This window comes from Candidatus Nitrosopumilus sp. bin_7KS (assembly GCF_054095835.1).
This window is the reverse complement of the sequence record NZ_JBSWSO010000008.1, coordinates 1-112393: the sequence shown is the minus strand read 5'-3', so window position 1 is coordinate 112393 and position 112393 is coordinate 1. Positions and strand designations below refer to the sequence as shown.

The following is a 112393-nucleotide window of genomic DNA, read 5'->3' as shown; positions in this document are numbered from 1 at the left end:
TTTAGGTTTGTCTTCTATTTTGTTAGGATCATAATCATGAAATAATGCTGCAACAAATAGATGCTTAAAATCTTCTTGTGAAATTATTTTTTTAAATTCTTCTCCACGCGATGCTAATAATACATTGTGAATCACAACTAGATTGTGACTTAGATTATGATATCCGTAATAATTGTTGTTTAGATTTTGTTTGTTAAAGTCATCTAAGCAATAATTCATTATTTCTAAAAATACTGAATCTTCTAAATTTTCCTTTTTTAATAAATCAATTATTATATCTTGAAGTTCTGAAATGGATGGGATTTTGGTACTGGACAATACTTGATGTACTCTATTTTCCTATATAGGCATAGACTGGATAGATGTGTCCTGTGATTTTATTTGTATAATTCCATTCGTTTGTGTCCCATTGCATTTTTTTAAAATATTCTTGTATGGGTGGAGATAATTTTGTATACACATCCCCTCCAATCAATATCTGATCAGCATGAGCACGTCCTTGAATTTTTGCAGCGATATTCATTGATTGTCCCAAGAGATCAATATGTGATTCTTTTTCGTTATTACCATAACGAATTATTGTATTTTCCCCAAAATCCATACCAATTTTTATTTTTAAATCAGGATAATCGTATTGTTTTAAAATTGGATTTATACCCATTTCAAGTACTTTGATCATTGATTCTGCACAACTCACAGCACTATCTTGATCATTTTCACTAAAATAACCAATAACTGCATCACTAACAAATTTTAGAATATATCCCCCATGACGCTGAATCACATAGGCCATCTCTTGAGCAAAAGAACTAACTATTGCAGTTAGCTGTTTTTGGGGAAGATCTAAAATCATTTGTGTTGAACCCACAAGATCAACATACATTACAATCATGGGAATACGTGAAAATACGTTCTCTCTTAGATAATTATCTGAATTGTTAGTTACATCAGAGTATTGGAAATCCTGATGCAATGCGCCGTATACTCTTTTTTGAACTTCTTTAATGTGCTCATCAAAATCTACAATTTGAGAATTTTTTTCTTCAGAGATGATATCTAGAATATTTTTATTTTGAGAAAGAATGTTTTCTATGCCTTGCTTTGCTATTTCTTTATTAGAATTATCTTTCATAGTATGCTGTGAACCTACATCCTTTTAAGATGTTTGAACTATGTGGAGTTTTTTTATTTTTTAATTTTATTTGATGATTCATTTAGTTTAGACAAAGTCTTTGCATATGATTCCATCATGGTATGGATGAAACTGTCAAATGATTTTACTGCAGAAACTCTATTTTTAAAATATTCATCCCAATATTTTGTGTTCATATCTATTAAATTCAAATAATTTTTCTTTATTGCTTCTGAATTTACTTTGATTTGCTTCAATATTTTGGGATCAATGTTTAGTTTATCGAAAAACTCTTTTTCAGAAATATAGCAGGTTCCAAACATGTCATCAAACAAGTGAAGATATTCCGTGTATAGATTTGAATTATTCTGAAATATTGATGGCGCTTGTGCCTCTAATTTTTTAATTATTTCTGATGTGTCTGTTTTTAATACATCACATAGTGATATCATTTCATCTTCTTTGTTTTCATTATTTTGAAGAGACTCGTCTGCCATGGTGTAGTTACACTGGTATGAGATTTAACTTATTTCCCAAATTTTTAGGTATAACCTATGTATAACATTAGGTATTGTATCTGAGTGTTTTTTGGATACTGGATGCTAAATTTGCGTCAAATGTTATGCATGAAGTTTAATTGTTTTTAGATATAATTCGGATTGGTTTATCTTATGTATAATTTATAATTTAATAGAAATGTCATTTGAGGCAATTTTATTTATTGCAGTACTAATTATTGCATCCAAACTGGGGGGTGAACTCCTTCATAGACTTGGCCAACCTACCATTCTTGGAAATGTTATTGCAGGAATAATTGTAGGTCCTGCGGTTTTAGCTATTGTACAACCAATTGAAGCAATAGAATTATTCGTCTCAATTGGAGTGTTCTTTTTGTTTTTCCTAATTGGACTTGAAGAAATTGATGTTGCTGGATTGTTCAAGGTGATGAAAGGAAAAATATTTGCAGGTGCAGCCGTAGCATTTTTGATTCCGTTTTTAATTGCAGGTATTTTCGGTCTTGCAATTGATTTTAATTTTATTCAATCATTTGCTATAGCCAGTGTTATTGCAGCATCAAGTTTGGGGGTTACAGCCAAAGTACTAAGTGATCTTGGAAAATTAAAATCAACTATAGGTCTTGAAATTTTTACAGTTACTGCTATTGTAGAATTTATTGCAATTATTTTTGTCAGTGTGTTTATTCAGATAGATGCAAGTTCTGATTCTCCTCAAATTTCTGAAATGTTGTGGCTATTTGCAAAAATGATTGTTTTCTTTGGCGCTGCTGCACTCCTCTCAGTATACGGATTGCCTCAATTTTTCAGGTTCATCAAAAATCATCTTCGTGTCAAAGAAGCGTATTTTGGTGTAGTGATAGGAATGATTCTTCTTGTTGCATATTTGGCTGAAATTAGTGGTGTTCATGGTGCAATAGGTGCACTTCTCTTGGGAATTGCAGTATCTAGGTTGGCACGAGCTGAATATATTGAAATTTCTAAAAATATCAATGCAATAGGATATGGCGTATTCATACCCATCTTCTTTGCAGGAATTGGATTGCATTTCAGTTTAGCCTTTTTGGATTTAGAGTGGTGGATTATTGCGGTGTTTATTGTGATTATGACGGGTGTCAAGTTTTTGAGTTCTTACATTGCAGTAAGAATTGCCAATATGAGGCCTGCTGCAACTGTCGCCTATGGTGTAATGTCAAAAGGTGCAGTGGACTTGGCATTGATGTTATCTTTGCTTCAAGCAGACATTATGGATAACAAACTATTCTCATTGTTGGTTCTTGGCACTCTTATCACTATGATAATATCTAGTGTTGAACTTCAACGCAAACTAAAGAAAATTACTCCGTTTAAGGTTGGAGATACAGAACTTGGACTAGTTCCAATTTTCTTTAGAAGGGTAGTTTCTGATACTCCTGCAATTGCAGTAATTAATACATCATATTCTAAAACAACTTCTGAAATTATGATTGAAGAATTTTGTGAAAAAAATACTGTAACAAAAAATCCTTTTCTTGTTTTTGATAAAGACGACAAATTAGTAGGTCTTGTATCAAAACGAGAGATAGATAAATCTCAGAAAAATACCCGTGATCTTACCACAATTGGTGATATAATGTATACAAAATTTCATACTACCTTGCCTGATCATTATCTTTTTACTGTAATTCAAAAGATGAATTCTCACCCATTTGATATGATACCTGTAATGGATCCTGAAAACCCTGGCAAAGTATTAGGTATAGTTACATCTGAAGCAATAATGAATTTGTTAAATGAAATAGAAAAAACTTAAAATTTATTTTTGAAAGTGTTTCAAAACATATTTGTTAATTGAATGGTGTGTGCCTGACAATGGTCAAAATAGTGTTCTAATCTATTGACTTTCTTGATATGCTCTAAAACAAAGTATGAATTCTACGTCTCTATTAAATACAAAATCATCTAATTCATTCTATGACAATAATGTTTATCCCAATAAGACCATCAAGAAGAAATGCTGAGGAATTAGAAGATTAATTTTAAATTTTATCTAGGTGGTTCTTTTTTGATTCTGTAGATGTTTTTCTTTGATAGTACAATTATTTCATCATCTTGAGATGCTCCTTCATAGTCGACAAAAATTTTCCCAAAATCCTCATCAATGTCTTTTATTTGTGAAATTATAAATTTTAATTTCAGCACTTGATCAGTGTATAGTGGTTTGAGAAATCGTGTGTTTCTATTTTCCCATTCTGCATCGCCATCAGTACCTAGAAAAATTATATCATTTCCATAAATTTGATTCAATCTTGTAAATTCCCCCTCCATTCTTGATAGGATGGCTCTACCTGAAACTAGTTTCTGTCCACCTTTTCTTTTATCTTCCAAGAATGCATTTCTAACTCTGGAGAATTTTAGATATTCTTCTAGTTCTTTCTCTGAAATACTACATGTGGAATGAAATGTATCGCCTACTCTAAACTCTGAGAATTTTTTCATTCCTATCTTGATTCATCAACACAAAATACAATCTCTGCAGATGTTAATGCACTTTCTGTTACTAGGAAATTAAATGCATCTGCAATTTTTTGATTGTCTGGCTCTGAACCTGTTACTGTTCCTGGGAAAATTGTGAACATTCTGATTTTAGAATTTAGAACTTCACTTAATTCTTGGTTGACAGTAGTTGTAAATGGTCTTAATGCTCCTCTGAACACTTCTACTTGGGCTCTTTGAGTACCTGTAACTTTTCTACCTGTTGGTAAATCTGGACCAATGATCATGATTGCACCTTTGGCATCTTTGTATAGTCGTGGGTCTTTACTTCCGCCTGGAACAAATTGTTCTAGTGCTCTTTGTGCAACTGTTGCTGGGGTGGTAATGAATTTCTCAGTTAATGCTTCCCATACAGACCTTGACACCTCGGTTAATTTTGGTATGTTTGGAAGTCTTCCAGTTATGTGAATTACACCTAAAATCTCGCCGATATTGGTCTTTGCGGTGTTTAGCCATTTTGCAACTTCTTCTGGATTTTTAATATCTACAACATGTGAATGGAATTTACTGCTGATGTATTCTTGTAATTCTTTTGATGTTGATTGTGATATGAAACAAGCAACTTTTCCACCGTTTTTTTCAACATGTTGTGCCAAAAACTCTACTCTCTCAGCATCTGCCTTGTCAGTTGCATCAATTGTGAATACGACTGCCTTTCCTGTAAAGTCTGGTTGGTGAACACCTGGTGTTGAAGTTCCAATGTGTGGTTTAACTGGATAAAATACTCTGTCTCCTGGAATTACTTTGCCGTTGATTATTTTTGCAATTTCATCATCACATAGATTCAGAACAGTTTCTGCAACTTGTCCTTGTGATAGGAATTCTTTGTTTGCAATCATATGTGATGTATTGTTTTGAACCTTTTCTGCAATAGTTTGAATTTTGTTTAATAAATTGGTAAATGTCTCTGTAAGTTTTGAAACATCTTTTCCATTTGCAAGTTTTGTTGCAGTTGCTGCAATTCCATTTTTAATTACATTTTCATCTTCCCCTAACAATTCAAGTAGTTCTTTGTTTGCTTCATCTACTTCTGTTGGAGACAAGTCTTCAAATCCACTAACTCTCATAAATTCAGCAGCTGCTTTTGGATATACTGTCTTGTAAATTCTATCTGAATGAACTGGTCCCGGGTTTGTTGCAATGGATATGATTCCTTTATCTACTAATTCCCATGACATTAATTCTGCTAATCTATTTTTTGCCCCCTGCGCTGCAGTATATGGACTTCTAAATCTGTAAGGTCTTTGCTCTAATGGTTTTTCTTCTGTGAAAAATGTGGATATAGTGATTATCTTTCCTCCTTCTTTCATTACTTTTAATGCCTGAACAGAGCCCCAAAATGTTCCGGTTAGGTGAATCCCGATTGTACTTTTAAATTCATCAAGTGATGCATTTGCAAAACAAGTGACAGGACCTGAAACTCCTGCGTTGTTAATTACGTAATCTATTGTTGAGTTTTCATTTTTTAGTGTATCAAACATGTTGTTCATTGCTGTTTCATCGGCAACATCTACTCCTGAAAAAATTCTAACTGAAGCATTTGTGCCTTGGGGGATTTTCCCTTCGAGTTCTTTTGCTGCTTCTTCTAATGGCTCTTTTCTTCTTCCAAGAATTATAACACTAGCTCCTTCTTCAATGAATTTTGTAGCAATGGCTTTGCCTATTCCAGTACCACTTCCTGTAATTAGGGCAATTTTATTTTGAAATTTAAGCATAGATAAACTGACAGAACTTTTGTGATATTTATTTTGATTGATCCCTATTTTTGATATTTTCTTGATATCTTTATTTGTGGGTATGATTCATGATTTTTAATGCATGATACAGAGTCAGACACATTTGTCTACCAATCATGGCCTGAAAAATTTTCTGGAATGCTAAAAGAGATCGGCATAGATTCTGAATCTAAAGAAATTGGAACTGATGAAATTGAAAAAGATGATTACTATAGTAGATATTTTGCTCAAACACCAAGAATGGTAACTAATAGAGGATGTATTGATGTTAAGAATTCAAACATTGACGCAATACAGATAATTCAAAAGGGATAATCATGCAAGATCCAAATCCACTCCCATGGGGCGCATTAGATAGATTTCAAGCTCAATTCATTGTAAGAAAATCTGCAGGTACTGGCTTTGCCAATTATGTTGCAAAAACTAAACTAACTACAAAGGGCCATTTTGCATCAAAAACTGTAGTCAAAGTAGAATGGACTGGTTCTGGAAGCTTGGCATCCAAACTAAATAGTGATTCTGAATTAAATGAAATGATAGCAAAACAGTCTGTTAAAGATGCTACAATCTATGTAGAGCCAACTGACGTGGCAGTGAGAATTAGAGGTAAATGGGATAATCATATTGCTTTTGGAATTACAAAAGAACTTTTTGAAATTTATGATAGAATAGCTGGTCACATAAAATCAGTCTAGGCTTTCCACCAATCTAGCGCCAAAAAGTCTACCTTATCTTTGCCCTTTGGAATTGCTAAAATGAATTGCTTTCTAACTGTAGTTGCTAGTCTTCCTGCTAGAACAATACCTGTGGATGTGATTGATTCACTTCTTGTATATACTTGAATTAAAAACGGTGCATGATCAATACCTGGACCTTTTTCATATACTGCAAAGTCGCATCCAAATTTTATTCCTGGATTGATGATGTATCCTTTATCTCTAAAGTTTTTGTATACTAGATATTTTTTATCAAATTCAAAAACTTCTTCCTTGCAAATCTCAATTAACTGATCTGGTGTAATTTTTTGTTTAGATTTTGTAATTGTAATTTTTTTATTTTCTAACAAGTAGAGGCCTTCAATCAAATCTAAAATTAACGGTGCATCTATTTCTTCAATTACTGGTTTTGGGATTCCAATTGGTTTTCCATAATATCCTTGGCTGAAAAGTTTCTTTGAATCTTCAATATCCCATACTATGATTCGGTTTTCAATTAATTCACTTTTCATAAATTTTTAGACTCTTATCTGTATATGAATTCTATAGTAAAATGTATGATTCTCCAAATTAAAAATAAAGTAAAAGTGTAGAATTTTGTTTGATTATAGGCTCAGTGCTAACAATATGAAAGAATCTGAAACTCTTTGACATTTATCAGACATTTCTTCTATTCCTTCAATAACATCTTTGATTAACAACAATTCTTTTGTATCTGTAACTGCTGTTAGGAGTTTTATTGTTGCTTGTCTGTATTTTATGTCAATTTCTCTTTCAATTGTTTGTGTTTCTTGTGCCAATTCAATAGCATTTGCAGTGTTTGTGTTAAGACTACGAATGATTTCATTTAGTTTGTAAACTTCGTCTACAACTAGTTCAATCAGTTTTGTAATATCTGTATCCAGTTTTGCACTTTTTAGAGTTGTAATTTTTACATTTGATAGTTTGAATGAAATGCCTGTGATGTAACCTGCAATTTCGTCCATTGTATATGCTGTATTCAAAAGATTTTCTCTATTCATGATTAATCCTCCGACATCAGCTACTTCGCGTGTAATTTTTCTTCTCAAGTTTTCAACTTCTTCTTCAATTGTTGAAATTTGTTCTAATGTGTTTTTTATTCCTGCTTTGTCTTTTTTCATCATTAGTTCAGGAAGTGTTGCAAGTTCTCTGGATGCATTTAGAATTCTATTGATTTCGTCTTGTAAAACTGCTATAGCCTTTCTTTTTGCTTGAACTTCAAGCTCTCCGCTATACATAACATAAATGAAAAATCCTCGAGGTAATTTAAATCCTCTATGATTTTAGAACTTTTTTGAGCACAAATTACATCAAATTTTTATCATGAGCTATTTTTTTCTGCCCTTTGTACAGTGTTATGACTTCTTCATTAGTTGATGCATCTTCAACAGCTTTTTCCACTCTAATTTTACCAGTAAATTTTGGAAATCTCAAAGCTAATCCGGCATCTTTTCTAATTGCATTCATTGCTGCTTTGTGAATTGGACTGAGAGTAATTTCAGATGCCACTACTTCAATTACTAATTCTGGCTCAAACCATACGTCTGCCTCCATTTCACTAATGATACGTGGATTTTTTTTAATTGAAACTTTGGGATGTAATATTTGGAATAATTGATCCAGTGAATCATCAGAAAAACCTGTTCCAACTTTACAGATACTGGGAAATGTATCTTCATCTTCATCATACGTTGCTAAAAGTAATGTTCCATAATTCCCAGTCCTTCTTCCTTTACCGAAATATCCTCCAATCACTACCAAGTCTAAACTGTCTCCTAATTCGTTTCTGTATTCTCGTTTTAGTTTTAACCAGTGACTTCCTCTAGAACCTGCTTGATATGGTTTATCTAACATTTTTAGCATCAATCCTTCACTTCCTGCATTGATACTGTTTTCCATAAAGTCTTCAATCTCATTTTCGTTTTTTACTATACTCATGGGGATGTATTTTGCAAATTCATCTTCTTTCACATGTTTTTCAAGTGTTTCTCTTCTTTCTTTGTAACTTAATTCAATGCAATTTTTTCCATTACAATACAACACATCAAAAAAGTTTACACTAATTGGGTATTCTGTAACTGCTTTTTCTATTTTGTATTTTCTTCTTCTGTGCATTAATTCTTGAAAAGGTAAAAACTCTCCAGTGTTTTCATTTATTGCCACGGCCTCTGCTTCTAAAATAATATTATCTGCTTGAATGTTTTTGGGAATTTTTTCTATTATGTCTGGATAATAACTCTCAATGTTTTCTAAACTTCTAGAAAATAACATTACTTTGTCTCCTTCTATGTGTAGTTGCACTCTTTCTCCATCTAGTTTGTATTCTGCTGCAAACTCGTTTCCCATCTTCTCGATGGCTTCAGCTTCACTTTTCACTCTATCAGCTAACATTGGTCTAATGGGGTTGAACAAAACAATTTCAAATTTTTCAATTCCTTCTAGACCTTTTGTTGCAATTGTTTCTGCAACTTTTCCTAAATCACTAGACACATTGTATGCATATTGTAGTTTTTTTCTATTCTCTTTTTCCCCTGTAAATGCAACAGCTAAAGCATCCATTACTGTATTTTCAGCAATCCCTAGTCTTAGAGTTCCTAACAATATTTTTAAAATGAAACTAGCTTCTAGTGGTGTTGCATCATTTAGTAAACTTGAAATGTATTTCATCTTCATGTCTTGAGATCTAGACCCGCCAAGTTTTGCAATTTTGAATAGTGTTTCGTAGACTCTTTCAACTGTAATGTCCTCAACAAGAAATGTGGTTTGAGTTTTTTGCTCTAATATTATTGAAGATGCATGTCCTAGGTCTCCGCTTTTCCTGTATTCTTCTTCAATCTTTTTTATTGGAATTCCTGCTGATTTTGAAATTGCTCTGATTGCAAGTTTTTCTGCAACTCCTAATTCAATTCCTTCAAAGTCTGGTCTTAACTTTCCTTGAATTAGATACACTATTTTTGAAATTACATCATGAGGTGTTTTTTCAAATAATTCCACTAAGAATTGTGTTAATTCTAATCTTTTTCTAGTTGATTCCATTTTGTTAAAAGATTCAGATAAAATTGAAAACTCCATTTCACTTCTCTGTGTAATCTTGAATAAAAGTCTGAATTAGATGTATCTGAAGATTGTTGGTTTAGTAGACTTTGGAAGATCTGAAACTAGTGCAAAGTTGTAAAATGGATATGCTTCTTTGTATTGTTTCATAAAGCTCCATGCAACATCATGTGTTTTGAAATTTGTTCGTATTCCGTCAATCTTGCTTTTTTTACCATACACATCAAATGGTACGATAGAATATTCTTTTGGACGATTGTGGGGTTTTGCTTTAAAGAGCCAAGCAAGTGCGAAAATAAACACTGATCCTAACACCACATATTCTCCGGCAATTTTGAAAAATGCTAAAATGATTCCAGGAATCGTCTGTCCAAATAATACTGCTACAAAACTTGAAAAAGATATGACTGCTACTGCTGTGAAAATATACGTTTTCCAATCAAACACCTTTTGAAAAGCATTCATGACCTAATACTATTGGGACTTTTTTTGATTTAACTATTTCCTATGATTAGTATGATCTACAATTACTAATCTGGATCTTCGTAATTTTCTTTCTTTTCACCAGATGATGTTTCTTTCATTGGTTTCATCTTGGTTTCTAGAATATCCATTCTTGCTCTATATCCTTCTGCATATTCTAGTTCTGATGGTACTAATGTTGCTGGATGAATGAACCCTTGACTTCTAATTGCCATTGCTTTCTTTGTTGCAATTTCTCTAATGTAATCCCAATCAGGTGTTGAGAATCCATCAAATGGTCCTACTAGTTTTCCATTGTGCATGCTAAACACTAGTGATTCAACAATTGGAATGCAAAAGTTGATTGATGCTGCCGAGTTTAATTTCACTGGCATTAATGGCATGTTGTGACTACCTCTTGTGTTGCCTGCAACATAGTGTGGATTGTTAAACATACTTCCTACTTCTTCTGTTGCTGGAAAATTCTTTTGAGTTCTTACTAACATGATTGGATCATCTTTTCCAACATATGTTCCTGCAATGTTGTGTAGTCTGTCAGTTGATGCATCAAGGATTGGCTCTCCATCTCTTGTGTAAACTGAATCTACGACATATCTTCCTGGATACATTAGTGCTGCTTCAATAGTTGGTTTGTCTTCCCATAATTGTAATGATGCAATTTGTGCTTTCTCTACATCCATGATGTTCATTACAACACCTGATGCCAAACTTTTGTTTACAATTAATGCTGTGTTGCTTAATGTATCTACAAACATTCTATAAATTGGATAGTTGAATGCACCTGGTTCTGTTTTATCTGCTGCAAAAACAGTGAATGCTTCGTTAGGTCTTTCTTCAAATTCTAATTCAGCAACACCTGGACCCATTCCTTTTACGTTTCCTGAAAAAGAATCTTTTAACAGATCTTGACCTGCACCATACAATCCTTCATCTTTTGCTACTTGAGTACCTGCCATGAATGCATCCCATGCTAATTTGTGGACTTTTTCATTATCGACACCATGTGTATGGGTCATAACGATGTGGGTATCGTCTCCACAATATCCTATGTAATGATCAATAAGTAAATCCCCTGAATTTTCAACGGTGTTTCTAATTGCTTTGATTAGGCCGTCACTAGGTTTTGTATGTCCGCCAATTCCACCGACATCTGCTTTGATAACTGAAACTGTAATTTTCATAAATTTGTTTTTTGTACCTTTGATTTATGTGCTTTTAGACAAGTCTCCTGATCTGTAATTAATTGAAGATTCTTTATTTTTTTTTCAAAAATCCATAACGCTAATAAATGCCATCGGTGAGGCATTTCATATGGCAGATAAACCCCACTTGAACCTGATTGTTACAGGACATATTGATAATGGAAAATCAACTACTATGGGTCATTTTTTGATGGATCTTGGAGTTGTAGATGAAAGAACTATTGCAGCTCACGGAGCCGAATCCGAAAAGACCGGAAAAGGTGATACTTTCAAGTATGCATGGGTTATGGATAACATTAAAGACGAAAGAGAGAGAGGTATTACAATCGATCTAGCTTTCCAAAAGTTTGAGTCACCAAAGTACTTCTTTACTTTGATCGACGCTCCTGGTCACAGGGACTTTATTAAAAACATGATTACTGGTGCTTCTGAAGCAGATGCAGCAATCTTAGTACTTTCTGCAAAAGAAGGTGAAACTGATACTGCAATTGCAGCAGGTGGACAAGCAAGAGAACACGCATTCTTGCTCAAAACACTTGGTGTAAGCCAAATCATTATTGCAATCAACAAAATGGATGCCGTAGAATACAAAGAAGATGCATTCAATGCAGCCAAAGAGAAAGGTGAAAAATTAGCCAAATCTGTTGGTTACAAATTAGAAAATGTACCTTGCATTCCAGTTTCTGGATGGAAGGGAGATAACTTAGTCAAAAGATCTGAGAACATGGCTTGGTACAAAGGTAAAACTTTGTTAGAAGCATTTGATGACTTTACTGTTACTGAAAAACCAGTAGGTAAACCACTACGTGTTCCAATTCAAGACGTTTACTCTATTACTGGTGTAGGTACTGTGCCTGTAGGTAGAGTAGAAACTGGTATCATGAAAGCAGGACAAAAAATTATTGTAATGCCTTCTGGTGCCCTTGGTGAAATCAAATCAATTGAAACTCACCACACTGAAATGCCATCTGCAGAAGCAGGTGATAACATTGGTTTCAACCTTAGAGGTATTGAAAAGAAAGATATCAAGAGAGGAGATGTCCTTGGTACTCCTGACGCACCACCAAATGTAGCAAAAGAATTCAAAGCCCAAATTATTGTAATTCACCATCCAACAGCAATTGCTCCTGGTTACACACCAGTAATGCACGCACACACTACACAAGTTGCAGCAACAATTACTGAGTTCCTCCAAAAGATCAACCCAGCAACTGGTGCAGTTGAAGAAGAAAATCCAAAGTTCCTTAAAGTTGGAGATTCTGCAATTGTAAAAATCAGACCGGTGAGACCAACATGTATTGAAACATTCCAAGAATTCCCTGAAATGGGTAGATTCGCTCTTAGAGATATGGGTGCAACTATCGCAGCAGGAATTGTAAAGGAAATTACCGAAGAGTACAAACCATAGGCGTATTTTATGACACAAACCGCCCGTGTTAAACTCACTTCAACCAGTCTACCGAAATTAGATGGTGTATGTGGCGAGATCATGGGTATTGGTAAAAAAACTGGTGTTAAAGTTAAAGGTCCAACTCCACTTCCTGTAAAAAGACTACATGTTGCAACAAGAAAATCTCCATGTGGTAGTGGAACAGAAACTTATGAAAAATGGGAAATGAAAATGCATAGAAGAATTATCAATATCAACGCCGATGATAAAGCAATTAGACAGTTAATGAGACTTAAAATTCCTGATGATGTCTACATTGAATTATCTCTGACATAATCTGGTATCCTTAAATTATAGAAATTTTGATGATAAATATGGTTGAAGAAGAAATAGAAGAAGTAGAAGAAACACCTGTTGAGACTTTTGATGTTAGATATTCTTGTTTAAGATGTGGTACTAGTGTTTTGAATTCTGAATTATCTAGATTACCTGAAATCAAATGTATTTGTGGTTTCAGAGTATTTACTAAAGATAGACCTCCAGTAGTTAAAACAGTAAAAGCAATTTAGTTATCTGTCTTTTTTGTAACTATGTTCTCTTTGTAAATGAGTTCTCATATCCTCCATGTTTGAAAAATACTTGTTACATTCTTTACAATCATATTTCAAATCTTTTCCGTGAACAATTTGTATGTGGTTCATCACTTCTTCTTCTTTAGAAAATTTCTTATCGCAAATTTCACATTTAATTTTTTTAAAGAATCTCACTTTTATCCAAACTCTGCTTTCTTTTCATCCCAACAATTTCTACAAAGCTGACCTTCTATCTTCCAATTTCCCTTTGGATTATACCTAATGAGTCCCATTTTTCCTCCACATAGAGAACAAAAATTCTTTTTCTTTCCGTGGTCATCTTCTTTTTGATCAAAGCACTTTTTGCATAGCAGTCCTTCCATGTCCCATTGCCATCTGGGTTCCCACAAATCCGTAATTTTTTGTGTCATTCCACATACAACACATGGTTGTCTTACTTTACCTTCATAGTATTCTTTTGATTTATCAAAATGACAATCTCCGCATAGTGGGCCTTTTACATTCCATTCTCTTTTTGGTTTATGTTTATGAGTGAGTTCTTTATTACAAACACTGCAAAATGATGGTTTTTTGCTAAATAATCCCATTGATCCTTCATGATATGATATATTCTATAAATGTAAACAAAATAAAAATAACAAAAAATGTTATTCGCTTAAGATTTTTTCAAGAGCTTGACTTGCATTTAGCATGCCGTTTCTCTTGGCAAATTCTTCGATCATTTTATACTGTTTTTCAGTAAAACATACTGGCATTGAACGATTTTCCATAAATATAGTCAGTATTTTTACCTAATATCTTTTTCTCTTGGAAAGATATTTCAAACCAATTTTACAATATTGTATGTGGTAAGAAAACGACAAATTTTGGTAATTGGAAATAATACAAATGGCTGTACTCCAAAACATGAAAAAATTGCTTATGATATTGGTTCTGAAATTGCAAAATCTGATTCTGTTTTAATTAATGGTGGTCTAGGTGGAGTGATGGAGGCTGCATCTCATGGTGCACATGATGCAAATGGTTTGACAGTTGGAATTATTCCGCAAGATGATGCTTCATTTGCTAATGAATTCTGTGATGTAGTAATTCCTACGGGAATGGGTCTTACTCGTGACTATCTCAATGCTCTAAGTGCTGATGGTGTCATTATTGTTGGTGGTGGATCTGGAACATTATCTGAAGCTTGTGCATCTTACATGTACAAAAAACCTATGGTTGCAATTAAAAATCTTGGAAGTTCAGTTGATCCGTATATTGATGGGTATATTGATCATAGAAAAAATATCAAAATAATTGGTGTTGATACTGCACAAGAAGCAGTAAAGAAAATTTTAGAATTAATCACTGCATAGAAATTAAAAGAGGATCTGGTCTGTAAAATTCACCATGTTCGTCTGCAAGTTTGTTTAATTCATCTACGATTTTTTTAATTCCAATTTCTTTTGCAGTTTCAAACAATGGTTTTTTGAGACCTAGTCCTAACTGTGCTGCTTTCTCAATCTCTTCAATATCACTTGCGCCATTTGAGACAAGCCATGCGGCATTGTTTAAAATATTTGCAACAAGTTGAATTGGATTACATTTCTCGGCCAACTCTTCTGAAAGTGCAACACGTTCGTATTTATCATCTGAATATTTGTAATAACCTTCTCCTGATTTTTGTCCAAGTTTTTTCTCATCAAACATTTTTTCTACAAGTGGGTGTGGATTGATCACTTTTTTGTCACGTAAATGCATCTCTACGGTAGCTTTGTGAATTACATCCATTCCTGTAAAATCTGCTAATTCAAATATTCCCATTGGAAATCCGAGTTTGAATTTTACTGCTGAATCAATCTCTTCAAGTGTTGCACCTGTTCTATCTTTTACAAAACATGCTTCATGAACCATTGGGATGAATAATCTATTAATTATGAATCCTGGAACATCTTTTCTACACAATACGGCTACTTTGTTAACTGATTTGACATATTCTTGAGTTAAATCTGTGATTGCTTGTGATGTTTTCTCTCCTGGGATTATCTCTACTAATTTCATTAGTTGTGGGGGATTGAAAAAATGAATTCCTATGAATTTTTCAGGTCTTGATGTTGTATTTGCAATTTCTGTAATTGGTAGTGTACTAGTGTTTGATGCAAAAACTACTTCGGGTCCTGCAACTTTATCTAGTTCGGCATAAACTGATTTTTTTAACTCCATAATTTCAGGAACAACTTCAATTACGAGTTCTGCATTTTTCACAGCATCACTCAAATCTACAATTGGTGTAATTCTTGAAAATATTGCATCCCCTTCTTCTTTGGATATTTTTTCTTTTGATACTAGTTTGTCTAAACTCCATTTTATTTTCTCCATTGCTTTATCTAAAAATTCTTGTTTGATATCTCGTAAAACTACATTATATCCTGCAGTTGCTGAAACCTGCGCAATCCCGTGCCCCATAACTCCCGAACCTAAAACTGTGATATTTTTTACTGTCACAATTTATCAAAAATCGAGTATCCTTTATAATGTATTTCAAAATTTTATCATTTAATGGGCTTGTTCAAACGTAAGAAAGAAGATGAGACAAAAACCAAATGTGATGTTTGTGGAACAGAGTTACATGATCCTGAACGATTGAAAAGACATATGAAAAAAGCACATGGTAATATACCTGCTAAAAAATTAGATCCTAATGCAGGTGACGGTGGAACTTGGTAAATGGAACTCAGTTCAAGTCAGAAAACTAGCATTGTATTTGTAGGTGCTTTTCTTACTGCTGGAATTGTACTTTCTACATTGGTTTTCCCGTTTTGGAATTTAATTCGTGAAGATGTTTTTGAAGAAGTGACTATCTTGAATAATGATAATGGGGTTTGTTATGTTGAAACTGCTGACACCATTCCTAAAATTATTGATAATTGTACAATGAAACCGGGTGATGTTACAACTATAAAATTCGGAGAAGGTCTTGCGTGGGCAAAAATTGTAGAGCCCTAATAGATGATTTAATATTTTAAAACAATTGAAAACTAGCATGGATTGTATTTTTTGTAAGATTGTATCTGGTGAAATAAAATCTAAATTTCTAAAAGAAACAAAGCATTCTATTTCGTTCTTAGATGCATTTCCTCTTGCAACGGGTCATGTTTTGATCATTCCAAAAAATCATCATCAAAAAATTCAAGATATGAGTATTGACGAAAACACTGACCTCTTCACACTTGTCCATCAAATGGTTTCAAATGTAGATGAACTTACAGGATCAACTTTGGTTGCTATTCATAATGGAAAAGATGCTGGTCAAGAAATTCCTCATGTTCATGTTCATCTAGTTCCTAGAAGTGATGATGACTCTGCAGGTCCAATTCATAGCATGTTTAGTTCCAAAGTAAATGTATCTGAATCTGAAATGGATGAACTGTATGATAAACTGAAAATCTAATAAGGATACAATCGTTCTTTAGTTTCTGTATTCTCTATGCTAATTGCTTTAGTCGGGCAAGTTTCTGCGGCATTCATTATTTTGTTTACACCTGCACCTTTTTGATTTATTACTGATGATTTAGGATTTGATCTGCTTTCTTTGTTGATTGAAAATACATCTGGTGCAATCATCTCACAACTACAACATCCTATACACAAACTTTCGTCCACATTAACAAAAAGATTCGGTTGTTTTTTTGGTTCTTGAGCTTTTTCAAATTCACCATTTCTTCCATCTGCACGTACTCGAGCATTGTAATCTTCCCAGAACTTTCGTTCGTACTCTTTCCAAAAATCCGGATCTCCTTCTTCAAATTCACGAGTGTATTTACCCCAGTCTTGTTCTGGTATACTTCCATCATCTGGGGCTCCCCATTGAGGTTTTCTTTTAAAATCACTTTTTGGTTTGTTTTGGGTCGTATCTTGATAATTGGAGTTGATTCTTTGATTGTGATTGTTCTTTAGATGATTGTATGCTTCAGTAATTTTTTCAAATTCACCGTTTTTAGATTTTCCATTGTTCTTATCTGGATGCAATTCTAATGCCATTTTTCTATATGCTGCTTTGATCTCAGTTTGTGATGAACTAGAATCTACATTCAATACTCTGAGCGCTTGAAATGTATTCACTAAAAATAGAGAATTGTCATATGTTAAAAATAATTACCTGTCATTTACACGTGAGATTTTGTTTATTCTAATAAAATTTCGTCATCTGCCTTCCATGCAGGTTCAACAATACATAAAAATTTCAAATCACTTGTTCCTACATTTTCAATAAATTGTTTGGAATTTGGTGGAACATAAACTGAATCATTTTTTTCTAGATTGTATATTTCATCATTTACGTGTAAAACCCCTGAGCCTTCTAAAATATAGAATATTTCTGTTGAACTCATTTTATGAAGTTTTGACTTTTTACCTGATTCTAATGTGAACTGGGCTAAACTATAGTTGATTCCATTTAGTGTATTGTGTGGATGAAAATATTGTTTTATTTTAGTCCCTTCATTGCCTTGAATTGATTCAATCTCAGAATTTTTACGCAATGACATTTCATTTAGATGATCTTTGAAACTTTTGTTTTAAAATCTGATTCATACCATTCTGTTTTGTAAATTGCATTTTTCTTTGGGAGAATATTGATGGCAATATGTGAAAATTCTTTTTTCTTGTCAACTGAACCGTGAGTGTGAAGTGTTTTTGCTGGAATATGCACCATGTCTCCTTCATTGAGGCTAATTCTTTCAATTTTTTTTATTTTAAAGTTATTTTTACTTGTGCCAAATTTTTTAAAAATTTCTAAACTTCCTTTCCCTTTTACTCCTACCAAAATTTGATTACCATTATGTTGATGTAGTTTTGTTCTAGAACCTTTCTCAAAATGAACATGGTAGATGTCTTGATCTTTTGCTTTAATTTTTTCTGAAAGAACTTTCATCCATGTTTTACCTGTAAACCAGTCTGGATTTACATTCCTTTTATCGCCTGATCCGGCAATGTTTGTTTTTTTCATTTTAAATCCTGGCGAGTATTTTCTTCTTCTTCTCTTGGAATTCTTTTTCAGTTAAAACTCCTGCTTTTCTTAGCTTGCCAAGTTTTTCGAGCATTTGCAAATCTTCTTCTGAATTGGCTGTTAATTTTTTTGCAGAAGTAACTCCTTCGTTAATTTTTTTAATTCCTCTTGATTTTATTTTCTCTTTTTCTTTTAATGCTTTTTTACTTAATTGCTCACTAGTTTTTTTTGCTTGAGATGCTGCCATTTCACTGAACTCTACAGCATCTTCTAGTGCTTCATCAGCTCTCTTAATTCCATCATCTATTGCTTTATCTGCTTTTTTTAGAAATCTCTCAATGTATCCTGTTTTCTTTTTTGCTGCCATACAAACTAGTTCTTAATTCTATTATTTAATCCCTAGTGGAATTGGTTTAATAGATAGAATTGTGTATTTAGAACAGTTTTGACTCAATCTCCTTATGATGTAAAGACGGTAGTCTTGAGAAAAAATATTGATAAATCTGAAGCAATGGATATTGTTGAACAAAAGAAGACTGATCCTTTCAAATCTTTACTTTCACGTCCAAAGAATGAAGACGTTCATGTTCATTCTTTGAATTTATACTATGAATGCATTCTAATGGTGTCTGGAAAGTATATTGCAGATTATTTTAGAAAAGCAAATCATACTATTTCTGTAGACTCTAATGTACATGAGGTCTCTCTTGGAGATGGTGTTTTTCCAATACGTTCAAAATCTGGCATTACTAAAGCATTTGTTGGCAGTCGTGGTAAAAATAAAATTGATTTAAAATTAGAAGAACATGTTTTTGTGGAAGAAGAAGATGTTCTGACCTTTGATCATCATGGTAGAGATGTAGAGTTTCCTTTCAAAATTGATTCAAAAACTGTTGAAAACTATCCTCAACAATTATTGGAAGAAAATATTCAGAATACTAAAAAATCTGAAATGACTTATGATGACGCAGTAGATAAACTTCAAACGCAATTAAAAAAACCTCTTGAATCTGATGTGAGAAATTTAAATGAAGAATTTGTTTTACTTGATATTTCTGAGATATTCACTCCTATATTTGAGGCTAGACTAATTGGACCAAAAAAGAAGGTTGCAATTATTAGAATTGATGCTGTAAGGAAAAAAATCCTCTGATCTGTTTTTTAATTGTTGTATATTTGTGGAAATAGTTCGTGCCTAAAAAATTCCCACATGTGGGATTTAATAAAATAAGATAATAATACAAAGTATGAATATATGTTAGAATAAAACATGTTCATAAATTTGAGGTTATTGTCCGTTGGTTAATTGTATACTAATTGATGATGATTCAGATATTGTAGATGTGCTTTCAGAATTATTACGTACTATGGATGTAGATATTCTTGCAACAGGTAATAATGGTAAAGATGCTGTAGAGTTGTATAAAAAATTCAAGCCTGATTTAGTTTTGACTGATTTACAGATGCCTAGGTATGATGGATACTATGCTGTTGAAAATATCAAGGATGTAGATTCAAAGGCTAAATTTATTATGATTACTGCAGATTTGGATGTTTGTAATTCAAATCTTCTTAATCTATTGAACATCCCAATACTTCACAAGCCATTTGATACAAATAAAATCAAACAAACTATTGATGATGTTTTTTCACAAGAAAATGAATTTCCTACTTCATTTCAAATCCAATACAAATTCAAAGACGATATTAATTTCTACACTTGCACTGTAAATTATCCGCAATATCGAAATTTTAAACAGTTACCTGTGATAGAAGAATGTGAGATTTCTAATCAGGAAAACACCAAATTATCCTATGAAAAAATGCAAAATGCGATAAATCTGGCAACCCAAAATAACATTACCCATATTCGTAAATTATCTGAGGTAGTTTCTAATGATTGAATGTGTGCCTATTGACTGGTCTAAAATTAATATGAAAGTATTAACTGATGAATACTATGACTGAGATTGATACATTTTTTGCAGCATCTCTTGAAAAGATGATTCGAGAGAATCTTGGGGAAACTACCTTTCATAGTATCCAGAATCGTCTATTTGAAAAATACGGTATTTCAATTACAAACTCGATAAAAGAATTCCACAAATTAGATTCTGTTTTAAGAGAATTTTTTGGTGCAGGGGCATCTGGTCTAGAAAAGAAATTCTTAGATGGTGTTTGTTGTATGAAGTCCAAACAAGACAAGGCTGAAAAGAGATTTACTATTTCTGATCCTGAAATTAGTCAATCTATTTTGAAAGCATTCAGTGATGATGAAATGTCAAAAATTCTAAATGCCTCAATAGGTGAACCATGGACCATAACTGAAATTTTAGAAAAATTAGAAATCCCGATAACTTCTGGATATCGAAAAATTAATTCTTTAATTGAGGGTGGATTATTGATTAAATCTGGATTTGATTTAACTTCTAATAATAGAGTGGTTGAAAAATACAAATCATTGTTTGATAATGTGAATATTGATTTTAACAATAAGGTTACAGTTCATGTACAATTTACTCCTGAAGTTATTTTGAATAGCACTGTACTCCAAACAGTTTATGGCGAATAATCTTTCTTTATTGCTCAATAATTCCTAGAATTTACATTGTTTTTTTATGTTAATGGATGACTCTGCTCTTATGGGTTCACAGTGCTACAGTTTTACTAATTTTCTGAATTGATCATTGGAATGTAACTTTGTAAAAACTGGTTCTTCTTTTGCCCAACTTCTAATAATTTTTGGATTTTTAGAGATTGATTGTTTTAGTAATTCTAATGCTTGAGGGTATTCTCCTAATGCTGCTTTACTTCTTGATTTTGCATAAATAATATTTACATTATCTTTATGTTTTGATAATATTTTATCAAAAATCTCAATTGCTTTTACATGCTTATCTAATTCTGCAAGTTCAATGCCTTTATGAAAAAATGCATCCATGTGACTTGGATTGTTCTTGTGTACTGAATTAAAACAATTCAATGCCTCTTCATGTTTTTTCATTTTACCTAGTATGATTCCTTTGTAAAACAATGCATTTGGTTTTCTTGGTTCTATTGAAATTGCTTTATCTAAAACTAGTAATGCCTCTTCTCTTTCTTGCAATTTGTCTAGCAGTACTCCTTTGTTAAAATAAGATGCTGCATTCTTTGGGTCAACCTCTATTGCTTTGTCATAACATTCAGCAGCAGCTTGTATGTTTCCATTTTCTGCCATTGCAATCCCTCTATTATTCCACGCTTGAGAATCTTTAGGATTAATTTCTAATAAAATATCAAAACATGTTATTGCATCACTGTATTTTTTTATCTGATTTAATGCTAGACCTTTGTTAAATAATGCTGAAATGTTTTTTGATTCTTGTTTTAGAATTTTGTTAAATAACGAGATTGCCCCTTTTGGTTGATTTTTCTCCATTAATGACATGGCATTATACATTAAATCTTCAGTATTGTCTTTGGATCCAAATAGTCCCATAATTTCTCAAAATTGATATTGCTAATGAAAGTTTGGCTTGTTCTGACAATCTGAATTCTTTATTCCTAAGTGCAACTGTTCTAATTTCTTGCTTAATTGGATAGGCTTAATTTGCAATTGACATTAGTTAGATTATTGTCAAACTCTGAAATTTCATATCTCTCTGAGAAGATTCATGTTCATAGATGGCCAATGGATGGTCCCGTTTGGAGTGATTCTGTCAAAAAGGAGCTAGATGACTCTATAAACAAAAATCCAAAGAAAAAAAACGTTACTATAAAAAAAGATGTTATTCAAATTGAGAATTTCAAATTTACTTCACTGAAAAAAATTGGAATTACTGTTCCTTTTTTCAAAAAAGAGTGTACTTTGATATTTGAGGCCCAGTTTGGTGCTCTTTTAGCACATATTCATGTAACTGTCAAATCTGAAAATTACGTTGATATCTTTACGGAACTTACATCTTGGAAAAATGAGAATTTTCCAGATGATTCCTAAAATTCTTCTGATGCTTTGATCATCTTTTTGATGTCTTCTTTTGTGTGAGCATCAGAAATTGCACCTAGCTTTCCAGGTAAAAAGAAGATTCCATCTTGTGCAATCATTTTGAAATGATATTTTGCAAGCATTTTACCATCACATTTTGCAGCATCTGCAGAATTTGTAATCTCCGTTATGCCGTCTTTTAGAAAATGAGTCATGAATAATGAGCCCTTGCCTGTTATTGCAACTTTGCCATCAAATGCTTTTCCTATCTCTTTTCTTGCAAATTCGCCCAATGAGTTTAATTTTGAATATGTTGATTTTTTTGATTTTAAGAGACTAAGTGTTGCATATCCTGAAGTCATGGATGCGGGATTTGCAGAAAATGTGCCCCCGCCAACATAGCTTCGTTCTGATTTTTTCTTTCCTCTGATGTCTGCTTGCTCCATGATTTCTTTTTTGCCACACATCACCCCGATTGCCATTCCTCCACCTACAATTTTTCCTAATGTCACAATATCTGGATTTAATTTCATTGTTGGATAAAGACATCCGTATCTGAATCTAAATCCTGTTACAATTTCATCTAAAATAAATAATGAATTATTTTTATGTACAAATTCTTGAATCCCTTTGAGATAATCTTGTGTAGCCGGAATACATCCTCCACCTCCTAACACTGGTTCTATTATTACTCCTGCTAAGTCTTTAGAATATTTTTTTAAAATCTTTAGTGAGCCTTCTAAATCGTTGTATGGGATTGAAACAATTTTTTCTTCATTAACTACTCCGCTACTTTCTGATTCTGTAAATGGCCAGTTTACACTTTTTAATAAATCAGAAGTATATCCATGCCATCCACCATCAATCTTTGCAATAATATTTTTCCCTGTAACAGAACGTGCTAGTCTAACTGCATACATTGTAGCTTCAGTACCTGATGTAACGTAGCGAATCTTCTCAGCAACTGGAACTGTTTTAGAAATCAATTCTGATAATTTTATTGTCTGCTCATTAACTGTTCCATACATCCAACTTTTTTCAATTTGTTTTTGTAGAGCATCTTTGACATTTTTTTGACCATGTCCAAATATCAAAGACCAGTGACCCATCCAGTAATCTGTATACTTGTTGTTATCAACATCCACAAGCTTTGTTCCTTTAGATGATTTTACAACAAATGGATATGGTTCATAAAATCTTATGTTATGAGAAACACCATTTACATGAAGTTTTGATGACTTTGCAAAAAGTTTTGCAGAATTTTTTGTATTTTTTTTATACTCTGTAATGTGACTCAAAAGCACTTTTCAAAATAAGATGTATCATTTTAAGTATCAAAATATCTTTGATTCTAAGGATGTTACACACAATCTGGGTCTTCAGAGGTGATCTTGAAAATAAAATGTGTAATTTTTACAATATTTTGCCTCGATCAGGCATAATTTCACGTATGGTTTATATGGATTCTGGCTTTGTTGGCTTCTGCATACGTAACGCAATAGGCGGCGCTCGTGATGAAGTATGGCAAGATGCCACTTTGTGATTCATGGGCCTCCAGTTACGCATACAAGAATGAGGATTTGATTGAAAGATCAATATCTGAAATGTGAAGATTATGTGCATCCGTCAATTCCAAATTAAAGTACAAAAGTACTTCAATAATCGAAAATACAAAATATAATTCAGAATCCGGTTGATCCTGCCGGACCTGACTGCTATCGGATTGATACTAAGCCATGCGAGTCATTGTAGCAATACAAGGCATACGGCTCAGTAACGCGTAGTCAACCTAACCTATGGACGAGAATAACCTCGGGAAACTGAGAATAATGCTCGATAGAACACTATATCTGGAATGGTTTGTGTTCCAAATGATTTATCGCCGTAGGATGGGACTGCGGCCTATCAGTTTGTTGGTGAGGTAATGGCCCACCAAGACTATTACAGGTACGGGCTCTGAGAGGAGTAGCCCGGAGATGGGTACTGAGACACGGACCCAGGCCCTATGGGGCGCAGCAGGCGAGAAAACTTTGCAATGTGCGAAAGCACGACAAGGTTAATCCGAGTGATTTGTGCTAAACGAATCTTTTGTTAGTCCTAGAAACACTAACGAATAAGGGGTGGGCAAGTTCTGGTGTCAGCCGCCGCGGTAAAACCAGCACCTCAAGTGGTCAGGATGATTATTGGGCCTAAAGCATCCGTAGCCGGCTCTGTAAGTTTTCGGTTAAATCTGTACGCTTAACGTACAGGCTGCCGGGAATACTGCAGAGCTAGGGAGTGGGAGAGGTAGACGGTACTCGGTAGGAAGGGGTAAAATCCTTTGATCTATTGATGACCACCTGTGGCGAAGGCGGTCTACCAGAACACGTCCGACGGTGAGGGATGAAAGCTGGGGGAGCAAACCGGATTAGATACCCGGGTAGTCCCAGCTGTAAACTATGCAAACTCAGTGATGCATTGACTTGTGGTCAATGCAGTGCTGCAGGGAAGCCGTTAAGTTTGCCGCCTGGGAAGTACGTACGCAAGTATGAAACTTAAAGGAATTGGCGGGGGAGCACCACAAGGGGTGAAGCCTGCGGTTCAATTGGAGTCAACGCCAGAAATCTTACCCGGAGAGACAGCAGAATGAAGGTCAAGCTGAAGACTTTACCAGACAAGCTGAGAGGTGGTGCATGGCCGTCGCCAGCTCGTGCCGTGAGATGTCCTGTTAAGTCAGGTAACGAGCGAGATCCCTGCCTCTAGTTGCCACCATTACTCTCAGGAGTAGTGGGGCGAATTAGCGGGACCGCCGCAGTTAATGCGGAGGAAGGAAGGGGCCACGGCAGGTCAGTATGCCCCGAAACTCTGGGGCCACACGCGGGCTGCAATGGTAACGACAATGGGTTTCAAATCCGAAAGGATGAGGTAATCCTCAAACGTTACCACAGTTATGACTGAGGGCTGCAACTCGCCCTCACGAATATGGAATCCCTAGTAAATGCGTGTCATTATCGCGCGTTGAATACGTCCCTGCTCCTTGCACACACCGCCCGTCGTTTCATTGAAGTGAGCTCTTAGCGAGGTGACGTCTGATTGGCGTTATCGAACTTGGGGTTCGTGACAAGGGAAAAGTCGTAACAAGGTGACCGTAGGGGAACCTGCGGTCGGATCACCTCCTTAGACATGGAAAGTGTACGGGTGTACATAATCTTCACATTGAAATCATCGATGCAATGCATCACGAAAGTGGTGTATGAAGGATGTAGTGGGCCACTTACCGGTGGCTTGCAATGATCGTCGTGCATAGTCGTGTAATATGTGGCTGAATATACCGGTGTAAAGACGGTAATAGGTGGATTGCTAGGCTTGAGGAGAGATGAAGGACGTGGCAAGCTGCGATAAGCTCGGGGTAGGCGCACGCATCCTATGATCCCGAGATGTCCGAATGAGAATCTTGTGCTTATGCACATTCCAGTACATTAGTATTGGAAGTCGAACCGTGGGAATTGAAGCATCTTAGTACCACGTGGAAAAGAAATCAATTGAGATTTCCCAAGTAGTGGCGAACGAAAAGGAAAGAGCCCAAACTGAATCCTTCGGGAGATGTGGTGTTTTGGTATGATAATATGGAATCTTGGAACACAGCTGAAATGATCTGAAAAGTTCTGGCAAAGAGGGTGATACCCCCTTAGGTGAAGTGGGAAGAGTCCTATTCATACCCGAGTAGTTGTCCTTGGTAGTGGGCAATGAATATGGGTGAAAGTAGCATCCGAGGCTAAATATTTCTCAAGACCGATAGTGGACTAGTACCGTGAGGGAAAGCTGAAAAGTACCCCGGAAGGGGGGCGAAAAGTGCATGAAACCTATTACTTACAGACGTGCGTGGCATGGAAGGTGATTTTTTCAGATTAGAGATTCTAGCAATAGAGTTGAAGATTTGATGTTCAAATCATCAGTGTCACGCGTTCCGTCTCGAAACACGGACCAAGGAGCTAACTGTCATGGCAAGCTTAAACCTGTAAAGGTGTAGGCGAAGGGAAACCGAGTTCTCGCAGATTCGCAAGAATTCAGGAGAAGCGTGTGAAAGTGCGTTGAGTCATGGCGGCTAGGCTAGAAGCCAGTCGATCTATTCCTGAGCTAGATGAAGGCGGGCGAAAGCCCGCTGGAGGTCTTAAGACGTTCTGACGTGCAAATCGTTGTTGTGACTTGGGAATAGGGGTCAAAAACCAATCTAGACTGGCGCTCGCTAGTTCCAACCGAAGCGTCTCGCAGGGCGTGGTTTGTGGAGATAGCATTTCCGGTAGAGCACTGATAGAAGGGCGCGGGGGAGAAATCCCTCACCCTCCATTCAAACTCCGAACGGATATGCATCGCAGAAGCAAGCACACGGGCTCGTGTGGCGTAAGGCTCACGGCCGAAAGGGGTTTAACCCAGACTGAAGTTAAGGTCCCCAAATTTTTGCTAAGTGTCAAGCTAAAGAGCGTGTTCTCGCCAAGACAGCAGGGAGGTAAGCTCAGAAGCAGCTATCCTTTAAAAAGTGTGTAACAACTTACCTGCCGAGGGGGGATGCCTCAAAAACGGACGGGGCTAAAGCAAAATACCGATACTTTGGATAATCATCAGTGGATGATTCGTGGTAGGTTGGCGTAGTGATTGGGTCGAAGCAGGGCGATGACGTCCTGTGGACCGATTTCTATTGCAGATCTTGGTGGTAGTAACAGCATAGTATAGTGAGAATCTATACCACCGTAAGCGCAAGGGTTTCCAGGCAATGCGTTATCAGCCTGGAGGTAGTCGATCCTAAGATGTACCTCAACAGAGTACACCGAATGGGAAACTAGTTAATATTCTAGTACCTTGTATCAAGCGTTTGAGCTATATGGTTTGCTTCCGGATAGGGTTTGTACAACCATCGTTGTATCTAACTATTCGAGGGTGGAGGAGTGTCGTAATGACGAGAACTCACCCGAGGTAGGAATGGCTTCGCGTTAGCGAAGTTTTCTCGAATCCAGGAGACCATGAAAGATTGTGTAGTTAGTAAGATACAAGTTCGTACCCAGAACCGACACAGGTGCGCTGGCTTAGAAAGCTAAGGTGCTACGGGTATACCGTATGGCGAGGGAATTCGGCAAATTAGTCCTGTAGCTTAGGTATAAGGGATGCCTGCGGTCTTCATGAGGAATGGGGACCGCAGGTTGCAATGACAAGGGGGTTTCGACTGTTTAATAAAAACACAGGCGACTGCTAGTCCGAAAGGATTTGTATAGTCGCTGAATCCTGGCCGGTGCCGGTACCTAAAACTTGGGTTCAACCGAGCTAAGGGCCGGTTAACGCCGGGAGTAACTCTGACTCTCTTAAGGTAGCCAAATGCCTTGTCGGGTAAGTTCCGACGCGCATGAATGGAACAACGAGAGCCCCACTGTCCCCGCCTACAACCCGGTGAAGCCACATAAGGTGGACGAACAGTCCATCAACTTCCATCGGGGAGAGAAGACCCCGTGGAGTTTTACTGCAGCTTGTGCTTGTGGTATAGTAAGAATTGCACAGGGTATCTGGGAGCTATGCCTAACATTCCCCGGGATGTTAGTGAAGCAACGATGTAACACCAGACTCTTTTTGCAGTACCACTTATCCAGTGAAGACCGGAGACACGTGCAGGTGGGCAGTTCGGCTGGGGCGGCACCCCTTTGAAAAGATATCAAAGGGGCCCAAAGTTGAGTTCAAACGGGGCAGAAATCCGTTGAAGAGGGCAAAGCCAAAAACTCGACTGAATGGATTTCCAAACGCACGGAATTCATAGACGAAAGTCTGGCTTAGCGATCCTTCGTGTGCCCACTATTGGGGCCCGGAGGTGACAGAAAAATTACCCCAGGGATAACAGGCTCGTCGCGGGCGAGAGCTCCTATCGACCCCGCGGTTTGGTACCTCGATGTCGGCTTTTCCTATCCTGGTCCTGCAGCAGGGGCCAAGGGTGAGGCTGCTCGCCTATTAAAAGGGAACATGAGCTGGGTTTAGACCGTCGTGAGACAGGTCGGTCTCTGCCTGATGGAAGCGCGAATAACTGAGGGGAAGTTGCTCCGAGTACGAGAGGAACAGAGCAGCGTGGCCACTGGTTTACCGGTTGTCTGATAAGGCAGGCCGGGCAGCTAAGCCGTTTAGGCTAAGTGCTGAAAGCATCTAAGCACGAATCCTATCCCGAGACAAGTTATTCTTTCGTAAGATGAAGGTCGGCAGCAAAATACTGCGTTGATAGGAAGGTGGTGTAGATCACAAGCTTCGGCGAGTGGTGAGCCAGCCTTTACTAATAGACCAACACATCGGTTCAGCCACTTACATAGAGACTATGCGCGATGATCAAATTTCATATCATCAAGTGGATAACACAATACACGACTTGTACGATGATTTCATTTCAAATCATACATAGCGTAAGCTATGCATTTTTTATTTGATAATTAACTTCTAGCGTAAGCTGTGAAGTTTTAATTATTTAAAATCAGAATAGTGAAAATCATGAAATGAAATATTTGAAATCTACCTAGTGGAAACTATACACGACTATTTACTCCGTTATTGAAAATAGCCTACCTCTATTGGGGATTGATTTGAAAATGACTATTCTTCAAATTCTATATCTTGTTGAAGTTCATCTGGTAATCCTAGCCACCATCGTTTGTTTTCTTCAGACATAATTTCTCAAAGATCTAATCTTGCTAATAGATCTGTTGGTAAAATCTTCACAGTTATTGTTTAACAAAAAATGACAAAATCTAGTCTTTTGTATATTTTAAATCTGAATTAGTCTCATATTCTTTTAATTTAATCACTATTGTGTCTCCTAATTTGTTGAATATTCTTTGTCGTTTTTCGTTTGTTAAAATCCATCCTAGAATAATGTCTATTGGTAGTAAAAATGATTTTCCGAAACTACTGATTAAAATTCCTTTGAGGTCTACCTTGTTCCCTGTAATTCTGACTACCTTCAAATTAAGAATTTTTTTGCCAATTGTTTGCCCTGTTTTGTATTCCAAAATTACCCAATACACAAAGAAGATACTGCTTGTGGGGATGTATTGCATGCTTTCTGCCCAAAATTCTAAACTTTCAAATTCATAATACATTGTTCCAAATAATGCAAAAATAACTGATGTTGAAATAACTGAAATTACAATAAAATCAATTAACCATGCAGCAAATCTATCGGTCCATTTAGCTAGAATTATTTTTGATGGGGCATTCTCTTGTGGATCAGACATGTAATTTCATTTTCTAAATCCCTAAAATGTGTTCATCTTTGGTTAGTACTTGACGTATCATGGATGATTTATCTCATTTGAGATAATTCACATTCATGAAAGCAAAATTTGGTACATCTTGCATCTCTTGTGGTGATAAAATTCAACCAGGAAAAGAGATAACAAAAAATCAAGATGATCAGTGGGTACACAAACACTGTGCTGACGATTCTGAAGGTTTACCTTAGGAATTAATAGTCTGTAGATGACATAAAATTTGAAAATATTTTTGACTTCTATTAATCTCCTTGATCTTTTCTTATGGACTTTTCGTAGGAACGAAAAAGATGTTGTGACTCTTTACAATGCTTTGTCTCCCGTTATGCAACTTGCCACTGGTGGAAATATGCTGAATTTTGGTTATTGGTCAGATGAACACACGGATCCAATATCTGCACAAAATAACTTGTGTATGGTTTTTGCAAATATGGCTGAATTATCTTCTGCAAAACAAATTGTTGATGTTGGTAGTGGTTTGTCTGCTCCTTCAAAACTCTGGAGGGATAGATACCCTGGAATCACATTGTATGATGTAAATATTAATTTTAAGCAATTGGCTTTTTCTGGTACTCAAAAAAATATTGAATTTCTTAATTCAACTTCTACTAAATTGCCTTTTGCTGATGAATCTATGGACCGTGTTCTGGCTTTAGAATCTGCACAGCATTTTAAACCACTGTCTGATTTTATTTCTGAATCTAAACGAATTTTAAAAAAATCTGGATTCCTTGTTATGGCAGTTCCAGTAACTTCAGAAAATTCGTCTCTTGGAAAATTGAATTTATTAAAATTCACTTGGTCATCTGAACATTATAGGATAGATTATCTTAAAAATTTGATTAATTCACACGGGTTTTTGATTGCTGAAGAAAAACTGATTGGTTCAAATGTATATGATCCTCTCGCTGATTATTATTTGAAAAATAGAGATGAATTAAAAAAATCTATTTTAAAAAATTATGCTCCATATGTTGAAAAAATCCTACACCAATCTTTACAAAAAATGAAAAAAGCTTCTGAAGACAAAATTATTGATTATGTATTACTGAAATGCCATTTGTAATTAGACTGTAAGGATATTTCGTGAAATCAAATTTTCTAGTGCTCGTAAATATTCTGATTCTGAAATTTTTTCATTTAATAGCCAATTAGTTGTACTTTTCCACCATTTTGGAATCTTGACTTGATGTAATTCCATATTGTATTTTGAATCAAAGAAATTAGTATCGGTAATTTTAGTGAACTCTCCAACTGTTAATACTTTTGTTTCGTGAAATTCTTGTGAAAAAACTAATCCTGATTTTTTATCAACAATTTTTACATTCTGTCCTGTAGGATCACTGACTAACCATGCAGATCTGGTATGATCATCTAACACATATGTTGTCTCGGCAGTAACTTTCATATTTTCTGATATGGTATCCCCCAAACTAATTGGTAGAGGTAGAAGGTATTCGTAATATTTACAACATTCACTTACTTTGATTGCTCCGTTACTGTCTAGGATGATTTCTTCTTTATTTATTCCATTTTTAGATATCTGTTCAGTTTCGATTGTTATTTCATTGTCTTTGACTATGATATTTTTATTGGCACCTGAAAAATTATCACTTACAATTGATTTCACAGTATGTTTGATTGATATGTTGTTTCCATATTTGTCAAAAAATGAATATTTTATAAAATCTCCTTCATTGAAACATATTTTATTTTCTATACATGATCTTTCTTCATGTTTTAATGTAATTATTCCTGTATCTAACATAGTTCGAATCCCATATGCAAATCCTATATCTTGAATTTCGTTATTGACCCATAACTGAGCTTCTCTTTTGATCCAATCTGGAATGATGTCTGAGTATCTTACATGTCTTTCTTTAATATAATTTGAATTTCCTAACATTTTTTCAATCTCTGATATTAATACTAAATCCCTAAACTGATGTGAACTATTCCACGCAATATGATTATACAAAATAACACAAGCTCTGAGGTTTGGAAGATTTGGGTGCTGATTAACAAGTGTATTGACTCCTAAAATCTCATATTCTTCAAAGAAGAATTCACAGAATTTTAAAATATCTTCTGATGTTTTTACTTCAAAATTTGGTTCATGTCCAAAAGCATTTTGAGTGTTAAAACTTGCAAATATTATAATTGTCATTATTCCAAAAACTATGTTTTTCAATTATGTTTTGTTTGAATTTTTTACTTATTAATTTCATGTAAAAATCTCTCATACATGGTGACCAATATGGAATAATATCTGTAAGATGAATTCCGTTTAACTATGGATATAATTGACTAGGTTTTTATTTTTGATATTTTATCTGATAATATGTCTGATACTTTGTATGCTCAAAAATGTGCCAAATTATTAGAAGAATCTGAAATTCGTTTTGCTGGAATTGTTGATAAAGGCGGTAAATTGATCTCTGGTGGTTTTAAAGAAGGCCTAGTTCCATATGAGGGCGATGAGACCAAATTACAGTCTTTTTTTGATTTTGTTTCAAAAGCATCTATACGAAAAGAGTTTGATGAAAGCCTAGGTCCAATCAATTACCTTGCTGCAAGACGTGATAAAGCAGTTTTAGTAAGTTTTCCATTCCCTATCACACAAATCTTACTGTTGATTTCAGCAGAACCTACTGTCAATATTGAAACCTTGGCAAAAAAAGTTGTAGAGATCTTCACTGATGTTAATTAAACATAATTGAATTATCTGACGAATTCTTTAATTATACGTATTGAAGATGAGCGTTAGTTCATGAATTCTGGTTTTCTTTTATTATTGTTGATATTTCCAATTTTTCTTACTCCATCATTTGCAACTGTGAATGACTTTACTACTGACAAAACACTGTATCGTACTGATGATGCCATTGTAATTTCTGGCAATGTGGATTATGATCCTGAATTACTATCTATAATCATTCAAATTATTACCCCTAGTGGTACTGGTTTAGCTCATGTTGATAGCGCTATTCCAAATACTGATGGTTCATTTGCAAAAACGATTAATGCAGGAGGTCCGACTTGGTCTGAAAACGGTCAGTACATAATCAAAATCTCCTATGCTGGAAATCTTGAAAAGTTTGTGGAATATGAAAAATCCTCTGAATATGTCCCTCCAACTACGCCAAACACTACGCCGATAAACACTACGCCAAACACTACGCCGATAAACACTACGCCAAACACTACTCCAATCACTACACCAAACATTGATGATGATGTTTCTTTTATTGAGAATCCAAAAATGAGAATTTTAGGTTTTCCTGCTTTTGATAAATCCCCACAATACTATATTGACAGATACAATGCTGAATCAACATACCGTTCTTGGTTTGATTCACAATTCCCTCTTTACGATATAGATGAAGTTGTAGGTTATTCCCCTACTCACATTGAAAATTTTCCTGCTTTTGATAAATCACCGCAATACTATATTGACAGATACAATGCTGAATCAACATACCGTTCTTGGTTTGATTCGCAATTCCCTGAGAGGACCCTTCATGATGTTTTAGGATTTTATACATACATTCCTGATTGGATTAAATTTTATGCTCAAAATTGGGCTGTTGGCGAGATTTCTGATATTGAATTTATGTCTGGATTAAATTTTATGATACAAAATAAAATCATTGTAATTCCAAATCTTGACAGCAATTCCCTTTCAACTGATGATGTTCCTTCCTGGTTTAGAAATACTGCTCATTGGTGGTCTACTGATTTAATTTCTCAGCAAGAATTTATCAACTCTATAAAATATCTCATTCAAGAAGATATAATATCTATTGAATAATTTAGAATCATTTTAATTCTGTACCTGTTTACTTTTGTCATGAAAGCAACTTTTGGTGCAGGATGTTTTTGGCATGTTGAAGACTTACTCAATAAAACCAAAGGGGTGAAATCAACTGCAGTAGGATACATTGGAGGACAACTCCCAAATCCAACATATGAAGAAGTTTGTACTGACAAAACAGGACATGCAGAAGCTGTTGAAGTTGATTATGATCCTAATGAAATCTCATTTGAAGAACTACTTGATATTTTTTGGTCAAATCATAACCCTACAACACTGAATCGTCAAGGTCCTGATGTGGGGATTCAATATCGTTCAGCAATTTTTTATCATGATGAAAAACAAAAAGAAATTGCAGAAAATTCTAAAGAATTACTTCAAAAATCGGGAAAATTTGATGATCCTGTTGTCACTGAAATAGTCCCTGCTCCAACATTTTACAAAGCTGAAGAATATCATCAAAAATATTTCAAAAAACACGGACTTTCTTAGATTATTTTACTATTACAACTGGAATCTTTGATGTGTGGATTACATAATTTGAAACACTGCCAAAGAACATTGCTTTAGTAGAACTTCGCCCTCGTGAACCCATAACAATCATATCAAAATTACCTTTTCCTTGTGCAAGTTTGATGATGTTATATCCTATTTCCCCTCTTGCAATTTTTACATTAAATACAATGCCGTTTTTTGCAGCAAGAGTTTTTGCCTCTTCCATGAATTTTTTAACTTCTACATTTAGAGATTTTTCTACTGAACCCACCCCTCTAAATTCCGAGTGTGGTGGGGCGTAAATTGAATATATTCCTGTAAGGGTTGCTCCACAATTTCTAGCTAATGTAATTGCCATCTCTAATCCTCTAATAGAATTTTCAGACCCATCTAGTGGAACTAGAATTTTTGAAATTTTCTTTTTTATCACATTTTTTAACTGTCGTTGACCCTAAAAAACATACATTCTATTTTCATTTAATGCATAATTTTCTTTGTGTAGTGTCTGTTTGATCGCAGATTTAACTAAAACTTATCTACTGATGATAATTGTAGCTAAAATAGTGGAAGAAAAATTCCTTAAAGTAGACGGATACAAAATTCGATATTTGGAATCAGGAAATTCTAAAAATACTCTTGTTCTACTTCATGGGTTGGGGGCATCATCTGAAAGATGGCTGAAAGTACTTCCTTATTTTTCAAAAAACTATACTGTGATTGTTCCTGATTTGATAGGGTTTGGATTAAGTGATAAACCTCAAATTGATTATACTCCTGAATTCTTTTCAGAATTTTTAGAAAAATTTTTTGCACAAATTGGGATTGTACATCCAAATTTGATTGGTTCTTCATTGGGCGGTCAAATAGCAGCAAATTATACCTCGATACACCCTAATGAAATTGAAAAACTTATTCTCGTTTCTCCTGCAGGAGCTATGCAACACTCTACTCCTGCACTTGATGCATATGTTATGGCCGCACTATATCCTAGTGAAGTTACTGCTAAAAATGCATTTGAACTAATGGAAGCTTCTGGGGAAGAAGCTTCTCAAGAACTCATTACTGGTTTTGTTGAGCGAATGCAATTACCTAATGCAAAATTAGCATTCATGTCTACTATTTTGGGATTGAAAAATTCTACACCTATCACTACAAAACTTGATTCTATTCGAACTCCTACTCTGATAATTTGGGGTTCTCTTGATCCTGTCATTCCTATTGATTATGCTGATAGTTTTGTTTCATCCATTCAGGATTGTAGATTTTTTAGAATGGATAACTGTGGTCATACTCCTTACGTTCAAGATCCTGAAACATTTGCTACCAAAGTCTTGGAATTTTTAAATGGTGCTTAGATCCATTTAAATACTAATGATTCCAACTATTACCTATGAGTGGTAATCAAAACCTATACGATCCTTCTGAGATGTTTAAATCTTGGATTCAAAAAAGCGGACGTGCTCAAGCAGAATTTATGAAAAACTTTGGCTCTTTGATGACAAATCAAACTAGTCAAACATTCAATCCTTTAGAAACCCTCAAAGGAGTTTCTGATACTGCACGACAAACTCAATCTAATGTGATGGATAACATGTCTAACATGCAAAGTAAAAGTATGGATACCATGTTTTCTATCGGCCAAATGCTTCCTTCCTTTATGAATTGGGGTGCTTACAAAACTACTATCAGTAGTAATGGAAGAATCTCTATTCCTGAAGCTGAACGTAATGCACTTGGTTTAGGAGATGGTGATTTAGTACAAGTCATAATCTTACCAATAGCAAAAAAATCAAAAAATAAGGAGGTGAAACAATGAGTAAAAACGAAACAACACAAACAAAATCTAAAGATGTATTTTCTACATATCAAGAAAATGTTGACAAACTCTTCAACGGTATAAAACAATCAGTACCGCAATACCATCAATCAATTACAAATGTACAACAGGAATACCTACAAGCATATGAAAACATAGTTGATTCAACTATCACACTACAAAAAGAATATGCACAAAAAGCAGGTATTGCAGCAAACATTCCTGAAGCAACATTAAAAGTAATTAATGATACTACTGAAGAACTTGTCAAGGCAGCTTCTATACAAAACCAAGTGACACTTGCAACTATCGATGCAACACAACAAAATATCAAAACATTCAACGATAATGCAAAATCCTTCGCTGACCTAAATAGAAATATTCTACAATCTTGGATTTCTATCTTTACGACAAAAACAAACTAGTGGAAAACTAATTTTTTAACTTTTTCCTTTTTTATGATCTTTCAGCTAACCATGTACCTAATTCTGGTAACACTTTTTTCTGAGATAATGAACTAGCAATCATTCCAACATGGCCTGTGGGATACATTCTCAAAGTTTTATCTTCACTTCCTATGGCGTAATGTAGCGGCATACTGCATTCTGGGGATACTAGATGGTCTCCAACTGCAATCTGGGTAAATGTGGGCATGTCTATTTTTTTCAAATCTATGCGCTCCCCACCCACATACATCTTATTTTGAATAAGTAAATTCTTCTGATAGATGTCTTTTATCCATTGTTTGAATAATTCTCCTGGGATTGGCGGTGTGTCTCCTAACCATTTTTCTACCCTGAGGAAGTTATCCACGAATTTCTTGTTGTCGATATTTTTAAAAAATTTCACGTATTTCTCAATTCCCTGCTCAAATGGTTTTAAAACTGAAAAGCAATAATACATGAATTCTGGGGGCATGTTGCCAATGGTATCTACCATTTTATCTACATCCATGTGTTTGGCAAGATTGCTGATTACTGTGGTATCTCGCCATCCGTCAATTACGGGAGCTGTTGCAACATAGTTCTTTACACTTTCTGGATGCAATGCTGCATATGCTGTAGCAATTGTACCTCCCGTACAATATCCTTGAAGTGAAATTTTTTCTGTGGATGATTCATTTTTGATATGTTCTACTGCTGAATCTAAATAATTATTTACGTAATCATCAAAATCTAGATACTTGTCCATGCTGGTTGGTGTTCCCCAATCTAACATGTATACATCAAATCCTTGTAGGAGTAGATTTCTTACCCAACTTTTCTCTGGTTGAATATCTAATATGTGATATCTATTGATTAATGCATAAGAGATCAGTAATGGTGTTTTATGTTGTTTTTCAGTAAGTGGTCTATAACGTAATAGTCTGGTCTTATCTAATTCATGAACTGTATCATGAGGTGTCACTTCTAAACTAATTTCATCAGGAGCTGATACTAGTTTTGGAGCATCCATAACATTTTTACTAAATTTTAAAACCTCTTCAATGATTTTTGGATCTATTCTTGATTCACTATTCATTTTTTAGTCATCTCTTTTTTCTTTAATTCTAATTCTAGTTTTCCAACTCTTTTTTTCAGAGAATGAATTTCTTTGTATACTTCATCAATCTCTTCTTTATTTGGAAGATTTACCGATTGTAATACAACGTTTGTTATGTTATTCCAATGTTTAGTCAACTCAAGTTCTTTTGAAACTAGTTTTCCGTAATTCTCTCCAAATTTTTTAGAATCAAACAATTCTGTGAAATCATTATCAAAAATATCTATCCAGATACGTTTGAAAGCTTCAATTTGTTCTACATCTTGAGGTACTTCAGGTGCCTTGAGATTGACTTTCTTTTGAGCAACTTCCCAAGCCCCTGCTAATTGTTTGTAATATTCTGTGAGGTATTGATTGAATCCCATTAAATCTTCATTAATTTCAATTAATTCTGTAGTTACTTTTTTTGAATTTGCTGCAAATGCTCTCATAGGTCCAGTAGATGTTAATGCCTGTGGTTTACTAGACATCAAATGCATAATGTCCGTCCAAAATAATGACAAATGCTTGTAGTACTCAGTAATTTCTTTTGAGGAATCTTGCTGCACAGATATCTCTTGTTACAGATCGCAATAAATAGTTCGATTACTAAATTAGACTGTTGGACAATGTTGAAGAACTAGAAAAACTATGTCAAAAAATCATTGCTTTAGACTCTAAAATGCGTTCAGCCAGGCTCATCAATAGCCGGGGACACCTTACTGCTGGTGGAATGAAGGGCGGATTACATTCTCTTGAAACTCAAAAACAAGATGAAATGATGTTCATGGAACTTGCATTACGAGTTAGAATGAGACATGAATTTGATAGCGAATTCGGCGAAGTACATTTTTCAATGTCATATAGAGACAAAGTAATTGTGATGAGTTTTCCATTAAGTAATGATGAAGTATTGTTACTGTCTTGTGAAAAAGATATCAATTTTGGAAAATTACCATTCAAAGTTCTCAAGATTATAGAACCTCTAAAAAAATCTCCGATGAGTACTTTCTAATCATAACAACTTAATTCATCCTTACCCTGTTTCAATTATGGATAAAGAGCAACATGTTAGCTGGTCTGAAATTGATTCATTGATAGAGCGACTGTCTGATCTTGTTTTAAAATCAAAAAAATTTTCTAGTATTACGACTCTGAGTAGAGGTGGATTAGTACCATCTAGATTATTGGCAGATCACTTGGGAATTGAAAAAATCTTTGTTGATGAAAAAGTTATACCTGCAAATTCCTTAGTTGTTGATGATATTTTTGATTCTGGAAAAACATTTGATAGAATTATTTCAAAATCTGAGGATTCTTCAAAATTACTTTATGCGACACTATTTGCAAGACGCGGACAAAAATTTCCTTCACAATTAATCTATGCTAAAGAAACTAACAATGATGGCTATATTGTATTTCCTTGGGATAAAATAGAATTTGAAAAGTCTAAATGATAAAATCTTTTATTCGTCTTTTAGCATTTGCCTTAGCCCTGCACATCTATTTCTAATTGTTACTTCTGTAACTCCTGATGCAATAGAGATTTCTTTTTGAGATTTTACTTCACCTGTACTGATACATGCAAGATATAGTGCTGCTGCTGCAATTCCCATAGGATCTTTTCCTGCTACTATTCCGACTTCTTTTGCTTGATTTAAAATTGCAATTGCTTTTCTTTTACTTTTTTCGCTAAGTTCTGCGATACTTGCAATTCTGGATACTCCTTTAACAGGATCAACTACTGGCATTTTTAATTCTAATTCTCTAAAAATTAATCTATAACATCTTGCAACATCTTTTCTTCTAATGTTGATTCCTTTTGCAATGTCATCTAAAGTTCTAGGAGTTTCTGTATTTCTACATGATGCATAGAGACATGCTGCTACCAATCCTTGAATAGAGCGACCTCTCACCAGTTTTTTCTCCATTGCCTTTCTGTAAATATAAGCTGCTTTCTCGATTACTGCGTCAGTTAAAGCAAGCTTATCTTTTAGTTTGTCCATTTCATTTAGTGCTTGTCTCAAATTTCTATCTGCTGATGAATGTGCTTGACTTCTACTGTCCCAAGTTCTCAATCTTTCAATCGAACTCTTCATAGATGTTGAAAGTGGTTTACCTGTTGCATCTTTATTTGCTGCACCAATAACTGTGGATAATCCCATGTCATGCATTTTCAATGATGTACCTGCACCTGTTCTGGCTTTGTTTCCTTCATCATTTGAAAATGAACGCCATTCTGCACCTGTGTCTGAAATTTTATCTGTAACTACTATTCCACATTTACTACAGAACAGCTCCCCTGTATTTTGATCTGTAATCATTTTTTTATCACCACATGATGGACATTTTGGACCGCTCATCATTGCATTTTTAAGCATAATAGTCACAATTGCGAAAATACCTTATTATTCATTTTACCAAATATCTACAGGTTAATTGGGTGTAGGTTGAGCTAATTCTTGTTCTCAATTTTTAGAACATGATCTATTTTTTTTAAATTTAATTCAACAAACAGTATGCATATGATGGAGTAAATGATGGATACATTATGTTATTTTTTTCATTAATGTGTTTCAATCCAATTGAATGCCCTAATTCATGAGTCATAATTGTTTCAACACTGTTTACATCATATAACTGAAAACTACCGTCACAATTGTAATCTCCTAATGTAACTTCTACAACTCCTTTTCCAATATGCGCATGCCCTAATACTCCGTCTCCAATATTGCGTACAACCCATGTTACCCATACGTTTGCTTCCTGTTTTAGATTAGTTACAGTAAATTTTATTTTTGCATTTTGTTCATTAGTTGATAATTCTTGTCCTTCCCAAAAACTGAAAGAATTTTTTAATGTATCTACATGATTTAATGGAAGACCTGTGGGTTGATCATTAATGAATACTTTGTAGTTAATGATGTACACTCCGTCGTCAATTTGATATGTAGGATCTGGGAATTTGGATGATGCCCTTTTAACTTCTTCTTCAAAATTCCATTTGATATAATCTCTTAGGAATTTTTTAATTACATCTCGACTTGGGTTGGGATATTCGATGTATCTTTTTTCTTTTGAGATGTTATTTGAAATATCTCTGAGATATTTTTCAAACAAATGAACCTCCAGATCTAATTCTTTTTGAGTTTTCTCTGGTAATTTCTCAATTTTGATTTTAATAATTCCCTTTTCAATCAAATATTGGATGGCTGTTACAAACTCTGTATCTTCTAATTGTTTATCTGCCCACCACCCTGCATTAGTTTTTACCCATTCTGGAATTTTTTCATTTGATTGGCTGATTAGATTTACTGGTGGAATTTGAATTATTTTGTTTTCTATTAGATAAATCAAGGCTGAATTAAATTCTGAATCTTCCATACTTCCTTCTGACCACCATTTTGCAATTGGTCTTATCCATTCTGGGATTGATATTATTTGCACTGATTTTGATTGTTCAGGCTTTTCAGTTGGTGTATAGGGATATTTTGAAATTACATTGTTGATAAATTTTTTATAATTCTTTATCACTATACTGTCTGGTTTTTCAATTGATGCTTTTTCAAAATATGTGATTGATTCTTGATATTCTCCCAAATATCCAAAACCAACTCCCATACCTGTCAAAGAAATAATGTCATTGGGTTTATACTGTAATACTTTGAAAAATTGTTTTAGTGAATTAGTGTGTTCATCAAGATTGCTTAGGGCAATCCCTTTCATTTTTAATGTCGAAATATTGTTCGGAGCAATCTCCAGAATCTTATCGTAAATTACTATTGCTTGTTTGTATTCTCCATTGTTAAAATAACCATTAGCTAAATTAAACATTTTTTCAGGATCATCTTCTGTTTGAGCAAATACTGATTCACCATAAATTGTCAAACAAACCCCAATCACAAATAAAAAATAAATAATTCTCTTCATGGATTTTTTTATATTTTTATTTTGTTTATAGTTTATTTCCAAATTGTACTTCATTTATGCTCCTTTTTATGGATAATTTTTGGTATTTACACCCTTTAGAAAATCTTTAATTCATTAACAATTACGTGATTCTATATTGACAAATATTGGTGCTGGAGAAATTATTTATGATTTACGGAAAAAAATTCAACAATTACAATTTGATTTAGAACAATTAGGTGAACCTGCAAAGAATATCCCTGAAATGATTGAATCTGCAAATTTGCTGCGTTCAAATGAATATCTTTTAAAATCTGATGAAAAGAAAACAGAATTGATAGGTGCATATGGCCAGTATTCAAAAGAGCTTGAAGAATTACTCTCAACTGTTTTTGATATTCAAAAAGATCTTAAAGACATTTTAAAAGAACAATCTACACTAATTTCTAATTCCTCAAAAAAATCAAAACCTAAGAAAAAACTATCAAACCCTAAGAAAAAATAATCTTATTTTGATAAATGTATGATGTCCCCTGCAATTATTCTGTGATTCTTATTGTTGTTTGAAACAATGAGTGCTCCATCATCGTCAATTTTTATGGCTTTTCCTTTAATTTTAGACTCTACAGTGTTCAGTTCCACATTTTTACCTATTGTTGATGACCTTAATGTCCATTCTGAAATTATTTTTTTAATTTGTCTTTCATTAAGAGCCTTGTAAATTTTTTCTAATTCTAACAAAAATGTCTGTACTAATTGAATTGGTTTAATGTTTTGTTTCTGGTCACTTAGAGATGCTACTCCGTAAAAATTTGGAGTTCCCTTTAGTGATTTTTCAATCTGTTTTACATCCACATTAAAATTTATTCCAACTCCTAAAACTAGTTTTTCAATTTTATTTGATTCTAATGAAACATCTACCAACATCCCTGCCACTTTCTTCCCCTTTATTGTCAAGTCATTTGGCCATTTTAATTCTGGTTTAATTGAAAATACTTTCTCAATTGCTATTGATAATGCAAGTGATGATGCAATTGGAAATAATGTTGTAATTGAAATATCAAATTTTGGATGCAGTATTATTGAAATCCATATTCCGCCTTTAGGTGAAATCCACTTTCTTCCGTCTCTTCCTTTCCCTCCTGTTTGTTTTGCTGCAACTATTATTGTACCGTCATTTGCAACATCTTGAGCCATTTTTAACGCCTGGTTTTGAGTTGAATCAATTGAATCAAAATAATATGCCCGTTTACCTATGATTTTTGTTTTTAAATTTGAAGTAATTTCCCATGGAAGTAATAATTCTGAATTTGAAATTAATTTGTATCCTAACTTTTGTTTTGATTCTACATTGTATCCTAACTCTTGAATTTTTTTAATATGTTTCCAAACTGCCACTCTACTGATTCTTAATACGTCACTCAAATCTTGACCTGATAGATATTCTGTATTGTGAGTTTGCAAAAATGTTAGTACTTTGATTAACCCTGGATTATCAAATGAATTGTAAATCAACTATGTGTTCTTTTTATCTCAACTATAAAACACACACTAGAATCCGATATCAAAGTCAAATCCTCCATCATCCATACCTGCGTCATCCATGTTCCCATCCCCTGTATCGGGTATTTTTTCCGGAGCCACATAATCTGTCATTGCCATTCCCATCATGCTGAACATCATTGAAAACATCATCATATCCATTATTCCAAAGAACATCATTGATGGGATGAATGATTTGTTATCTTCCATTTCTTGTTTTAATTTCTCCTTATCTCCTGTTTTGTATAATAGTGACATTTGATTCCATTTTGTTTGCAATTCATGAACTCTTTCATCGACTTCATTGGATCCCTTGTCGGTAACTGTGATTTCTACTTTCATCCCGAAAAGTCCCTTTTTTTCTTTAGCGTTGATAAATCCACGTTTTTCTAACTGCTCTAAAATTAAATTTAATTCCTCAGGTTCAATTTTTGTCATTTTTTGAATTTTATCAAATTTCTTTACTCCATGTTTTATTGCACCTAGTACAATGAGATCTTTTGGCTCTTCATTCATGCTATTTCTATTTCTTGGCTTTTAAAATATTCTTTGTTCTTTTTGGGATTTAAAAATTATATTCACCCTGATACAATCTTCGTTGTGGAGCGAGATTCTTTTTCCGATCAACAAATCAGTGTGATCCTTTCATTAACCAAAGTAGCGGTAGTGGGAATGTCTAAAAATTCTTCAAAAGCTGCACATTATGTGCCAAAATATTTGTCTGAAAATGGATATGATATAACACCTGTAAATCCAACAACTGATGAAATATTGGGGAAACAGTGTTACAGTTCCATCTCTGAAATTGATGGAGATATTGACATCATTGATATTTTCAGACCTTCAGACCAGGTCTTACCATTTGTTGTAGAGGCAATTAAAAAAAAACCTAAAGTGATTTGGCTCCAAGAAGGAATTCATAATCCTGAAGCTGAAAAGTTAGCCACACAAGCTGGAATTAAAGTAATTTTTAATCGATGTATGTTAGCAGAACATAAGAGATTGTCGTAATGGCTAATTTTGAAAATTTTTATCATGATTTATTAGAATTTGCTAAAAAATATGAAAATCAAAACATTCCATTAAAAATTGAAAAAGATCTTGATAATGATATTGTGAAAATATTTGGGGAGAAAATTACTTCTTTAGCAAGAGCTCAAAATGGTCTTAATGACGTAACTGAACTCTCATACACAACTGCTGAACATCATCCTTACTGGAATTTGATATACAGTTGTTCTGAAATCACTAATAGTGTTTTAGAAAAGTGGAAGGGATCTCTTTCTGAAGAAGATTTTTCTGATATTGAATGGGCAATTAAAGAACTACAGGAAACATTAGAAAAAATAAAAAAATCTCATCATTCCTAGGCAGAGATAAATATTCTGAACTGTTCATAATTACATGCCAATCAAGATAGGATTAATTGGTAAAACCAATACTGGCAAGACCACCTTTTTCAATTCTGCTACCCTGTCTTCTGAAGAAATTTCATCATACCCGTTCACTACAAAGTCTCCTGTATCTGGAGTTGCACATGCAATCACTCTATGTGTGCATCCTGAATTTAAAATTCAAGATAATCCAAATAATTCAAAATGTCTTGATGGTTGGAGGTACATTCCAATTGAGTTAATCGATTTACCTGGCCTCATTAAAGATGCTTGGAAAGGTAAAGGTCTTGGGAATCAGTTTTTGTCAATTGCTGCACAATCTGATGCGCTACTTCATGTAGTTGACGCATCTGGTGGAATTGATTCTTCTGGAAAAATTACTGAAGTTGGAACTGGGGATCCGATATCTGATTTTGCAGATATAGAGGAAGAACTGATCATGTGGTATCATAAAATTCTAGAAGGTAATCGAGATAAGGTTTCTAAATTAATTAAATCTGGAACTGATGTTGATGATGCCATCACTGATCTTTATCGTGGAATCGGCGTCACAAAAATTCATGTTAGAGAAACATTTCATGCAACCCATCTCGAAGAAAAAGATTTTGATAACTTTGATATGATTGATAGTAAAAAATTTGCATCGCATTTACGGAAAATATCAAAACCTACATTGATTGTTGCAAATAAAGTTGATGTTGAAGGTGCTGACAAAAATTTTGCTAGATTAAGAGAACGATATAATGATTCTATAGTAATTCCAGTTAGTGGTGATAGTGAATTTGTTTTAAGACGTGCAGAACAAAAAGGATTAATTAAATATTCTCCTGGGTCTGAAACATTTGAAATTATAAAATCTGATGACTTGAATGAAAAACAAATCAACGCATTAAATTTTATCAAAAAAGGAATTATGGGTGAATACATGAGAACTGGAGTACAGTTTGCAATTAATGTGGCTGTCTTCAAACTACTCAAAATGAATTCTATTTATCCAGTAGCTGATGAAAAAAACCTTGCAGACAAAAAAGGAAGGGTATTGCCCGATTTGATCTTGTTAAAAGATGGTGCAACTATTAATGATCTTGCAAAAGAGATTCATTCTGATTTAACAAAAGGCCTTCTTTATGGAAAAGATTTGAGATATAATTTGAGATTGCCTACTGATTATCAGTTAAGGGATAGGGATGTTGTCTCTCTTGTTAGTGCTGCAAAAAAATAGTTTATTTATTGAATTTCATTTTTGATTTTATACAAAACATTATTTGTCATTTTCAACAAACTGTCTATTTTTTGGTCTCCTGCAAATGTTTTTGTCATGTATTATAATTCCCAAAAATGGTGATAACCAGTTGTATGTTATGCGGTATAACAACTACCTAGACGTGCCTAGAATCAATCATTCTCAATATGTGCAAATGATCTATCTGGCACTGTTAACTCTTCAAAGATTTCAGGTTGGATGATTTTTGCCAGAATTTCAATTCCTTCGATTGTGCGTATACTTGGTTTACTGAAAAATGAATTTGCATCTACTGCAAAAATTTGATTATTTTTTACTGCTTTGAGATTTTTCCATTGTTTGTTATTTTTTAGAAATTTTTCATATTCTTTGATGGTCCTCTCTGTGTCAAAACCGCAAGGCATCAAGACGATGAGATCTGGATTTGCATTCATAATCTCATCTATGTCTAATCTTCTAGAGTGTTCTCCTGTTTTACTGATCATATTAATCCCTCCTGCAATTTCAATCATTTCTGGAACCCAATGACCTGCAGTAAAAAATGGTTCAATCCATTCTATTGCAAGAACTTTGATCTCTTTGGAATTATGATTTTTTCTAATGTTCTCGATTCTTTTTGATAGTGACTCTGTAATTTCTTTAGCTTTATTTTTTTTATCAATTATTCTGCCTAATTCTGTAACTGAACCAATAATTTCATCCATATTGTGAGGATCCATTGAAAACAATGATGGTTTTTTTTGTAGGATTTGAACTGCTTTATTTACCTGATTAGTATAAGCTGCACAGACCTCACATGTTTCTTGTGATATGATTAGATCTGGATTTGCATTTTTTAGATTTTCTTCGTTTAATACAAAAATATCTTTTCCATCCTTTAGCAATTGACATGTTACTGTATCAATTTCTTTACTGGATAATTCGTCTGAATTTATTACAGAATTAATTACTTTTGGCTTTGATGTTGCATCTTTTGGATATTTACATTCATGAGTTACACCGTATAGATCGTCTTGTACGCCAAACTCATATAATAATTCAGTAGCACTTGGTAAAAATGAAACAATTCTTTTCACTGTCATACTTTTTGATGAGAAATAATCCCTTAAACATTAACTGTTAACCTCTCATCAATTTTTGTAATTAGGCAAGTTACTCAAGAAAATCCTATTTACTGAGGGTAAAATAGGCACAAAATAAACGGTTTTCCAAGAATGTCGATTAATGAAATTATGATTGATAATGAAATAATTCTATAATGTTGTGTTAAAATGTATAAAATTCATACTTTCAAATCCTGTTTTATATCTAGTTCACTCTAAATGATTTTTTGGAAAATTGTGGAATGTATTTAATAACTCTAGACTAAATTTTGATTCGATTAAGGTCAATGATTTTTCAGTGATGTCATTAACTATTTTTTTGTAATGTAAATTATGATAAAAAAAATTTTGGGGTTTTTATGGGATTTGATTTCCGGTAATTGATTATGACATACAAAAATGAAAGGATTATTAGTAATTTTTAATCAGGTAAAAAATTGACTTCAGATTATAAAAAAATAGCAATAGATCTTCTAAACACCGGAATGTGGGATCAGGGTAGATTGAGATTCATTATAGAATGCATAGAAAAGAACAAACCAATTTACAAAACAGACAAGGCATATTTAGAATCCATGAATAAACAACTAGAAGACAAGATACAGAAACTGCAAGGAAGCACCGTTAAAACAACTGAGCCAAAGAAAAATTATCCAAAGACATTAATTTCTGATGAAGATCTCGATGAGATCATAGATAAACAAAGATTAAAGGCAATAAAAACATCCCCGACTATAAGAAAAAAGAAATCATTCCTGACAAGGTTATTTTCTAGATAAATGAAAAATAAATTTTAACTCATCAAATATCTAGAAACAGTTAGATGACAGATTTAATTTAAAAAATTATTGTCAGAATTAACCGATAAGCAACAAAATGAGAATATCAAAAAAATGAAAAAAGATCTTAAACAACAAAAGAATACCATTGAAAAATTAGAGAAAAAAATAAATTTTCTTCTAGATCAAAATAAATTAAAAAAGAAATCAAAAATATAGTTTTTGTCACATTTACTGAAATTATAATCCTAAATTTGGATGATTTTATGGTAGATAGGCAAGTTAATAGCCATATTTCAGGCATGATTATGCGTGTCTTCTGACTCTCAGGAAATTAGACGTTCAATTTTAGCAAAATGGCACGAGACTCTTTCAAAACATGGGAATCTATTTTCTTCTGACTCTGTCAGTGGTAGTAGTCCTCCCTCGGTTTTTGTTGGTTCTCATAATTATCCCAAAGTCTTTGTGGGTCCAATGGTTCCTCCCATCCATGGTGACACTAGCTTACTTGATAGTCCAGAACAATGGAAAGGAAAATCATTAGAAGATATAGTGAATTTTAGATTGAATCTTGTTCGAGGCATTAAAAAAATTGGAATTAAAGAAACAGATGGACGTTATATTGAAAGTCTTCAAGAATTAACAATGTCTTCTAAACCAATTGATTCTGATTTAATATTTCAAAAATCTACATTGTCCAATGTTTCTTTAGATGGTGAAAGTGCTCCCTTTGGTCCTATTGGTGAAATAAAAACAGCAAAGTTCTCTGGTTCATCTTCTGTAAAATCTTTAGAAAAAACATACTATGACAAAGATTTGAAAGCTCAAGATGCTGTTTTGAATTTATATAATTCTGGAATTGAAATTTCTAAAATTCAAAAATGTTTTAGTATTGGAATGCTGGGTCAGAAAAGAAAATTAGTTCCTACCAAATGGAGTATTACTGCAACTGATGATATCATTTGCAAATCTCTCACTGATGACGTTTTAGATTATTCTTTAATTGATTCACATAGAATCTTCTCGTACGAACATCTCGGAAACATATTCACTATTGTATTGTTTCCCCATCGATGGGTCTATGAGATGATTGAAGCATGGTATTCTAATGGGGTTTTAGGATTTGGTTCTGATTATGAGGATGCTCGTGGAATTGATCATCCGCCTGCAATTGCTGGAGCCTATTTTGCAGCAAAATTAGGTGTCTTAGAGTATCTTAAAGAGAAGAAAATTCAAGCAGGAGTTGTAATTTTACGTGAAATTCGTCCTGAATATGCAATCCCTGTTGGCGTATGGCAAGTTAGAGAAGGTGTACGTGAGGCCATGAACCAAACTCCTATGATTGCTGATGATTTTGAACATGCTTTATCTTTGGCATCAAACAAAATGAGTATCAGTAAATCAGAATGGCTGTTACATGGAAATATTGTAGAATTAATTCGGCAAAAAACAATTTCTGATTTTTTTTAAAATAATTGCTTTGATATAAATTCAAATTCTTTTTGAAATAATGTGATCTCTAAAAACGATAGAATAAATTCAAGTTAGTGGAACCATAAAATTATGAGTGACGTGGATGTTGAATCAGAGTATTCAAATTATGGGAAATATTCTATTGATGACTTTCTTGAACTTTCTTTTCCTAATGTCACTATTCGAATTAAAAAAATAGGCAAAAATACTTTTTCTTATGATAAAATAGACTCTGAAGAAAAAATGATTGAAAAAATAATCCCTACTTCTTCTTCAATTCTTACTATTGAAGTAGCTCCGATTAGACCTTTGAATCACCCCGCTCGAAGAACTAATTATTTGTATTTAGATCTTGAATCTCCTATTTTTCTTTCTAGTGGATCATCTGCAATTGTTTTCATTAATTGCCCTATTGAAATTGGTGTTTTTTTAATTCATGATGGAGTTCCTGAATCTCTAGATTGGTTTACTTGCAACTCACTGGATTCTAGATTTTGCCTATATGGGCCTCCTGAATCTGGAACTTTGTGTAAATATGCTCATTCTGACATTGTTGAATCTCATGATTCATCAATTCCATATGTTAATGGTGTATTGGAAATTAATCTTAAAAATGATTTATCCAAAGGATATACTATATCTAATCTCGTTTTTCCTATTTCTGGCCATTCCCTATATTACAATAATTCAAAGACAATCTTTGATTCTTTGACAGCTGTACTAAAGAAAAAACTAACTCTGGAAATCCTTGATGCTAAATCTTTAACAGTTCAAACTGATTGGAAACAATCTCCAACATATGAGCGAACAGAACAGACTAAATCTATCGATATGGGTGTTGAATAGATTGGTTTTTGAATTTTTACAGCCTTTATCTGAAATTGAAATTACTGGAGGATTAACTGTTCTTTCATTATTATTTGGAGGAATAATTATGGGCGTTGGAATAATTATTGCTAGAACTACACGATTACTTTTTTCAAAGTATTATGCCCCCAAATTACCTCAAGATTCTGCTAAAAATTTTAGTAAACTAATTTACTTTGGAATTATCATCTTATCTTTCCTAGTTTTTACTTCTACAACTGGGGTTGATTTTTCTGGATTGATTGTAGCGGGAGGAATTTTTGGAATTATAATTGGATTTGCAACACAATCAGTAGTATCTAATCTAATTTCAGGAATTTTCTTAATGATTGAAAAACCAGTTAAACAAGGAGATAAGATTGAAATCCCTGGAACTGAAATATCTGGAACTCTTTTAGATATTGGTACTTTTTCTGTTCGAGTAAAAAAATTCGATGGGACTATTTTGAGAGTTCCAAATGAATCCTTTTTTACTTCCAATATACGCTCCTTAAGCTCAACTCCGGTTAGACGTTCAGAAGGAATAATTGGAATTGCATATAGGGAAGATATTGACGGTGCAATTTCAGTTCTTGAAAAAGAAATTCGTTCTTCAATGCCTTTTGTTTTGACATTGCCAAAACCTGAATTTAGAATAAAAGAATTGGCTGATTCAAGCGTAAATATTGAAATTTTGGTGTGGTATCCTAGAGATGATTGGGACCAAGTAGGCCCTAAGTTGCTTAAAGTTGCTAAAAATGCTCTTGATGCTGCAGGAATTGAAATCCCATTCCCTCAACGTGTTATTTGGAAAGCAAAAGAGTAGTTATGCTGTTTTTTGAAGTTGTTTTTTCTCTGCTCTTTTCTTTTTGATCAAACTGAACATTATCATTCCAACATTGATTATTGAAACAATTTCAATTAGATCTACTCCATACAAAAACCAGTCAATTACTGGATGCACTCTAGATACAATCCCTGCTTCTAACATGATATCTGCATTCCATATCATATGTGGAACTTGAATGAATTGTATGATTGCAATTAAAACAACACTTCCTAATATTTTATTTTCATACCATTGCCAAAATTTATTCCATGCATTCATGTATTGTATTATTTTTTTCTTCTATTAAACAACACGAAAATTAGATTCTCCTAATTAGACTCTCCTAATTTTTCTAGGCATGATTAATGTTAGTGTAAACTAATTAGTAATACCTAATTTTATTTTTCTGCATTGATAATTTCTTTACGCATCCAAATTGTTTTTCCTTTATGATCAATTAATTCAATATTCATTTCGTTTAGTTTGTCTCTGATTTTATCTGCATCTTCAAATTGTTTTTCGCTTCTTGCTTTCTCTCTGTCTATGATCAATTTGTCAATTTCTTCTTTTTGATCATCTGTTATTTTAGGAATTTCTAATCCTAGTATCTCTAACATTCTTTTTAGTTCCTCTTTGATTATTTTAGAATTATTTATCCCAAGTTTTTCTTCAGCAGCCAATCTGTTAGTTTCTTTTACTAACTGAAAAAATGAAGATAATGCCAAGTGTGTGTTAAAGTCCCTATTCAAAGCAGTATCAAATTCCATGCCTGTTTTGCTGACAAATTCATTAATCTCTTCACTCTTTTCATTATTAGCATGAATTAATTCATAATGACAAGTTTCTACTTGTCTCCATTTTGTAAGATTCTCTTTTAATAATTCCTCGGAATAATCTATTGGTTTTGAATAGTGTCCTGATAAACAGAATAATCTAATTATGTTTGGTCCCCAGTTTTCTAATACATGTTTAATTGATTTTACATTTCCAATTGATTTTGACATTTTTTCTCCATCAATGGTAACCATTCCAACATGCATCCAAATTTTTGCAAATTGAACTCCTGTACAAGATTCAGATTGTGCAATTTCATTTTCATGATGTGGGAAAATTAAATCTCGTCCGCCGCCATGAATGTCAAAATTTTCTCCTAGATACTTTATACTCATGGCTGAACATTCTATGTGCCACCCTGGACGTCCTTTGCCCCATGGGCTGTCCCATGTTGGCTCTTTATCTGATAATTTCCACACTGCAAAATCTAGGGGATCTTTTTTCTCCTTATCTACTTCTATTCTTGCCCCTGATTGAAGCTCATCAATTTTCTTTTTAGATAATTTTCCATATTCTGGAAATTTTGATACTGAAAAATATACTCCATTTTTTGTTGCATATGCAATATTTTTTCCAATTAATTTCTCAATAAATTTTATAATATCTTCAATGTGTTCTGTTGCTTTTGGATAATTTGTTGCACGTTTTACATTTAATCCGTCAAAATCGTTAAAATAGTTCTCAATGTATTTTGTGCTGATCTCTTCAGCTGTTTTATTTTCAGTCGTTGCACGATTAATTATTTTGTCATCTACGTCTGTAAAATTTTGAATAAATTCAATTTCAATTCCTTTGCTTTCAAGATATTTTCGTAGTACGTCAAATACTATTATTGTTCTTGCATGACCTATGTGAGATTCATCATATACTGTAACTCCACAGAGGTAAATTTTGACATTTTTTGAAATGTCTACCTCTTGTTCTGCTTTGGATAATGTGTCTAACAGCTTCATTCTATTCTCTATTTGGTTTCTGGGGTTGCAATCTTTTATGTTCACTGTTTATGTGTAATTGTTTAATTTTTTCTATAGTAATTCGTGAAATCCTAGTGTTTTTCTCTATTTCATCAATTGACAATTTTTTCTCTAACATACAATACAAAATAGAATCTATTTCTTCGTACTGTGTTCCTAATTCCTCTTCTGCCTCATGGTCTTTCCAAAGATGTGGACTGCTTTTTTTGGAAATAATATTGTCTGGCACTCCTAGATGTTTAGCAATTTCTCTTACTTGTAGTTTGTATAATGAAACTATTGGTGTGATATCTGATGCGCCATCACCAAATTTTGTAAAATATCCTATGTTGAATTCACTTTTATCACTTGATCCTAAAACGAGATAGTTTTTTGCATTAGCATAATAGTATAGTATGTTTGTTCTCACTCTAGCTCTTAGATTCCCTCTAGCTTTTTCATTTGGTTCTAAATACATTGAATATTCGTTTATGATTGGTTTGATATCTATTAACTTGTACTCAATCCCTGTCAATGAAATCATTTTGAGTGCATCTTCTGTTTCTGATTTGGGAGTGATTGATGTATCTGGCATTATTAGTGCAAGCGTTTTATCTTGTAGTTTTCTCTTACAAATGTAAGCTATTACTGCAGAGTCTATCCCTCCACTTAATCCTAAAATAACTCCTTTTGATTGATTTTTTTCTATTTCCTCCGATAGAAAATTCTCTATGTTCTCAGTAATTTTTGAATAATCTTGATTTTTAATTTCATTTACTATTTCTTGATTCAACAATTGTTTTTGGGAATGTGTGAGAATAAAACTTATTCCTAATATCTAATCCGAGTCTGTTTTTGGGATTAAAATGGTGTGATGCTCTGATAATTCTAGTTCATTTTGATAAATTTCTTGGATTTTTTTAGAATTAATCTGCTAGATTATTTCTTACTCTCTTTCTGTCTTATTTTATCACATCTATCACAGAGTTTGTAATTTTTACCGACTCCTCTAGAACTTCTACAAGATGTCCCGCATTTTTTACAGATGTAATCCATATGTTATTCCCAATTAGCCACTATACTAACTACTATTATCAATCCTGAAACTCCTGCCAACAAACCGCCTAACAGAACCACTACAAGTAATGATGTGGCAATACCGATAACAATCACAATAACACCGATGATGAACACAATCATGAATTTTCTGATACATTCTGACATGATTCTAAACTGCTTAATTTACACTTGAAATTGTATCTTTTGTATAAAAAACCCATTATGTATTTTATTTTGAACAAACAATATTCCATATACTTTGTTGATGTAATATTATTACAGAATTATCTGTGCCCAACATAACCCATACCTAGCACTGGGGAAGGGATTCCCTTCTCTTTTGCTGCTTTCTAGTCAAAATATTATACTTTGTAATGATCTTAACTGTTTTCTAAAATCTCAAATGTTGTTGATGCTATTTCGACATTTTTGTACTGTAGGATTACTTGATGAACTCCAATTTGTGATTCATTTGTAATATGCATGATGGTATAGATTTCTCCTTTCTTAGATGCATAGGTGTTAATTTCCTTTTCTGATTCATCCGGAGAAATTATTGTAATTGTAACTTGTTCCCCTCTTGAATAGTCTTCAACAAATCCTAAGAAAACAATTTCTTGATAATTATATTTTGAACTTGGTTGTTGAAATTTCTCTTCATCTACTTCAACGTATGTTGTTTTCTCTAGTTCTTCTGCAAATGCAAATTGTGAGATACCTACTACTAGAATTGCTAATAATGCTGAGAGAACAATCTTACTTTGCATAATTCATTGTCTATTTTTAGATATAAAAGAAATGCTCAAACCTTCCATTTGTGGAATTTGTTCTATTTTGTCATGTTTTCACATTACACAAATGGTGACCAAAAATTGGTTGTATTTTTTTGAATTTACAGTGATATTTCCTAATTATATGTCGATATAGATTCCGTCATCTCTAGCTTGTACTGGGTATGTTTCAAGTTTGACATCTTTGAGATAATCAGTCAATTGTCCTGTTTTGATATTATAATGCCAAAAATGTAATGGGCATTCCACAATATCTCCGTCTAATTTTCCTGGTGCAATAGAACCATCTTGATGTACACAAAGATCATCCATTGCATGATATCCATCTTGATTGAAAACTGCAATTTGCTTTCCATCTACTTTGAAAGCTTTACCTTTACCTGCAGCTACTGCACCTTTATCTGCAATTTTCTTCCAAGTCAATAAATCTCTGATATCTTTGTCATTTATTTACATTCGCATGATAGAATTTTATAGCCAACAGGTTGGGTGAATTTATTGAGTAAAGTAAAGTCTAGTCCAAAATTGATCAAAGATGGTAAATTATCTTACGAATGGGCTCGATCTCATATGCAAATTCTTGATAATACTATTAATCGATATAAAAAATCAAAACCTCTAAAGGGAATCACCCTTGGATTTTGTCTTCACATTACTAAGGAAACATCCGTTTTACTAATGGGTGCTAAAGAATTAGGAGCTACAGTTGCATGTTGTGGTGGAAATCCTCTTACTACTCAAGATGATATTGCAGCATTTTTGGCCTCTCAAGGAATCAATGTTTATTCCTGGCATGGACAATCTGTAAAAGATTATGATTGGTGTATTGATCAAGTTCTAAAACACAAACCAACTATTCTTACTGATGATGGTGCTGATATGAACATCAAAGCACATTTTGATAAACGATTTAAAGACATGGAAATACTTGGGGCAACTGAAGAAACCACTGCAGGTGTTACAAGAATCAGAGCTGTAGAAAACCAAGGAAAATTACGTTATCCTGTTATTCTAGTTAATGAAGCATATACGAAGCACATGTTTGATAATAGATACGGAACCGGTCAGAGCACAATTGATGGTTATCTTCGTGCAATGAATCTGCTTATGGCATCAAAACGTGTTGTAGTTATTGGTTATGGATGGGTAGGTCGTGGTGTTGCATCTAGATTTAATGGAATGGGTTCTAAAGTTATTGTAACTGAAGTAGATCCTATCAAAGCTCTTGAAGCACACATGGATGGATTTGAAGTAATGCCAATGAGTGAAGCTGCAAAGATTGGTGACATGTTTGTCACATGTACTGGAATGACTAGTGTAATTAGAAAAGAACACATCATGAAAATGAAATCTGGTGCAATTATGGGTAATGTTGGTCACTTTGATGTTGAAATTGACAGTAAATTTTTGTTAAAATCTTCAAAATCCGTTAAAGAGGTAAGACCCAACCTTGATGAATGTACTTTGAGCAATGGAAAAATTGTATATCTTATTGGACAAGGTCGTCTTGCAAATTTGGTTGCTGCAGAAGGACATCCTCCTGAAGTTATGGCACAATCATTTTCAAATCAAATACTTTCTGTTTTGTATATTCTTAAAAACCATAAAAAAATGGAAAACAAAATCATCGATGTCCCTGAGGAAATTGATCAACAAATTGCAGTTGATGCTCTAAAGGCAATGGATGTTAAAATTGACAAATTAACTCCTGAGCAAGTAAAATACGCAAATAACTGGTAAACTTCTTAACCTCACTTCAGTCATTAAATAATATCAAATGAACAAAAAAGCTATAATCACAAGTGCATTGCCATATGCAAATGGCGAAATTCATTTAGGACATGTTGCATCTACTTATCTTCCAGCTGATGTAACTACTAGATTTTTAAAAATGAATGGTGTTGAAGCTTACTATGTTTGTGCATCTGATGATTTTGGCACTCCTATTCTAATTCAATCTGAAAAAGAAGGAAAAACTCCTACTGAATATGTGGCACACTGGAATAAGCGTGATTATGAGGATTTTTCAGCATTCAATATTGAATTTGACTATTTTTACAAAACTAGTTCTACTGAAAATATTTCCTTTGTTCAAGATGTTTTTAAAAAATTAAATGATTCTGGTCATATTTATGAAAAAGAAATAATTCAATTTTATTGCAATAATGATAAAAAATTCCTACCTGACAGATATGTGAAAGGCATATGTCCTTACTGTAAGGCAGATGATCAATATTCTGATCTTTGTGAGAGTTGTGGACGTGTACCTGAAGAAATTACAGATCCAAAATGCTCATTATGTGGAGCAACCCCCACAAAAGAAAAAACTAAACATTATTTTTTCAAACTCAAAAACTTTAGTGAATCACTAGCTAAATGGTTGGATGAGGCACCTCATTTACAAAAAGATGTAAAAAAATATGTTCAGAATTGGATCAAATCTGGACTAATTGATTGGGATATCACGCGAGATATCCCTTGGGGTGTACCAGTACCCATTGATGGTGCAGAAGGCAAGGTATTCTATGGTTGGTTTGATAATCACCTGGCATACATTTCAACTGCATTAAAATTCCTTAACGATAAAGGAATTGATGGAAAAGAATTTTGGAATTCTGCTGACATTTACCATTTTATAGGAAAAGATATTGTATATCATCACTATCTTTTCTTACCTGCAATGAGATTAGGAATTAATTCAGAATACAAACTTCCAGATTACATTCCAACTCGTGGGCATTTGACTTTACAATCAAAGAAAATTTCAAAAAGCAGGAATTGGTATATTGGACTAAAACAATTTTTAGAATACTATCCTGCAGACTATCTTAGATTTTATCTTGTATCTATTAATCCGTACTCTCAAGATGATCTGAATTTTGATTGGGATGATTTCACAACAAGAATTAATTCTGAATTGATTGGAAATCTAGGAAATTTTGTAAATAGAGCACTTGGTTTTACAAAAAAAGCATTTGATGGAAAAGTCCCAGAGCCTGATTCATTTGATGAAAAAGATTCTGAAGCTGAACAAAAAATTAAAAACTTTGCAACTGATTTGAGTGAACTCATGGAACAAAACCATCTTGATAGGGCTTTGAAAAGAATTATGGAGTTTTCATCATTTTTTAATCAATATTTCCAGCACAAAGAACCTTGGAAAAAAGGGCCTGGGACTGCAAATTGTGTGTATCTTTCAGTAAATGCTGCACGAGCGTTATCTATAGCACTTTTCCCTTTCTTGCCTAAATCTTCACAAAAAATTTGGGAACAATTGGGATTGGATGGTGAAATTAACAAATCGTCGTGGAGTGATATGTCCATACTTGGAATTTCACCAAATCATCTGCTAGGTGATGCATCTCCAATATTTGTTAAAGTTGAAGAGTCTGATATTGAAAAACACAAAAGTCAATTGGGACCTTCTGAATAATCATGAAGTCTATTCCACGAATTTCTACAAGAGGTTACTATGATCTTTCAAGTGGAGCAACTCTAAAAAATAATTCATATTACACATACCCCAAAAATGATTTTAAAAAATTAAACAATTCTCAAGAAATCACTATTATGATTCATGGTTTAAGAAATGATAATGCAGGAGCTATTGCTAAAGTTGTTCTAGCTAAAAAACAATTACGTAAATTAGGATATACTCATCCAGTAATTGGTTATAGTTATGATTCAAACACAACTGGTGCACATTTAATTAAACATGCAAAACATGCGCTTGCAGTTGGTCAAAAAATTGCAATAAAAAATGGAAGAAATCTTGGAAAATTTATTGAAGATTTCAAAACCACTAGTCCTAAAACAAAGATTAGATTAATGGGTCATTCTTTAGGTTCACAGGTAATTTTGAGCACTTTGGAATATCTTGCAAAAAAGAAACAAAATATTGGAATTGTAGAGGCTGTATATTTTTTTGGTGCATCAATTACTGAAGATGTTCCATCTTCAAAAAAATATGGGATGATCCTTCAAACAATAGTTAACTCAAAAATAGTAAATCACTATGCCCCAAAAGATGAAGTTCTTCTTTGGGCAAACAAGGAGAAATATGTTAAAGGTCCACTTGGTCTAAATGGTGCAATTGGAAAACCTGTGAAAAAATATCACCAAAAATTAGTAAAGCCTAAAAATCATCGTTTTGCAAGTTATGCTCAAGTTTTGAATTCTTACCCTTAATTTGATGAACGTGTGAGTCTAGTATGATTCGTACGTTAGTATTTTATACCAAAAATGAAATTCATACTTATCATGACAACAAGTATGGGCTCATCTAATAACAAATCTATCCTATATCATCTACATATTTTAGATGAACAGTATGATGTGCCTACAGATCTTTCTGAATACCCTTGTTAGAGTCTAGAATCATTTTTAGAGTAGGAATTCCAAAAATATCTATGAATGGAACTGCATGCGATGATTGCTTTACTGGATATCGACCAGGACAATTAATTTCATGTAAACAATGTGGTTCAGAATTTTGTGATAGTTGTATTAAAAAACACAAACATTGATCAAATTTAGAATCTTCAAAACTTCATAAAGTCTATTTTTAGCAAATCATTGTGGTACAATCGATAAATTTTGTTGTTTTAGGTAAACAAGATATTGCATCTGAGTTTGGAAAAAAAGGCACCGAATCTGATCTTACTCTTTATGATAGAAAAGAGTCAGACATTATCAAAACATGGGTAATTCCTAATGGATTCCCTGATAAAATCCAGCCGCTCTTTCAGGCAATTAATTTGGCAGAATATGTGATATTTCATGTTGATAAATTAGATAAATTTACTGGTGAGCAAATCATTGCACTTGATTCCTTGAAAAAAGAAAAGGGGATTTTATCTCATACTTTTGATGTTGATGAATCAAAATTAGAGATGATGATTAAAGGAACAGTAGTAGAAAACTACATCAAAGTTGAACAAGATAAAATTAAAGAAGAGATGGATAAACTGGAACCTATCACCAATGATGATCCTTCTGAATTATTAATTGATCATTGTTTTGATGTGAAAGGTGTTGGAACTGTGATTTTAGGTAAGGTGACAAATGGAACTGTAAAACAATATGATAATTTGAAATTATATCCTGCAGGAATTGATGTTTTAATAAAATCAATTCAAATGCATGATGATCCTGTATCTGAATCCATTTGTCCTGCAAGAGTTGGATTGGCAGTCAAGGGTGCAAAACCGGATGAAGTTAGTCGTGGAGATGTTATTTCAGTAGAAGGTGCAGTTGATGTTAAAACTGAAATTGAACTTGATTTTCAAAAGAGTCCATTTTACAAAAGTGACATTGCAGAAAATCAAGGCTGTCTAGTCAGTATTGGTTTACAAATTAAAGCTGCAAAATTCTCCTCTATTTCTCCGCTTAAACTAACATTTGAAAAATCAATCGTTTGCAAAAAGGGCCAAGTTGCAGTTGTTCTAAAACCTGAATCTACAACAATTCGAATCCTTGGTAGTGGCACTATCAAATAGACTGGTTTAATTAAATCAAAAATTATAATTGAATTATGGAACCTGCACGTTCATGTCCTATTTGCCCAAAATGCGGTTCAAAGAGATTCATTAGACTTGCAGGTGAGAAGGTTACTGTCAAATGTCGTTCATGTGATAAAATAATTGAAATTTAGATTCTATAGTTAATATTTGCAATATTTTTCCTAGAATCATGGCAAAAACATGGAAAGATGCCGATATCAGTCTTGATCCAATTAAAGATCAAACAATCGCTGTAATTGGTTATGGAATTCAAGGTGATGCACAAGCAAATAACATGAAAGACTCTGGTCTTAATGTAATAATTGGTCTTAAAGAAGGCGGTAACAGCTGGAAAAAGGCAGAAGCTGATGGTCACAAAGTAATGTCTGTTGCAGATGCAACAAAACAAGCAGACGTTGTACACATATTGATTCCTGACATGATTCAAGGTCAAGTATACAAAGATGAAATCGGACCAAATCTTTCAGAAGGAAAAGCATTGTCATTTTCTCATGCAGCTGCAATCTATTGGAAATGGATTGAAGCACCAAGCAACGTTGATTTAATCATGGTTGCACCAAAGGGACCTGGTTCTAAAGTCCGAGAAACATATCTTAATAATTTTGGAACTCCTGCAATTGTTGCAGTTGAACAAGATTTTACAGGAAAAGCTTGGGATAGAACATTGGGAATTGCAAAAGCAATTGGTAGCGCAAGAGCTGGATTAATCAAAACTGCTTTCAAAGAAGAAGTGGAAACTGATTGGTTTGGTGAACAAGCTGACCTTTGTGGTGGAGCAGCTTCTATGGTTACAAATGCATTTGAAACTCTTGTTGAAGCAGGATATCAACCTGAAATTGCATACTTTGAAGTTTTACATGAACTTAAACTCATTGTAGATATGATTCAGAGATATGGAATTAATGGAATGTGGAGACGTGTAAGTGAAACTGCCAGATATGGTGGACTAACACGTGGACCAATGGTTATGGATTCTACAAACAAAGAGAATATGAAAAAAGTTCTCACCATGATTCAAGATGGTACATTCAACAGCGAGTGGATTTCTGAATATCAGAAAAATGGTAAAGATGCATTTGACAAACACATGAAAGTATATGACGAACACCAAATTGAAAAAGTTGGTAAAGAAATGCGTAAAATGATGTGGCCTGATTCCACAGAATAATCTTTTTTCTTATATTTTTCTTAATTTAGATACGCCAGTTGTAATATGATCAATGATTGTTGGTAACGGTGTACCTGGACCAAACACATGATCGACTCCTGCTTTTACAAGATCATTATGATCTATATCCGGAATCACTCCTCCTCCAACTATTAACACGTCTTTGATTCCTTTCTTTTTTAGTGTCTTGACTACTCTTGGGAACAGTGTTCCATGTGCACCATTTAGCAAACTCATTGCTATTGCATCTACATCTTCATCTTCTGCAATTTGTGCAATTCTATCTGGTGTGGCAAAAAGACCTGAATAGATTACTTCCATTCCTGCATCTCTGAATGCTCTACATAATACTAGGGCACCTCTATCGTGACCGTCTAATCCTAATTTGGCTACTAAAATTTTGATGCTTCGTGATGCTGCTTTTTGCTTCATGATTATAGTTGAATTTGGGATATTTTAAAAGGTTTATTTGATTTGCAATTTTTTACCTCTTCAAATATATTGATTCAACCCCCAATAGTGAAGATAAGGTATGACTGAAGATGTTTGTGATTTTTGCAAAGGTGTAGGTTCATCATCTACAAATATCTGTGTATATTGCAATGGCACTGGGGAATGGAATCAAGCCGCTCAAGCCTATGTGAAAAATCATATCTGTCAATGTATCGTACTTGATAGAAAATTCTGTCCTGTTTGTAACAAAGCATGTCATCATGATACTTCTCTAAATCCTAAACAAACTATAGATCCTGGATATGGCGGTATGTCTGCCCCTGAGATTACTGTAGTTGTATAGTTTGAAACCTTCTGTCTTCCTTGGTGAAAATACTCATCCTTCTTATAGATGAGAATTACTTCTAAATCATGTTTGATTATGTTGATACCTCTATTGTTTCAATTATGATTTTTAAAAATACTAGGGTGGGTTTCTAATGGATACTCCATCTTGTGCACGTTGTGGAAAAAATTCTATTTTATCTGATGAAGTAACTGGTGAACAATTTTGTGGAAAGTGTGGATATGTTATAGATGGAAAGTCTCAAGAATCTGGTCCTGAATGGAGATCATTCCAAAAAGATGGTGGAGCAGATCCTGCAAGAACTGGTGCACCTTCATCTCTAATGATACATGACATGGGATTGTCCACTGTAATTAATCCGCTAAACAAAGATGCATCTGGCAAACCACTTTCAACATCTATGAAGAGTACCATTGAGAGACTAAGAACATGGGATAGTAGAAGTCAAGTTCATGCACCTGTCGATAGAAATTTGAGACAAGCCCTTAGTGATTTAAATAAATTAAAAGATAAAGTTTCAATTCCTGCAAATGTTTTAGAGAAAGCAGCATACATTTACAGAAAAGCATTAGAGAAAAAATTAGTTCGTGGAAGATCCATTTCTGCAATGATTGCAGCATCACTATATGCAGCATGTAGAGATACAGAAACTCCTAGAACTCTAAAAGATGTTGCAGATGCAGCAAATGTTAAACGAAAAGATATTGCACGATGTTACAGATTACTGCACCATGAATTAGAACTAAAAATGCCTGTTGTTGATTCTATCCAATGTATTGCTAGAATATCTAGCAAACTTGAGATATCTGAAAAAACTAAACGATATGCAGTCAAAGTACTCAAAGAGGCACAAGAGCGTAAAGAATCTGCAGGAAAAGATCCTATGGGACTTGCAGCAACAGCACTTTATCTATCATGTGTAAAGAACGGTGTATCAATTACTCAACGGGATCTTGCAGAAGCTGCAGGTGTAACTGAAGTAACAATTAGAAATCGTTACAAGGGATTAAAAGCTGATCAAGCAATAAAATAATATTTTTCAAGTGCAGTGCACACATGTGTCTTCTTAGGCATTATATCATAATTTTACCTTAGTTAGATTATGCAAGTGATTAATCAACTAAAAATTGAAGAACCAGAAAGAAAAGAATCTTTTCTTGAAATTCTTTCTGACAAATACTGTAGATCTATTTTAGAAGCAATAATGGATACTCCTAAATCTGCAATAGAGGTATCTAGAGAAAAAATAATTCCTCTAAGCACTGTTTATAGGAGAATTCAACAATTACATGATTCAAAAATGATTAGAACATCAGGGGTAATCACTGATGAAGGAAAGAGGTTATTTTTGTACAAGAGTAAAATCAAGGCAGTCAATACTAGTTTTCATGATGGGAAAATTGATGTAGATGTAATTTTTAACCCAAATTAATCTGCAATCTTTTTCTAGTACTCATGCTCGCTAAAATCTCCTCCAAGTGCAATAGTTGCAATAACTGTTGATTCTGTGGTTTGGCATTTCATTTTTGAATCTGGCAAAAACTCTTTGAATATTTCTTGTAGTAACTGTTCTGTAAATATTGACCAGTTGCCTCCTAATTCATGCTGAATGATGAAATGATGTAATTCCCCCTCAATCCTATGATCTGATTTCATACCTGATGCTCGCATATAGTCCTCTAGTGTTTCAATGCATCTTTTCAAATCATATTTTCCCTTGATAAATAACACCGTGTCTTTGATTACTGGTTTTATTACGTTGATAATTTCATTAATTTCTTTGGCAGTCATCTCAATCCCTAATGTGTCTAAAATTTTCTTTGGTACTGGAATCATTCCAATCTTAGATGCAAATCTATCCCATTGCACATATTTTTCTAAAATTTGTCTTGCCATTACATTGTGAGAAATATTTTTGTTCATCGCCTCAGTTTCAATCTCCTCAATTAATTTCACCGGAAGACGATAAGTTACACTGCGTGTTTTTTCTTTTTTTGTAGGATGCTGTTGGCGTTTTATTGTGGGTGACAATTATACCAATATCTGAAGTAGTATGAATATAAAGTTGATACCCGGAGTGGTTGAAAATCTGTTTCTCAAATCTGACAATCGTATTTCATTTTAAAATGAATTGATGAATTAGTTCATTTGAGATATGGGATTATATTGTAAAAATTGTGAAAAATTCATGAAAAATTCAGAGATGACTCATTGCTCTGATGAGTGTCTGCTTGCTTTCATTAAAAATAGTGATACATTAACTGATAATGAAATCAGTGCAATTACTTGGGATGAAAAATCTGATCCATGGATTTAATTTGAAATAGAAAATCTACTTAAAGTGTAACCAAAATACCAGAATTATGGATGTACATCCCATTAATTACCAATTGACTTTTGAACCTGATCTAAAAAAATTCACATTTCATGGGTTAGAATCTATTACTGCAGATTGTAAAGAGTCTACAAACCTCATCACCATGCATTGTGCTGAACTTAAGATTATTTCATGTCAAGTAAAGTCAAAAGGAAAAATCATCGAATCTTCTCCAAAAACTGATGAGAAAAAAGAAGAATTGAGTATCAAATTATCTGAAAAAATTAAAGGTAAAATTACTATTGATTTAAAATTTCAAGGAATTCTAAATGATAGGTTATTAGGATTTTATCGTAGTCAATATGTTCAAAATGGAAAAACCAAATATCTTGCTACTACTCAATTTGAAGCAGCAGATGCTCGACGTGCCTTCCCATGCTGGGATGAACCTGAAGCAAAGGCTACATTTGAAATATCCATAATTGCAGATAACAAATTCACTGCAATTTCAAACATGCCAATTAAATCAAAGAAAAAAATTGGAAACAAAACGCTGTATAATTTTTCAAAAACCCCAATAATGTCAACATATTTGATTTATCTTGGAGTTGGAGAGTTTGAATATCTTACAGGAAAAGTTGGTAAAATACAGATTAGAGTCATTACAACAAAGGGTAACAAATCAAAAGGAAAATTTTCTTTAGATTTGGGAAAGAAACTTCTTACATCTTATGAAAAATATTTTGGAATAAAGTATCCTTTACCTAAACTAGACTTGATTGCAGTTCCTGACTTTGCAGCCGGAGCCATGGAGAACTGGGGTGCAATTACATTCAGAGAGACTATTTTACTATATGATCCTAAAACATCTTCTACTAGAACCAAGCAATTTATCGCTGAAGTAATTTCACATGAAATTGCTCATCAGTGGTTTGGAAATCTTGTAACTATGAAGTGGTGGAATGATTTGTGGTTGAATGAGAGTTTTGCAACTTTTATGGCCACAAAATTTGTTGATAAATTCTATCCTGAATGGGATTTGTGGAATCAGTTTGTTGAAGATGCAATGAATGTTGCAATGGGCCTTGATTCACTTAAAACAACTCACCCAATTGATGTACAAGTAAATTCTCCTGCAGAAATTCGTGAGATTTTTGATGCAATTTCTTATGATAAAGGTGGGTGTGTTCTTCGAATGCTTGAACATTATGTTGGCGAACCCAATTTCCAAAAAGGTTTGAAAAAATATTTGTCTGATTTTAAATATCAAAATGCACAGGGTCAAGATTTGTGGAATGCAATAGGAAAGGCATCTAAAATGCCTGTGTCCTCAATGGTGAATACATGGCTAAAACAGCCTGGATTCCCTCTAGTTGAAATTACCCAAGACGGAAATAATTTGAAATTAAAACAGAAAAGATATCTTCTTGAACCTGATAAAAAATTCAGCAAGGGATTGTGGTCTATCCCTATGTCTTTAGGGTTAGAATCTGAGATTTCTCAAAAACTATTCACTACAAAATCTATGTCTGTTAAACTTCCGAAGAATACTTTGGGATTTGTTGCAAATTATGGACGCAAAGGATTCTATCGAGTAAAATACGATGAAGGTATTTTACTTGATTTGAAAATGATGGTAGATGAAAAACGTATACCTGCAATCGATAGATGGGCCATTCAAAATGATTTGTTTTCATTATGTGTTTCAGGTGATGAACAAGTTAGAAATTATCTGGACTTTTCAGATGCTTATTTTGATGAGGATAGTTATCTTGCTTCTGTTAATGTTGCACATAACTTGGCATCATTGTATTTCCGTGCATTTGATGAACCATTTGCAGAAGAAATTCGTGGATATGCAGTAAATTACTTTAGAAAAATTTTATTTAATTTAGGATGGGAACCACGAAAATCTGATAAACACACTGATGCTCTACTACGTGGATTTGCAATTTCTGTTTTAGGTAAAATGAATGATGATGAAGTCACTGATGAAGCATTGAAAAGATATAAAAAATTCTTAAAATCTCCTGGTTCCATTTCTCCTGATTTAGTAGAACCGATCCTTTCTATTGCTGCATGGAATGGAAATTCAAAAACTCATGCAGAACTAACAAAACTATACAAGAATGCTAAAACTATGGAGGAGAAACTTCGATTCTTGGGTGCTTTATGTGGCTTTAAAGATAAAAAATTCCTAATAAAATCACTTGATTTCTCTCAAACTGCTCAAGTCCGTTCACAAAATATGCAATTACCCATTATGAGAGTCGCTGCAAATCCATACGGTGACCAAGTTTTGTGGTCTTGGTTGAAGAAAAATTGGAAAAAAATTAATAAAAAAGTTGGACATGGAAATCCTCTCTTTAATCGAATTGTAGCAAGCATTACATTGGTTGCAGATGATTCCATGGAAAAAGAAATTAAAATATTTTTCAAAAAGAATCCTACTCCTGGAACTGAACGTACTCAATCTCAAACACTGGAGAGAATTAGAATAAACTCAAAATTCCTTAGACGTATGAGAAAAGAATTCAAAGATGGCTAAAAAACTAGGTCCTCCTATTTTCTTGGGAGTTTTTACTGTATTGGCAATTGTGTTTTTGACTGGAGGTGCGTCTGATGATAAAGATACCTTACGTCAAACATTTCAAGTAGATGCGGTTTACTATGACACTGGTCATGTTGAAATTTCATTCTTTGACAAATCTCAAAAAACAACTAATGTTGTAATGGAAATTCTTGGCATGGATGAAACATTCCAAAAAACATTTTCTGATTCAGAATTTATTGAAATTGTTCCATTCCCAAACGAGCCAAAATATGGTTGGGCAATTCATCCTATAGTTTTAGAAATTGATCATGAGGAATTAGGACATATTCAATTAAAAACTGAAATTCATCCTTTAGGTGAATCTATTCCTCCTGTCATCTATTCTACGCCGTAGATCGAACACCAGTTTTCTTTAATCTCATGCTCTGATCCCTGGATACCTCAAACACCTGCCAGTTCCTCGACATAATCATTGAATTCTGGACTGCATGTATTTCTAGACGGTATGGCGCATATACTTAGTGCGATTTTGCCATGTATTTTATCGAGCTCATAAACTCTTTCTCGGAAATTGTCTCATCCAAATACCATTTTGTGGTTTGCTTGAACCAGTCGGGGATTGATTTATGTTCTGATTTGTCAATTAAATTTAAATTCGAATATTCCTCTGCCGCTTTCAAAAACTCTTGATCTTTAATTTCCCAACCCATCCACAAATTTGCTTTATTTTTAAACCATTTTGGAATTGAACTGGGTTCGCCCACATGTTTTTCTTTCAGATAGTTTGCATTTTCGCCCAGTTTCTCCCTTATTTCAAAAATCAACACGATATCCTTTTGGGGGTGCTGGCTGTTCCACGCTATGTTCTCGTATAAAACGGGGCAAATTCTGGCATTTAGAAAAAGCTTGTGGTGATCCTTGAAGTTTTCCGAGCCGATCAGAAGATACTCTTCATAAAAAAAATGACACAGTTTTAAAATTTTTTCCGGAGTCTTGTAATTCTCTTCAAAACCTGACTCGTGTGCAAATATTGCGGGAATAAACGCAACGGTCAGAAGCAGGGCAAATAAAGTAAAAATCAGAACTTTCGTATTTTTAGTTACGTCTTTTTATTTATTAGGACCGTGGAGAATTTTTTAAATAACTATCTCCGATGTGGAATTTTCTTTAAAAATTCTAAATCTTGGGCAATCATCAATCTTGGCAGACAAATTATCTTGGGCACATCCGAGCATCTCTGAACTAGCACCATGTCTACTATCTGTTAAGTTCATTATATTACACAAGATTTTATTGCACCTCTAATTCATTTACTGTATCTTGGATTTACTCGTTGATCTAAAAAAAGGAAAACGTGGAGCAATTGCCAAGGCGATAAGTATTGTTGAAAATGATCAAACAGAAGCAAAAAAGTTACTAAAGAAAATTTTCAAATCTAGTGGAAATTCAATCATAATTGGTATCACTGGACCTGCTGGTGCTGGAAAAAGCTCATTGATTAACAAAACTGCAATGGTGATGAAAAAATTAGGCACAAAACCTGCTGTATTGGCAGTTGACCCTACAAGCCATGTTACTGGTGGAGCTATACTTGGTGATAGAGTGAGAATGAGCGAATCCACTGATTCTGGTACATACATTCGCAGTATTGCATCAAGAGGTGCAACAGGAGCGGTGTCTCGTTCATTACGAAATAGTATTCGCGTTTTAGAATTTGCTGGGTTTAATCCTATAATCATTGAGAGTGTGGGAGCTGGACAAACTGAAGTTGAAATATCAAATATTGCCGATATTACAGTAGTTGTGTTTAATCCTAACACGGGTGACAGCATTCAAACAATCAAAGCTGGTCTAACTGAAATTGGAGATATCTATCTTGTTAACAAAAGTGATCTTAGCGGAACAAATCAACTATTTGATGCTGTACGTGATTTTATAGGTGATTCTATTAGAAACCCTGTGATTCTAAAAACATCTGTAAAAAAGAATTCAGGAATTACTGTATTTGCTAAAACTCTGAAAGATATGATGAAATCTAAAAAACAATTCAAAGAAGTTAAGGATAAAGAACGACTGGAAGCCGAACTAAAAGATATTGTTTTAAATAACATCAAAGAAAAGATTGATGAGTTGCTAGTTACTGATAAAACATTTTCAAAATATCTTAAAAAGTTACAATCAAGAGAAATTGATCCTTTCTTAGCTGGGGATAAAATTACAAAATCTTTGGTAAAGTGATAATATGGCTGCAAAAAAACCAATAAAATCAAAAACACCTGAAAAGAAACTATTCACAGACTCTGAATATGTTGTAAAACGAATTTACCAAAAATCACCTAAAAAGAGACCTGTGGAAGATGCTGGAAAATACCCATTTACACGAGGAATTCACCCTGGAATGTTCCGTGAACGATTTTGGACAATGAGGCAATATTCTGGATTTGGCGATGCAAAATTAACTAATGAGCGATTCAAATTCATGCTTGAAAAAGGTCAGACTGGCCTTAGTATGGCGTTTGATTTACCTACACAGATTGGGTATGATTCTGATTCTCCCCAAGCTGAAGGTGAAGTGGGTAAAGTTGGTGTATCGATTACATCAATTAAAGATATGATGACTGCCTTTGACGGGATACCTCTGGGAAAAGTAAGTTCTTCAATGACTATTAATTCTACAGCTTCCACACTTTTGGCATATTACATTGCAGTTGGAGAAGCACAAGGATTCAAAAGTCATGAACTTCGTGGAACAACTCAAAATGATATTCTAAAGGAATACATTGCAAGAAACACCTACATTTATCCTCCAGAACCATCTATGCGATTAATTGGTGACATGATTGAATACTGTGCAGAGAAGGTTCCATCCTGGTATCCTGTATCTATTTCTGGATATCACATGAGAGAAGCTGGTTGCACTGCAACACAAGAAGTTGCATTTACTTTGGCAAATGCAATTGCATATATTCAAACCTGTATAGATAAAGGATTAAAAATTGATGACTTTGCACCTCGTTTGTCATTTTTCTTTTGTTGTACTATAGAATTCTTTGAAGAAGTTGCAAAGTTTAGAGTTGCAAGAAAAGTTTATGCTAAAATTCTAAAAGAGATGTTTCATGCAAAAAATCCTCGCTCATTACAATTAAAATTCCATACGCAAACTAGTGGAGAATCATTAACTGCACAACAACCTAACAACAACATTGTTCGTGTTGCAATTCAAACAATGGCTGCAGTTGCAGGAGGCACTCAATCATTACACACAAATTCTCGTGATGAAGCATTAGCACTTCCAACTCAAGAGTCTGCAAAAATAGCCTTGAGAACTCAGCAGATTGTAGCTCATGAAAGTGGAATTACAAAGACTGCAGATCCTTTGGCTGGTTCTTACTATTTGGAGGAATTATGCGACCAAATTGAGGCTGATGTGTGGAAATATCTCAAAAAAATTCAGAAAATGGGTGGTTCTGTTAAGGCAATAGAGAAAGGATTCTTTCAATCTGAGATTCGTGCAAATGCATATCGTTTGAAAAAAGAAACAGATGATGCTGAAAGGGTAATTGTTGGTGTAAACAAGTATGCTGAAGAAGAAGAACAACCTGAATTATTAAGAATTGATGGTAGAATTGAAATTCAACAAAAGAAAGCACTTAAAAAATTACGTGCCGATAGGGATTCTAAAAAATTAGAAAAGGCATTATCTGCAATGCAGAGTGCTGCTGATACAGAAGAAAATCTAATGCCTTACATTGTAACTGCTGCAAAAGCGTTTGCTACAACTGGTGAAATTAGTAATACTTTCCGTGAAGTCTTTGGCGAATATCGCCCAAAAGAGGTCTTTTAGATGAAAATAGATCATATTGCAATTGCAGTAAATGATGTTGAAGAATCTGCTAAAATTTACCAACAAGCATTAGGTGTTGATAATATTGAATTTGAAACAGTAGAATCTGAAGGTGTTAAAGTTGCTATTTTACATTTAGAAAATGCCCGTGTGGAGTTGATGCAACCCACAAATGACTCTAGCCCCATTAAGAAATTTTTGGATAAAAAAGGTCAAGGACTACATCATATGGCATTGGAGACTGATAACATTGAAGGTGAGGTTGAACGAATGGAAGGGTGTGGAATTCAATTTTTAGGTAGTGTTCGACCTGGATCTGCTGGAACTAAAGTTACTTTCATTCATCCAAAATCATTACACGGTGTATTGGCAGAACTTTGCTCCCATCCTAAAGAATAGCCACATTAAACGTATTCTAACTATCAATACGCTTAAGTGAACGGGAAATTCTGATTTGTATGAACTGCCACAAAATAAGCGAACCTCATGTTTGGAGATATTCAAAAACCAACAAATTTCGTAGATGTGTTAAATGTAAATCAAAAATCAAAATGAACCAAAAAGAATTTGACCTCAAATGGGGTAAAAGTCAAATCATTGTTCAATAGATTATTTTTTACTCTCTTTTTGTTTAATTTTGTTACATCTATCACATAGTTTGTAGTTTTACCGATACCTCTAGAACTTCTACATGACGTCCTACATCTTTTACATATGTAATCTCCGTGCTAATTATTTGAAATTAAATGTCTTAAGACTATTGACTATTAGAAAAAACTAAATTTTGAAAATTATGATTCCATCATTTTCAAAGTATCTGATGCTGTTATGATGCCTATTATTTTTGATTTTTTTGAAACTAGAATGCATTTAGAATATCTTATCAAAGGAACTAAAACATTTGCAGGAGTATCAAAATCTACAATTGGTGGAACTGAATCCATGGTGTCTGATAACTTTGCTTTTTTTAATTCGGTTTCTCCTAAATCTGAAAGATGTTTTACTATCCCATCTTCTGAAACCACTCCCACTACATCTGAATTATCAAAGACTGGAATTTGACTAATAGATAATTCATGCATTTTTTTAATTGCATCATGAAGAGTGTTTGTTGGCTTTAACTTTACAATATCTTTACTGCAAAAATCCCCTGCAGTATGAGATGATGATTCTCCTTCTAATTTGGCAAGACTTTCAAATATTTTTTTAGCTGTCTCATAACTTGGCTGGCTTCTACCTGATTCAATTTGATTTATCATTGAAGTACTTATTCCTGCCATAGTTGCAAGTTTTTTTTGAGTAATGCCAATTTTCAGCCTAATTTGTTTAATAGAATCAATTCTAGGTAGCAATTCATTTAGAGATGATTTTGATTGATTTAAAAATTTGTTTTTAGAGATCAATGCAGTTCAGTCATGACCTATTATTTCAAATCTTGCCTATATGCAAAGTTGTGATTCTCAAGTTTGATTTTGTTAGATATTTTGAAAATTAAAATATTTTCTAAATGTCTTTGACAATTGATTTAATACTGAGGATAGATTCTGAATTCAACTCAATTTCTTTATGTTCTTCAATGACATGTTTGGTAACTTTTTCTATTAATTCTTCTTCTGTGGATGCAGTTGCAGACCATTTACAATCTTTTCCTGCATCAGCACAGCTAATACTTTTTGTCATGATATTGATAATTTATAGAATTATTTATTTTTTCTTTTTCTTTGCTTTAGATTTTTTCTTTGGTTGTTCAATTGCTGCTTGAGCTGCTGCAACTATTGCAATTGGAATTCTGTGCGGTGATGCACTAACATAACTTAGTTCTGCACCGTGACAGAATTTGATAGAACTTGGATCTCCGCCGTGCTCTCCACATATTCCAATTTCCATGTTTGGTCGTAATTTACGCCCAGCTGCAAGACCTATTTTTATCAAACTACCTACACCGTTTACATCGATTGATTGGAATGGGTTTCTTTCTAAGAGTTCTTTTTCCATGTATTCTGGAAGGAATTTTCCCTCGACATCTTCTCGACTGAAACTAAAAGTTCCTTGAGTTAAATCATTAGTACCGAAACTAAAGAATTCTGCTGTGGTTGCAAGTTCATTTGCAGTTAAAGCTGCTCTTACAACTTCTATCATGGTTCCAAAGTTAATTTTTAATTTCATTTTGTATTTAGTTTCAGTTTCTTTCTTTATTCTATCGTAGATTTTTTTTATGTGGTTTAATTCTGCAATACTACTAATTTGTGGAATCATAATTTGTGGATGTGCTTTAACTTTCTTTTTTGTTAATTCAACTAATGCTTCGAAAACTGCTTTAATTTGCATTTCATAAATTTCTGGATATGTTATTCCTACTCTGACTCCTCTGTGTCCCATCATTGGATTAATTTCTGCTAATTCTCTTGCTCTTTTGAGAACAATTTTTGTTTTATTAATTTCATTTGTATCTCCACTTGATTGTAATTTTTGAATTTTTTCTACTAATTCTTCTGGATTTGGTAAGAACTCGTGAAGTGGAGGATCAAGTAGTCTAATTGTAACTTCATATCCTTCCATAGCCTTTAGAATTTCAATAAAGTCACTTTTTTGTAATTGGCCTAATTTGGTTAAGATTTTGCTTCGCTCTTCAATATTTTCAGCCATGATCATTTCTACGAATAAATTAATCCTATCACTTCCATTGAACATTCTTTCTGTTCTGCATAATCCAATCCCTTGACCTCCAAACTTTCTTGCAAGGATTGCTCCTTCTGGAGTATCTGCGTTTGCTCTAATTCCTAACGTTTTTGTTTTTTGTGCCCATTCTAAAATTTGTTCAAAGTCTTTTGTTACTTTTGGCTCAACCGTTGGTATGTCTCCGATATAGACAGTTCCTGCACTTCCATCAATGGTAATTGTTTCTCTTTCTTTGATTGTAATTCCATTTGCTGTACATGTGTTATCATCATAATCGATTTTTAATTCTGGACATCCTACAATACATGGTTTTCCCATTCCTCTTGAGACAATTGCTGCATGAGATGATTTTCCTCCTAAACTAGTCAAAATCCCTTCTGATGAAAAGAATGCAGGCACATCTTCTGGTTTTGTTTCTTTTCTTACTAGGATTACTTTATTCCCTGCATCTCCTAATTCTATTGCTTTTTTTACATCAAATACAACAATTCCACTTGCAGCTCCTGGTGATGCTGGAATTCCTTTTGCTAATAGTTTATAATTTTTAATTTCTGACTCATCCATTGTTCTATGAAGTAATGCTTCTAATTGTTGTGCTGGAATTCTTGTAAGTGCTCTCTCTTTACTGATTAATTTCTCTTTTACCATGTCTACTGATGTTTTTACAAGAGCTGCTGCACTCATCTTTGCTGTTCTTGTTTGTAACAAGTAGAATTTACCTTGTTCAATGGTAAATTCAATATCTTGCGGTTCTCTGAAATGTTTTTCTAATTTTGCACATGCATTGCTTAGTTCTTTATGTGATTTCGGCATGTCTTTTTTTAACAATTCAATACTTAACCCAGTTCTCACTCCTGCAACTACATCTTCACCTTGTGCATTGATTAAATATTCACCTTCCATCTCTTTTTTACCATTATGCCCATTTCTTGTAAATACAACCCCTGTTGCACTATCATCCCCCATGTTTCCAAATACCATGGTAACCACGTTAACTGCAGTTCCATTTGCAATGTCTTTTGTTATGTTATTTTTTTCACGATAAACGATTGCTCTTTCTCCCATCCAACTTTTAAAAACGGCCTCTATCGATAATACCAATTGCTCATTTGGTGTGTCTGGGAATTTTCTTTTTGTATGTTCTTCACATATTTTTTTGTACTCTGATACAATTGTTTTTAATGATTCTACGTTTAGCTTACTGTCATCTATAACTCCTTGTTTTGATTTTGCAGAGTCTAAAACATGTTCAAATTTCTCATCATTTACTCCAAATACTACTTTGCCAAATAATTGAATGAATCTTCTATACGAATCCCATGAAAAACGTGGATTCTTTGTTTGTTCTGCAAAACCTTCAACTGTTTTCTCATTTAATCCTAAATTCAAAATTGTATCCATCATTCCAGGCATTGAGATGGCAGCTCCTGAACGAACTGATACTAGTAATGGATTCTTTGTAGAATTCCATTTTTTACCTGTCTTTTTTTCCATTTTTGCAATGTTTTTCATTACTGCTGGCATCACATCTTTTGGAAGTTTTTTATTATTCTCGTAATACTTGTTACAAACTTCAGTTGTGATCGTAAATCCTGGTGGCACTGGAAGTTTCAATCGAGTCATTTCGCTCAATCCTGCTCCTTTACCGCCTAGAAGCATTCTGTTTTTGCTGTCTGCCTCTTCAAATGCATAAACTGGTTTGTTTTTTACCATGCAAAAATTTGTAAATTATTTGGCTTTTTAAACTAATGCCTTGGCAAATTCTGAAATTACTTTATTCCAATCTTTTGCTTTGATAATTCCACTAGCTACCAAGATTCCTTTTGATCCTAATTCTATTGCTTTTGCAACGTCTTCGCCTGATACAATGCCTGCACCGCAAAGTAATTTTGTTTTATTTTTTGAATTATTTACTATGCTGGCAGCTTTTGCAATTAATTCTGGTTTTTCTTTAGAAACTGCCTTCCCTGAACCAATTAATTCTGGCGGTTCAATTGCAATGTAATCTGGATTTAATTTCACATATTTTTTTACTTCTGCAATATTTTTTACACATAAAATGGATATCATTTTTAGTTCTTTTAATTTTAATACTAATTTTTCAATTTCTTTACTTGTAATTCTATGTTCACTATGATTGATCAATGATCCTTTCACTTTGGATTTTTTTAACAACTCTGGAATTACAAAACCTGTTGTACTTCCAACTTTGGAGACATCGATATGTTGAGCAAGAATTGAAATTGAGCTGTTTGCTACCATGCCAACTAAATGCTGTGGTGGGGATATGGCAATTTTAATTTTATATTTTTTAGAAATTTTTTCTGCTATTTTTACAAACTTGATAATACTATCTCCTGCAATTTCTTCATAGTTTTTACAATTAATTACAAACATCTTTCTTTAAAATTTTCTATATTGTATTTAATTCTTGATTAAGGCTGTTTTATTTTTGATAAATTATCGTATCGTTTTTTCATAGTTGATACAATTATCATTAGAGTTAATCCTGCTAAATTCGTGCCTATGATAAATACATCTGATACGACAATTCCATAAATTAACCACAATATTGATCCTGCAGCTATGAAGATCATCAAAAACTTTGAAACGTCATTTAGCCTCTTTGTTTTATATCCTTTGTAAATTTGCTCTACCCATCCTGTAAGAATTAACACTCCAGCTGTGATGCCTAGTATTGTTAATAGTGTTCCATCAACTTCCATGATTCAATTCAACTCCAAAAAAATTCATCTAATCCTGTTTGCTTTGGTTTTCCTAACATTGTATCAAAATCTAAATCCATTGACGATGTTATTTGTTCTAATGTTGACTCCATAAACTCCATGTATTTTTTAGAATCAATCTCTTCTTTTTTTGCCAACTCTACTGGTTTTACGCCTGGTTTGTTTAGAATTTTAATAAATGAAATTTTATCTCCTTTCTTTATCTCTCTAATTGATTCTAGTTGTTTTGCTGCTCTGATGTGTTGAGGGATTGTTTTTACATATTCTGAAGGGGCTTTACTCAACATCACATTAAATGTCAAGTCTTCTAATGGGATTTCTTTGGCTTCTACTTTTTTTCCACAAATTGAAATTTTTTCTGTAATGTCTTGTTTTGCTTTTACAAAGTCATCCATTGTTTGAACTTTAGATAATATGTCTACTAATTCATAAAATAAATTTTTGATGAAAGCTGGTGTGTGTGATTTTTTTCCTGTTAATCCTTTAACATCTACTTTGCCTGATTTTGTTACTCCTAGATAGTTTTTCTTTCTATTACTTAATACGCAATACCTGTATGTTTTGTCAATTTCTAAATCTACCCCGTGATCTTTTTTTGCCTGCTCTATCACTATTTTGATTTGTTCTGGAGTTGGTTTTTTAAGAAATAATGAATCTGTATCTCCATACAATACTTCAATTCCTGTCGCTTCACATTTTTTGATTGTCTCCAAAATCGTATGTCTACCTATCGCAGTTGTTGCTTCTGCTACTGGTAGAAAGTATAGAGGAAATATTTCGGCACCCATTACCCCATAGCTAGCATTTAGAATTACTTTTAGTGCTTGACTGACTACTGTGTATTGCTGTTTTTGATCATCAGTTAATGTTTCTTTTTTAGACAGACTTTTGTAATAGTTTACTCTCAAATCTCGCAATGATCCGATAATCATTGACGTTAGACCGTTTTTCTTTGTACATGCCCAATGATTTGTCCCAGGTATTGTATTTTTTTTACATTCTTCATGAGGACATCTTACTGTCTCATATGACAAATTTCGAACTTTGATGATGCTTGGATATAGACTTGCAAAATCCATCACAACAACATCAAAATGAATCCCTTCTTTTGGTTCCACAACAAGACCTCCTCGATATTTTTTATCTTTGATTACTGCATCAGACATTACCCCTTCTGATCTTCTTTGTAATTCTTCACGTTTTGGAATTAGATAATTTCTTCGTCTATGTTCATAATACAATAAACTTCTAATCCATTGTGATACACCTAATCTTGCAACATCATCAATTGGTAATCTCCCTATCCTTGCAATGATTACAAGCAAGTCCATCAACAAATCTTTGTTGAAACTGGTAAGTTCGTATGTTAGTAGGGCGTCATTGTAACAATAATTTGCAGTTTGGTATAGTGATAATTCATCAAATTCTAATCCATAGTCTATCTTTTCTTTTCCTAGAAGGGCCTTTGAGACGCTATTTAGTGAAAAATCCGTATATGATTGGCTGAAAGCATAAATCTGAAATGATCTATTTGAAAGAACTTTGTACAAATCTAAATGAACTCCTTCTTTGAGAGTTGCAGAATCTCTCATCATGTAAAATGGATTTTGTGAATTTTTTATTCCTAATCTTTCTGCTCTGTTGTAAAGATATGGTAAATCAAATTCATCTCCGTTATACGTTAGAATAAATGGGAATGTTTTGATTATTTCAAATGCATCTTCTAGCATTTTTTTCTCATCGGCTAATTCATAGAATTTTATTTTGATGTTTGGTTCTAATTCATTAGTTCCCTCCTCAGTTCCTTCTGTTTTGAGTACAAAAATTTGATCAAACCCGTCGGATCCTTTTAGACCGATGGCTGTAACTTTTTTTTCTGCTAGTTTTGGATCTGGAATTCTTCCAATAACTGCTTCAACTTCTATATCTACACTGAGTCTTTTTATTCTTGGAATTGGCTGGTTTAGTAAATCTGCCCATTCTGAAATAAATATTTTAAATTCTTCTGCATCTACCATACTTTCACTATCTACTTTATCCCACAACAAACTCTTCAATGCAAGTTTGACTTCATCAGAAATTTCTACATCGTAAGGTTCTATTTTTCCATTTTTCACTTGATAATACCTTCCAACTATCAATCCTCTGTCATAGAGATAGTTTTCATAATATTTGAGATCAGATTCCCACGTTTCAATTTGATTTTTTATACTTTCTCCAAAATTCCCTCCTATGGATAGCGGATTGTCTACAATGATTTGTGATAATTTAATTTCTTCATCTTTTAGTAAATCATATTTTTTAATCTGTTTGATTTCAAGTACGTCATTTCTTTCTTGAAGAAAATCTAATTCATCTGGATCTAATCTTGAATAACAATAGGGTTTATGATTTGTTTCATCATGCCATAAAATTAATTTTTTTGATTCTGGTTCATAAAATTTTAGAACAACTGATTTTGAAATGTTGTCATATGTAGCTGACACTAGCATTGACGGTAACATTGATTCTATTTTTTTAGTTTCAGGCAAATTGACTTGCATTTTCTCACTCTGAATTTTCGTATTTACTAACTAATGCTTTTGCCCATTTTGTAATTTTAGCTTTGTCCAAACTAACAACTTCTACTCCAGCTTCTTCTAGCAAATCATAATCTGTTTCAGGATATGCATCAAGACAAACAAATTTTCTAATTCCAATAGTTATTGCCATTTTTGTGCATTCTAGGCATGGAACAAATGTTGTGTATAGAATTGCACCTTTTATTCCAGCTTCAATTCCTAATATTGCACAATGCATGATTGCATTAGCTTCTGCATGGTTGCAGAGACATCTATCTAATGATGCTCCGGATTCAATTTTCCCCTCCATTCGAAGTTGGCATCTCTTACATCCTCCTTCAAAACAATTTTTGATTCCAGGTGGGGTTCCATTATATCCAGTTGCTAATTGTCTGTGGTTTCTTACAATTACTGCTCCTACTTGTCTAGTCATACAGTTGGAACGAAGTTTTGCTAGTTCTGCTTGAAGCATGAAATATTCATCCCAATCTGGTCTATCAAAAGAACTGCTCACATGAATCATCTTTATCTGTTCAATATATGGATCACGCTAATTCAAATTGTATTTGCGATCATAATTGTAAATGATGATATTCCTTCAAAGAGAACTGACTATAGTATGCTATTTCACTATGTGTGAGTTGAGAAAAACTATTGGTTTTACTTTTTGTGGAATTTTCTAAAAATCAATGTGTAGTAAATGTGGTTTAACCAAAACCTGTATTGAATCAACAATATGTCTAGATTAATCGAAGAAGGGAGATTTCTATAACTTTAATTTTTGAACTTAGGCATGGTTTTAGTTAATTAGAAACGAGAAAGTATACGTTAGCTAATAATTGACTATACGAAAGCATAAAATCAATAAATTACATCTTCATTTGTACGATGACTAATTTTGTTGAAAAAAAATATGTAAAAAAAAACTCCATTGAGACAAGAGACTATCAGATTAATTTGGCAAATCAAGCCATCAAAGAAAACTGTATTGTAGTTTTACCTACTGGTCTTGGAAAAACTGCTGTTGCATTACATGTAATTTCTGAATATTTATCAAAAGGAACTGGTGGTATTTTATTTTTAGCACCTACTAGAGTTTTAGTAAATCAACATTATGATTTTTTAAAAAATAATCTCACTTTAGATGATATTGCACTAGTTACTGGTGAGGATCCAATCCCTAAGAGAACTAAACTTTGGAACAATAGTATTGTCTGTGCCACTCCTGAAATTGCTAGAAATGATTTAATTCGAGGTATAGTTACTCCAGATCAATTTAGTCTTGTAATATTTGATGAAGTACATAGAACTGTAGGTGATTATGCATACTCTGGAATCGCCGAACGATTTGGAGATTCGTCTGCTAGACTTGTAGGGATGACTGCTACTTTGCCTAGTGAAAAAGAAAAGGCTACTGAGATTTTAACAAAACTTCGAATTTCTAGTGTTGCTGAACGTACTGAAGATAGTCCTGATGTAAAACCTTACACTCAAGAAACCAACACTGAATGGATTAACGTTGAACTCCCTCCTGAACTAAAAGCGATACAAAAATTATTGAAACTAGCATTAGATGAGAGATATGATGTTTTAAGAAAGAATGGAATACGTTTGGCAGAGCAACAATCACTATCTGCACTTCTTAGAATTAGACAATTTGTATTAAATCAAAATAGACGTTCTGCAAAACCACTATTCACTGCGATTAGAATCCATTATGCATTGAATATTTTGGAGGCTCATGGAGTTACACCCTTTCTAAAATTTTGTGAACGTGCAAAAGCAAAGAAGGGTGTAGGTGTTAAAGACTTGTTTGAAATTGATCCAAACTTTACACGAGCTATTCATCTGGCAAATGAATCTCAATCTCATGGCATTGAGCATTCAAAGATTCCTAAACTTAAAGAAATAATTGAATCTGTCCCTGGTAAGGCGTTGATCTTTACAAGCTATCGTGACTCTGTTGATTTAATTTACAATAAACTCACTGAATTAGGAATTTCTGCAGGTATCTTAATTGGAAAAGCAGGAGATGCTGGATTGAAGCAGAAAAAACAGATTGAAACTGTACAAAATTTCCGAGATGGTCTCTTTAGAGTACTTGTAGCGACTCGTGTTGGAGAAGAAGGGCTGGATATTGCAGAAGTTAATCAGGTGATTTTTTATGATAATGTTCCTAGCTCTGTAAGATTCATTCAGAGACGAGGAAGAACTGGAAGAAAAGATACTGGAAAACTTGTAGTGTTGATTGCAAAAAATACTATTGATGAGACATATTATTGGATAGGAAAAAGAAAAATGACTGCAGCAAAATCAATGGGTGAAAAAATGACTCAAGTATTAGAGAAGAACCAAGAAATTGAATCTAAAAAGTCTGGACTAGATGCATTTCTCTAATTTTGATATTGATTAGTAATATTTTCAAAAACAGATTGTTTTCTTTGAATTACTTTATTTTTCATACTTGATTCTAAATGATGTATGCTACTTTTTTTTGCAGATAATAGATTTTCTAGTCTTATGTCGTATTGACTTTGAAGAAATTCTTTTACTCCTTGAAATCCTCCTTCTAATTCAATATTTTCAAATGCCTCTTTTGCTAAATTATTAATTGATTTTTCAAGATGTTCTAAAATTTCATCTAAAATTTTATCATTTAGTACCATGATTTTGTCCTTTTTATAACTGAAAAAAATGTTGTGTATTTTATTTTGGTTTTTTAGGTGTTGAAATTGATAATAATCTTCTAAACTGTTTAAATTCATTTTTCAATATTGTCCATTAGTAACAAATCAAAAGAAATGAAAGATTTAGTTGAAAAGGAGAAAAAACTTCATAAGGAAATTAGAAAAGATTTTGAGAAAATTAGTCAGAAAATTAATGATGACTTTGAAAAGGTCAAAGAATCAAAATCTTCACTCTAAATTATCCCTGTCTTTTGATAATATGGTATCCAAATTCTGATTTGATTGGTTTGGAAATTTCTCCAACTTGAAGTTTGAATGCTGCATCTTCAAATGGTTTTACCATCATTCCTTTTGTAAAATAGCCTAGATTTCCTTCTTTCTTACCGCTACCTGTGTCCGTTGAAAATTCTTTTGCTAAATTGGCAAATTTTTCACCATTTTTGATCTTTTCAAGAATTGTTAGAGCTTCGCTTTGTTTTGCTACTAAAATGTGAGAGCATTTTATTTTATTACCCATTTTTATCATTAAGATATTTCATGTCTTTATTTGTTAGTATTACTTAAGAAATTACGAATTGGATAAAGAACGGTTAAGAGTAAAAAGTGGTAGAAGTAAAGGTTGTAGAGACTGTTTAACTCATAGATGTGTTCCTAACACTTGTCAATGTGATTGTCATAAATAAAAAATTTGTAGGCAAATCAAAATTATAAGTTATTTTGATAAATATTCTAGTTTGTTCAAATGAGCAAACTTGTTCTTATCACTTTCAACCTATTTCATAATGTATGAAAATACTTCATATTGAAGATGTTTCTGAAATAAGTCAGATTTTTGCAGATATTTTGTCTACTAAAAATTATGATTTTGATAGTGTATCTGATGGACGAGCTGGTTTAGAATTGGCAGTCTACAAAGATTATGATTTAATCTTGCTTGACATGTGTATGCCAAAATATAGTGGTGTTGATTTCCTTTTAGATCTGAAGCACAGACGATCTTCAGAATTGTCTAAAGTGGTGATAGTTAGTGCCCTTGAAATGAATCCTACACAAGAACAGGAGCTCCTAAATTTGGGAATTCGGTCCGTTCTAAGAAAGCCAATCTCTGTTCAAGGACTCTTGTCTCAAATTGAGCAAGAATTAGTTTTTTAGGATAATCCCCAACTAATTTTATTCTTTGGTATGATTATCAGAAATGGTGCTTCATTTTCTTTCCAAGGGTCTTTTCTTACCCATGCAAATTTTTTATAAAAAATATCATATAGTTTTTTAAAATTCTGTCCTGATTCAATTAATTCTGTATTTCCTTGAATACAGATTGCTTTATGTCCTCCCGATTTGTAAACGTCAATTACAATTGCAGCTTTTGAATTTGTTTTGATATTTTTGTATGTTCTTGTGTTATAGTCTGTTGCAACAATTATTGAATTATCTACAAATACAAATGATACTGGTTTGATGTGAGGTATGTTATCATGTGATGTGGCAATTCTTGCCTCTTCTAATTCATTTAGAAACTTATTTTCTTTATTATTAAATTCAATCAATTAAAAATTCGTTCTCTTATTTCTGGAATGTGTTTGTATACTATGTCTCTAATTTTCATTTGATCTTCTTCAGTTGGCATTTCTTTTTGAGCACTAAGAATCGCTCCACCCATTCCAAGAGCCATTCCCATAACTATTCCATACACAAATTCTTGTGGGTTTTCAACTTTTAACACATCTTTGTTTTCCTTTATCTCATCTAGATATGCTGGAATAGTGGTTACTGCTCCGTTGATTACTTGAATAATTAATGCCTCTAATTGATCCGCACTCATAATTATTCTCAATATTATTTCTTAATAAATCTGCACCTGAGATAATTCGAAAGTTTACTCCCGACTTAGTTTTTGTTAGATTCTTGTTTACGCTCTTTGCGTCTTTTCTGTTTAGCGCCACCGCCAATATTATGTCCACTTGGTAATTTCTTAGTCATATCTAATATTGCCCTACCGTTCATGTATACCTTTGTAGTTTCTTTTTTTGATACTTGGATTGTTTGGATAGTCAAGGTTAGTTTCTAAATTCTAGTTAGGATATTTTCCACATTTACTATGTCTGGATGTAATTGTGATTTATAGAGAAAGGTCAACATTTGCACCTAAGATTTTTAATCTCTTCTTTGTGATCAATTACATGTTCTCATTTTTTACTACAAATGAAGCAAATGATGCATTACCTGATGTGATAAAGAAATTTGAATATGCTTTGGCTAAAAATACTGAAGTAAAAAAGATTGAGCAAGAATTGCAAATTTGCATCTCTACTACGAATTCTTTTGAATCATATGTTAATCTTAAACAAAAATTAAATTCTGCAATTACTAAATTCTATGAATCAGTGGAATTATTGGAAAACACTGGAGTTATTGTTAAAAGTATAGAGCAGGGACTACTTGATTTTCCTTCAAAACGATTTGAAGAGGAAGTTTGTCTATGTTGGAAATATGGTGAGACTGACATTAAATTTTGGCATGAAAAAGATTCTGGGTTTATGGGTCGTAAGCCAATTGAAGTTAGTGATGATTCTCTAGTGTGATCATTTTAAATCATGTACGTTTCTAAAATCATTCCAAGAATTTGCTAAATGGGCACAAAATTCATCTCTACACCTACTACTGTATCCACAACTACATCTGCTTATTTACTATCTACCTCATTTGAATCTGTTTTTGACCAAATATTGTTAAACAACAATGCTTTGGAATAAATGATAGTTTCAGAGTTTGTCCAAATTGCTCTCATCTCTTTGTTGTTTCCTTCATTTTTAATAAAGAATAATACTTCGTCATCATCTTTAATCAAAAAGCACAAGTTTTCTTTTACAGATGAACATAATTGTTTAATTTTAGATTTGTCTATGTCTTCAAAAATATATTTTGATTTATTTGTAATTGGAGTTAATAATTTGTAATTAATTTCTCTTTCTTCTAATGCATCAAGAAAGTTTGCATGATAAAATTTCATAAAGTCTTTCTCTGAACCTAAAATTCTACACTCTTTTTTTGCATTTAATATCATGTCGAAAATTTTACTATTGACTTGATTTCCTCCTTGTAATACTTTGAATTTTTCTTCCTCATCTTCTTCTTTTGTTGTAATGGCACCTGGTATTTTTTCCCATATTTCTTCTAGAATTGGACCTGATTTTTTTAATTTATTGAGTCGTTCTGTTTCTGTGCTGATTAGTAGATTTACTGCTTTTTTAATTGCTAATGCTGTGAATTGAATTGGATGTTGGAAAGATGCCTCTACAATTCCTTTGTTTTGTAGTGCTGTTAACAAGTGATATGTTTCACTTCTTGGAATGTTCACTGCCTTTGCAATGTCCGATGCTGTTTTTGATCCTATTTTCCCTAGATAAAAGAATACTTTGCTTTGATTTGGGGTTAATCCAAATCCTACTAGTGCATCTCTAATTTCTTCAAAGTTTGTTTTATCTACTGGAAAATTTCCCATCTGCATTGTATTTGCAATGATTACCATTATTGGAAATGATCGACTTTATCTTAAAAGCCTGATCGTTCAATAGTACACAATTTACTACAAATAACTACAATTGAAAAAATACTTAGTTTTACATGCCTAGAATAATTTTTCCCGTACTTTTTGATGTTAAATAAAAATACTTTTTATTTTTTATCATTTTCAAATTATGAAATCAAATTTTGTGGCTACCCTGCCCCGATCCATCCTTGGAATACGATCTTTTCTACAATTTTCTTTGGAATTGATCTTTTATTCACATGTTTCCCACTCTTGATTGAGGTTGTATTTTTTGATTTACATACTGAAATCTCTTCATCTATACTTGGACTGTGTTCTCCTTCAGCTAATCTATTTCTTAACAAAAATATTCCTGCCAAAACTAGTGCTAATGAAATTACATCAATCACAGTAATTGTCTCTGAAAGTATAATACCTGAAAATAATACCCCGAATACTGAAGTTGTAGAATACAACAAAACGGTTCTTACCGCACCAATCAATTTTAACCCTACTAGGAAAAACAACGTTGACATTCCTGTTCCTAGAATGGACATTACTAAAATTCCAGGTAATTGAATAATGTCAACATCCATTGGAATTTGAAATAATGCGATGACTGAAATTGCTACTGCTGCACAAACAAATGAAACAATCTGGGTAACTCTTTTGATATCAAATCTGTCTCCTACATATTTACACAAAGTAATATCAACTGCGTACAAAAACCCTGAAAATATTATCAATAGATCTCCTGTGACCATATTTCCTAAACTAAAGTTATTTTGCATCAAATCATTCCCAATTGGGATTACCATCATTCCAATGATGATCATAGAAAATGGAATACATTCTTTGATGCGTAATTTTTCTTTAAACACCAGCATTGCAATGACTAATGCAAAAATTATTTCACTGTTGCTAAAGATTGATGCATTTACTGCTGTTGATGTTGATAATCCATAAAAGTATGTAATTAATGCTGATACTTCTGCAATCCCTATGAGCCCCATAAACAACCAATCCTTTTTCCCAAATTTGGAAATTGAATGTGATTTTTTTGTAAGAGGTGTAAAAAATATGCCGCAGATAAAATAAATTAAGAATGCCATCACAATTGGGTTGATTTCAATCAAATGTGTTGAATTTTCGAGCATGGGTTTTGAAATTACATGAATAAGTGCAGATAATGCTGCTGCTATTATGATGAAATAATACCCGTTTTTTGATTTTTTTAATGAAAGGCTATTTACAATCATTTATTCCCATATTTGGAAATAAGATTATCCTTTATAGGTGGATCTTTGATTTTTTGGGAATTGCGTGCGTAATTTCTTATTGTTTAGTGATCCTCCGTTTTTACAATTTCAAAGGAAAATCCCAGTTTATTGTACTCTTCATTTAGTGTTCTGTATCCAATCTCATTCAGGATGGTATTCATTTGTCCTACAATTAGAAATGGCCAGTTTTTACCTAGGTCATGATGTATGATGATTTTTTTTACTCCATTTACTATCATTTCTCTATACTGAACATTGTTGTTAAGACATCTTTTTTTGAACAAATCTAAAATTGAATCTAAATCAATATATCCATACAGGTAATTCAATGAATTTTTAAAATCTGTCATTCCTGTTGTTGCTGCTATTTTTTCAATCTTTTCTTTAGGAACAGAGTCTGATATTTCCCTAAATGTTGATCTGAACATTGAAACCCATCCCATTTCTGTTGTAAGTTCATACCAATTGACTTGTTTTTCTAATAGATGGTTGATCAGTGTATTGAGGCTAATTTTTTGTTCTATACATTTTTCATGAAGTTTACTGCTTAGATCTGAATCAATTCTAATTGAAACATTGTCTGTTTTTCTAAGTAATTCTTTTTCCTGTGCCGTCAAATCGTTCCCCTCTGTTCTACTTTAAGAATTATTTTCATTTCGTTACTATGTTATTTCCATTTTTGGTGATATCAATTAGTATGTTATTTTCAATACTTACAACCTTGTACAAATAGTTACAATGTATGCATTATGACCGATCGAAAATATGTTGCATTACGATCTTTTTTAGTAAATTATTTTTGATATAAAAAGGAGTGTTTGTCACAAATGTTTTGACAATCTGTTTATTAGATATTGTAATTTCAATAATAGTAATGGAAAATGGATTAGATAACTTACTTGTTCCTTCTTTACGAAAATCTATAGAGGAAAATTTAGGTAAGGATACATTAAACAAAATTGAAGAAAGATTAATGGAAAGACATGGTCTCGGTTTAGTTCAAGCAATTAAAAATTTCCATAAATTTGATAGTGTTCTAAGGGAATTCTTTGGTGCAGGTGCTGATGGTCTTGAACAAAAATTCTTACAAAAAATTGTTCAAGTTGAAAAATCAAAAGAAAAAGATTCAAACTGGATTCAAATAAAAGATCCTGAACTTTCAAGAATATTCTTAGAGTCATTTGCTGATCAAGACAAAAAAGCAATACTTGGTTCTGTGATGGATACTTCTTTGATAATTGCAAAAATTCTTGAAACTTGTAGTATTCCACAAACATCCGGATATAGAAAAATAAATTATTTGATTAATAACGGATTACTAATATCAAATGGATTTGAGTTGGCACATGATGGTAAAAAAATTAAGACATATGAAACCATTTTTGACAATGTCAAAGTTGATATTATTAAAAATGATATTGCAGTTAAAGTTCAACTAAAGAAAACTTTGATCAGTGATAGTGATATTTTGCAAACTGTACAAATTCATTCCTAAATAATTTTTAATTAAATTTTACAAAAATTAAAGTGTTTTCTTGTGTTTAACTAGTGCATACATCACTAACCAGTAACCTGCATACCAAAACATGTTAACTGGGTGTAGGAGATCATATGAGTCAAACAATTCCAAGTTGTAATACCATGTGTCTCCAATTGTATTGAACAAAATCCCCATTACTAGTAAGAACCATGCTTTTCCAATAACTCCTTCTTTGAAAATAATGGCTCCAACTATTGCAAAACTTAATGTTAATGATGAAAAATATACAAAAACTGCACCATAGTAGAAATCAAACTCAAAAATGCTTATTTCAGCTTCTGTGATTGATATCATTGAATATGCTGTTAGAACAACTATTGGCATAATGATTACCCACAATTTTATTTTAGTGCTAATTTTAGGTGTGAAGAATTTGATGTTTAGAATAAGATGTGTGAGTATTAGCGGATATTGTATGAAAAAGAAAACATCTGCTATTGATGGGAATGGCTCAATATTGAAAACAATGTCGTATATCATATACGTAATTTCACCTAGAAATATCCCCAAATACCCTATTGCTAATGCAATGTATGATTTACCAAAAATTAATGACTTTCTATACCTAATTGCTATGAAAAATCCAATAATTGAAACAATGAGTGGATTCAAAAATGAGAAAATTGATGCAATTGAATCTGAATTCTCTTCAGATATTCCAAAGTTGATCAAGACGTGAAATGATATGACGATTGCTGCAATTATGATAAATATTTTAAAATTATATGGGTTTGTGATTTTTTCTGGTACTACTTCTGGAATCTCATCTGGATTAATCCCACGTTCTTTCATACTTCAATTTTATCTATGGTGATAAAGACTTTCTGGGTGGAAATAATCTCACCTTACTAATGATTTTTCTAAACAAAAAGTTGTACTCATACAATATTATAAAATATTGTATGGTTTGTATTCGCCTTGATTTTTCATCCTGGCGAATCTTTTGAGTACAAATTCTGCAGTTTCTCTAACATCTATACTTGGATCATCTAATGCTTTTTTGATCATATCTTCAACTTCAAAAGCTCTCATCAATCCTAATGATTCTATGGATTCGTGTTTTGTTAGAATACTTTCACTATGAAGTGCTGCATCAATTAGTACTGGGATCTTTGAACGCATGTTTCTTGCTGCAATTTGAAATGATGCTTCATGTTTTACTACGCCATTATTGTCATGTTTCATGACCCATTCTATGACATCTGCTACTCTGTTGAACATTGGGTCATCTTCAGATTTGTTTTCTGCTAATTCCCCTATTAGCCACACTGCATCCCAACGTTTTGATTCATCATTTTCGTTTTTTAATATTTGCTCACAAGCTTGAAATCTATCTTCATCTGATAGTTCTCTCATTTTGCTTTCATCAAATACTTCTATTGCCATTTCCAAAACTGGGAATTACTACCTTTTAATTATTTCTATTTTTCCAGGCTCAATTTTTATGAAACTCTTACTTTTGTAAGATATTAATAAAATCTATGTTTTTGTTTTTCTAACATACTGTTTCACATCAATGGTTTTGAGTAGTTTTGAAGCATCCCATAGGAATGAACATAATGTGAAAATATTGTCTACCATTTCTGATGAATTTGTGCATAGCGAGAAATCTGAATCTGCATTAGAATTATGAGATGATGTAGCAGAATCTGACATTATCATTTTTTTATTCATTTGAACTACCATTCTTCCTTTAGATGGGAGTTTTCCTATTCGTGTTTCAGTAGCATTGAATCTTTTAACAAATGCTGCTAATTTTGGATCAGTCATATCCACAAGTAATCTGACTTGACCTCCATTCTTTTCACAAATACTAATTTTTTCAGGAATCGTACTATGATACATTCGTGAAATATCATCTAATGTTGTTGCAATGTATGTGATTCCAGTTGAATTTTCAATTAAATGTGCAATGTCGGCATAGATATTTTGACGACCTTGAACTACTCTGAATGTTGGAACTGTACTGATTTGACTAGTGCTAATTTCATTATTAATTTTATTGATGATTGCCTCTCCTGATTTTTTAATTTTATTTACCTCGTCTTCTTTTTTCCCTAAAGCAATTTTTAATGCATCATGTGGATCTACTGCAATACATAATTTTGGACTTGATAGTGTCGTTGAAATAATATTTCTGCTAACTAGTTTGTCTACGGTTCTGTACATTTTTGCTCTGTCGATATCTAATTCTTTTGCATCTTTTTTTATCTCTACAAATCCCACAAAGATAGTTTTTTTTAAACTGCTCTAATTCAATTTCAAATGCTTTAGTTTGAGAATGTTTCTCTCCTGTTACTATTCTGCCTGGTACTGATTTTTTACAATCTGTACAGTAAATTGGAATATTCAATTTTACTCTTTTTTCATCTCCGACAATTTTACCTAGTATCATGAATTCTCTACCCTTATTTTCAATATATAATCGCCAATTACTCAAAATCAGGCACCAAACAACTTATCTTTGTCAATTATAATATTGAACTATGCATAAAACAAATTATGCGTTCTGTAAAGAATCCACAGAAAAGTATTGCTATTTGGTTTCGTGTAATTAGAGTACGATTTCTTTTAGCTTCTGTAATTGCAGTTTCAGTTGGATTGGCATTAAATTGGTGGCAAAATTCATCAATTAATCTATTTGATGCGGGGTTAACCTTCGCTGGTGTTATGGCACTTCATGCTAGTGTTGATTTACTAAATGATTTTTGGGATTTTAAACGAGGAATTGATACTAAAACCACTAGAACTAAAATGAGTGGTGGGACTGGTGCATTGCCAGAAGGATTACTACGACCATCTTCGGTTTATCGTGCAGGAATAGCATTTTTAATTATTGGCACTATTATTGGCGGATACTTTGTAGTTACAGATGGTATTATTATTGCAGTAATTTTGGGATTTGCAATTTTATCCATCTATTTTTACTCTACTAAGATTGTTGACTCTGGATTAGGTGAATTCTTTGTTGCAGTGAAAGGTTCTATGATAGTGATTGGAACTTTCTTTATTCAATCAGGCCAGATATCTTTTGAATCAATACTTGCAGGAATTGTAGTAGGTTCTCTGTCATCTTTAGTATTATTCATTGCATCTTTTCCTGATCATGATGCAGACAAGTCAAAGGGACGAAAAACTTTGGTCATTGCAGTTGGTAAAAAAAATGCTGCAAAATTATTCTGGATTTTTCCTTTAGTTTCTTATTTAGCAATAATTATTGGCGTTTCTACAAACTTGTTTCCTGTATATTCATTGATTAGTTTCCTCAGTGTTCCAATAATGATAAAATCAGGGGTTGGTTTGCAAAAAAATTATGATTCGATAGAACAACTTGTACCCTACATGTCTTCTACATTGATGTTTGGTAGAATTACTGGCGTGTTGTTTGTGGTTGGATTTTTAATTGATGCTATCACTTGACATAAATTTAGCAATGTGTAGAAAAATCACATGATATCTGGTTCTGCTAGTGTTGAAGGAACTCAAAAATTTGCTAAAAATTCAGGCGTAAATGAAGGAAATTTTAAAAAATTTGAAAATTTATTTCTCTCTAATGTTGGTATTGGAACCTATCTTGGAGACCCAGACGCTCAAACAGACCAATTGGTAACTGATGCTGTAAAGCAATCTATTTTGTTGGGAGTTAATGTGATTGACACAGCCATTAATTATAGATCTCAAAAAGCAGAACGTTCTGTAGGTAAAGCGATTTCTGAATTAATTAAAGATGGTAAAATTACACGTGATGAAATTTTTATCAGTTCAAAAAATGGATATGTCACTAATGATGCTGATGTTCAGTTGGGATTTTGGGAGTATGTTAAAGAAGAATATTCTCAAAAGGGTGTAATCCAAGAAGGTGATGTGACATCCGGATATCATTGTATGACTATTCCATATCTGTCTGATCAGTTAGATAGAAGTTTGAAAAATCTTGATATTGAATGCCTTGATCTAATTTATCTTCATAATGCTGTTGAAGGTCAAATCAAAGATGTATCTAAAGAAAAATTTTTAGAAAATCTAAAATTAGTTTTTGAATTATATGAACAAAAACGAAAAGAAGGTAAAATTAAATTTTATGGTATGGCAACATGGGAATGCTTTAGGGTTTCATCTGATAATCCTCAATATCTCTCACTAGAAGATACGGTAAATTTGGCAAAACAAGTGGGAGGTGAAAATCATGGATTTAGATTTATTCAGTTACCCTACAACATGAGTTATGATCAAGCGCTACTTGCAAAAAACCAAACACTTGACAATGAACATGTATCAATTTTAGAATATGCAGTTAGATTGGGAATTGGTGTTTTTACTAGTGTGCCATTTATGCAAGGACGTTTGCTTACTCCTGGGGTAATGCCTGAATTTAATGAAATGAAACCCTCCTTGCGTGCCTTGCAATTTATTCGCTCAACTCCTGGTGTTTTAGCGCCCCTTGTAGGGCAGAAATCTGAAGCACATGTTTTAGAAAATCTTGAAATTATGAAAATTCCATCTCTCTCTGATACAGAATTCCTTGCATTAGTAAAGAAATTAACTTCCTAAGTTGTAGCCTTGAAATCTTATACAAAGATAATAAATGAGGACAATTGAGAGTCATAGTAATTTGTCTGCAAAAATATATGATTATACAAAAATTTGTGATTCAGTATTGGCAATTGACCCTAAAATTCGATTTGCTGGTGTGATAAATGAACGTGGTAGATTAGTAGCTGGTGGCATGAAAGAAAATGTTGAACCATTAGAAAGTGAAAAAGATGATGAAATGATTTTCATGGAATTGGCATTACGTGTAAAGATGAGAAAAGAGTTTGATAAACAGCTGGGCCTTGTCAATTTTGCATTGGCGTCACGTGAACGTGCACTTGCAATTAGTGTAATAATCAATGATGACATTTTGTATGTTGTATCTGAGCCTGATTCTGATTACGGTTCTCTTCCAAAAAAAATTATTGAAATAATTCATTCCTAACTTAATCAAGTTTCCAATTTTGGGACTTTATGATCTTCTTAATTAGCAATAACATTTGACTTTTTAATATGTTAATTGATGAAAAACTTGATTCTGATTATTTAGCAATGTCTGAATTGACTAAAGAAATTGGGTTGATTGTAAAAAATTCTTTTGCTAACGGGCAAACTGATTTATCTATTTCTGATATTGAACATATTTTAAAAATTACATCTGATGTGACTCATAAAATAAAATCACAATTGCCGGAAATTACTATATGAATTTCTGCAACGATAGACATGAACCTATTTACAAAATAAAATACAAACCTGTCACTTTTGATGGAAATGTTATTGAATGGTTAGTTTGTGAAAAGTGTTTTGGACGACAGGAATTTTTTGGGGCTTCTGAAGAAATTGAATCTATTGTTTCACTACGAGATTGCATGGATCTTGGATTGAAAATTGATCATCTTTCTATTATGACTGGTACAGTTACAAAAAAACTCAAAAATTGCCTTATTATCAATCATGATTGAATTCTTTTCAGATGAAACTATAAATTGAATTTAAAAGTAAAAATTTTGTGCCAGTAGATCCTGTATGTGGAATAGAACTTGATGAAGAATTAGCATTGATTCATGATCATGATGGAAAAAAAGTCTATTTCTGTTGTTCAGGGTGTAGACGAATTTTTCTCAAAAAACCTCGAAAATATAAAAATAATATTTAGATTGGAAATGCTCCGCACATTCTACAAAATTTAGATTTTCCAACGTGGTGTTTACAATATGGGCATTTTTCCTCTGATTTAGGATCCACTGGGGAGCCATACAGTTTTTTAAAAATTTCATAGTAATACATTGATTCTCTACTTCTAATTATGACACCATCTGTTTTTTGTACAGTTAATTTTCTTTCGACAAATTGTTCTTCATCCACTATAGAATCAAAGAGATTGGTCAATCCTGCCGTTCCAGAACCATCCTGCATTGGTGATTTCTCTCTCCATGCAATTTGCTGTGGGATGTTTTTTTCAAAAGTTTTCCTCAAAATCCATTTACCTTGTCTTTTACCTGCCTCTTCTCGGACTTTGAGATTGACTGGAATTTTTTCAGCTAGTTGAATCACTTTTTTATTTAGAAATGGGGATTCTATGGTTATGCCTAATGATTTACCTATTTCTTGTGTTGGAAAATGCATTACTGAGCATATTCTCTTAACTTCACTTTCTAATTCATCCTCGGATTTGTTTATGAGGAAACTATATCCTGCAAATAGTTCATCTGCTCCATCACCTGTAATTATCGATTTTTCCCCATTGTTTTTTGCCCATTTAATTGCCAAATACATTACAACATTATTGCGAATTTCAATATCGTTAAAATTTTTTAAAATTTTAATTGTATCTTCTACTGCTTCTAGTATTTGCTCTGTCTTGACATTGTAAATTGTAAGTGGCAATTTCATTTCTTTTGAAATCATTTGACAATATGTCAAATCTTTTGAAACAAAATCATCTGCAATTATTGCCACTGCTTTAGGTTTTCTTTGTTTTAAAAAATATGCAATAATCGAACTATCTAACCCTCCTGATAATGATATTAAATTTGATTTGCACTCATTGCATGCCTCTTCTAATACGCTGTACAGATTCTTTGAAAACTCTTCCAATACAATCGATGCAATTTTGAAATTAAAATAGCTATGCCTAATGAGGCTACATACAATAATTCATTTTTTATTGTAAACTTTAAATCATCAATTCAATCCTTGAGGGGTATTGCTACTTCCTGCTGAAATTGAATCAAAAACTCTAATTCCTGCATTGCGGGCTATTCTTGCAAAAAAACTTGCAGAAGATCATAACATTAGAGAAGAGGAAATTTCTAAAATGTTAGGTGTAACTCAAGCTGCAATTAGCAATTATATTCGAGGCACAAGAGGTGACCCTTCTTTAATTGCAAAACTTTTGGCAGAAAAACAAGTTTCAATAATGATTGATGAATTGTGTGATGGTCTATCTTCTGATATGGCCTACACACCATCTAGTCTTTCTAAATTTATTGGACTTTGCAATTATATCAAATCAAGTTTGTTAATCTGCGAGATACATCATAATTTAGAATCAAATATTGATGAGCAAGTTTGTAAAGAATGTGAAAACATGCTTCTTAAAGGCCCTGGAAGCGTTTACTAGTCTTTAATTAAAATTATTTCAATTGTTGATGTCATATCCCCAATCCCTGCAGCTGCTACTGTGTCTAGGTTAATTTTTTGAACTTTTGAGTTACCTTTGAGCATTTTTTCTGTGATGATGTTTGCTACTGCAACCGCATTTGGTATTGAATTACCCCTTGATTGTAAAATTACTTTCTTTTTATTTCCTAATATTGTTAGTACTTCAATAGCTGATTCCATTACTGGATAGTTTCCTATTTTTATTACGGCCTGTTCAGACTTTTCGGTCTGCTCTTGACCCTTTGTTTCAGTTGTCCCTTCCATGAGCATTATTCAATATTTAGAAATTTTGTGTTCTTTTAAGTTTTATCGACGATAGGTTCATGTTTGATATACTGTGATGAGAACATTATCTGTAAATCTATAACATCTTTAAAATTTTATTTGTAATTGATTATTTCTCGAAGTAATCAATTGGTATGTTTTGATAATCTCCGTTTGGAAGTACACGTCTGATTGTAATTGGGATTACTCTTTGTTCTAATTCTTCCATTGAGATATCTAGTGAAATTCTAGCTGATTTTGGAATTGGAATAAATGGTGGTGCACCTAATGATAATTGCAATGCTCTTGCTCCCATGATTCTTGCCTTTTCAAATCTTGTCAATGTTGGTGGTCCAATTGTAATTTTATTTTTTTCACAAGGAATTTCTACTGGTTCATGTTCTTCAATTCTTTCAACAACTTCTCTATTTTCAATTTCTTTGATTCTTTTTTCAAGACTATCTTGTTCTTTTTCAGTTAAAGGTTCAACAAGATCTTTTCTATCTATTAATTTTCGATATGTATCTAATGCTTTGTTTAACCCTGCATTCTCCTCAATCTCTTCATCTAATTCTTCAGGTTGTGGAGCTTCAATTAATTCAGTTTCATTAACATCAGACAAGTAAGAAAATTTCTTTAAAACGTTATATAATCTAATCATTTTAATGTACGAATTGAGTACATCGTCAGTCTCCAGAAAACAGCTAATATTAGAAATTCGTGGAAAAGCAAAAATTTCATGTGATCTAAAACGTCATTTATCTCCGAGAACTGTTGGGACAATTATGAGATCTTTACCGTTAGAAGGTCATGCACATTTACTTGGAAAAAGTATTTTGTATTTTGAATCTAATATTGATTCTGGAATTGAAAGATCTAGAACTGAATTCAAAAAAGGTGATGTTGCATTTTTACCTTCAACTGGAAGTTTGTGTTTTTTTCTAAACGATGCTGTATTTACAAAAACAATGACTCCTATAGGAAAATTAGGTGAAAATATTGATGCATTAAAGGATGTTAAATCTGGAGATGTACTTTGTATTTATGAAGAAACTGCTTGATACAAATAATGGCCTGAATATCCGCCAACTCTTTTTACAATTCCTTTACTTGTAGATGCTTTTAGGAATGCATTTGCAGCTGAAATCTTAACACCTGTTTGTCTTGCAAGATCTTGAACCGTAAGGACTTTGGAACTTTGAATAATTTTTAATGCTTGTTGCTCATTTACTATGACTGTAATTTCTGCTTTCTTTGGTCCGCCTTCACCTTTGTCTTTCTTTTTCTTTGTATCTTTTGAACCTGCAGATTTGTCTTTGTTTCCTGCTGTTGGTTTCTTTGCTCCACCCATAGTTTTAGAAAAAAATATTCCTCTTATAAACGATGAACCAATTTCACAATTGTTCCTTTGTAGATAATAATAAATCTAAAAATAATTTTCAAGTATAAATAACATCTTGATTATTATTCATTATGGGAATAGTATCAAAAGGAGCAAAATGCAATTTTGAAGGCTGTGATCAAGACGGCGCTCGTTCTCTTAATACTAGTAAAGTCGAAAATGCAGGGTTACGTGTGAACTCATCTGGAAAAAAAACTGTTCTTTGTAAAGAACACTACAAAGAATACAAGAAAGAATCTAAAGATGATCGTGATCTAGAACGTGCTCGATTTGATAGGTTTTAGTTTTTCTTCTTTGATTTTTTTACCTTGTTGGCAGGATTGTTGAAATAATCGTCACTTAGTTTTTTGTATAACTTGTCTAGTTTTTTGTAAAGTCTTTTTGGTTTTCTACTTTTTTGATTGCTTAGAACGTACAATGCAAGAATAGGGAATGCTATTGTTGCATCAGCATAAACTGTAACCATGCCATTATGTGCATCTTGAACTTTGCCCCAACTCTTTCCTTCTTGTAGTGTTGCACCTGACAAACCTCCTGTATCTGGACGTGCATCTGTAATTTGAATAATGTAATCTTGTCCTCCGTCATCTCTTTTTAGAATTTGATCTAATAATGGACCTGTTTGCTGCGCCGTATTTTTTGGTACTCCTCCTCCTAATTCTAAAATGCCTGATTTTCTAGAATCATATAAGATGGCTGCTTGCTCAATAATCTCCCTTACAAAATCTAAATTGTATGTTTTACCTGCTAATCTATGCACTGCTAAATTTAAAGCTAATGATGAATCCTTTATCGTTGAAATGTATACTGGAACATCATAATCATACGCTGATGTAACAAAACTTTTTTCAGGATGTTTTGCTTTTTCTTTGCTTAGTTTTCCCATTAAATTACAAAATTCTGCAGTTGTAAATGATTCATCTGGAAAATCATCTCCAAACATTTTTTGTACTAATTCATCTTGTGCTTCTAATGTTTCATGGAATTTGATATACACATCTCTAATTCTAACGATTTCATTTTCATACAATTTCATGTCATCGACATCAAAACTGCCTTGCTTCACTGGTAGTCCCCAAGCAAAATGATCCTCATGATACACATTGGCCCCTGTTGTAACAATCCAATCTACAAATCCTTTTTCAATCAATGTTTTGATTATTCCTCCAAATCCAACTGGTGTCATTGCACCTGAAACTGTCAGACAAATTGTTGCATCTTCTTCAATCATTTTTGCATATAATTTGGCTGCATCCCCTAACTGTCGTCCATTATATCCTGAACTTGCAAAAACATTGACCAAGTCTTCAATGGTCATTTTTGGATCTAATTTGATATGTGGAATATCTTTGCCGTGAAATTTGTGAGGATCCATGTTTGAAAACTAATTTTTTTAGTAAATAATACTATCGAATCCTTTTTGATGGATGATGAAAATTAAATTGTACTAAATGACGTTTAAAAATTATATTTTCAAAAATTTGTGGCTACAAGTTGTAATCTCCTTAATCATAGGGCTTTGTGTAGGGTTGATTTTAGGTGATGATGTAGGTGTTGGGTTAGACGATGATGCTTTGGATTCTTTACCATCATATCTAAAAATTCCTGCTAACATATTTTTGAGTGTAATTTTGATGATTATAGTTCCATTAATTTTTACATCTATTGTTGTGGCTATTACTAATTTAGGGGCAAAAGATAAACTAAAAACTCTGGGATTGGGCGTTGGTGTTTATTTTGTAATCACCACAACAATTGCAATACTTGTAGCCGTATCACTTGCATCAATTATAGCGCCAGGAAGTATTTTAGATATTACTGCACTACAAGAAACACATGATCTTTCTGAAGATGATTTAAAAGTCACAGAAGGTTTTTCATTAGATGATATTCCAAATGTAGTATCTAACATAATTCCAAAAAACCCAATTTCTTCTTATCTTGAAGGGCAGATGTTTAGCATCTTGGTGATGGCACTAATTGTAGGACTGTCAATGGCAGTTCTCCCAAAAGAATCCGTCAAACCGTTGCTGGATGTACTAGAATCAATTCAAAAAATAACATTACACATTCTATTGATTTCAATGAAGATTGTACCGTTTGCAGTTTTTGGATTGATTGTTGGAATGGTTGCTACAGTTGGTATAGGAACAATGGTTGGATTGGGAGTGTACATGGGAACGGTTGTTTTGGGTCTTGGAATTATGTTGTTGGTATACACATTGTTCTTAAAGTTTGTAGCAAAAAGACCCATATCTTCTACATTTTAAAAATTCCGTAATCCGCAAACTTTAGCTTTTTCAACAGCAAGTTCAATGGCAACAATGCCTGTGACATTAAAAACTGCAGAAGAGGATCTAAAAATAGATACACGAGTTTCAAAATTTGTAATTCCACTTGGAACTACTGTGAATATGGATGGTACTGCCTTGTATCAAGTAATTGCTGTCTTCTTTTTGGCACAGCTCTTTGCAATTGAATTGAGTATGATATCCATTTTAGTGATAATCATAACTTCCCTTTTGGCCTCAATTGGAACTCCTGCTGTGCCTGGAGCTGGTGTAATTGTCTTGTCTACAATACTGATAACAGTTGGCATTCCTCCCGTTGGAATTTTACTGTTACTTTCTGTAGATAGAATTTTGGACATGATTAGAACTATGGTAAATGTTACAGGAGATCTTACAGCTTGTTGTGTGTTTGATAAAATAACGCGAGATTAGAAATTGATTTCTTTGATGATGTCTCTGTTGATATTATTACTTATTTAGGAATAATTCTAAATAATACAGAATGAATATTGTAGATTTACATGATCCCACACGCGTAGATAGAACTCCAGATAACGTTGAGGTTTTATTTTCTTCTGGAAATTTTATACAAGATGAATTTAAAATTTCAAAAGTAGAATTACGACTTTATTCAGAACAAACTGATGAAAAATTAGGTGTTTTTTCTTTAATCACCTCTTTCGTTCAAACAGATTATGGTTCAGTTGAAATGATTTATGATGAAGGATTTCGTGGAGAAAATCCGCTAAAGCGTGCATCTGAATTTCTAATATCTAATTTGGGTATCTCTGGATTAATTTTACGCTCTGTTATTGCTTTGAGAGAAAATTCAAAATAGTTTTATTATTTTCTACCATCGCTTTCCTTGTTTTTTTAATTCATTTTTTACATCATTAGGAATAGTATCTAATGTATCTAAATCATAATTGGCACCTTCAAAATTTATTGATTCAAGTACGGCCCCATCCAAATTTGTATGTCTAAGATTGACTCCGCTAAGGTTTGCATTTGTCAAATCTGCATTTGTCAAATCCGCATAAAACAAGTCTGCTCCTCTAATATCTGCCCCTCGTAAATCTGCTCCATACAAATCAGCATCCCATAGTTTTGCACTAGATAGATTTGTTTGTTGTAAATTTGCCCCTCGCATTTTTACATAAAATAATATTGCACCGCTCAAGTCTGCCCCACTAAGATCAGTACAACTCAAATTGGCATTATGTATATCTCTATTTTTGAGATTAACTCCTTTCATATTGGAATCTGAAAAATCTCTTCCAATCAATTCCTCATATTCAAAATTAGTTTTTGAAAGATTCCTTTTCCTAAAAACATCAGATGGATTCATTGTATGTCTTGATTTACTGATATAGTACATTTGAATTTAGATCTAAAATCTGTCTTGAGAGATTACTTGTTGTATAGTTCCAATTCTTGTAAAATCTTACCCATGGTGTGTTTCCATCTTCGCATTTCATCAATCCCATGTGGTCTGTTTTTCTCTAGATCTTTCTTTTCTTTGAGTAGTTCTTGATGTCTATGCTCATCTTTTCTACCTTGCATGAGTCATTTGTGTATATTCTGAATAAATTTCAATAGTATGTCTTGGCTGGCTATGCTTCTGAAATTTCCTTGTAATCTGGAGATTTTTGAGAATCGTATATTTATGCCCAATTTAACATCTCTAAACATGCGTATATTGCAACTTCATTGTGATAATATCGAGTATACTCCAACCAAAAAGGAGATACAATCTGCTGAAGATATTGAAAATCCTCAAACTCAGAGATTGGAAGAACTTGTAGTGGTATTTGTTGCAATTGAAGATGGTGATGATTCATCAGTAGCACAAAATGCAATCTCTCAGATTAAAGTATCAATGGAAAAAATTGGATGTAAAAAATTATTGTTATACCCTTATGCTCATCTTAGCTCAAATCTTGCAAAACCATCTATAGCCATTAAATTACTTAAAGAGATGGAAGATGGAGCATCAGAACTTGAAGTATCTCACTCTCCATTTGGCTGGACAAAGTCTTACAAAATCCAAGTGAAGGGGCACCCACTTGCCGAAAGTTCTAAAGTTGTCACAAAAGATTCTGCATCTGTAAACCCTGATGAGGAATTAACTTCTGATGCACTCAAAGGCGAATCTAAAATTCGTTCATTTTGGAAAATACTTTCTCCAGATGGAACAATGACTAACATTGGTGATTTTAATTTTGCAAAACATCCTAAACTAGAAATTTTGGCAAAATATGAATCAGCAAAAATTCGAAAAGTGGACCAACCACCACCACATGTTGCATTGATGAAGAAGATGGGGATAGCTGACTATGAACCTGCATCTGATTCTGGAAATATGCGATTTTATCCTAATGGACGTTTGATCAAATCATTAATTGAACGATATGTAACTGACAGAGTCAAAGAATATGGTGGTTATGAAGTTGAAACTCCAATCATGTATGATTCAGAACATCCAAGTATGGTTAGTTACTTTAACCGATTTCCTGCAAGACAATACAATATTGACTCTGAAGGCAAAAAACTCTTTTTGAGATTTGCTGCATGTTTTGGCCAATTTCTAATGGCCAACCAATACCAATTATCATACAAGAATTTACCATATAGACTCTATGAATTGACTCGTTACAGCTTTAGACGTGAACAATCCGGGGAATTAGTTGGTTTAAGGAGATTAAGAGCATTTACCATGCCTGATTGTCATGCATTTTGTAAAGATATGCCTCAGGCAATTGATGAAATTAAGGTTAGATTTGATCTTTCTCAAAGTGTTCTCAAGGAGCTTGGAATAGATGAATCTGACTATGATATGGCAATTCGATTCACAGAGGACTTTTACAATGAGAACAAATCATCAATTGAGGAATTAGTCAAAAAACATGGAAGACCGGTTCTTGTGGAAATGTGGAAAGAAAAATTCTTTTACTTTGTATTGAAATGGGAGTTTAATTTTATTGATGGCCTAGGAAAAGCATCTGCTTTATCAACTGACCAGATTGATGTAGAAAATGGAAATAGATATGGAATTGATTTTGTAGATGAAAATAATGAGAAGCAAAATCCAATAATTTTGCACAATTCACCTAGTGGTGCAATTGAGAGAATTATCTATGCTTTGTTGGAAAAAGCTGCTAAAGATTCTCATGAAGGACGAAAACCGCAATTTCCACTTTGGTTGGCCCCTACACAAGTTAGAATTATTCCACTTAAAGAAGAATTCAATACATTCACAGAATCATTATCTGATACAATTTCTGGAAATGATGTTCGTGTTGACATTGATGATAGAAATGAAAGTATTGGAAAAAGAATACGTGAAGCTGAAAAAGAATGGATTCGATACATTTTGGTAATTGGTGAAAAAGAAGCAAACTCTCAAAATCTTAGTATTCGTGATAGACAAACTGGTGATGTGCGAGAATTGTCATTTGATGATTTTATTAATGAAATTAAAGAACAAACCAAAGGAAAGCCTTTCACTGGTTTGAATCTTCCAAAATATCTCTCAAAGAGACCAAATTTGATGGTGTAATTGAAATGAGTTATCTTGATCTATACATGAATAACAATCCGCTAATCACATCTTCTGATGATGATTCCGAACCTGTAGCTACGATATTCGGAATACCTTTTGATGCCACTCACTCGTACAAGCCTGGTTGTAGATTTGGTCCTGACGCAATTCGTGACTCTTTTAATAATATTGAGATATTTCATCCTGAACTTGGAATTGATTTAGAGACTGTAAATATTGAAGATTTGGGAAACACTCGTCATACTGTCGTGGCATCTGAAATGATTGACATGGTTAAAAAAATTACTGCTGAACTTGTTGCAAAACAAAGACAGTTGTTCATTTTGGGTGGAGAACACTCTATTACTTATGGTACGTATACTAGTTTTCCAAAAGAGACTGGGTATGTCGTTTTTGATGCACATTATGATTTACGTGATGAATTTGCTGACATTAAACTAAGCCATGCATCTTACTTGAGACGTGTTGTGGAAGAGAGAGGGGCTGAAAATATTTTACATGTTGGAGCAAGAGCATTTGTTAAAGAGGAATTAGAATTTCTAACTGAAAATAAAATTAAAACTATTGCTTACAAACAAATTCGTGAAGGCAAAGGTCCCAGTCTTCTAAAAGACCATGTTTCCACATTTGATACAGTATATTCCAGTTTTGATCTTGATGTGTTAGATCCTGCATATGCTCCCGGTGTTGGTAATCCAGAATCTGATGGAATTACATCTAGAGAACTATTTGATATGATCAATACTTTTCAGGAAACCAAAGTTACTGGTGTAGATATTGTTGAATTAAATCCATATCATGATAATGGTGCAACTGCATCATTGGCTGCAAAAATAATCTCAACTTTAATTGCAATCAATCTCTCTCGAAATAATTAATTTATTTTTTAACATTCTACTAACTAATTAACAAAATTCCAAAAACTAACTACTCTTACAAGTGCCACTTTGGTTTGGTATATTCTTATTATTTTATATTTGCATCATTTGCTATTTTTCTCCAAATTTAAAAAATCTCACTATTTCATGAATTATTAGCCTATTTTGCCTCAATTTTACTCCTGTTCACTTTATTAGATGGTATTTTGGGTGTAACTCGTGTTAAATAATCTGCGAGATATTCTGAGGCCTACTTTAGAAAAAATAGGTAAAGGATTTGCATCTACAGGATTGTCTGCAAACTTTTGGACATTTGTTGGATTGGCATTTGCACTAGTGTCTGCAGTTGTTTATGGAATGGGAATTGAATATGGATTAATTCTTGGTGGTATTTTGTTACTTGTTTCAGGATTTTTTGATATGGTGGATGGACAAGTAGCAAGAGTTACTGGAAAGACTTCAAAAAAAGGCGAATATCTTGATTCAATGTTTGATAAGATTTCTGAAGTTGTAATATTTTTAGGACTTTTAGTTGGAGGATATGCGGAGCCTTATCTTATATTGCTTGCAATTACATTGTCTTTGCTAGTGAGTTATGCTAGATCAAAATCGGACATTATTAACATTAAACTTCAAGGTATAGGAATTGGTGAACGAGCTGAAAGATTACTGGTAATTGCAATAATTGGAATGATTGGATTTATGGAATATGCCGTAATTATTGTAGTGATAATTGCAGGAATTACTCTAATTCAAAGAATGATTTACACTGCTAAAAATATTAAAGAATAATACTAACGAAGTTTTCCACGTTTTCTTCTACTATCTGCAGATCTAATTTTTAGAATCTTAAAGTGAATTGCACATGAAATACAGTAATGTTTCAAAACTGTTGGTGATGCAATATATGCGCCTTGTGCACGTAGTTCTTTTGCTAAAGTATGTTCAACCAAATTTAATTTTGATGTAACTTTCTTTGCTTTGTCTTTTGGGACTGTTTGTCCACAGTTTGTACATTGTACAACACCTGAGGATCCTTTTCCTCCCTTAGTACGACCTCTACTTGCACGCTTAAGTGGCATGAACTTGAGCAAATTTGCCTACTTATATTCTTGTAGAATTTTAAAAAGAATTAGTTAATTCGTGCCTGTATTTTGGATAAAAAGCATACATGTTTTAATCCTAGATCGAAGAAATCCAATTGATATATCATGCGTGGACTATGTCACACTTGTTTTAGATCTGGAGTAGAAGTAGTGATTATTCATGGTGAGATAATATGTAAGCAATGCATTGCTGAAAAAAATGCAAAAAACTAAATCCACACTGATTAAAAACAAGAGAAATGAAATTAGCTATTTTTTCACATTGTGCAATTGATACGATAACTATTGATGGAAATAATTATGAACAAATTGGTGGGGCAGCTTGTTATTCTGGTATTACTGCTAGACAATTCAAGTTTGATGTAGATTTGTATACAAAATTTGGTCCCGACTTTCCAAAACAATATCTGAATGATGATAAAATAAATCTTGTAGATTCAGAATCTCAAAAAAATACTACTCAATTTGCTATCTCAATAACCGGTTCTGACAGAACTCTTAAACTCGAAAATGAATGTGAAGAAATCAATTATTCTCAAAGTACTGCAGATGCTCATCTTGTGAATCCAATTTATCATGAAATATCTGATGAGACATTTAAAAAAATTAAGAGTGATTCTAATTTCCTTTTTGTTGATCCTCAGGGATTTTTGAGACGACGAGACTCTCAAAATAATATTTTCTTGGAAAAAACTGATCTTGATTTATCTGACGTTGATGCAATTAAGGTTAATCCTGAGGAATCTGGCCAGATTGTAAATGGAACTAATAATGAAATGATGTTGGCATTACAAAAAAAAGGTATCAAACATGTGTTGTTAACTGATAAAGCAAATGTATCGTTATTGGTAAAAGATAAAATTTATTCTATAACTTTACCCAATCAAACTATTCATGATACAACCGGTATTGGTGATATCTTCTGTTCTGCATTTACTTGTACGATGCTTAAAGAAAAAGACTTTTTGTGGGCACTGTGTTTTGCTGGGGGTGCTGCTCAAGCTGCACTGGAATCTAAAAATGTGGGCTTGCAAAAAATTCCAAAAAAAGGAACAATTGAAACTAATGCATCATATTTTTACAATTTAGTAAAATTTCGAGATTTGTGATAGAATGAATTCAAAAATAGCCCGAGATATGGAAAAAGAATTTGAAGTATTGCCTCCGAGTGTTGAGTATTCTTTTATTATGCCAAATTGACTGTTTCTTCTATGCAAATAGGCATTTATGGTTCAGGTAGCACAGAGTCTGCTGCAAAGATAATTAAAAAAATTCTTGATGAATCTGGAATTACTTCATTTTCTATATCTAAAACAAAAAGCAAGCAGGCTGATTGTATAATTGTCCTTGGTGGGGATAAAGGAGTTAGGAATTACTTTCATAGAACATTTGATTCAACTTTACCTGTGCTGGGAATTAGTGAAGGTGAGGCGAGTGGATTTTTGGCTCAAATTGAATTAAGAGAATTTTCATCATATGTCAATTTATTAAAAAAACAAAATTACAAAGTAGAACAAGTGCCTAGACTGGGTGTAAAAATTGATGGAAAAAATGTCTATCCTGTATTGAATGATGTTGCAGTGTTTTCATCAAAGAGTGCAATGTTGATGGAACATACTTTACGTGTTAATGGTGATGAGGTATGGCACGATAATAGTGATGGAATAATTGTATCTACTCCTATTGGTTCATCTGCATATTCAATGTCTGCTGGAGGTCCTGTGTTATTCCAAGACTCTGCAGTATTTGAAATAATTTCTGTAAACTCTCTTGATGTAACTCGCAGGCCAATCATTGTTTCAAATAGCAGCTCTATTGAAATTGATGACATATCTGCACGGTTACACTGTGAGGTTGTTTTGGATGGTTTGGATAGATACAAAGTAAAGAAAACTGTTGAATGCACACAGTTTTTCCCTCCTGCACAAATTATTAGACTGAAAAAAGATTCAACTGCAATTTCAGCCTTAGCAAAAAAGGTACATCTTGCAGAAGAGCTTCTTAGTATGCCTCCAAGTTCTAAACTTTTATTGAAAACTCTGGAATATGAGGGTGCCTTAACTCAAAAAGATCTTGCAAACAAAACATTACTTCCTGATAGAACTGTTAGATTGGCTCTGAGTCATTTACTCAAAAAAGGCTATGTCAAAAAGAAAGTTTCAATCAGGGATGCAAGGCAGAAAATTTATGAAATTTCAAAGATTGAGTGACTAGTTTTAATCTGATTTTGAAAATTTGATAGTGTGAGATATTTCATTTGCTGTAGCTTCATTGATTCTTTTTTGAATGTCTATTTTGTAACAATCATCTGAACAAAATTCTTTGATTCCTGTTTCATACTCTTTACCATACTCTTTACCACACTCTTTACACTTTGACAATTTATGGACTGTCCTACTTGCTGTCATATTTAATTTTAACGACAATTAATTTTCCCATAGTTAGGAATTTCTAAAAATCATAACTGTCCTTTAAAACAAAAAGATGGAGTGATCTACTAAATCAGTAGATACTTGCAAGAGCTTGCAAATCTAAAAGTGATATTACATTAAAGTTCATGTTGATGGTTGGTTGCATTAGATCATTTTCTACATTTGTGTGTCCTAATCCAAGTGCATGACCTAATTCATGTCTGATGATTGATTCTAGTTGTATTTTGTTTAATTCATCTGTGTTGTAGATTGTAACCAGAGCTTTTGTGATATTTCCATTTGCATCATAGAACAAATTTGTATATCCATTATACCCCTCTGAATTTGTTTTTTCACTAAGATGAATTATGATTGACTCTGTTCTTTCAAGTTTGTATTGTATTTCCAATGATGGAACTTTTACTCCAAATGATTTTGAAATTTCTTTGATTCCTTCATTCCATCCTAAAAATAATTGTCTTCCAGAATTTTTTATTTTTTTTGAATTTATTGCGTCTTCTACAATATCTACTTGGGTTTCACTAACCTTTGCATCTCTTACTATTAAGACTGGGATTTTGTTTTCTTGTATATTATCCCATCGTCTTAATTCATTCCATTGCTCACTATCTTCTGCCCAAATTTCTATTGGGATGAAAATAGCGATACCTACTGCCATTGCTGGCAGAACCATACCTCTCACAAAGTATGAAAATCTTAATGTAACTTAATCACATGTTTGTATTTAATATTACAAACATATTCTCACACAAAATTGTACATGTAAAATGTTATAGTTATTTTTAGTCGACAAATTCTATATAGAAAATTGTAATTATTTCAACAACTGATCAATTATTTTCAGATGCAGCTTTAATGAATGCTGAAAATGCTTCTTCAGGAAATCCTGGTCTGCTGTTAAATTCAGGATGGAATTGCACTCCTAGATAGAATTTATGTAGTGGAATTTCAAGCATTTCCATTCTCTTACCGCCATCACTGTCTGCAGAAAATATCAATCCATTCCTTTCAAATTGTGGAATGTACTCTTGGTTGATTTCATATCTATGTCTGTGACGTTTACTAATTGTTGAAGCATTGTAAATTTTCTTGGCATTTGTATTTTCTTTTATGATTATATCATTAGCTCCTAATCGAAGTGAGCCTCCCATGTCTGAAATATTTTTTTGTTCTGGAAGCAAATCTACAATTGGATTCTTTGTATCTGGTTTAATTTCTGTAGAATTTGCATCTTCTAGATTCAATACACTTCGTCCAAATGCAATTGCAGCTAATTGGAATCCAAAACATATTCCAAGATATGGAATATTTTTTTCTCTTGCATAATTTGCTGTTTGAATAATTCCCTCTGATCCTCTGGTGCCGAATCCACCTGGTACTAGAATTCCGTCATAGTTTGATAATGTATTGTAATCTGTAATTGATTCAGAGTCTATCCAGTCGATATCTATTGATTTGCCAATTTGGGCCCCTGCATGTTTTAGTGCATGGTTTACGCTCACATAACTATCAGTTAAGGTGACATATTTTCCAACCATTGCAATTTTCACTTTGTTATTTTCATGGTTTATCATGTTTTGGGCGATTTTATTCCATTTATCCCAATTAGATGATGCATTGACCATTCCAACTTTTCCAAACTTTCTAAATATTGAATCCATTATTCCTTGGTCGTACAACATTTGTGGTACTTCAAAAATTGATTTTGCATCATGACATGATAGGACGTCTTTTGGTGTAACATTTGTAAACATTGCAATTTTCTTTTTTGTCTTCTCTTCTAATGGTAAAGTACATCGGACTGCCAAAAAGTCTGGCTGAATACCAATTCTTCTTAATTCTTGAACGCTGTGTTGAGTTGGTTTTGTTTTTTGTTCTCCAACCACATCTAAGGATGGTGCTAATGTAACATGAACAAAAATTACATTTTCTGGCCCTTCCTCTACTTTCATTTGTCTTAGTGCTTCTAGAAATGGTAGAGATTCAATATCTCCCACTGTTCCGCCACATTCTACAATCAAAAAGTCTAGTTTTTCCTCCTCTGCAATTTTGGAAATTCGATTTTTAATTTCATCAGTTACATGTGGGATTATTTGAACACATGCCCCTAGATACTCTCCTTTTCTTTCGGCCTCAATTACTGAGGAATAGACTTGTGCTGTTGTAATGTTGTGGCTTTTTGGAATATTTTGATTTAGAAATCTTTCATAGTTTCCGATATCCATGTCACATTCTCCTCCGTCATCTGTTACGAAGACCTCTCCATGGGCTACCGGATTCATCGTTCCTGCATCATAGTTAAGATATGGATCTATTTTGATACATGAAACTTTTTGATCTGCTAATTGTAATAATTTTGCAATCGAGGAAGTAGTTACGCCTTTTCCAAGGCCAGACATCACACCACCTGTGACAAAAATTAACTTTGTCTGCACATTAAACAAACGGGTATCTAGTTTTTGTATGTTTTGTCTATCATGCTAGGTTGAAATAGTGGAGGTTGAATTTCTATTATGTGCGAGTTTATCTTTTACCTTTGTTAGTTCTATTTGTTGCAGGCTATGCCAGTTTGGCATTTGCTGAAACTACGTTTGAAATTAAAATTCCATCTGGTGCATCTGATCCTGGTGCGCCCTATTTCTGGTCTGAAAAATCAACCGGTGTAACAACTGGTGAAATTACTGTCTTTCCAGGAGATTCTGTTATTTGGAGTAATGCTGATACTGCATTTCATACAATCACGTCAGTTTCAGCAGATAGTATTGAAACGGGTGAATTTGAAGTAGATGGTAAATTTGATAGTGGATTTTTTACTGCTGGTAAATCATTTACTCAAAAATTTAACGATATGGGTGATTTTTACTATTTTTGTAGTATTCATCCTTTCATGAATGGAGTCGTACATGTTGTAAAAAATCCTGGTAATGTAAAATCAATAGATAGTGTAGGTTCAGGTTTTAGTGATGATGGTTTAGGATTTAAGGTAAAATACATTCTTGATACAACTTTGCAAAAAGCAGTACATGTAAATCCTGATGAAAAAAGCTTAACTTTTAGAATTTCTGGAAGTAGCGGAAATGATCAAATTACACTTGTTTTACCGCCTAAATTAATTGAAAATCCAAATGCTGTATTTGTTGATGGGGTGATGAAAGAGTTTGAATCTGAATCTACATCTTCTGGAACCAAACTGATAATTCCAATAACTGCAGATTCTAAAGATATCAAAATTATGGGTACTAAAGTAATTCCAGAATTTGGTTTCTTGGCAATTAGTATTTTGAGTGTTGGAATTGTTTCAATGTTGTTTTTAACACGCTCTAATCTTTTGATGTTTAGATAATTACGATCTTTACAATTGTGAATAATTTATCTATATTTTAAATGAATTTTAGGTTTTGATACCGTCCTTGTTTTATTTTTCTAAATGTAATATGTTATGAGAACCTCTAGTTTGGCGGCCATTACTGAAATCGAGTTCCCCTCATTGAAAGTTTGCACACTTGACCGCCAACTTTGACGTTTGTTTTAGAGAATTGTTTGTTTTTTGAGACTTTTTGTAAATGATGCAATTTTTGATTCTAGATTGATTTGAGGCGTTTTCTCAATTAATTTCAGATATGCACTACCTACAATTACTGCATCAGCCCCTGCTTTGATGTATTTTTTTACATCTTCTGGTGTTGATACACCAAATCCAATTCCTACTGGAATTTTTCCTTTGGTTTGTTTCTTTACTTGCTTTATTGCATCAAGGGTGTATTTTTTAATTCCAGTTTTTACACCCGTTGTCCCAAACACTGCAACAAGATACAGAAACCCTGAGGATGCTTTTGATATTTTTTGAATTCTTGTATTGCTAGTATTTGGTGAAATTAGAAATATTGTATCTGCCTTGTTTTTTGCTGCCTGCAAATACTCTTTTGATTCCTCAATTGACATGTCAGGAAGGATAAATCCGTCAATTCCTGCTTTTTTGGCTTCTGAAATGAATTTTGCATATCCTTGGTGATATAGGATATTGGTGTAAGTCATTAGGATTAATGGAATATCTGTTTCTTTTCTAATCTTTTTTACAAGGCTGAAAAACTTTGCAATCTTTGTTCCTTTTTCTAAAGATATTGTACTGGCATTTTGAATTACTGGACCGTCTGCTAGTGGATCTGAAAATGGAAATCCCAATTCAATAATGTCTACTCCTCCTTTCACTAACCCTCTAACTGTGGTGATTGTAGCTTTTTCATTTGGAAATCCTGCCATGATGTATGCAATTAGGGCTTTTTCCTTTTTTGCCTCCAACTCTGCAAATTTTTCTTTAATTCTTGTCATGTTTATTCAAATAATTTTGTACTTCTTCGATGTCTTTATCTCCGCGCCCAGAAAGTGTAACTACTATATTTTCTGATTTTTTACTCTTTCTTGCAACTTTTACAGCTTCTGCAATTGCATGAGATGATTCCAAAGCTGGAATGATTCCTTCAGTTCTGGTTAACAACAAAAATGCATCAATTACTTCAGCATCCGTTGCAGAGTGATATTTTACTCGTTTAGTGTCTTTATAGTATGAATGCTCAGGACCTACTCCTGGATAATCTAATCCTGCTGAAATACTGTGAGTCTCTGTAACTTGACCTTCTTTGTCTTGTAGTAGATATGTCATCATTCCGTGTAACACTCCCTTACTTCCAGCAGACAATGTTGCAGAATGCATTTTGGATTTTAATCCATGACCTGCAGCCTCTACTCCAATAATTTCTGAATTAGAATCCACCAGTGGATAGAATGTCCCAATTGCATTAGAACCTCCACCAACACATGCGATTACAGTATCTGGTGTTTTGTTGTTAATTTTTTTCATCTGTGATTTTATTTCATTTCCAATTACACTTTGAAAGTCTCTTACCATTACAGGATATGGGTGAGGGCCAACTGCTGATCCTAACAAATAGTAAGTGTTCTCTACATTTGTAATCCAGTCACGAATTGCCTCATTAATTGCATCTTTGAGCGTTTTAGAGCCTGATTTTACGGGGTGAACTTTACATCCTAGCATATTCATTCGAAGTACATTTTGTTTTTGTCTGATTGTATCTCTATACCCCATGTACACTTCTGCCTTCATTCCCAGTGCTGCACATGCCATTGCAGTTGCAACTCCGTGCTGACCTGCACCCGTTTCTGCAATGATTCTTTTTTTGTTCATCTTTTTTGCAAGTAAAGCTTGGCCCAAAGTATTGTTAATTTTATGAGCTCCTCCATGTAGCAAGTCTTCTCGTTTTAGATAGATTTTTGCACCGCCTATTTTTTCAGATAAATTTTTTGCATAGTATAGTGGAGTTGGTCTTCCAGCATAGACTTTGAGATAGTAATTTAATTCTGCTTTGAATTTCTTATCGTTTTTAAATTTAAGATAATTCTCTTCTAATTCTTCAATTGCTGGAACTAGTGTTTCTGGAATGTACTTTCCACCAAATTCTCCAAATCTACCGTTTTTAGGATACTTCAATACGCATTCACCATTTTTTTTACTTGTTCTTCAATGTTGTCACTTTTCATTATACTTGAGCCTATCAAAAATGCATCTGCTCCACACTTTTTTAGGTATTGAATATCTTCAGGTGTATTAATTCCGCTTTCAGAAAGTATTGGTCTTGACTTTTCCACTCCTGAAAGAATACTCTCTGTAGTTTTAAGATCAATTTCTAAAGTATCTAAATTCCTGTTGTTAATTCCAATAAGATCAGCTTTTGTGTTTAATGCATTTTCCAGTTCTTGTTTTGTATGCACTTCAAGTAAAATTTGTAATCCTTGCTTGTGTCCATAAGCGATAAACTCATCAATATCTGTTAGAAATTTTTGGTCATACAATGATTGAATTACCAACATGTAATCTGCTCCAATCTTCTTTGCAGCATCAATTTGGATTTTATCAATCATGATATCTTTCATCAACATTGGAACATCTACTGCCTCTCTTACCTTCATGAAATACCTGTCTCTTATACACATCTCCGAGCCCACGAGACAGTTT

At 33.2% G+C, this 112393-nt stretch carries 139 protein-coding genes, 2 rRNA genes and 1 pseudogene (1 of these 142 cut by a window edge); 71 read left to right on the top strand and 71 right to left on the bottom strand.

All coding sequences use genetic code 11. The features are described 5' to 3' along the window. The 3 genes in view from ACW9W4_RS09835 to ACW9W4_RS09825 are tightly spaced (at most 53 nt apart) and all read right to left on the bottom strand, a layout consistent with a single transcriptional unit that may run on beyond the window. Window positions 1-318, bottom strand: the beginning of a protein-coding gene (locus ACW9W4_RS09835; RefSeq protein ID WP_457762276.1) for a hypothetical protein. It extends 1002 nt beyond the left edge of the window; only the first 318 of its 1320 coding nucleotides appear in the window; the start codon lies at window positions 316-318; its stop codon lies off the left edge, out of view. A 13-nt stretch (window positions 319-331) separates the two neighbouring features. Further along, entirely contained in the window at window positions 332-1132 is an 801-nt protein-coding gene (locus ACW9W4_RS09830; RefSeq protein ID WP_457762275.1) for an adenylate/guanylate cyclase domain-containing protein, read from the bottom strand. Between the two features lie 53 nt (window positions 1133-1185). Continuing rightward, complete coding sequence (locus ACW9W4_RS09825; protein WP_457762274.1) at window positions 1186-1629, bottom strand: hypothetical protein; 444 nt, start codon at window positions 1627-1629, stop codon at window positions 1186-1188. A gap of 199 nt (window positions 1630-1828) precedes the next feature. On the opposite strand from ACW9W4_RS09825, the gene ACW9W4_RS09820 reads away from it, so the two are divergent. Beyond that, the gene (locus ACW9W4_RS09820) at window positions 1829-3439 is read left to right on the top strand and encodes a cation:proton antiporter domain-containing protein (RefSeq protein ID WP_457762273.1); all 1611 of its coding nucleotides are present in this window, start codon (window positions 1829-1831) and stop codon (window positions 3437-3439) included. Window positions 3440-3672: 233 nt separating this feature from the next. Here ACW9W4_RS09820 and ACW9W4_RS09815 read toward each other — a convergent pair whose 3' ends face one another. Both ACW9W4_RS09815 and ACW9W4_RS09810 read right to left on the bottom strand, forming a co-directional pair. After that, window positions 3673-4125 carry a hypothetical protein gene (locus ACW9W4_RS09815; RefSeq protein ID WP_457762272.1) on the bottom strand — a complete coding sequence of 151 codons (453 nt, stop codon included), beginning with the start codon at window positions 4123-4125 and terminating at the stop codon, window positions 3673-3675. A 2-nt stretch (window positions 4126-4127) separates the two neighbouring features. Next, window positions 4128-5897 carry an SDR family NAD(P)-dependent oxidoreductase gene (locus ACW9W4_RS09810; RefSeq protein WP_457762271.1) on the bottom strand — a complete coding sequence of 590 codons (1770 nt, stop codon included), beginning with the start codon at window positions 5895-5897 and terminating at the stop codon, window positions 4128-4130. Between the two features lie 99 nt (window positions 5898-5996). Here ACW9W4_RS09810 and ACW9W4_RS09805 point away from each other — a divergent pair, with 99 nt between their 5' ends. Together ACW9W4_RS09805 and ACW9W4_RS09800 are read left to right on the top strand one after the other, a co-directional pair. After that, window positions 5997-6233: a hypothetical protein gene (locus ACW9W4_RS09805; RefSeq protein ID WP_457762270.1), complete on the top strand. Its 237-nt coding sequence runs from the start codon at window positions 5997-5999 to the stop codon at window positions 6231-6233. Between the two features lie 2 nt (window positions 6234-6235). Beyond that, complete coding sequence (locus ACW9W4_RS09800; protein WP_457762269.1) at window positions 6236-6613, top strand: hypothetical protein; 378 nt, start codon at window positions 6236-6238, stop codon at window positions 6611-6613. Here the strand turns inward: ACW9W4_RS09800 and endA are convergent. From endA to ACW9W4_RS09775, 5 genes are all read right to left on the bottom strand, one after another. Continuing rightward, window positions 6610-7146 (bottom strand): tRNA-intron lyase, encoded by a 537-nt coding sequence (gene endA, locus ACW9W4_RS09795; RefSeq protein ID WP_457762268.1) that lies wholly within the window; start codon window positions 7144-7146, stop codon window positions 6610-6612. The two genes, ACW9W4_RS09800 and endA, sit on opposite strands and share 4 nt — an antisense overlap. Before the next feature lie 93 nt (window positions 7147-7239). Further along, complete coding sequence (locus tag ACW9W4_RS09790; RefSeq protein WP_179363363.1) at window positions 7240-7893, bottom strand: DUF47 domain-containing protein; 654 nt, start codon at window positions 7891-7893, stop codon at window positions 7240-7242. 67 nt (window positions 7894-7960) lie between these two features. Continuing rightward, window positions 7961-9727, bottom strand: coding sequence for an ATP-dependent DNA ligase (locus ACW9W4_RS09785; protein ID WP_457762267.1), 1767 nt, complete (start codon window positions 9725-9727; stop codon window positions 7961-7963). 36 nt (window positions 9728-9763) lie between these two features. Further along, a complete protein-coding gene (locus ACW9W4_RS09780) occupies window positions 9764-10174 on the bottom strand; it encodes a hypothetical protein (RefSeq protein ID WP_457762266.1) in 411 nt (136 codons plus the stop codon). 65 nt (window positions 10175-10239) lie between these two features. Beyond that, window positions 10240-11373, bottom strand: coding sequence for a fructose 1,6-bisphosphatase (locus ACW9W4_RS09775; RefSeq protein WP_457762265.1), 1134 nt, complete (start codon window positions 11371-11373; stop codon window positions 10240-10242). Between the two features lie 130 nt (window positions 11374-11503). On the opposite strand from ACW9W4_RS09775, the gene tuf reads away from it, so the two are divergent. Genes tuf through ACW9W4_RS09760 form a run of 3 tightly spaced genes read left to right on the top strand, consistent with a single transcriptional unit; the run spans window position 11504 to window position 13353 of the window. Beyond that, the gene (gene tuf / locus ACW9W4_RS09770; protein ID WP_457762264.1) at window positions 11504-12802 is read left to right on the top strand and encodes a translation elongation factor EF-1 subunit alpha; all 1299 of its coding nucleotides are present in this window, start codon (window positions 11504-11506) and stop codon (window positions 12800-12802) included. A gap of 9 nt (window positions 12803-12811) precedes the next feature. Continuing rightward, on the top strand, window positions 12812-13120 hold the full coding sequence (gene rpsJ / locus ACW9W4_RS09765) for a 30S ribosomal protein S10 (RefSeq protein WP_008299200.1): 309 nt from the start codon (window positions 12812-12814) through the stop codon (window positions 13118-13120). Window positions 13121-13149: 29 nt separating this feature from the next. Next, window positions 13150-13353, top strand: a complete 204-nt coding sequence (locus tag ACW9W4_RS09760; protein WP_457762263.1) for an RNA polymerase Rbp10 — start codon at window positions 13150-13152, stop codon at window positions 13351-13353. Here ACW9W4_RS09760 and ACW9W4_RS09755 read toward each other — a convergent pair whose 3' ends face one another. Together ACW9W4_RS09755 and ACW9W4_RS09750 are read right to left on the bottom strand one after the other, a co-directional pair. Further along, on the bottom strand, window positions 13354-13551 hold the full coding sequence (locus ACW9W4_RS09755; RefSeq protein WP_457762262.1) for a C2H2-type zinc finger protein: 198 nt from the start codon (window positions 13549-13551) through the stop codon (window positions 13354-13356). It lies immediately after the preceding gene. 2 nt (window positions 13552-13553) lie between these two features. Continuing rightward, the gene (locus ACW9W4_RS09750) at window positions 13554-13964 is read right to left on the bottom strand and encodes a hypothetical protein (RefSeq protein ID WP_457762261.1); all 411 of its coding nucleotides are present in this window, start codon (window positions 13962-13964) and stop codon (window positions 13554-13556) included. Window positions 13965-14222: 258 nt separating this feature from the next. On the opposite strand from ACW9W4_RS09750, the gene ACW9W4_RS09745 reads away from it, so the two are divergent. After that, window positions 14223-14732 (top strand): TIGR00725 family protein, encoded by a 510-nt coding sequence (locus ACW9W4_RS09745; protein ID WP_457762260.1) that lies wholly within the window; start codon window positions 14223-14225, stop codon window positions 14730-14732. On the opposite strand, the gene ACW9W4_RS09740 is transcribed toward ACW9W4_RS09745, so the two are convergent. Beyond that, on the bottom strand, window positions 14722-15861 hold the full coding sequence (locus tag ACW9W4_RS09740) for a 3-hydroxyacyl-CoA dehydrogenase NAD-binding domain-containing protein (RefSeq protein WP_457762259.1): 1140 nt from the start codon (window positions 15859-15861) through the stop codon (window positions 14722-14724). The genes ACW9W4_RS09745 and ACW9W4_RS09740 overlap by 11 nt on opposite strands. A gap of 54 nt (window positions 15862-15915) precedes the next feature. Between ACW9W4_RS09740 and ACW9W4_RS09735 the strand changes: the two genes are divergently transcribed. The 3 genes from ACW9W4_RS09735 to ACW9W4_RS09725 are packed head-to-tail and all read left to right on the top strand — an operon-like array spanning window position 15916 to window position 16807. Further along, a complete protein-coding gene (locus tag ACW9W4_RS09735; RefSeq protein ID WP_457762258.1) occupies window positions 15916-16083 on the top strand; it encodes a hypothetical protein in 168 nt (55 codons plus the stop codon). Beyond that, window positions 16084-16362 (top strand): hypothetical protein, encoded by a 279-nt coding sequence (locus ACW9W4_RS09730; protein ID WP_457762257.1) that lies wholly within the window; start codon window positions 16084-16086, stop codon window positions 16360-16362. A 37-nt stretch (window positions 16363-16399) separates the two neighbouring features. Then, window positions 16400-16807, top strand: coding sequence for an HIT family protein (locus ACW9W4_RS09725; protein WP_457762256.1), 408 nt, complete (start codon window positions 16400-16402; stop codon window positions 16805-16807). On the opposite strand, the gene ACW9W4_RS09720 is transcribed toward ACW9W4_RS09725, so the two are convergent. The 4 genes from ACW9W4_RS09720 to ACW9W4_RS09705 form a co-directional block, all read right to left on the bottom strand. Then, complete coding sequence (locus tag ACW9W4_RS09720) at window positions 16804-17478, bottom strand: DnaJ domain-containing protein (RefSeq protein ID WP_457762255.1); 675 nt, start codon at window positions 17476-17478, stop codon at window positions 16804-16806. The genes ACW9W4_RS09725 and ACW9W4_RS09720 overlap by 4 nt on opposite strands. 62 nt (window positions 17479-17540) lie before the next feature. Continuing rightward, the gene (locus tag ACW9W4_RS09715) at window positions 17541-17903 is read right to left on the bottom strand and encodes a cupin domain-containing protein (protein WP_457762254.1); all 363 of its coding nucleotides are present in this window, start codon (window positions 17901-17903) and stop codon (window positions 17541-17543) included. A gap of 5 nt (window positions 17904-17908) precedes the next feature. Continuing rightward, complete coding sequence (locus ACW9W4_RS09710) at window positions 17909-18364, bottom strand: cupin domain-containing protein (RefSeq protein WP_457762253.1); 456 nt, start codon at window positions 18362-18364, stop codon at window positions 17909-17911. Between the two features lies 1 nt (window position 18365). Beyond that, window positions 18366-18731, bottom strand: a complete 366-nt coding sequence (locus ACW9W4_RS09705; RefSeq protein WP_457762252.1) for an SHOCT domain-containing protein — start codon at window positions 18729-18731, stop codon at window positions 18366-18368. A gap of 78 nt (window positions 18732-18809) precedes the next feature. Here ACW9W4_RS09705 and ACW9W4_RS09700 point away from each other — a divergent pair, with 78 nt between their 5' ends. The 3 genes from ACW9W4_RS09700 to ACW9W4_RS09690 all read left to right on the top strand — a co-directional run bounded on the left by ACW9W4_RS09700 (window position 18810) and on the right by ACW9W4_RS09690 (window position 20936). Next, a complete protein-coding gene (locus ACW9W4_RS09700; protein WP_457762251.1) occupies window positions 18810-19517 on the top strand; it encodes a hypothetical protein in 708 nt (235 codons plus the stop codon). Window positions 19518-19662: 145 nt separating this feature from the next. After that, window positions 19663-20268, top strand: a complete 606-nt coding sequence (locus ACW9W4_RS09695) for a response regulator (protein ID WP_457762250.1) — start codon at window positions 19663-19665, stop codon at window positions 20266-20268. A gap of 56 nt (window positions 20269-20324) precedes the next feature. Further along, window positions 20325-20936, top strand: a complete 612-nt coding sequence (locus ACW9W4_RS09690) for a transcriptional regulator (protein WP_457762249.1) — start codon at window positions 20325-20327, stop codon at window positions 20934-20936. Window positions 20937-21020: 84 nt separating this feature from the next. Here the strand turns inward: ACW9W4_RS09690 and ACW9W4_RS09685 are convergent, their stop codons facing one another. After that, on the bottom strand, window positions 21021-21842 hold the full coding sequence (locus ACW9W4_RS09685) for a tetratricopeptide repeat protein (RefSeq protein ID WP_457762248.1): 822 nt from the start codon (window positions 21840-21842) through the stop codon (window positions 21021-21023). A gap of 135 nt (window positions 21843-21977) precedes the next feature. On the opposite strand from ACW9W4_RS09685, the gene ACW9W4_RS09680 reads away from it, so the two are divergent. Next, complete coding sequence (locus ACW9W4_RS09680) at window positions 21978-22340, top strand: hypothetical protein (RefSeq protein WP_457762247.1); 363 nt, start codon at window positions 21978-21980, stop codon at window positions 22338-22340. Here the strand turns inward: ACW9W4_RS09680 and ACW9W4_RS09675 are convergent. Then, window positions 22337-23626 (bottom strand): aspartate aminotransferase family protein, encoded by a 1290-nt coding sequence (locus ACW9W4_RS09675; RefSeq protein WP_457762246.1) that lies wholly within the window; start codon window positions 23624-23626, stop codon window positions 22337-22339. The genes ACW9W4_RS09680 and ACW9W4_RS09675 overlap by 4 nt on opposite strands. Window positions 23627-24014: 388 nt before the next feature. Here ACW9W4_RS09675 and ACW9W4_RS09670 point away from each other — a divergent pair. Together ACW9W4_RS09670 and ACW9W4_RS09665 are read left to right on the top strand one after the other, a co-directional pair. Then, a 16S ribosomal RNA gene (locus ACW9W4_RS09670) occupies window positions 24015-25485 on the top strand. Between the two features lie 149 nt (window positions 25486-25634). After that, window positions 25635-28632 (top strand): 23S ribosomal RNA (locus tag ACW9W4_RS09665). The 16S and 23S rRNA genes sit together here, the layout of an rRNA operon. Window positions 28633-29077: 445 nt before the next feature. On the opposite strand, the gene ACW9W4_RS09660 is transcribed toward ACW9W4_RS09665, so the two are convergent. After that, window positions 29078-29563 carry an RDD family protein gene (locus ACW9W4_RS09660; protein ID WP_457762245.1) on the bottom strand — a complete coding sequence of 162 codons (486 nt, stop codon included), beginning with the start codon at window positions 29561-29563 and terminating at the stop codon, window positions 29078-29080. A 95-nt stretch (window positions 29564-29658) separates the two neighbouring features. Here ACW9W4_RS09660 and ACW9W4_RS09655 point away from each other — a divergent pair, with 95 nt between their 5' ends. Together ACW9W4_RS09655 and ACW9W4_RS09650 are read left to right on the top strand one after the other, a co-directional pair. Continuing rightward, a complete protein-coding gene (locus ACW9W4_RS09655; protein WP_457762244.1) occupies window positions 29659-29790 on the top strand; it encodes a hypothetical protein in 132 nt (43 codons plus the stop codon). A 41-nt stretch (window positions 29791-29831) separates the two neighbouring features. Next, on the top strand, window positions 29832-30665 hold the full coding sequence (locus ACW9W4_RS09650) for a class I SAM-dependent methyltransferase (protein ID WP_457762243.1): 834 nt from the start codon (window positions 29832-29834) through the stop codon (window positions 30663-30665). Here ACW9W4_RS09650 and ACW9W4_RS09645 read toward each other — a convergent pair whose 3' ends face one another. Further along, window positions 30666-31766 (bottom strand): hypothetical protein, encoded by a 1101-nt coding sequence (locus tag ACW9W4_RS09645; RefSeq protein ID WP_457762242.1) that lies wholly within the window; start codon window positions 31764-31766, stop codon window positions 30666-30668. A gap of 174 nt (window positions 31767-31940) precedes the next feature. Here ACW9W4_RS09645 and ACW9W4_RS09640 point away from each other — a divergent pair, with 174 nt between their 5' ends. From ACW9W4_RS09640 to msrA, 3 genes are read left to right on the top strand one after another with little or no spacing between them, the layout of a single operon-like run. After that, a complete protein-coding gene (locus ACW9W4_RS09640; RefSeq protein WP_457762241.1) occupies window positions 31941-32309 on the top strand; it encodes a DUF6659 family protein in 369 nt (122 codons plus the stop codon). 60 nt (window positions 32310-32369) lie between these two features. Further along, window positions 32370-33410 carry a hypothetical protein gene (locus ACW9W4_RS09635; protein ID WP_457762240.1) on the top strand — a complete coding sequence of 347 codons (1041 nt, stop codon included), beginning with the start codon at window positions 32370-32372 and terminating at the stop codon, window positions 33408-33410. 39 nt (window positions 33411-33449) lie between these two features. After that, window positions 33450-33905 carry a peptide-methionine (S)-S-oxide reductase MsrA gene (gene msrA, locus ACW9W4_RS09630; protein ID WP_457762239.1) on the top strand — a complete coding sequence of 152 codons (456 nt, stop codon included), beginning with the start codon at window positions 33450-33452 and terminating at the stop codon, window positions 33903-33905. A 1-nt stretch (window position 33906) separates the two neighbouring features. Here the strand turns inward: msrA and ACW9W4_RS09625 are convergent, their stop codons facing one another. Next, window positions 33907-34338, bottom strand: coding sequence for a universal stress protein (locus ACW9W4_RS09625; RefSeq protein WP_457762238.1), 432 nt, complete (start codon window positions 34336-34338; stop codon window positions 33907-33909). Between the two features lie 112 nt (window positions 34339-34450). Here ACW9W4_RS09625 and ACW9W4_RS09620 point away from each other — a divergent pair, with 112 nt between their 5' ends. The 3 genes from ACW9W4_RS09620 to ACW9W4_RS09610 are packed head-to-tail and all read left to right on the top strand — an operon-like array spanning window position 34451 to window position 36149. Then, window positions 34451-35263, top strand: coding sequence for an alpha/beta fold hydrolase (locus tag ACW9W4_RS09620; protein ID WP_457762319.1), 813 nt, complete (start codon window positions 34451-34453; stop codon window positions 35261-35263). A 35-nt stretch (window positions 35264-35298) separates the two neighbouring features. Continuing rightward, window positions 35299-35724 (top strand): AbrB/MazE/SpoVT family DNA-binding domain-containing protein, encoded by a 426-nt coding sequence (locus ACW9W4_RS09615; RefSeq protein WP_457762237.1) that lies wholly within the window; start codon window positions 35299-35301, stop codon window positions 35722-35724. Beyond that, window positions 35721-36149, top strand: a complete 429-nt coding sequence (locus ACW9W4_RS09610) for a hypothetical protein (RefSeq protein ID WP_457762236.1) — start codon at window positions 35721-35723, stop codon at window positions 36147-36149. Before ACW9W4_RS09615 ends, ACW9W4_RS09610 begins: the two co-directional genes overlap by 4 nt. Before the next feature lie 31 nt (window positions 36150-36180). On the opposite strand, the gene phaC is transcribed toward ACW9W4_RS09610, so the two are convergent. Continuing rightward, on the bottom strand, window positions 36181-37245 hold the full coding sequence (gene phaC / locus ACW9W4_RS09605; protein ID WP_457762235.1) for a class III poly(R)-hydroxyalkanoic acid synthase subunit PhaC: 1065 nt from the start codon (window positions 37243-37245) through the stop codon (window positions 36181-36183). Next, window positions 37242-37814: a poly(R)-hydroxyalkanoic acid synthase subunit PhaE gene (locus ACW9W4_RS09600; protein WP_457762234.1), complete on the bottom strand. Its 573-nt coding sequence runs from the start codon at window positions 37812-37814 to the stop codon at window positions 37242-37244. The genes phaC and ACW9W4_RS09600 overlap by 4 nt, the downstream gene beginning before the upstream one ends. A gap of 53 nt (window positions 37815-37867) precedes the next feature. Here ACW9W4_RS09600 and ACW9W4_RS09595 point away from each other — a divergent pair, with 53 nt between their 5' ends. Further along, window positions 37868-38260 (top strand): DUF6659 family protein, encoded by a 393-nt coding sequence (locus tag ACW9W4_RS09595; RefSeq protein ID WP_457762233.1) that lies wholly within the window; start codon window positions 37868-37870, stop codon window positions 38258-38260. A 37-nt stretch (window positions 38261-38297) separates the two neighbouring features. Continuing rightward, a complete protein-coding gene (locus ACW9W4_RS09590; RefSeq protein WP_457762232.1) occupies window positions 38298-38702 on the top strand; it encodes a phosphoribosyltransferase in 405 nt (134 codons plus the stop codon). A gap of 9 nt (window positions 38703-38711) precedes the next feature. Here ACW9W4_RS09590 and ACW9W4_RS09585 read toward each other — a convergent pair whose 3' ends face one another. Beyond that, a complete protein-coding gene (locus ACW9W4_RS09585) occupies window positions 38712-39626 on the bottom strand; it encodes a transcription initiation factor IIB (RefSeq protein ID WP_457762231.1) in 915 nt (304 codons plus the stop codon). A 121-nt stretch (window positions 39627-39747) separates the two neighbouring features. Continuing rightward, window positions 39748-41175 carry a M57 family metalloprotease gene (locus ACW9W4_RS09580; RefSeq protein ID WP_457762318.1) on the bottom strand — a complete coding sequence of 476 codons (1428 nt, stop codon included), beginning with the start codon at window positions 41173-41175 and terminating at the stop codon, window positions 39748-39750. Window positions 41176-41311: 136 nt separating this feature from the next. Here ACW9W4_RS09580 and ACW9W4_RS09575 point away from each other — a divergent pair, with 136 nt between their 5' ends. After that, window positions 41312-41659, top strand: a complete 348-nt coding sequence (locus tag ACW9W4_RS09575; protein ID WP_457762230.1) for a hypothetical protein — start codon at window positions 41312-41314, stop codon at window positions 41657-41659. A 2-nt stretch (window positions 41660-41661) separates the two neighbouring features. Here the strand turns inward: ACW9W4_RS09575 and ACW9W4_RS09570 are convergent, their stop codons facing one another. Continuing rightward, window positions 41662-42669, bottom strand: coding sequence for a biotin--[acetyl-CoA-carboxylase] ligase (locus ACW9W4_RS09570; protein WP_457762229.1), 1008 nt, complete (start codon window positions 42667-42669; stop codon window positions 41662-41664). Between the two features lie 36 nt (window positions 42670-42705). Continuing rightward, window positions 42706-43212 carry a winged helix-turn-helix transcriptional regulator gene (locus ACW9W4_RS09565; RefSeq protein ID WP_457762228.1) on the bottom strand — a complete coding sequence of 169 codons (507 nt, stop codon included), beginning with the start codon at window positions 43210-43212 and terminating at the stop codon, window positions 42706-42708. A gap of 84 nt (window positions 43213-43296) precedes the next feature. On the opposite strand from ACW9W4_RS09565, the gene ACW9W4_RS09560 reads away from it, so the two are divergent. Genes ACW9W4_RS09560 through ACW9W4_RS09550 form a run of 3 tightly spaced genes read left to right on the top strand, consistent with a single transcriptional unit; the run spans window position 43297 to window position 45312 of the window. Beyond that, the gene (locus ACW9W4_RS09560) at window positions 43297-43707 is read left to right on the top strand and encodes a CoA-binding protein (RefSeq protein WP_457762227.1); all 411 of its coding nucleotides are present in this window, start codon (window positions 43297-43299) and stop codon (window positions 43705-43707) included. Then, a complete protein-coding gene (locus tag ACW9W4_RS09555; protein ID WP_457762226.1) occupies window positions 43707-44066 on the top strand; it encodes a hypothetical protein in 360 nt (119 codons plus the stop codon). The genes ACW9W4_RS09560 and ACW9W4_RS09555 overlap by 1 nt, the downstream gene beginning before the upstream one ends. Before the next feature lie 34 nt (window positions 44067-44100). Beyond that, the gene (locus ACW9W4_RS09550; RefSeq protein ID WP_457762225.1) at window positions 44101-45312 is read left to right on the top strand and encodes a redox-regulated ATPase YchF; all 1212 of its coding nucleotides are present in this window, start codon (window positions 44101-44103) and stop codon (window positions 45310-45312) included. A 173-nt stretch (window positions 45313-45485) separates the two neighbouring features. On the opposite strand, the gene ACW9W4_RS09545 is transcribed toward ACW9W4_RS09550, so the two are convergent. Further along, entirely contained in the window at window positions 45486-46415 is a 930-nt protein-coding gene (locus ACW9W4_RS09545; protein ID WP_457762224.1) for a cobalamin-binding protein, read from the bottom strand. 458 nt (window positions 46416-46873) lie between these two features. Here ACW9W4_RS09545 and ACW9W4_RS09540 point away from each other — a divergent pair, with 458 nt between their 5' ends. The 5 genes from ACW9W4_RS09540 to ACW9W4_RS09520 all read left to right on the top strand — a co-directional run bounded on the left by ACW9W4_RS09540 (window position 46874) and on the right by ACW9W4_RS09520 (window position 50360). Then, complete coding sequence (locus tag ACW9W4_RS09540; protein WP_457762223.1) at window positions 46874-47215, top strand: hypothetical protein; 342 nt, start codon at window positions 46874-46876, stop codon at window positions 47213-47215. Between the two features lie 69 nt (window positions 47216-47284). Next, window positions 47285-47434, top strand: coding sequence for a hypothetical protein (locus ACW9W4_RS09535; RefSeq protein ID WP_457762222.1), 150 nt, complete (start codon window positions 47285-47287; stop codon window positions 47432-47434). A 93-nt stretch (window positions 47435-47527) separates the two neighbouring features. Continuing rightward, window positions 47528-48685, top strand: a complete 1158-nt coding sequence (locus ACW9W4_RS09530; RefSeq protein ID WP_457762221.1) for a hypothetical protein — start codon at window positions 47528-47530, stop codon at window positions 48683-48685. Window positions 48686-48778: 93 nt separating this feature from the next. After that, a complete protein-coding gene (locus tag ACW9W4_RS09525) occupies window positions 48779-49534 on the top strand; it encodes a DUF432 domain-containing protein (RefSeq protein WP_457762220.1) in 756 nt (251 codons plus the stop codon). A 1-nt stretch (window position 49535) separates the two neighbouring features. Beyond that, window positions 49536-50360, top strand: a complete 825-nt coding sequence (locus ACW9W4_RS09520) for a mechanosensitive ion channel family protein (RefSeq protein WP_457762219.1) — start codon at window positions 49536-49538, stop codon at window positions 50358-50360. On the opposite strand, the gene ACW9W4_RS09515 is transcribed toward ACW9W4_RS09520, so the two are convergent. From ACW9W4_RS09515 to ACW9W4_RS09490, 6 genes are all read right to left on the bottom strand, one after another. Next, window positions 50361-50642 carry a hypothetical protein gene (locus ACW9W4_RS09515; protein ID WP_457762218.1) on the bottom strand — a complete coding sequence of 94 codons (282 nt, stop codon included), beginning with the start codon at window positions 50640-50642 and terminating at the stop codon, window positions 50361-50363. It lies immediately after the preceding gene. Window positions 50643-50761: 119 nt separating this feature from the next. Then, on the bottom strand, window positions 50762-52150 hold the full coding sequence (gene cysS, locus ACW9W4_RS09510; RefSeq protein ID WP_457762217.1) for a cysteine--tRNA ligase: 1389 nt from the start codon (window positions 52148-52150) through the stop codon (window positions 50762-50764). 1 nt (window position 52151) lies between these two features. Beyond that, window positions 52152-52943 (bottom strand): NAD+ synthase, encoded by a 792-nt coding sequence (locus ACW9W4_RS09505; RefSeq protein ID WP_457762216.1) that lies wholly within the window; start codon window positions 52941-52943, stop codon window positions 52152-52154. Between the two features lie 266 nt (window positions 52944-53209). After that, complete coding sequence (locus tag ACW9W4_RS09500) at window positions 53210-53374, bottom strand: hypothetical protein (RefSeq protein WP_457762215.1); 165 nt, start codon at window positions 53372-53374, stop codon at window positions 53210-53212. A 215-nt stretch (window positions 53375-53589) separates the two neighbouring features. Next, on the bottom strand, window positions 53590-53976 hold the full coding sequence (locus ACW9W4_RS09495) for a hypothetical protein (protein ID WP_457762214.1): 387 nt from the start codon (window positions 53974-53976) through the stop codon (window positions 53590-53592). A 144-nt stretch (window positions 53977-54120) separates the two neighbouring features. Next, window positions 54121-54423, bottom strand: coding sequence for a Rieske (2Fe-2S) protein (locus ACW9W4_RS09490; protein ID WP_179363412.1), 303 nt, complete (start codon window positions 54421-54423; stop codon window positions 54121-54123). Window positions 54424-54498: 75 nt separating this feature from the next. Between ACW9W4_RS09490 and ACW9W4_RS09485 the strand changes: the two genes are divergently transcribed. From ACW9W4_RS09485 to ilvC, 5 genes are all read left to right on the top strand, one after another. Further along, on the top strand, window positions 54499-55740 hold the full coding sequence (locus ACW9W4_RS09485) for an adenosylhomocysteinase (RefSeq protein ID WP_457762213.1): 1242 nt from the start codon (window positions 54499-54501) through the stop codon (window positions 55738-55740). Between the two features lie 37 nt (window positions 55741-55777). Further along, window positions 55778-57433, top strand: a complete 1656-nt coding sequence (gene metG, locus ACW9W4_RS09480) for a methionine--tRNA ligase (protein ID WP_457762212.1) — start codon at window positions 55778-55780, stop codon at window positions 57431-57433. A gap of 2 nt (window positions 57434-57435) precedes the next feature. Continuing rightward, window positions 57436-58188 (top strand): DUF726 domain-containing protein, encoded by a 753-nt coding sequence (locus ACW9W4_RS09475; protein WP_457762211.1) that lies wholly within the window; start codon window positions 57436-57438, stop codon window positions 58186-58188. A gap of 389 nt (window positions 58189-58577) precedes the next feature. Beyond that, on the top strand, window positions 58578-59498 hold the full coding sequence (locus ACW9W4_RS09470) for an EF-Tu/IF-2/RF-3 family GTPase (RefSeq protein ID WP_457762210.1): 921 nt from the start codon (window positions 58578-58580) through the stop codon (window positions 59496-59498). A 193-nt stretch (window positions 59499-59691) separates the two neighbouring features. Next, window positions 59692-60690 (top strand): ketol-acid reductoisomerase, encoded by a 999-nt coding sequence (ilvC, locus tag ACW9W4_RS09465; RefSeq protein WP_457762209.1) that lies wholly within the window; start codon window positions 59692-59694, stop codon window positions 60688-60690. Window positions 60691-60699: 9 nt separating this feature from the next. Here the strand turns inward: ilvC and ACW9W4_RS09460 are convergent, their stop codons facing one another. After that, window positions 60700-61122, bottom strand: a complete 423-nt coding sequence (locus tag ACW9W4_RS09460) for a cobalamin B12-binding domain-containing protein (protein WP_457762208.1) — start codon at window positions 61120-61122, stop codon at window positions 60700-60702. Window positions 61123-61222: 100 nt separating this feature from the next. Between ACW9W4_RS09460 and ACW9W4_RS09455 the strand changes: the two genes are divergently transcribed. From ACW9W4_RS09455 to ACW9W4_RS09445, 3 genes are all read left to right on the top strand, one after another. Next, window positions 61223-61486, top strand: a complete 264-nt coding sequence (locus tag ACW9W4_RS09455) for a hypothetical protein (protein WP_179363418.1) — start codon at window positions 61223-61225, stop codon at window positions 61484-61486. 136 nt (window positions 61487-61622) lie between these two features. Next, window positions 61623-62522 (top strand): transcription initiation factor IIB, encoded by a 900-nt coding sequence (locus tag ACW9W4_RS09450; protein WP_457762207.1) that lies wholly within the window; start codon window positions 61623-61625, stop codon window positions 62520-62522. Between the two features lie 69 nt (window positions 62523-62591). Continuing rightward, a complete protein-coding gene (locus ACW9W4_RS09445; protein ID WP_457762206.1) occupies window positions 62592-62921 on the top strand; it encodes an ArsR family transcriptional regulator in 330 nt (109 codons plus the stop codon). Window positions 62922-62935: 14 nt separating this feature from the next. Here ACW9W4_RS09445 and ACW9W4_RS09440 read toward each other — a convergent pair whose 3' ends face one another. Next, on the bottom strand, window positions 62936-63520 hold the full coding sequence (locus tag ACW9W4_RS09440) for a hypothetical protein (protein ID WP_457762205.1): 585 nt from the start codon (window positions 63518-63520) through the stop codon (window positions 62936-62938). Window positions 63521-63677: 157 nt separating this feature from the next. Here ACW9W4_RS09440 and ACW9W4_RS09435 point away from each other — a divergent pair, with 157 nt between their 5' ends. The 3 genes from ACW9W4_RS09435 to ACW9W4_RS09425 are packed head-to-tail and all read left to right on the top strand — an operon-like array spanning window position 63678 to window position 66754. Continuing rightward, the gene (locus ACW9W4_RS09435) at window positions 63678-63806 is read left to right on the top strand and encodes a hypothetical protein (protein ID WP_457762204.1); all 129 of its coding nucleotides are present in this window, start codon (window positions 63678-63680) and stop codon (window positions 63804-63806) included. Window positions 63807-63852: 46 nt separating this feature from the next. Next, window positions 63853-66354, top strand: a complete 2502-nt coding sequence (locus ACW9W4_RS09430) for a M1 family metallopeptidase (protein ID WP_457762203.1) — start codon at window positions 63853-63855, stop codon at window positions 66352-66354. Next, entirely contained in the window at window positions 66347-66754 is a 408-nt protein-coding gene (locus ACW9W4_RS09425; RefSeq protein ID WP_457762202.1) for a hypothetical protein, read from the top strand. The genes ACW9W4_RS09430 and ACW9W4_RS09425 overlap by 8 nt, the downstream gene beginning before the upstream one ends. Before the next feature lie 124 nt (window positions 66755-66878). On the opposite strand, the gene ACW9W4_RS09420 is transcribed toward ACW9W4_RS09425, so the two are convergent. Further along, window positions 66879-67184: a hypothetical protein gene (locus ACW9W4_RS09420; RefSeq protein ID WP_457762201.1), complete on the bottom strand. Its 306-nt coding sequence runs from the start codon at window positions 67182-67184 to the stop codon at window positions 66879-66881. 312 nt (window positions 67185-67496) lie between these two features. Continuing rightward, a complete protein-coding gene (locus tag ACW9W4_RS09415) occupies window positions 67497-67634 on the bottom strand; it encodes a hypothetical protein (RefSeq protein ID WP_457762200.1) in 138 nt (45 codons plus the stop codon). Between the two features lie 43 nt (window positions 67635-67677). Here ACW9W4_RS09415 and meaB point away from each other — a divergent pair, with 43 nt between their 5' ends. Genes meaB through mce form a run of 3 tightly spaced genes read left to right on the top strand, consistent with a single transcriptional unit; the run spans window position 67678 to window position 70603 of the window. Further along, a complete protein-coding gene (meaB, locus tag ACW9W4_RS09410; RefSeq protein ID WP_457762317.1) occupies window positions 67678-68598 on the top strand; it encodes a methylmalonyl Co-A mutase-associated GTPase MeaB in 921 nt (306 codons plus the stop codon). A 4-nt stretch (window positions 68599-68602) separates the two neighbouring features. Further along, entirely contained in the window at window positions 68603-70204 is a 1602-nt protein-coding gene (locus tag ACW9W4_RS09405) for an acyl-CoA mutase large subunit family protein (protein WP_457762199.1), read from the top strand. Further along, window positions 70205-70603: a methylmalonyl-CoA epimerase gene (mce, locus tag ACW9W4_RS09400; RefSeq protein ID WP_457762198.1), complete on the top strand. Its 399-nt coding sequence runs from the start codon at window positions 70205-70207 to the stop codon at window positions 70601-70603. Between the two features lie 392 nt (window positions 70604-70995). Here mce and ACW9W4_RS09395 read toward each other — a convergent pair whose 3' ends face one another. The 7 genes from ACW9W4_RS09395 to ACW9W4_RS09365 all read right to left on the bottom strand — a co-directional run bounded on the left by ACW9W4_RS09395 (window position 70996) and on the right by ACW9W4_RS09365 (window position 78714). Then, complete coding sequence (locus ACW9W4_RS09395) at window positions 70996-71556, bottom strand: CBS domain-containing protein (protein ID WP_457762197.1); 561 nt, start codon at window positions 71554-71556, stop codon at window positions 70996-70998. 151 nt (window positions 71557-71707) lie between these two features. Continuing rightward, a complete protein-coding gene (locus tag ACW9W4_RS09390; protein ID WP_457762196.1) occupies window positions 71708-71884 on the bottom strand; it encodes a DUF1059 domain-containing protein in 177 nt (58 codons plus the stop codon). Between the two features lie 24 nt (window positions 71885-71908). Then, a complete protein-coding gene (ppdK, locus tag ACW9W4_RS09385; protein WP_457762195.1) occupies window positions 71909-74596 on the bottom strand; it encodes a pyruvate, phosphate dikinase in 2688 nt (895 codons plus the stop codon). A 27-nt stretch (window positions 74597-74623) separates the two neighbouring features. Next, window positions 74624-75280 carry a triose-phosphate isomerase gene (gene tpiA, locus ACW9W4_RS09380; protein ID WP_457762194.1) on the bottom strand — a complete coding sequence of 219 codons (657 nt, stop codon included), beginning with the start codon at window positions 75278-75280 and terminating at the stop codon, window positions 74624-74626. A 38-nt stretch (window positions 75281-75318) separates the two neighbouring features. Further along, window positions 75319-75609, bottom strand: a complete 291-nt coding sequence (locus ACW9W4_RS09375) for a SemiSWEET family sugar transporter (protein WP_457762193.1) — start codon at window positions 75607-75609, stop codon at window positions 75319-75321. 8 nt (window positions 75610-75617) lie between these two features. Next, the gene (locus ACW9W4_RS09370; protein WP_457762192.1) at window positions 75618-78173 is read right to left on the bottom strand and encodes a DNA-directed DNA polymerase I; all 2556 of its coding nucleotides are present in this window, start codon (window positions 78171-78173) and stop codon (window positions 75618-75620) included. A gap of 4 nt (window positions 78174-78177) precedes the next feature. Beyond that, window positions 78178-78714 (bottom strand): deoxycytidylate deaminase, encoded by a 537-nt coding sequence (locus ACW9W4_RS09365; RefSeq protein ID WP_457762191.1) that lies wholly within the window; start codon window positions 78712-78714, stop codon window positions 78178-78180. Window positions 78715-79079: 365 nt separating this feature from the next. Here ACW9W4_RS09365 and ACW9W4_RS09360 point away from each other — a divergent pair, with 365 nt between their 5' ends. Beyond that, window positions 79080-80588 carry a DEAD/DEAH box helicase gene (locus ACW9W4_RS09360; RefSeq protein ID WP_457762190.1) on the top strand — a complete coding sequence of 503 codons (1509 nt, stop codon included), beginning with the start codon at window positions 79080-79082 and terminating at the stop codon, window positions 80586-80588. Here the strand turns inward: ACW9W4_RS09360 and ACW9W4_RS09355 are convergent. Beyond that, window positions 80585-80857, bottom strand: a complete 273-nt coding sequence (locus tag ACW9W4_RS09355) for a hypothetical protein (protein WP_457762189.1) — start codon at window positions 80855-80857, stop codon at window positions 80585-80587. The two genes, ACW9W4_RS09360 and ACW9W4_RS09355, sit on opposite strands and share 4 nt — an antisense overlap. Window positions 80858-80965: 108 nt before the next feature. On the opposite strand from ACW9W4_RS09355, the gene ACW9W4_RS09350 reads away from it, so the two are divergent. Further along, window positions 80966-81115 (top strand): hypothetical protein, encoded by a 150-nt coding sequence (locus ACW9W4_RS09350; RefSeq protein WP_457762188.1) that lies wholly within the window; start codon window positions 80966-80968, stop codon window positions 81113-81115. A 1-nt stretch (window position 81116) separates the two neighbouring features. Here ACW9W4_RS09350 and ACW9W4_RS09345 read toward each other — a convergent pair whose 3' ends face one another. Continuing rightward, entirely contained in the window at window positions 81117-81395 is a 279-nt protein-coding gene (locus ACW9W4_RS09345) for a peptidylprolyl isomerase (RefSeq protein ID WP_457762187.1), read from the bottom strand. A 269-nt stretch (window positions 81396-81664) separates the two neighbouring features. On the opposite strand from ACW9W4_RS09345, the gene ACW9W4_RS09340 reads away from it, so the two are divergent. After that, a complete protein-coding gene (locus ACW9W4_RS09340) occupies window positions 81665-82030 on the top strand; it encodes a response regulator (RefSeq protein WP_457762186.1) in 366 nt (121 codons plus the stop codon). Here ACW9W4_RS09340 and ACW9W4_RS09335 read toward each other — a convergent pair. The 3 genes from ACW9W4_RS09335 to ACW9W4_RS09325 all read right to left on the bottom strand — a co-directional run bounded on the left by ACW9W4_RS09335 (window position 82027) and on the right by ACW9W4_RS09325 (window position 82933). After that, window positions 82027-82425, bottom strand: coding sequence for a pyridoxamine 5'-phosphate oxidase family protein (locus tag ACW9W4_RS09335; RefSeq protein WP_457762185.1), 399 nt, complete (start codon window positions 82423-82425; stop codon window positions 82027-82029). The two genes, ACW9W4_RS09340 and ACW9W4_RS09335, sit on opposite strands and share 4 nt — an antisense overlap. Next, the gene (locus ACW9W4_RS09330; RefSeq protein WP_457762184.1) at window positions 82422-82700 is read right to left on the bottom strand and encodes a hypothetical protein; all 279 of its coding nucleotides are present in this window, start codon (window positions 82698-82700) and stop codon (window positions 82422-82424) included. Before ACW9W4_RS09330 ends, ACW9W4_RS09335 begins: the two co-directional genes overlap by 4 nt. A gap of 65 nt (window positions 82701-82765) precedes the next feature. Then, the gene (locus ACW9W4_RS09325) at window positions 82766-82933 is read right to left on the bottom strand and encodes a hypothetical protein (RefSeq protein ID WP_457762183.1); all 168 of its coding nucleotides are present in this window, start codon (window positions 82931-82933) and stop codon (window positions 82766-82768) included. A 125-nt stretch (window positions 82934-83058) separates the two neighbouring features. Between ACW9W4_RS09325 and ACW9W4_RS09320 the strand changes: the two genes are divergently transcribed. Next, entirely contained in the window at window positions 83059-83460 is a 402-nt protein-coding gene (locus tag ACW9W4_RS09320) for a DUF2203 family protein (protein WP_457762182.1), read from the top strand. A 101-nt stretch (window positions 83461-83561) separates the two neighbouring features. On the opposite strand, the gene ACW9W4_RS09315 is transcribed toward ACW9W4_RS09320, so the two are convergent. The 3 genes from ACW9W4_RS09315 to ACW9W4_RS09305 all read right to left on the bottom strand — a co-directional run bounded on the left by ACW9W4_RS09315 (window position 83562) and on the right by ACW9W4_RS09305 (window position 86304). Next, window positions 83562-84407, bottom strand: coding sequence for a TrmB family transcriptional regulator (locus ACW9W4_RS09315; protein ID WP_457762181.1), 846 nt, complete (start codon window positions 84405-84407; stop codon window positions 83562-83564). A 188-nt stretch (window positions 84408-84595) separates the two neighbouring features. After that, entirely contained in the window at window positions 84596-85666 is a 1071-nt protein-coding gene (locus ACW9W4_RS09310) for a DMT family transporter (protein ID WP_457762180.1), read from the bottom strand. 83 nt (window positions 85667-85749) lie between these two features. Beyond that, window positions 85750-86304, bottom strand: a complete 555-nt coding sequence (locus ACW9W4_RS09305; protein ID WP_457762179.1) for a hypothetical protein — start codon at window positions 86302-86304, stop codon at window positions 85750-85752. A gap of 215 nt (window positions 86305-86519) precedes the next feature. Between ACW9W4_RS09305 and ACW9W4_RS09300 the strand changes: the two genes are divergently transcribed. Continuing rightward, window positions 86520-87182: a transcriptional regulator gene (locus ACW9W4_RS09300; RefSeq protein WP_457762178.1), complete on the top strand. Its 663-nt coding sequence runs from the start codon at window positions 86520-86522 to the stop codon at window positions 87180-87182. A 27-nt stretch (window positions 87183-87209) separates the two neighbouring features. On the opposite strand, the gene ACW9W4_RS09295 is transcribed toward ACW9W4_RS09300, so the two are convergent. The 3 genes from ACW9W4_RS09295 to ACW9W4_RS09285 all read right to left on the bottom strand — a co-directional run bounded on the left by ACW9W4_RS09295 (window position 87210) and on the right by ACW9W4_RS09285 (window position 89396). Then, entirely contained in the window at window positions 87210-88019 is an 810-nt protein-coding gene (locus tag ACW9W4_RS09295) for a histidine kinase (protein WP_457762177.1), read from the bottom strand. 96 nt (window positions 88020-88115) lie between these two features. Further along, on the bottom strand, window positions 88116-88613 hold the full coding sequence (locus ACW9W4_RS09290) for a HEAT repeat domain-containing protein (protein WP_457762176.1): 498 nt from the start codon (window positions 88611-88613) through the stop codon (window positions 88116-88118). Window positions 88614-88706: 93 nt separating this feature from the next. Continuing rightward, complete coding sequence (locus ACW9W4_RS09285; protein WP_457762316.1) at window positions 88707-89396, bottom strand: TrmB family transcriptional regulator; 690 nt, start codon at window positions 89394-89396, stop codon at window positions 88707-88709. A gap of 333 nt (window positions 89397-89729) precedes the next feature. Between ACW9W4_RS09285 and ACW9W4_RS09280 the strand changes: the two genes are divergently transcribed. The 6 genes from ACW9W4_RS09280 to ACW9W4_RS09255 all read left to right on the top strand — a co-directional run bounded on the left by ACW9W4_RS09280 (window position 89730) and on the right by ACW9W4_RS09255 (window position 92919). Then, the gene (locus tag ACW9W4_RS09280) at window positions 89730-90647 is read left to right on the top strand and encodes a UbiA family prenyltransferase (RefSeq protein ID WP_457762175.1); all 918 of its coding nucleotides are present in this window, start codon (window positions 89730-89732) and stop codon (window positions 90645-90647) included. 30 nt (window positions 90648-90677) lie between these two features. Further along, entirely contained in the window at window positions 90678-91778 is a 1101-nt protein-coding gene (locus tag ACW9W4_RS09275; protein WP_457762174.1) for an aldo/keto reductase, read from the top strand. 61 nt (window positions 91779-91839) lie between these two features. Further along, entirely contained in the window at window positions 91840-92205 is a 366-nt protein-coding gene (locus ACW9W4_RS09270) for a DUF6659 family protein (protein WP_457762315.1), read from the top strand. 68 nt (window positions 92206-92273) lie between these two features. Continuing rightward, on the top strand, window positions 92274-92468 hold the full coding sequence (locus ACW9W4_RS09265; RefSeq protein WP_457762173.1) for a hypothetical protein: 195 nt from the start codon (window positions 92274-92276) through the stop codon (window positions 92466-92468). Next, window positions 92465-92725 carry a hypothetical protein gene (locus tag ACW9W4_RS09260; protein ID WP_457762172.1) on the top strand — a complete coding sequence of 87 codons (261 nt, stop codon included), beginning with the start codon at window positions 92465-92467 and terminating at the stop codon, window positions 92723-92725. The genes ACW9W4_RS09265 and ACW9W4_RS09260 overlap by 4 nt, the downstream gene beginning before the upstream one ends. A gap of 47 nt (window positions 92726-92772) precedes the next feature. Next, window positions 92773-92919: a YHS domain-containing protein gene (locus ACW9W4_RS09255; RefSeq protein WP_179363459.1), complete on the top strand. Its 147-nt coding sequence runs from the start codon at window positions 92773-92775 to the stop codon at window positions 92917-92919. Here ACW9W4_RS09255 and ACW9W4_RS09250 read toward each other — a convergent pair. Continuing rightward, on the bottom strand, window positions 92916-93860 hold the full coding sequence (locus tag ACW9W4_RS09250; protein ID WP_457762171.1) for an asparagine synthase C-terminal domain-containing protein: 945 nt from the start codon (window positions 93858-93860) through the stop codon (window positions 92916-92918). The genes ACW9W4_RS09255 and ACW9W4_RS09250 overlap by 4 nt on opposite strands. A gap of 109 nt (window positions 93861-93969) precedes the next feature. Here ACW9W4_RS09250 and ACW9W4_RS09245 point away from each other — a divergent pair, with 109 nt between their 5' ends. Next, window positions 93970-94386, top strand: a complete 417-nt coding sequence (locus ACW9W4_RS09245; RefSeq protein ID WP_179363461.1) for a transcriptional regulator — start codon at window positions 93970-93972, stop codon at window positions 94384-94386. Here ACW9W4_RS09245 and ACW9W4_RS09240 read toward each other — a convergent pair. Both ACW9W4_RS09240 and ACW9W4_RS09235 read right to left on the bottom strand, forming a co-directional pair. Beyond that, window positions 94383-94697, bottom strand: coding sequence for a DNA-binding protein (locus ACW9W4_RS09240; RefSeq protein ID WP_457762170.1), 315 nt, complete (start codon window positions 94695-94697; stop codon window positions 94383-94385). The genes ACW9W4_RS09245 and ACW9W4_RS09240 overlap by 4 nt on opposite strands. A 124-nt stretch (window positions 94698-94821) precedes the next feature. Beyond that, entirely contained in the window at window positions 94822-95352 is a 531-nt protein-coding gene (locus ACW9W4_RS09235) for a DNA-directed RNA polymerase subunit K (protein ID WP_457762169.1), read from the bottom strand. A gap of 4 nt (window positions 95353-95356) precedes the next feature. On the opposite strand from ACW9W4_RS09235, the gene ACW9W4_RS09230 reads away from it, so the two are divergent. Further along, window positions 95357-95752 (top strand): cyclophilin-like fold protein, encoded by a 396-nt coding sequence (locus ACW9W4_RS09230; RefSeq protein ID WP_457762168.1) that lies wholly within the window; start codon window positions 95357-95359, stop codon window positions 95750-95752. Here ACW9W4_RS09230 and ACW9W4_RS09225 read toward each other — a convergent pair. Next, window positions 95734-96042 carry a MarR family transcriptional regulator gene (locus ACW9W4_RS09225; protein ID WP_457762167.1) on the bottom strand — a complete coding sequence of 103 codons (309 nt, stop codon included), beginning with the start codon at window positions 96040-96042 and terminating at the stop codon, window positions 95734-95736. The two genes, ACW9W4_RS09230 and ACW9W4_RS09225, sit on opposite strands and share 19 nt — an antisense overlap. A gap of 122 nt (window positions 96043-96164) precedes the next feature. On the opposite strand from ACW9W4_RS09225, the gene ACW9W4_RS09220 reads away from it, so the two are divergent. Continuing rightward, on the top strand, window positions 96165-96377 hold the full coding sequence (locus ACW9W4_RS09220) for a hypothetical protein (protein WP_457762166.1): 213 nt from the start codon (window positions 96165-96167) through the stop codon (window positions 96375-96377). Here the strand turns inward: ACW9W4_RS09220 and ACW9W4_RS09215 are convergent. Continuing rightward, window positions 96374-97468, bottom strand: coding sequence for a homospermidine biosynthesis protein (locus tag ACW9W4_RS09215; RefSeq protein ID WP_457762165.1), 1095 nt, complete (start codon window positions 97466-97468; stop codon window positions 96374-96376). The two genes, ACW9W4_RS09220 and ACW9W4_RS09215, sit on opposite strands and share 4 nt — an antisense overlap. A gap of 76 nt (window positions 97469-97544) precedes the next feature. Here ACW9W4_RS09215 and ACW9W4_RS09210 point away from each other — a divergent pair. After that, window positions 97545-98816: pseudogene (locus ACW9W4_RS09210) on the top strand (dicarboxylate/amino acid:cation symporter). 70 nt (window positions 98817-98886) lie between these two features. After that, entirely contained in the window at window positions 98887-99222 is a 336-nt protein-coding gene (locus tag ACW9W4_RS09205; RefSeq protein WP_457762164.1) for a hypothetical protein, read from the top strand. Window positions 99223-99234: 12 nt separating this feature from the next. Here the strand turns inward: ACW9W4_RS09205 and ACW9W4_RS09200 are convergent, their stop codons facing one another. Continuing rightward, the gene (locus ACW9W4_RS09200) at window positions 99235-99732 is read right to left on the bottom strand and encodes a pentapeptide repeat-containing protein (protein WP_457762163.1); all 498 of its coding nucleotides are present in this window, start codon (window positions 99730-99732) and stop codon (window positions 99235-99237) included. Window positions 99733-99794: 62 nt separating this feature from the next. Further along, window positions 99795-99947, bottom strand: coding sequence for a hypothetical protein (locus ACW9W4_RS09195; protein WP_457762162.1), 153 nt, complete (start codon window positions 99945-99947; stop codon window positions 99795-99797). A gap of 127 nt (window positions 99948-100074) precedes the next feature. Here ACW9W4_RS09195 and ACW9W4_RS09190 point away from each other — a divergent pair, with 127 nt between their 5' ends. The 3 genes from ACW9W4_RS09190 to ACW9W4_RS09180 all read left to right on the top strand — a co-directional run bounded on the left by ACW9W4_RS09190 (window position 100075) and on the right by ACW9W4_RS09180 (window position 103616). Next, the gene (locus ACW9W4_RS09190; protein WP_457762161.1) at window positions 100075-101943 is read left to right on the top strand and encodes a threonine--tRNA ligase; all 1869 of its coding nucleotides are present in this window, start codon (window positions 100075-100077) and stop codon (window positions 101941-101943) included. Window positions 101944-101948: 5 nt separating this feature from the next. Continuing rightward, on the top strand, window positions 101949-102824 hold the full coding sequence (gene speB, locus ACW9W4_RS09185; protein ID WP_457762160.1) for an agmatinase: 876 nt from the start codon (window positions 101949-101951) through the stop codon (window positions 102822-102824). Window positions 102825-103043: 219 nt separating this feature from the next. Further along, window positions 103044-103616 (top strand): CDP-alcohol phosphatidyltransferase family protein, encoded by a 573-nt coding sequence (locus tag ACW9W4_RS09180; protein WP_457762159.1) that lies wholly within the window; start codon window positions 103044-103046, stop codon window positions 103614-103616. Window positions 103617-103618: 2 nt separating this feature from the next. Here ACW9W4_RS09180 and ACW9W4_RS09175 read toward each other — a convergent pair whose 3' ends face one another. Then, window positions 103619-103906, bottom strand: coding sequence for a 30S ribosomal protein S26e (locus ACW9W4_RS09175; RefSeq protein WP_179363474.1), 288 nt, complete (start codon window positions 103904-103906; stop codon window positions 103619-103621). A 263-nt stretch (window positions 103907-104169) separates the two neighbouring features. On the opposite strand from ACW9W4_RS09175, the gene ACW9W4_RS09170 reads away from it, so the two are divergent. Together ACW9W4_RS09170 and ACW9W4_RS09165 are read left to right on the top strand one after the other, a co-directional pair. Then, on the top strand, window positions 104170-105039 hold the full coding sequence (locus ACW9W4_RS09170) for a PfkB family carbohydrate kinase (RefSeq protein ID WP_457762158.1): 870 nt from the start codon (window positions 104170-104172) through the stop codon (window positions 105037-105039). A gap of 102 nt (window positions 105040-105141) precedes the next feature. Beyond that, window positions 105142-106140, top strand: coding sequence for an NAD(+)/NADH kinase (locus ACW9W4_RS09165; RefSeq protein WP_457762157.1), 999 nt, complete (start codon window positions 105142-105144; stop codon window positions 106138-106140). 6 nt (window positions 106141-106146) lie between these two features. Here the strand turns inward: ACW9W4_RS09165 and ACW9W4_RS09160 are convergent, their stop codons facing one another. The 3 genes from ACW9W4_RS09160 to pyrG all read right to left on the bottom strand — a co-directional run bounded on the left by ACW9W4_RS09160 (window position 106147) and on the right by pyrG (window position 108797). Then, window positions 106147-106311: a hypothetical protein gene (locus ACW9W4_RS09160; RefSeq protein WP_457762156.1), complete on the bottom strand. Its 165-nt coding sequence runs from the start codon at window positions 106309-106311 to the stop codon at window positions 106147-106149. Between the two features lie 121 nt (window positions 106312-106432). Continuing rightward, window positions 106433-107035 (bottom strand): matrixin family metalloprotease, encoded by a 603-nt coding sequence (locus ACW9W4_RS09155; RefSeq protein WP_457762155.1) that lies wholly within the window; start codon window positions 107033-107035, stop codon window positions 106433-106435. A gap of 157 nt (window positions 107036-107192) precedes the next feature. Next, on the bottom strand, window positions 107193-108797 hold the full coding sequence (pyrG, locus tag ACW9W4_RS09150; protein WP_457762154.1) for a glutamine hydrolyzing CTP synthase: 1605 nt from the start codon (window positions 108795-108797) through the stop codon (window positions 107193-107195). Between the two features lie 80 nt (window positions 108798-108877). Here pyrG and ACW9W4_RS09145 point away from each other — a divergent pair, with 80 nt between their 5' ends. Next, entirely contained in the window at window positions 108878-109705 is an 828-nt protein-coding gene (locus ACW9W4_RS09145; RefSeq protein WP_457762153.1) for a cupredoxin domain-containing protein, read from the top strand. 185 nt (window positions 109706-109890) lie between these two features. Here the strand turns inward: ACW9W4_RS09145 and trpA are convergent, their stop codons facing one another. The 3 genes from trpA to ACW9W4_RS09130 are packed head-to-tail and all read right to left on the bottom strand — an operon-like array spanning window position 109891 to window position 112347. Next, window positions 109891-110691, bottom strand: a complete 801-nt coding sequence (gene trpA, locus ACW9W4_RS09140) for a tryptophan synthase subunit alpha (RefSeq protein ID WP_457762152.1) — start codon at window positions 110689-110691, stop codon at window positions 109891-109893. Beyond that, window positions 110678-111868, bottom strand: coding sequence for a tryptophan synthase subunit beta (trpB, locus tag ACW9W4_RS09135; RefSeq protein ID WP_457762151.1), 1191 nt, complete (start codon window positions 111866-111868; stop codon window positions 110678-110680). The genes trpA and trpB overlap by 14 nt, the downstream gene beginning before the upstream one ends. Beyond that, window positions 111865-112347: an indole-3-glycerol phosphate synthase TrpC gene (locus ACW9W4_RS09130; RefSeq protein WP_457762150.1), complete on the bottom strand. Its 483-nt coding sequence runs from the start codon at window positions 112345-112347 to the stop codon at window positions 111865-111867. Before ACW9W4_RS09130 ends, trpB begins: the two co-directional genes overlap by 4 nt. Between the last annotated feature and the right edge of the window lie 46 nt (window positions 112348-112393).

Excerpts from the sequence above, each read along its gene's own strand:
- ACW9W4_RS09830 (WP_457762275.1), bottom strand. The coding sequence starts at position 1,132 with ATGAAAGATAATTCTAATAAAGAAATAGCAAAGCAAGGCATAGAAAAC.
- ACW9W4_RS09825 (WP_457762274.1), bottom strand. The coding sequence starts at position 1,629 with ATGGCAGACGAGTCTCTTCAAAATAATGAAAACAAAGAAGATGAAATG.
- ACW9W4_RS09820 (WP_457762273.1), top strand. The coding sequence starts at position 1,829 with ATGTCATTTGAGGCAATTTTATTTATTGCAGTACTAATTATTGCATCC.
- ACW9W4_RS09815 (WP_457762272.1), bottom strand. The coding sequence starts at position 4,125 with ATGAAAAAATTCTCAGAGTTTAGAGTAGGCGATACATTTCATTCCACA.
- ACW9W4_RS09810 (WP_457762271.1), bottom strand. The coding sequence starts at position 5,897 with ATGCTTAAATTTCAAAATAAAATTGCCCTAATTACAGGAAGTGGTACT.
- ACW9W4_RS09805 (WP_457762270.1), top strand. The coding sequence starts at position 5,997 with ATGCATGATACAGAGTCAGACACATTTGTCTACCAATCATGGCCTGAA.
- ACW9W4_RS09800 (WP_457762269.1), top strand. The coding sequence starts at position 6,236 with ATGCAAGATCCAAATCCACTCCCATGGGGCGCATTAGATAGATTTCAA.
- endA (WP_457762268.1), bottom strand. The coding sequence starts at position 7,146 with ATGAAAAGTGAATTAATTGAAAACCGAATCATAGTATGGGATATTGAA.
- ACW9W4_RS09790 (WP_179363363.1), bottom strand. The coding sequence starts at position 7,893 with ATGTATAGCGGAGAGCTTGAAGTTCAAGCAAAAAGAAAGGCTATAGCA.
- ACW9W4_RS09785 (WP_457762267.1), bottom strand. The coding sequence starts at position 9,727 with ATGGAGTTTTCAATTTTATCTGAATCTTTTAACAAAATGGAATCAACT.
- ACW9W4_RS09780 (WP_457762266.1), bottom strand. The coding sequence starts at position 10,174 with ATGAATGCTTTTCAAAAGGTGTTTGATTGGAAAACGTATATTTTCACA.
- ACW9W4_RS09775 (WP_457762265.1), bottom strand. The coding sequence starts at position 11,373 with ATGAAAATTACAGTTTCAGTTATCAAAGCAGATGTCGGTGGAATTGGC.
- tuf (WP_457762264.1), top strand. The coding sequence starts at position 11,504 with ATGGCAGATAAACCCCACTTGAACCTGATTGTTACAGGACATATTGAT.
- rpsJ (WP_008299200.1), top strand. The coding sequence starts at position 12,812 with ATGACACAAACCGCCCGTGTTAAACTCACTTCAACCAGTCTACCGAAA.
- ACW9W4_RS09760 (WP_457762263.1), top strand. The coding sequence starts at position 13,150 with ATGATAAATATGGTTGAAGAAGAAATAGAAGAAGTAGAAGAAACACCT.
- ACW9W4_RS09750 (WP_457762261.1), bottom strand. The coding sequence starts at position 13,964 with ATGGGATTATTTAGCAAAAAACCATCATTTTGCAGTGTTTGTAATAAA.
- ACW9W4_RS09735 (WP_457762258.1), top strand. The coding sequence starts at position 15,916 with ATGGGCTTGTTCAAACGTAAGAAAGAAGATGAGACAAAAACCAAATGT.
- ACW9W4_RS09730 (WP_457762257.1), top strand. The coding sequence starts at position 16,084 with ATGGAACTCAGTTCAAGTCAGAAAACTAGCATTGTATTTGTAGGTGCT.
- ACW9W4_RS09725 (WP_457762256.1), top strand. The coding sequence starts at position 16,400 with ATGGATTGTATTTTTTGTAAGATTGTATCTGGTGAAATAAAATCTAAA.
- ACW9W4_RS09715 (WP_457762254.1), bottom strand. The coding sequence starts at position 17,903 with ATGTCATTGCGTAAAAATTCTGAGATTGAATCAATTCAAGGCAATGAA.
- ACW9W4_RS09710 (WP_457762253.1), bottom strand. The coding sequence starts at position 18,364 with ATGAAAAAAACAAACATTGCCGGATCAGGCGATAAAAGGAATGTAAAT.
- ACW9W4_RS09705 (WP_457762252.1), bottom strand. The coding sequence starts at position 18,731 with ATGGCAGCAAAAAAGAAAACAGGATACATTGAGAGATTTCTAAAAAAA.
- ACW9W4_RS09690 (WP_457762249.1), top strand. The coding sequence starts at position 20,325 with ATGACTGAGATTGATACATTTTTTGCAGCATCTCTTGAAAAGATGATT.
- ACW9W4_RS09685 (WP_457762248.1), bottom strand. The coding sequence starts at position 21,842 with ATGGGACTATTTGGATCCAAAGACAATACTGAAGATTTAATGTATAAT.
- ACW9W4_RS09660 (WP_457762245.1), bottom strand. The coding sequence starts at position 29,563 with ATGTCTGATCCACAAGAGAATGCCCCATCAAAAATAATTCTAGCTAAA.
- ACW9W4_RS09655 (WP_457762244.1), top strand. The coding sequence starts at position 29,659 with ATGAAAGCAAAATTTGGTACATCTTGCATCTCTTGTGGTGATAAAATT.
- ACW9W4_RS09645 (WP_457762242.1), bottom strand. The coding sequence starts at position 31,766 with ATGACAATTATAATATTTGCAAGTTTTAACACTCAAAATGCTTTTGGA.
- ACW9W4_RS09640 (WP_457762241.1), top strand. The coding sequence starts at position 31,941 with ATGTCTGATACTTTGTATGCTCAAAAATGTGCCAAATTATTAGAAGAA.
- ACW9W4_RS09635 (WP_457762240.1), top strand. The coding sequence starts at position 32,370 with ATGAATTCTGGTTTTCTTTTATTATTGTTGATATTTCCAATTTTTCTT.
- msrA (WP_457762239.1), top strand. The coding sequence starts at position 33,450 with ATGAAAGCAACTTTTGGTGCAGGATGTTTTTGGCATGTTGAAGACTTA.
- ACW9W4_RS09620 (WP_457762319.1), top strand. The coding sequence starts at position 34,451 with ATGATAATTGTAGCTAAAATAGTGGAAGAAAAATTCCTTAAAGTAGAC.
- ACW9W4_RS09615 (WP_457762237.1), top strand. The coding sequence starts at position 35,299 with ATGAGTGGTAATCAAAACCTATACGATCCTTCTGAGATGTTTAAATCT.
- ACW9W4_RS09610 (WP_457762236.1), top strand. The coding sequence starts at position 35,721 with ATGAGTAAAAACGAAACAACACAAACAAAATCTAAAGATGTATTTTCT.
- phaC (WP_457762235.1), bottom strand. The coding sequence starts at position 37,245 with ATGAATAGTGAATCAAGAATAGATCCAAAAATCATTGAAGAGGTTTTA.
- ACW9W4_RS09590 (WP_457762232.1), top strand. The coding sequence starts at position 38,298 with ATGGATAAAGAGCAACATGTTAGCTGGTCTGAAATTGATTCATTGATA.
- ACW9W4_RS09585 (WP_457762231.1), bottom strand. The coding sequence starts at position 39,626 with ATGCTTAAAAATGCAATGATGAGCGGTCCAAAATGTCCATCATGTGGT.
- ACW9W4_RS09580 (WP_457762318.1), bottom strand. The coding sequence starts at position 41,175 with ATGAAGAGAATTATTTATTTTTTATTTGTGATTGGGGTTTGTTTGACA.
- ACW9W4_RS09565 (WP_457762228.1), bottom strand. The coding sequence starts at position 43,212 with ATGAATGAAGAGCCAAAAGATCTCATTGTACTAGGTGCAATAAAACAT.
- ACW9W4_RS09555 (WP_457762226.1), top strand. The coding sequence starts at position 43,707 with ATGGCTAATTTTGAAAATTTTTATCATGATTTATTAGAATTTGCTAAA.
- ACW9W4_RS09550 (WP_457762225.1), top strand. The coding sequence starts at position 44,101 with ATGCCAATCAAGATAGGATTAATTGGTAAAACCAATACTGGCAAGACC.
- ACW9W4_RS09545 (WP_457762224.1), bottom strand. The coding sequence starts at position 46,415 with ATGACAGTGAAAAGAATTGTTTCATTTTTACCAAGTGCTACTGAATTA.
- ACW9W4_RS09525 (WP_457762220.1), top strand. The coding sequence starts at position 48,779 with ATGAGTGACGTGGATGTTGAATCAGAGTATTCAAATTATGGGAAATAT.
- ACW9W4_RS09515 (WP_457762218.1), bottom strand. The coding sequence starts at position 50,642 with ATGAATGCATGGAATAAATTTTGGCAATGGTATGAAAATAAAATATTA.
- cysS (WP_457762217.1), bottom strand. The coding sequence starts at position 52,150 with ATGAAGCTGTTAGACACATTATCCAAAGCAGAACAAGAGGTAGACATT.
- ACW9W4_RS09500 (WP_457762215.1), bottom strand. The coding sequence starts at position 53,374 with ATGTCAGAATGTATCAGAAAATTCATGATTGTGTTCATCATCGGTGTT.
- ACW9W4_RS09495 (WP_457762214.1), bottom strand. The coding sequence starts at position 53,976 with ATGCAAAGTAAGATTGTTCTCTCAGCATTATTAGCAATTCTAGTAGTA.
- metG (WP_457762212.1), top strand. The coding sequence starts at position 55,778 with ATGAACAAAAAAGCTATAATCACAAGTGCATTGCCATATGCAAATGGC.
- ACW9W4_RS09475 (WP_457762211.1), top strand. The coding sequence starts at position 57,436 with ATGAAGTCTATTCCACGAATTTCTACAAGAGGTTACTATGATCTTTCA.
- ilvC (WP_457762209.1), top strand. The coding sequence starts at position 59,692 with ATGGCAAAAACATGGAAAGATGCCGATATCAGTCTTGATCCAATTAAA.
- ACW9W4_RS09460 (WP_457762208.1), bottom strand. The coding sequence starts at position 61,122 with ATGAAGCAAAAAGCAGCATCACGAAGCATCAAAATTTTAGTAGCCAAA.
- ACW9W4_RS09455 (WP_179363418.1), top strand. The coding sequence starts at position 61,223 with ATGACTGAAGATGTTTGTGATTTTTGCAAAGGTGTAGGTTCATCATCT.
- ACW9W4_RS09450 (WP_457762207.1), top strand. The coding sequence starts at position 61,623 with ATGGATACTCCATCTTGTGCACGTTGTGGAAAAAATTCTATTTTATCT.
- ACW9W4_RS09445 (WP_457762206.1), top strand. The coding sequence starts at position 62,592 with ATGCAAGTGATTAATCAACTAAAAATTGAAGAACCAGAAAGAAAAGAA.
- ACW9W4_RS09435 (WP_457762204.1), top strand. The coding sequence starts at position 63,678 with ATGAAAAATTCAGAGATGACTCATTGCTCTGATGAGTGTCTGCTTGCT.
- ACW9W4_RS09430 (WP_457762203.1), top strand. The coding sequence starts at position 63,853 with ATGGATGTACATCCCATTAATTACCAATTGACTTTTGAACCTGATCTA.
- ACW9W4_RS09425 (WP_457762202.1), top strand. The coding sequence starts at position 66,347 with ATGGCTAAAAAACTAGGTCCTCCTATTTTCTTGGGAGTTTTTACTGTA.
- ACW9W4_RS09415 (WP_457762200.1), bottom strand. The coding sequence starts at position 67,634 with ATGAACTTAACAGATAGTAGACATGGTGCTAGTTCAGAGATGCTCGGA.
- ACW9W4_RS09405 (WP_457762199.1), top strand. The coding sequence starts at position 68,603 with ATGGCTGCAAAAAAACCAATAAAATCAAAAACACCTGAAAAGAAACTA.
- mce (WP_457762198.1), top strand. The coding sequence starts at position 70,205 with ATGAAAATAGATCATATTGCAATTGCAGTAAATGATGTTGAAGAATCT.
- ACW9W4_RS09390 (WP_457762196.1), bottom strand. The coding sequence starts at position 71,884 with ATGACAAAAAGTATTAGCTGTGCTGATGCAGGAAAAGATTGTAAATGG.
- ppdK (WP_457762195.1), bottom strand. The coding sequence starts at position 74,596 with ATGGTAAAAAACAAACCAGTTTATGCATTTGAAGAGGCAGACAGCAAA.
- tpiA (WP_457762194.1), bottom strand. The coding sequence starts at position 75,280 with ATGTTTGTAATTAATTGTAAAAACTATGAAGAAATTGCAGGAGATAGT.
- ACW9W4_RS09375 (WP_457762193.1), bottom strand. The coding sequence starts at position 75,609 with ATGGAAGTTGATGGAACACTATTAACAATACTAGGCATCACAGCTGGA.
- ACW9W4_RS09370 (WP_457762192.1), bottom strand. The coding sequence starts at position 78,173 with ATGCAAGTCAATTTGCCTGAAACTAAAAAAATAGAATCAATGTTACCG.
- ACW9W4_RS09365 (WP_457762191.1), bottom strand. The coding sequence starts at position 78,714 with ATGATTCATGTGAGCAGTTCTTTTGATAGACCAGATTGGGATGAATAT.
- ACW9W4_RS09360 (WP_457762190.1), top strand. The coding sequence starts at position 79,080 with ATGACTAATTTTGTTGAAAAAAAATATGTAAAAAAAAACTCCATTGAG.
- ACW9W4_RS09355 (WP_457762189.1), bottom strand. The coding sequence starts at position 80,857 with ATGGTACTAAATGATAAAATTTTAGATGAAATTTTAGAACATCTTGAA.
- ACW9W4_RS09345 (WP_457762187.1), bottom strand. The coding sequence starts at position 81,395 with ATGGGTAATAAAATAAAATGCTCTCACATTTTAGTAGCAAAACAAAGC.
- ACW9W4_RS09340 (WP_457762186.1), top strand. The coding sequence starts at position 81,665 with ATGAAAATACTTCATATTGAAGATGTTTCTGAAATAAGTCAGATTTTT.
- ACW9W4_RS09330 (WP_457762184.1), bottom strand. The coding sequence starts at position 82,700 with ATGAGTGCGGATCAATTAGAGGCATTAATTATTCAAGTAATCAACGGA.
- ACW9W4_RS09320 (WP_457762182.1), top strand. The coding sequence starts at position 83,059 with ATGTTCTCATTTTTTACTACAAATGAAGCAAATGATGCATTACCTGAT.
- ACW9W4_RS09315 (WP_457762181.1), bottom strand. The coding sequence starts at position 84,407 with ATGGTAATCATTGCAAATACAATGCAGATGGGAAATTTTCCAGTAGAT.
- ACW9W4_RS09310 (WP_457762180.1), bottom strand. The coding sequence starts at position 85,666 with ATGATTGTAAATAGCCTTTCATTAAAAAAATCAAAAAACGGGTATTAT.
- ACW9W4_RS09295 (WP_457762177.1), bottom strand. The coding sequence starts at position 88,019 with ATGAAAGAACGTGGGATTAATCCAGATGAGATTCCAGAAGTAGTACCA.
- ACW9W4_RS09290 (WP_457762176.1), bottom strand. The coding sequence starts at position 88,613 with ATGGCAATAGAAGTATTTGATGAAAGCAAAATGAGAGAACTATCAGAT.
- ACW9W4_RS09285 (WP_457762316.1), bottom strand. The coding sequence starts at position 89,396 with ATGTACAGAACCGTAGACAAACTAGTTAGCAGAAATATTATTTCAACG.
- ACW9W4_RS09280 (WP_457762175.1), top strand. The coding sequence starts at position 89,730 with ATGCGTTCTGTAAAGAATCCACAGAAAAGTATTGCTATTTGGTTTCGT.
- ACW9W4_RS09275 (WP_457762174.1), top strand. The coding sequence starts at position 90,678 with ATGATATCTGGTTCTGCTAGTGTTGAAGGAACTCAAAAATTTGCTAAA.
- ACW9W4_RS09265 (WP_457762173.1), top strand. The coding sequence starts at position 92,274 with ATGTTAATTGATGAAAAACTTGATTCTGATTATTTAGCAATGTCTGAA.
- ACW9W4_RS09260 (WP_457762172.1), top strand. The coding sequence starts at position 92,465 with ATGAATTTCTGCAACGATAGACATGAACCTATTTACAAAATAAAATAC.
- ACW9W4_RS09240 (WP_457762170.1), bottom strand. The coding sequence starts at position 94,697 with ATGCTCATGGAAGGGACAACTGAAACAAAGGGTCAAGAGCAGACCGAA.
- ACW9W4_RS09235 (WP_457762169.1), bottom strand. The coding sequence starts at position 95,352 with ATGATTAGATTATATAACGTTTTAAAGAAATTTTCTTACTTGTCTGAT.
- ACW9W4_RS09230 (WP_457762168.1), top strand. The coding sequence starts at position 95,357 with ATGTACGAATTGAGTACATCGTCAGTCTCCAGAAAACAGCTAATATTA.
- ACW9W4_RS09225 (WP_457762167.1), bottom strand. The coding sequence starts at position 96,042 with ATGGGTGGAGCAAAGAAACCAACAGCAGGAAACAAAGACAAATCTGCA.
- ACW9W4_RS09220 (WP_457762166.1), top strand. The coding sequence starts at position 96,165 with ATGGGAATAGTATCAAAAGGAGCAAAATGCAATTTTGAAGGCTGTGAT.
- ACW9W4_RS09215 (WP_457762165.1), bottom strand. The coding sequence starts at position 97,468 with ATGGATCCTCACAAATTTCACGGCAAAGATATTCCACATATCAAATTA.
- ACW9W4_RS09205 (WP_457762164.1), top strand. The coding sequence starts at position 98,887 with ATGAATATTGTAGATTTACATGATCCCACACGCGTAGATAGAACTCCA.
- ACW9W4_RS09200 (WP_457762163.1), bottom strand. The coding sequence starts at position 99,732 with ATGAATCCATCTGATGTTTTTAGGAAAAGGAATCTTTCAAAAACTAAT.
- ACW9W4_RS09195 (WP_457762162.1), bottom strand. The coding sequence starts at position 99,947 with ATGCAAGGTAGAAAAGATGAGCATAGACATCAAGAACTACTCAAAGAA.
- ACW9W4_RS09190 (WP_457762161.1), top strand. The coding sequence starts at position 100,075 with ATGCGTATATTGCAACTTCATTGTGATAATATCGAGTATACTCCAACC.
- speB (WP_457762160.1), top strand. The coding sequence starts at position 101,949 with ATGAGTTATCTTGATCTATACATGAATAACAATCCGCTAATCACATCT.
- ACW9W4_RS09175 (WP_179363474.1), bottom strand. The coding sequence starts at position 103,906 with ATGCCACTTAAGCGTGCAAGTAGAGGTCGTACTAAGGGAGGAAAAGGA.
- ACW9W4_RS09170 (WP_457762158.1), top strand. The coding sequence starts at position 104,170 with ATGAAATTAGCTATTTTTTCACATTGTGCAATTGATACGATAACTATT.
- ACW9W4_RS09165 (WP_457762157.1), top strand. The coding sequence starts at position 105,142 with ATGCAAATAGGCATTTATGGTTCAGGTAGCACAGAGTCTGCTGCAAAG.
- ACW9W4_RS09155 (WP_457762155.1), bottom strand. The coding sequence starts at position 107,035 with ATGGTTCTGCCAGCAATGGCAGTAGGTATCGCTATTTTCATCCCAATA.
- trpA (WP_457762152.1), bottom strand. The coding sequence starts at position 110,691 with ATGACAAGAATTAAAGAAAAATTTGCAGAGTTGGAGGCAAAAAAGGAA.
- ACW9W4_RS09130 (WP_457762150.1), bottom strand. The coding sequence starts at position 112,347 with ATGAAGGTAAGAGAGGCAGTAGATGTTCCAATGTTGATGAAAGATATC.